105 protein-coding genes (2 of these 105 cut by a window edge) are annotated in these 113,153 nt (G+C 71.6%); 47 read left to right on the top strand and 58 right to left on the bottom strand.

Going from position 1 to position 113,153, the window contains the following annotated elements:
- On the top strand, nt 1-933 hold the 3' portion of the coding sequence (locus AB0K07_RS12430; protein WP_363753939.1) for a glycoside hydrolase family 43 protein. 693 nt of this gene lie to the left of the window's left edge; the window shows 933 of its 1,626 coding nt (coding positions 694-1,626); the start codon falls outside the window, past its left edge; its stop codon occupies nt 931-933.
- Nucleotides 934-964: 31 nt separating this feature from the next.
- Here AB0K07_RS12430 and AB0K07_RS12425 read toward each other — a convergent pair whose 3' ends face one another.
- On the bottom strand, nt 965-1,159 hold the full coding sequence (locus AB0K07_RS12425; protein WP_363753936.1) for a hypothetical protein: 195 nt from the start codon (nt 1,157-1,159) through the stop codon (nt 965-967).
- 90 nt (nt 1,160-1,249) lie between these two features.
- Nucleotides 1,250-1,870 (bottom strand): TIGR03086 family metal-binding protein, encoded by a 621-nt coding sequence (locus AB0K07_RS12420; RefSeq protein WP_363753934.1) that lies wholly within the window; start codon nt 1,868-1,870, stop codon nt 1,250-1,252.
- 120 nt (nt 1,871-1,990) lie between these two features.
- On the opposite strand from AB0K07_RS12420, the gene AB0K07_RS12415 reads away from it, so the two are divergent.
- The 4 genes from AB0K07_RS12415 (at nt 1,991) to AB0K07_RS12400 (ending at nt 6,057) form a co-directional block, all read left to right on the top strand.
- Nucleotides 1,991-2,371, top strand: coding sequence for a YccF domain-containing protein (locus AB0K07_RS12415; RefSeq protein ID WP_363753931.1), 381 nt, complete (start codon nt 1,991-1,993; stop codon nt 2,369-2,371).
- Nucleotides 2,372-2,496: 125 nt separating this feature from the next.
- On the top strand, nt 2,497-3,294 hold the full coding sequence (locus AB0K07_RS12410) for an SAM-dependent methyltransferase (protein ID WP_363753929.1): 798 nt from the start codon (nt 2,497-2,499) through the stop codon (nt 3,292-3,294).
- Nucleotides 3,295-3,402: 108 nt separating this feature from the next.
- Nucleotides 3,403-4,476 (top strand): hypothetical protein, encoded by a 1,074-nt coding sequence (locus AB0K07_RS12405; RefSeq protein WP_363753926.1) that lies wholly within the window; start codon nt 3,403-3,405, stop codon nt 4,474-4,476.
- 162 nt (nt 4,477-4,638) lie between these two features.
- On the top strand, nt 4,639-6,057 hold the full coding sequence (locus AB0K07_RS12400; RefSeq protein WP_363753923.1) for a WGR domain-containing protein: 1,419 nt from the start codon (nt 4,639-4,641) through the stop codon (nt 6,055-6,057).
- 85 nt (nt 6,058-6,142) lie between these two features.
- Here AB0K07_RS12400 and AB0K07_RS12395 read toward each other — a convergent pair whose 3' ends face one another.
- On the bottom strand, nt 6,143-6,979 hold the full coding sequence (locus tag AB0K07_RS12395) for a peptidoglycan-binding domain-containing protein (RefSeq protein WP_363753921.1): 837 nt from the start codon (nt 6,977-6,979) through the stop codon (nt 6,143-6,145).
- Between the two features lie 111 nt (nt 6,980-7,090).
- Here AB0K07_RS12395 and AB0K07_RS12390 point away from each other — a divergent pair, with 111 nt between their 5' ends.
- Nucleotides 7,091-8,017: an acetamidase/formamidase family protein gene (locus AB0K07_RS12390; protein ID WP_363753919.1), complete on the top strand. Its 927-nt coding sequence runs from the start codon at nt 7,091-7,093 to the stop codon at nt 8,015-8,017.
- A 171-nt stretch (nt 8,018-8,188) separates the two neighbouring features.
- On the opposite strand, the gene AB0K07_RS12385 is transcribed toward AB0K07_RS12390, so the two are convergent.
- Nucleotides 8,189-9,094 carry a LysR family transcriptional regulator gene (locus tag AB0K07_RS12385; RefSeq protein ID WP_363753916.1) on the bottom strand — a complete coding sequence of 302 codons (906 nt, stop codon included), beginning with the start codon at nt 9,092-9,094 and terminating at the stop codon, nt 8,189-8,191.
- Nucleotides 9,095-9,260: 166 nt separating this feature from the next.
- Here AB0K07_RS12385 and AB0K07_RS12380 point away from each other — a divergent pair, with 166 nt between their 5' ends.
- The 6 genes from AB0K07_RS12380 to AB0K07_RS12355 all read left to right on the top strand — a co-directional run bounded on the left by AB0K07_RS12380 (nt 9,261) and on the right by AB0K07_RS12355 (nt 18,519).
- Nucleotides 9,261-10,199 (top strand): SDR family NAD(P)-dependent oxidoreductase, encoded by a 939-nt coding sequence (locus AB0K07_RS12380; RefSeq protein ID WP_363753914.1) that lies wholly within the window; start codon nt 9,261-9,263, stop codon nt 10,197-10,199.
- A gap of 387 nt (nt 10,200-10,586) precedes the next feature.
- A complete protein-coding gene (locus tag AB0K07_RS12375; protein ID WP_363753912.1) occupies nt 10,587-11,612 on the top strand; it encodes a polysaccharide deacetylase family protein in 1,026 nt (341 codons plus the stop codon).
- A gap of 614 nt (nt 11,613-12,226) precedes the next feature.
- Nucleotides 12,227-13,804 (top strand): MFS transporter, encoded by a 1,578-nt coding sequence (locus AB0K07_RS12370; RefSeq protein ID WP_363753910.1) that lies wholly within the window; start codon nt 12,227-12,229, stop codon nt 13,802-13,804.
- Between the two features lie 108 nt (nt 13,805-13,912).
- Entirely contained in the window at nt 13,913-14,683 is a 771-nt protein-coding gene (locus AB0K07_RS12365; RefSeq protein WP_363753908.1) for a DUF1223 domain-containing protein, read from the top strand.
- Between the two features lie 274 nt (nt 14,684-14,957).
- Nucleotides 14,958-17,828 carry a glycosyl hydrolase gene (locus tag AB0K07_RS12360; RefSeq protein WP_363753906.1) on the top strand — a complete coding sequence of 957 codons (2,871 nt, stop codon included), beginning with the start codon at nt 14,958-14,960 and terminating at the stop codon, nt 17,826-17,828.
- Between the two features lie 151 nt (nt 17,829-17,979).
- On the top strand, nt 17,980-18,519 hold the full coding sequence (locus AB0K07_RS12355) for a DinB family protein (RefSeq protein ID WP_363753904.1): 540 nt from the start codon (nt 17,980-17,982) through the stop codon (nt 18,517-18,519).
- Nucleotides 18,520-18,586: 67 nt separating this feature from the next.
- Here AB0K07_RS12355 and AB0K07_RS12350 read toward each other — a convergent pair whose 3' ends face one another.
- The 5 genes from AB0K07_RS12350 to AB0K07_RS12330 form a co-directional block, all read right to left on the bottom strand.
- Nucleotides 18,587-20,740, bottom strand: a complete 2,154-nt coding sequence (locus AB0K07_RS12350) for an FtsX-like permease family protein (protein WP_363753902.1) — start codon at nt 20,738-20,740, stop codon at nt 18,587-18,589.
- The gene (locus tag AB0K07_RS12345; protein ID WP_363753900.1) at nt 20,737-21,417 is read right to left on the bottom strand and encodes an ABC transporter ATP-binding protein; all 681 of its coding nucleotides are present in this window, start codon (nt 21,415-21,417) and stop codon (nt 20,737-20,739) included. Before AB0K07_RS12345 ends, AB0K07_RS12350 begins: the two co-directional genes overlap by 4 nt.
- Nucleotides 21,414-21,938 carry a PadR family transcriptional regulator gene (locus AB0K07_RS12340; RefSeq protein ID WP_363753898.1) on the bottom strand — a complete coding sequence of 175 codons (525 nt, stop codon included), beginning with the start codon at nt 21,936-21,938 and terminating at the stop codon, nt 21,414-21,416. The genes AB0K07_RS12345 and AB0K07_RS12340 overlap by 4 nt, the downstream gene beginning before the upstream one ends.
- A gap of 66 nt (nt 21,939-22,004) precedes the next feature.
- Nucleotides 22,005-22,721 (bottom strand): isocitrate lyase/phosphoenolpyruvate mutase family protein, encoded by a 717-nt coding sequence (locus AB0K07_RS12335; RefSeq protein WP_363753896.1) that lies wholly within the window; start codon nt 22,719-22,721, stop codon nt 22,005-22,007.
- 99 nt (nt 22,722-22,820) lie between these two features.
- Complete coding sequence (locus AB0K07_RS12330) at nt 22,821-23,576, bottom strand: SDR family oxidoreductase (RefSeq protein ID WP_363753894.1); 756 nt, start codon at nt 23,574-23,576, stop codon at nt 22,821-22,823.
- Nucleotides 23,577-23,666: 90 nt separating this feature from the next.
- Here AB0K07_RS12330 and AB0K07_RS12325 point away from each other — a divergent pair, with 90 nt between their 5' ends.
- On the top strand, nt 23,667-24,257 hold the full coding sequence (locus AB0K07_RS12325; RefSeq protein ID WP_363753892.1) for a TetR/AcrR family transcriptional regulator: 591 nt from the start codon (nt 23,667-23,669) through the stop codon (nt 24,255-24,257).
- Between the two features lie 101 nt (nt 24,258-24,358).
- On the opposite strand, the gene pdxY is transcribed toward AB0K07_RS12325, so the two are convergent.
- The 5 genes from pdxY to AB0K07_RS12300 form a co-directional block, all read right to left on the bottom strand.
- Complete coding sequence (gene pdxY / locus AB0K07_RS12320) at nt 24,359-25,210, bottom strand: pyridoxal kinase PdxY (RefSeq protein WP_363753890.1); 852 nt, start codon at nt 25,208-25,210, stop codon at nt 24,359-24,361.
- An 85-nt stretch (nt 25,211-25,295) separates the two neighbouring features.
- The gene (locus AB0K07_RS12315; protein WP_363753888.1) at nt 25,296-26,258 is read right to left on the bottom strand and encodes a hypothetical protein; all 963 of its coding nucleotides are present in this window, start codon (nt 26,256-26,258) and stop codon (nt 25,296-25,298) included.
- A gap of 91 nt (nt 26,259-26,349) precedes the next feature.
- The gene (locus AB0K07_RS12310) at nt 26,350-27,321 is read right to left on the bottom strand and encodes a pyridoxal-phosphate dependent enzyme (RefSeq protein ID WP_363753886.1); all 972 of its coding nucleotides are present in this window, start codon (nt 27,319-27,321) and stop codon (nt 26,350-26,352) included.
- Nucleotides 27,322-27,405: 84 nt separating this feature from the next.
- Nucleotides 27,406-28,281 carry an alpha/beta hydrolase gene (locus tag AB0K07_RS12305; protein WP_363753884.1) on the bottom strand — a complete coding sequence of 292 codons (876 nt, stop codon included), beginning with the start codon at nt 28,279-28,281 and terminating at the stop codon, nt 27,406-27,408.
- Nucleotides 28,282-28,443: 162 nt separating this feature from the next.
- A complete protein-coding gene (locus AB0K07_RS12300; protein ID WP_363753882.1) occupies nt 28,444-29,970 on the bottom strand; it encodes a glycerol-3-phosphate dehydrogenase/oxidase in 1,527 nt (508 codons plus the stop codon).
- 45 nt (nt 29,971-30,015) lie between these two features.
- Here AB0K07_RS12300 and AB0K07_RS12295 point away from each other — a divergent pair, with 45 nt between their 5' ends.
- On the top strand, nt 30,016-31,581 hold the full coding sequence (locus AB0K07_RS12295; RefSeq protein WP_363753880.1) for an FAD-binding oxidoreductase: 1,566 nt from the start codon (nt 30,016-30,018) through the stop codon (nt 31,579-31,581).
- Nucleotide 31,582: 1 nt separating this feature from the next.
- Entirely contained in the window at nt 31,583-32,446 is an 864-nt protein-coding gene (locus AB0K07_RS12290; RefSeq protein ID WP_363753878.1) for a YegS/Rv2252/BmrU family lipid kinase, read from the top strand.
- Here the strand turns inward: AB0K07_RS12290 and AB0K07_RS12285 are convergent.
- The 4 genes from AB0K07_RS12285 to AB0K07_RS12270 all read right to left on the bottom strand — a co-directional run bounded on the left by AB0K07_RS12285 (nt 32,443) and on the right by AB0K07_RS12270 (nt 35,301).
- Nucleotides 32,443-33,036 (bottom strand): TetR/AcrR family transcriptional regulator, encoded by a 594-nt coding sequence (locus AB0K07_RS12285; RefSeq protein ID WP_363753876.1) that lies wholly within the window; start codon nt 33,034-33,036, stop codon nt 32,443-32,445. The two genes, AB0K07_RS12290 and AB0K07_RS12285, sit on opposite strands and share 4 nt — an antisense overlap.
- Nucleotides 33,037-33,122: 86 nt before the next feature.
- Nucleotides 33,123-33,842, bottom strand: coding sequence for an RNA polymerase sigma factor SigF (locus AB0K07_RS12280; protein ID WP_363754331.1), 720 nt, complete (start codon nt 33,840-33,842; stop codon nt 33,123-33,125).
- Between the two features lie 228 nt (nt 33,843-34,070).
- Nucleotides 34,071-35,114 (bottom strand): acyl-CoA desaturase, encoded by a 1,044-nt coding sequence (locus tag AB0K07_RS12275; RefSeq protein ID WP_363753874.1) that lies wholly within the window; start codon nt 35,112-35,114, stop codon nt 34,071-34,073.
- Nucleotides 35,115-35,151: 37 nt separating this feature from the next.
- Nucleotides 35,152-35,301: a hypothetical protein gene (locus AB0K07_RS12270; RefSeq protein WP_363753872.1), complete on the bottom strand. Its 150-nt coding sequence runs from the start codon at nt 35,299-35,301 to the stop codon at nt 35,152-35,154.
- 282 nt (nt 35,302-35,583) lie between these two features.
- Between AB0K07_RS12270 and AB0K07_RS12265 the strand changes: the two genes are divergently transcribed.
- Together AB0K07_RS12265 and AB0K07_RS12260 are read left to right on the top strand one after the other, a co-directional pair.
- The gene (locus AB0K07_RS12265) at nt 35,584-36,000 is read left to right on the top strand and encodes a helix-turn-helix transcriptional regulator (RefSeq protein WP_363753870.1); all 417 of its coding nucleotides are present in this window, start codon (nt 35,584-35,586) and stop codon (nt 35,998-36,000) included.
- Nucleotides 36,001-36,093: 93 nt separating this feature from the next.
- On the top strand, nt 36,094-36,396 hold the full coding sequence (locus tag AB0K07_RS12260; RefSeq protein ID WP_363753868.1) for a GNAT family N-acetyltransferase: 303 nt from the start codon (nt 36,094-36,096) through the stop codon (nt 36,394-36,396).
- Between the two features lie 57 nt (nt 36,397-36,453).
- Here AB0K07_RS12260 and AB0K07_RS12255 read toward each other — a convergent pair whose 3' ends face one another.
- Entirely contained in the window at nt 36,454-36,909 is a 456-nt protein-coding gene (locus tag AB0K07_RS12255; protein ID WP_363753866.1) for a MarR family transcriptional regulator, read from the bottom strand.
- Nucleotides 36,910-37,085: 176 nt separating this feature from the next.
- Between AB0K07_RS12255 and AB0K07_RS12250 the strand changes: the two genes are divergently transcribed.
- Both AB0K07_RS12250 and AB0K07_RS12245 read left to right on the top strand, forming a co-directional pair.
- Nucleotides 37,086-37,538: a hypothetical protein gene (locus AB0K07_RS12250; protein ID WP_363753864.1), complete on the top strand. Its 453-nt coding sequence runs from the start codon at nt 37,086-37,088 to the stop codon at nt 37,536-37,538.
- Between the two features lie 172 nt (nt 37,539-37,710).
- On the top strand, nt 37,711-39,540 hold the full coding sequence (locus tag AB0K07_RS12245; protein ID WP_363753861.1) for a long-chain fatty acid--CoA ligase: 1,830 nt from the start codon (nt 37,711-37,713) through the stop codon (nt 39,538-39,540).
- A 64-nt stretch (nt 39,541-39,604) separates the two neighbouring features.
- Here AB0K07_RS12245 and AB0K07_RS12240 read toward each other — a convergent pair whose 3' ends face one another.
- The 4 genes from AB0K07_RS12240 to AB0K07_RS12225 form a co-directional block, all read right to left on the bottom strand.
- Nucleotides 39,605-40,780 carry a zinc-dependent alcohol dehydrogenase gene (locus AB0K07_RS12240; protein ID WP_363753859.1) on the bottom strand — a complete coding sequence of 392 codons (1,176 nt, stop codon included), beginning with the start codon at nt 40,778-40,780 and terminating at the stop codon, nt 39,605-39,607.
- An 8-nt stretch (nt 40,781-40,788) separates the two neighbouring features.
- Nucleotides 40,789-41,769, bottom strand: a complete 981-nt coding sequence (locus tag AB0K07_RS12235; RefSeq protein ID WP_363753856.1) for an SRPBCC family protein — start codon at nt 41,767-41,769, stop codon at nt 40,789-40,791.
- Between the two features lie 174 nt (nt 41,770-41,943).
- On the bottom strand, nt 41,944-43,350 hold the full coding sequence (locus AB0K07_RS12230) for an FAD-dependent oxidoreductase (RefSeq protein WP_363753854.1): 1,407 nt from the start codon (nt 43,348-43,350) through the stop codon (nt 41,944-41,946).
- Between the two features lie 71 nt (nt 43,351-43,421).
- Nucleotides 43,422-43,919: an N-acetyltransferase family protein gene (locus AB0K07_RS12225; RefSeq protein ID WP_363753851.1), complete on the bottom strand. Its 498-nt coding sequence runs from the start codon at nt 43,917-43,919 to the stop codon at nt 43,422-43,424.
- Between the two features lie 133 nt (nt 43,920-44,052).
- Between AB0K07_RS12225 and AB0K07_RS12220 the strand changes: the two genes are divergently transcribed.
- From AB0K07_RS12220 to hflX, 4 genes are all read left to right on the top strand, one after another.
- Nucleotides 44,053-44,415 carry a metalloregulator ArsR/SmtB family transcription factor gene (locus AB0K07_RS12220; protein ID WP_363753848.1) on the top strand — a complete coding sequence of 121 codons (363 nt, stop codon included), beginning with the start codon at nt 44,053-44,055 and terminating at the stop codon, nt 44,413-44,415.
- Nucleotides 44,412-45,158 carry an MIP/aquaporin family protein gene (locus AB0K07_RS12215; protein WP_363753845.1) on the top strand — a complete coding sequence of 249 codons (747 nt, stop codon included), beginning with the start codon at nt 44,412-44,414 and terminating at the stop codon, nt 45,156-45,158. Before AB0K07_RS12220 ends, AB0K07_RS12215 begins: the two co-directional genes overlap by 4 nt.
- A gap of 31 nt (nt 45,159-45,189) precedes the next feature.
- Nucleotides 45,190-45,597 (top strand): arsenate reductase ArsC, encoded by a 408-nt coding sequence (locus AB0K07_RS12210; protein ID WP_363753842.1) that lies wholly within the window; start codon nt 45,190-45,192, stop codon nt 45,595-45,597.
- A gap of 110 nt (nt 45,598-45,707) precedes the next feature.
- Entirely contained in the window at nt 45,708-46,859 is a 1,152-nt protein-coding gene (hflX, locus tag AB0K07_RS12205) for a GTPase HflX (RefSeq protein ID WP_363753839.1), read from the top strand.
- Between the two features lie 61 nt (nt 46,860-46,920).
- Here hflX and AB0K07_RS12200 read toward each other — a convergent pair whose 3' ends face one another.
- Nucleotides 46,921-47,043, bottom strand: coding sequence for a ribosomal protein bL36 (locus AB0K07_RS12200; protein WP_074311439.1), 123 nt, complete (start codon nt 47,041-47,043; stop codon nt 46,921-46,923).
- Nucleotides 47,044-47,142: 99 nt separating this feature from the next.
- Nucleotides 47,143-47,883 carry a class I SAM-dependent methyltransferase gene (locus tag AB0K07_RS12195; RefSeq protein ID WP_363753836.1) on the bottom strand — a complete coding sequence of 247 codons (741 nt, stop codon included), beginning with the start codon at nt 47,881-47,883 and terminating at the stop codon, nt 47,143-47,145.
- Between the two features lie 310 nt (nt 47,884-48,193).
- Here AB0K07_RS12195 and AB0K07_RS12190 point away from each other — a divergent pair, with 310 nt between their 5' ends.
- On the top strand, nt 48,194-53,653 hold the full coding sequence (locus tag AB0K07_RS12190) for a carboxyl transferase domain-containing protein (protein ID WP_363753833.1): 5,460 nt from the start codon (nt 48,194-48,196) through the stop codon (nt 53,651-53,653).
- A gap of 51 nt (nt 53,654-53,704) precedes the next feature.
- On the opposite strand, the gene AB0K07_RS12185 is transcribed toward AB0K07_RS12190, so the two are convergent.
- Genes AB0K07_RS12185 through aceB form a run of 5 tightly spaced genes read right to left on the bottom strand, consistent with a single transcriptional unit; the run spans nt 53,705 to nt 61,414 of the window.
- Nucleotides 53,705-55,567 carry an L-lactate permease gene (locus AB0K07_RS12185; protein WP_363753830.1) on the bottom strand — a complete coding sequence of 621 codons (1,863 nt, stop codon included), beginning with the start codon at nt 55,565-55,567 and terminating at the stop codon, nt 53,705-53,707.
- A gap of 43 nt (nt 55,568-55,610) precedes the next feature.
- Nucleotides 55,611-57,044 (bottom strand): heterodisulfide reductase-related iron-sulfur binding cluster, encoded by a 1,434-nt coding sequence (locus AB0K07_RS12180; protein ID WP_363753827.1) that lies wholly within the window; start codon nt 57,042-57,044, stop codon nt 55,611-55,613.
- Nucleotides 57,044-58,330, bottom strand: a complete 1,287-nt coding sequence (locus tag AB0K07_RS12175; protein ID WP_363753825.1) for an FAD-binding protein — start codon at nt 58,328-58,330, stop codon at nt 57,044-57,046. The genes AB0K07_RS12180 and AB0K07_RS12175 overlap by 1 nt, the downstream gene beginning before the upstream one ends.
- The gene (locus AB0K07_RS12170) at nt 58,330-59,802 is read right to left on the bottom strand and encodes an FAD-linked oxidase C-terminal domain-containing protein (RefSeq protein ID WP_363753823.1); all 1,473 of its coding nucleotides are present in this window, start codon (nt 59,800-59,802) and stop codon (nt 58,330-58,332) included. The genes AB0K07_RS12175 and AB0K07_RS12170 overlap by 1 nt, the downstream gene beginning before the upstream one ends.
- 28 nt (nt 59,803-59,830) lie before the next feature.
- A complete protein-coding gene (gene aceB / locus AB0K07_RS12165; protein ID WP_363753821.1) occupies nt 59,831-61,414 on the bottom strand; it encodes a malate synthase A in 1,584 nt (527 codons plus the stop codon).
- Nucleotides 61,415-61,923: 509 nt separating this feature from the next.
- Here aceB and AB0K07_RS12160 point away from each other — a divergent pair.
- On the top strand, nt 61,924-63,117 hold the full coding sequence (locus AB0K07_RS12160) for an endo-1,4-beta-xylanase (protein WP_363753819.1): 1,194 nt from the start codon (nt 61,924-61,926) through the stop codon (nt 63,115-63,117).
- Between the two features lie 69 nt (nt 63,118-63,186).
- Here AB0K07_RS12160 and AB0K07_RS12155 read toward each other — a convergent pair whose 3' ends face one another.
- Complete coding sequence (locus tag AB0K07_RS12155) at nt 63,187-63,498, bottom strand: NIPSNAP family protein (RefSeq protein ID WP_363753816.1); 312 nt, start codon at nt 63,496-63,498, stop codon at nt 63,187-63,189.
- A gap of 256 nt (nt 63,499-63,754) precedes the next feature.
- Here AB0K07_RS12155 and AB0K07_RS12150 point away from each other — a divergent pair, with 256 nt between their 5' ends.
- On the top strand, nt 63,755-64,666 hold the full coding sequence (locus AB0K07_RS12150) for an endonuclease/exonuclease/phosphatase family protein (RefSeq protein WP_363753813.1): 912 nt from the start codon (nt 63,755-63,757) through the stop codon (nt 64,664-64,666).
- A 45-nt stretch (nt 64,667-64,711) separates the two neighbouring features.
- Here the strand turns inward: AB0K07_RS12150 and AB0K07_RS12145 are convergent, their stop codons facing one another.
- Together AB0K07_RS12145 and AB0K07_RS12140 are read right to left on the bottom strand one after the other, a co-directional pair.
- Nucleotides 64,712-65,545, bottom strand: coding sequence for an SAM-dependent methyltransferase (locus AB0K07_RS12145; protein WP_363754329.1), 834 nt, complete (start codon nt 65,543-65,545; stop codon nt 64,712-64,714).
- Nucleotides 65,546-65,604: 59 nt separating this feature from the next.
- Nucleotides 65,605-66,357 (bottom strand): FadR/GntR family transcriptional regulator, encoded by a 753-nt coding sequence (locus AB0K07_RS12140; protein ID WP_363753811.1) that lies wholly within the window; start codon nt 66,355-66,357, stop codon nt 65,605-65,607.
- Between the two features lie 175 nt (nt 66,358-66,532).
- Here AB0K07_RS12140 and AB0K07_RS12135 point away from each other — a divergent pair, with 175 nt between their 5' ends.
- The 7 genes from AB0K07_RS12135 (at nt 66,533) to AB0K07_RS12105 (ending at nt 73,670) form a co-directional block, all read left to right on the top strand.
- Nucleotides 66,533-67,786: a sugar ABC transporter substrate-binding protein gene (locus AB0K07_RS12135; RefSeq protein ID WP_363753809.1), complete on the top strand. Its 1,254-nt coding sequence runs from the start codon at nt 66,533-66,535 to the stop codon at nt 67,784-67,786.
- Between the two features lie 71 nt (nt 67,787-67,857).
- Nucleotides 67,858-68,805 carry a sugar ABC transporter permease gene (locus AB0K07_RS12130; protein ID WP_363753807.1) on the top strand — a complete coding sequence of 316 codons (948 nt, stop codon included), beginning with the start codon at nt 67,858-67,860 and terminating at the stop codon, nt 68,803-68,805.
- A complete protein-coding gene (locus AB0K07_RS12125) occupies nt 68,802-69,617 on the top strand; it encodes a carbohydrate ABC transporter permease (RefSeq protein WP_363753805.1) in 816 nt (271 codons plus the stop codon). The genes AB0K07_RS12130 and AB0K07_RS12125 overlap by 4 nt, the downstream gene beginning before the upstream one ends.
- Before the next feature lie 7 nt (nt 69,618-69,624).
- Nucleotides 69,625-70,773 carry a galactonate dehydratase gene (gene dgoD / locus AB0K07_RS12120; RefSeq protein ID WP_363753803.1) on the top strand — a complete coding sequence of 383 codons (1,149 nt, stop codon included), beginning with the start codon at nt 69,625-69,627 and terminating at the stop codon, nt 70,771-70,773.
- A gap of 48 nt (nt 70,774-70,821) precedes the next feature.
- Entirely contained in the window at nt 70,822-72,051 is a 1,230-nt protein-coding gene (gene manD, locus AB0K07_RS12115) for a D-mannonate dehydratase ManD (RefSeq protein ID WP_363753801.1), read from the top strand.
- A complete protein-coding gene (locus AB0K07_RS12110; protein WP_363753799.1) occupies nt 72,041-72,613 on the top strand; it encodes a gluconokinase in 573 nt (190 codons plus the stop codon). The genes manD and AB0K07_RS12110 overlap by 11 nt, the downstream gene beginning before the upstream one ends.
- Nucleotides 72,614-72,764: 151 nt before the next feature.
- Entirely contained in the window at nt 72,765-73,670 is a 906-nt protein-coding gene (locus AB0K07_RS12105) for a helix-turn-helix domain-containing GNAT family N-acetyltransferase (RefSeq protein ID WP_363753797.1), read from the top strand.
- Nucleotides 73,671-73,700: 30 nt separating this feature from the next.
- Here the strand turns inward: AB0K07_RS12105 and bla are convergent, their stop codons facing one another.
- Nucleotides 73,701-74,711 carry a class A beta-lactamase gene (gene bla / locus AB0K07_RS12100; protein ID WP_363753795.1) on the bottom strand — a complete coding sequence of 337 codons (1,011 nt, stop codon included), beginning with the start codon at nt 74,709-74,711 and terminating at the stop codon, nt 73,701-73,703.
- 471 nt (nt 74,712-75,182) lie between these two features.
- On the opposite strand from bla, the gene AB0K07_RS12095 reads away from it, so the two are divergent.
- A complete protein-coding gene (locus AB0K07_RS12095) occupies nt 75,183-76,319 on the top strand; it encodes a glutamate--cysteine ligase (protein WP_363753793.1) in 1,137 nt (378 codons plus the stop codon).
- A 93-nt stretch (nt 76,320-76,412) separates the two neighbouring features.
- On the opposite strand, the gene AB0K07_RS12090 is transcribed toward AB0K07_RS12095, so the two are convergent.
- Together AB0K07_RS12090 and AB0K07_RS12085 are read right to left on the bottom strand one after the other, a co-directional pair.
- The gene (locus tag AB0K07_RS12090; protein ID WP_363753791.1) at nt 76,413-77,075 is read right to left on the bottom strand and encodes a response regulator transcription factor; all 663 of its coding nucleotides are present in this window, start codon (nt 77,073-77,075) and stop codon (nt 76,413-76,415) included.
- Complete coding sequence (locus tag AB0K07_RS12085) at nt 77,072-78,190, bottom strand: histidine kinase (protein WP_363753789.1); 1,119 nt, start codon at nt 78,188-78,190, stop codon at nt 77,072-77,074. The genes AB0K07_RS12090 and AB0K07_RS12085 overlap by 4 nt, the downstream gene beginning before the upstream one ends.
- A gap of 277 nt (nt 78,191-78,467) precedes the next feature.
- On the opposite strand from AB0K07_RS12085, the gene AB0K07_RS12080 reads away from it, so the two are divergent.
- Nucleotides 78,468-78,851 (top strand): DUF6223 family protein, encoded by a 384-nt coding sequence (locus AB0K07_RS12080; protein ID WP_363753787.1) that lies wholly within the window; start codon nt 78,468-78,470, stop codon nt 78,849-78,851.
- A gap of 522 nt (nt 78,852-79,373) precedes the next feature.
- Nucleotides 79,374-81,617: a penicillin acylase family protein gene (locus AB0K07_RS12075; protein ID WP_363753785.1), complete on the top strand. Its 2,244-nt coding sequence runs from the start codon at nt 79,374-79,376 to the stop codon at nt 81,615-81,617.
- 125 nt (nt 81,618-81,742) lie between these two features.
- Here the strand turns inward: AB0K07_RS12075 and AB0K07_RS12070 are convergent, their stop codons facing one another.
- A complete protein-coding gene (locus tag AB0K07_RS12070; RefSeq protein ID WP_363754327.1) occupies nt 81,743-82,537 on the bottom strand; it encodes a helix-turn-helix transcriptional regulator in 795 nt (264 codons plus the stop codon).
- A 132-nt stretch (nt 82,538-82,669) separates the two neighbouring features.
- Here AB0K07_RS12070 and AB0K07_RS12065 point away from each other — a divergent pair, with 132 nt between their 5' ends.
- Nucleotides 82,670-83,038, top strand: coding sequence for a nuclear transport factor 2 family protein (locus AB0K07_RS12065; protein ID WP_363753783.1), 369 nt, complete (start codon nt 82,670-82,672; stop codon nt 83,036-83,038).
- A gap of 118 nt (nt 83,039-83,156) precedes the next feature.
- Here AB0K07_RS12065 and AB0K07_RS12060 read toward each other — a convergent pair whose 3' ends face one another.
- A complete protein-coding gene (locus tag AB0K07_RS12060; RefSeq protein WP_363753781.1) occupies nt 83,157-83,654 on the bottom strand; it encodes a YcxB family protein in 498 nt (165 codons plus the stop codon).
- A 110-nt stretch (nt 83,655-83,764) separates the two neighbouring features.
- Between AB0K07_RS12060 and AB0K07_RS12055 the strand changes: the two genes are divergently transcribed.
- Complete coding sequence (locus AB0K07_RS12055) at nt 83,765-84,304, top strand: alpha/beta fold hydrolase (protein WP_363753779.1); 540 nt, start codon at nt 83,765-83,767, stop codon at nt 84,302-84,304.
- Between the two features lie 13 nt (nt 84,305-84,317).
- On the opposite strand, the gene AB0K07_RS12050 is transcribed toward AB0K07_RS12055, so the two are convergent.
- Together AB0K07_RS12050 and AB0K07_RS12045 are read right to left on the bottom strand one after the other, a co-directional pair.
- Nucleotides 84,318-84,923, bottom strand: a complete 606-nt coding sequence (locus AB0K07_RS12050; protein WP_363753777.1) for a YdeI/OmpD-associated family protein — start codon at nt 84,921-84,923, stop codon at nt 84,318-84,320.
- Between the two features lie 92 nt (nt 84,924-85,015).
- A complete protein-coding gene (locus AB0K07_RS12045) occupies nt 85,016-85,837 on the bottom strand; it encodes a TetR/AcrR family transcriptional regulator (RefSeq protein WP_363753775.1) in 822 nt (273 codons plus the stop codon).
- Here AB0K07_RS12045 and AB0K07_RS12040 point away from each other — a divergent pair.
- Nucleotides 85,766-86,896 carry an FAD-dependent monooxygenase gene (locus tag AB0K07_RS12040; protein WP_363753773.1) on the top strand — a complete coding sequence of 377 codons (1,131 nt, stop codon included), beginning with the start codon at nt 85,766-85,768 and terminating at the stop codon, nt 86,894-86,896. The two genes, AB0K07_RS12045 and AB0K07_RS12040, sit on opposite strands and share 72 nt — an antisense overlap.
- Nucleotides 86,897-86,974: 78 nt before the next feature.
- Here AB0K07_RS12040 and AB0K07_RS12035 read toward each other — a convergent pair whose 3' ends face one another.
- Both AB0K07_RS12035 and AB0K07_RS12030 read right to left on the bottom strand, forming a co-directional pair.
- Nucleotides 86,975-87,262: a hypothetical protein gene (locus tag AB0K07_RS12035; protein WP_357104144.1), complete on the bottom strand. Its 288-nt coding sequence runs from the start codon at nt 87,260-87,262 to the stop codon at nt 86,975-86,977.
- A 61-nt stretch (nt 87,263-87,323) separates the two neighbouring features.
- Nucleotides 87,324-87,536, bottom strand: coding sequence for a DUF1737 domain-containing protein (locus AB0K07_RS12030; RefSeq protein WP_363753771.1), 213 nt, complete (start codon nt 87,534-87,536; stop codon nt 87,324-87,326).
- 117 nt (nt 87,537-87,653) lie between these two features.
- Between AB0K07_RS12030 and AB0K07_RS12025 the strand changes: the two genes are divergently transcribed.
- The 4 genes from AB0K07_RS12025 to AB0K07_RS12010 all read left to right on the top strand — a co-directional run bounded on the left by AB0K07_RS12025 (nt 87,654) and on the right by AB0K07_RS12010 (nt 89,872).
- Entirely contained in the window at nt 87,654-88,244 is a 591-nt protein-coding gene (locus AB0K07_RS12025) for a DinB family protein (protein WP_363753768.1), read from the top strand.
- A gap of 54 nt (nt 88,245-88,298) precedes the next feature.
- On the top strand, nt 88,299-89,081 hold the full coding sequence (locus tag AB0K07_RS12020; RefSeq protein ID WP_363753765.1) for a hypothetical protein: 783 nt from the start codon (nt 88,299-88,301) through the stop codon (nt 89,079-89,081).
- A 53-nt stretch (nt 89,082-89,134) separates the two neighbouring features.
- Nucleotides 89,135-89,590, top strand: a complete 456-nt coding sequence (locus AB0K07_RS12015) for a hypothetical protein (RefSeq protein ID WP_363753762.1) — start codon at nt 89,135-89,137, stop codon at nt 89,588-89,590.
- 93 nt (nt 89,591-89,683) lie between these two features.
- Nucleotides 89,684-89,872, top strand: coding sequence for a hypothetical protein (locus AB0K07_RS12010; RefSeq protein WP_363753759.1), 189 nt, complete (start codon nt 89,684-89,686; stop codon nt 89,870-89,872).
- A gap of 288 nt (nt 89,873-90,160) precedes the next feature.
- Here AB0K07_RS12010 and AB0K07_RS12005 read toward each other — a convergent pair whose 3' ends face one another.
- Nucleotides 90,161-90,505, bottom strand: coding sequence for a hypothetical protein (locus AB0K07_RS12005; RefSeq protein WP_363753756.1), 345 nt, complete (start codon nt 90,503-90,505; stop codon nt 90,161-90,163).
- Nucleotides 90,506-91,592: 1,087 nt separating this feature from the next.
- On the opposite strand from AB0K07_RS12005, the gene AB0K07_RS12000 reads away from it, so the two are divergent.
- The gene (locus AB0K07_RS12000; RefSeq protein ID WP_363753753.1) at nt 91,593-92,198 is read left to right on the top strand and encodes a response regulator transcription factor; all 606 of its coding nucleotides are present in this window, start codon (nt 91,593-91,595) and stop codon (nt 92,196-92,198) included.
- 116 nt (nt 92,199-92,314) lie between these two features.
- Nucleotides 92,315-92,902 carry a response regulator transcription factor gene (locus AB0K07_RS11995; RefSeq protein ID WP_363753750.1) on the top strand — a complete coding sequence of 196 codons (588 nt, stop codon included), beginning with the start codon at nt 92,315-92,317 and terminating at the stop codon, nt 92,900-92,902.
- Nucleotides 92,903-92,926: 24 nt separating this feature from the next.
- On the opposite strand, the gene AB0K07_RS11990 is transcribed toward AB0K07_RS11995, so the two are convergent.
- The 4 genes from AB0K07_RS11990 to lanKC all read right to left on the bottom strand — a co-directional run bounded on the left by AB0K07_RS11990 (nt 92,927) and on the right by lanKC (nt 99,282).
- A complete protein-coding gene (locus AB0K07_RS11990; protein WP_363753747.1) occupies nt 92,927-94,705 on the bottom strand; it encodes an ABC transporter ATP-binding protein in 1,779 nt (592 codons plus the stop codon).
- On the bottom strand, nt 94,702-96,429 hold the full coding sequence (locus AB0K07_RS11985; protein WP_363753744.1) for an ABC transporter ATP-binding protein: 1,728 nt from the start codon (nt 96,427-96,429) through the stop codon (nt 94,702-94,704). Before AB0K07_RS11985 ends, AB0K07_RS11990 begins: the two co-directional genes overlap by 4 nt.
- 69 nt (nt 96,430-96,498) lie before the next feature.
- Entirely contained in the window at nt 96,499-96,618 is a 120-nt protein-coding gene (locus AB0K07_RS11980; protein ID WP_013734295.1) for a SapB/AmfS family lanthipeptide, read from the bottom strand.
- A gap of 6 nt (nt 96,619-96,624) precedes the next feature.
- Nucleotides 96,625-99,282, bottom strand: a complete 2,658-nt coding sequence (lanKC, locus tag AB0K07_RS11975) for a class III lanthionine synthetase LanKC (protein WP_363753742.1) — start codon at nt 99,280-99,282, stop codon at nt 96,625-96,627.
- Between the two features lie 147 nt (nt 99,283-99,429).
- On the opposite strand from lanKC, the gene AB0K07_RS11970 reads away from it, so the two are divergent.
- On the top strand, nt 99,430-100,140 hold the full coding sequence (locus AB0K07_RS11970) for a DNA alkylation repair protein (protein WP_363753739.1): 711 nt from the start codon (nt 99,430-99,432) through the stop codon (nt 100,138-100,140).
- Nucleotides 100,141-100,229: 89 nt separating this feature from the next.
- Here the strand turns inward: AB0K07_RS11970 and AB0K07_RS11965 are convergent, their stop codons facing one another.
- The 6 genes from AB0K07_RS11965 to AB0K07_RS11940 all read right to left on the bottom strand — a co-directional run bounded on the left by AB0K07_RS11965 (nt 100,230) and on the right by AB0K07_RS11940 (nt 106,962).
- Nucleotides 100,230-100,844, bottom strand: coding sequence for a dihydrofolate reductase family protein (locus tag AB0K07_RS11965; RefSeq protein WP_363753736.1), 615 nt, complete (start codon nt 100,842-100,844; stop codon nt 100,230-100,232).
- 121 nt (nt 100,845-100,965) lie between these two features.
- A complete protein-coding gene (locus AB0K07_RS11960; protein ID WP_363753734.1) occupies nt 100,966-101,562 on the bottom strand; it encodes a DinB family protein in 597 nt (198 codons plus the stop codon).
- A 125-nt stretch (nt 101,563-101,687) separates the two neighbouring features.
- A complete protein-coding gene (gene katG, locus AB0K07_RS11955; RefSeq protein ID WP_363753731.1) occupies nt 101,688-103,964 on the bottom strand; it encodes a catalase/peroxidase HPI in 2,277 nt (758 codons plus the stop codon).
- 23 nt (nt 103,965-103,987) lie between these two features.
- Nucleotides 103,988-104,416: a Fur family transcriptional regulator gene (locus tag AB0K07_RS11950; RefSeq protein WP_363753730.1), complete on the bottom strand. Its 429-nt coding sequence runs from the start codon at nt 104,414-104,416 to the stop codon at nt 103,988-103,990.
- 201 nt (nt 104,417-104,617) lie between these two features.
- Complete coding sequence (locus AB0K07_RS11945) at nt 104,618-106,138, bottom strand: polysaccharide lyase family 1 protein (protein ID WP_363753727.1); 1,521 nt, start codon at nt 106,136-106,138, stop codon at nt 104,618-104,620.
- A 446-nt stretch (nt 106,139-106,584) separates the two neighbouring features.
- Complete coding sequence (locus AB0K07_RS11940; protein WP_363753725.1) at nt 106,585-106,962, bottom strand: UBP-type zinc finger domain-containing protein; 378 nt, start codon at nt 106,960-106,962, stop codon at nt 106,585-106,587.
- 278 nt (nt 106,963-107,240) lie between these two features.
- On the opposite strand from AB0K07_RS11940, the gene AB0K07_RS11935 reads away from it, so the two are divergent.
- The gene (locus tag AB0K07_RS11935) at nt 107,241-107,954 is read left to right on the top strand and encodes a hypothetical protein (protein ID WP_363753722.1); all 714 of its coding nucleotides are present in this window, start codon (nt 107,241-107,243) and stop codon (nt 107,952-107,954) included.
- Between the two features lie 13 nt (nt 107,955-107,967).
- On the opposite strand, the gene AB0K07_RS11930 is transcribed toward AB0K07_RS11935, so the two are convergent.
- The 5 genes from AB0K07_RS11930 to AB0K07_RS11910 all read right to left on the bottom strand — a co-directional run.
- Entirely contained in the window at nt 107,968-109,581 is a 1,614-nt protein-coding gene (locus AB0K07_RS11930; RefSeq protein ID WP_363753719.1) for an FAD-binding oxidoreductase, read from the bottom strand.
- A gap of 93 nt (nt 109,582-109,674) precedes the next feature.
- Nucleotides 109,675-110,670, bottom strand: coding sequence for a sugar kinase (locus tag AB0K07_RS11925; protein ID WP_363753716.1), 996 nt, complete (start codon nt 110,668-110,670; stop codon nt 109,675-109,677).
- 35 nt (nt 110,671-110,705) lie between these two features.
- A complete protein-coding gene (locus AB0K07_RS11920; RefSeq protein WP_363753713.1) occupies nt 110,706-111,293 on the bottom strand; it encodes a nucleoside triphosphate pyrophosphatase in 588 nt (195 codons plus the stop codon).
- Complete coding sequence (locus AB0K07_RS11915; RefSeq protein WP_363753710.1) at nt 111,290-111,982, bottom strand: class I SAM-dependent methyltransferase; 693 nt, start codon at nt 111,980-111,982, stop codon at nt 111,290-111,292. Before AB0K07_RS11915 ends, AB0K07_RS11920 begins: the two co-directional genes overlap by 4 nt.
- Before the next feature lie 31 nt (nt 111,983-112,013).
- Nucleotides 112,014-113,153: the 3' portion of an adenosylcobalamin-dependent ribonucleoside-diphosphate reductase gene (locus AB0K07_RS11910; RefSeq protein WP_363753707.1), read on the bottom strand. The gene runs 729 nt beyond the window's last position; only the last 1,140 of its 1,869 coding nucleotides appear in the window; its start codon lies beyond the right edge, outside the window — the gene reads right to left on this strand; it ends in the stop codon at nt 112,014-112,016.

The raw sequence follows: 113,153 nt of genomic DNA, 5'->3' as shown, positions 1-113,153 counted from the left end.
CTGTTCGGGCCCTACGAGGTGGACCCGGACGGCCCACTCCTCACCTCCGTCGGCCGACCCGACCTGCGCCTGCAGAAGGCCGGCCACGGCAGCCTGATTCGCACTCCGGACGGCGGCTGGTACCTGGCACACCTGGTCGGCCGCCCCTACTCGCCGCTGGGCAGCTGTGTGCTCGGCCGGGAGACCGCGATCCAGCGAGTCGACTGGCCGTCGGGTGGTTGGCCCCGGATCCCGGGCGGGGTGCCGGCGGAGGAGGTCGCCGCACCCGACCTGCCCCCACATCCGTGGCCCGCGGAGCCCGCCACCGACCATTTCGACGCCCCGGAGCTGGGCCTCTGCTGGTCGACGTTGCGCCGGCCGGCCAGCGCGGACTGGCTCGACCTGCGCTCCCGTCCGTCGTACCTGCGCATCCACGGCGGGCAGTCGCCGGTGGGCCGACAGAGCCCCAGTCTGGTCGCGCGGCGCGTCGGGGCGACGCGCTGCTCACTGGAGACCGAGGTCGAGTTCGCCCCGGTCGACCACCGCCAGCTCGCCGGGATCACCGCCTACTACAACACCCTCAACTGGCACCACCTCTACCTGAGCCGCGCCGACGACGGGCGGACCGTCCTGGAGTTGCTCAGCTCCGACAACGGGCGGCGCACCCCGTACCCCGAACTGACCGTCGACGCCAGCGGTGTCGCGCGGGTCGGACTGCGGGCGACGTTCGACGGGCCGGTCGTGCGCTTCGACTACGACCTTGGCGCGGGCTGGTGCCAGCTTCCGGTGGACCTGGACGCGACCATCCTGTCCGACGAGCACGCCGCGCTGATCATCGACGGGGAGCCGGCTGCGTGGGGTTTCACCGGAGCGTTCCTCGGGCTGTGGGTGCAGGACCTCGGCCGCGACGGCGGCTACGCCGACTTCGACCTGGCCACCTACCGGGAGCACTGACAAGCCTCGGTCCACGGTTGAGCCGGACGGGTCAGCGCGCGACGGCGACCGGCTCGGGCTCGGGCTCGGGATCGCACGAGCGTCGGTCGGCCGCGAGGCTGACACCGGCCAGCACCAGCCCGAGGACGGCCAGGACCAGGCCCACCCGGGCGGGTGCGAGATAACCGAGCCCGGCGGCGATGGCGACGCCGCCCAGCGCCGCGCCCAGGCTGTTCGCGATGTTCATGGCCGACTGGCTGACCGCCGCACCCATCGCCGCGGGCGCCGCCATGCAGGTCCTCGACGAGCACTACGGCATTCCGGAACTCGCCCAGTGCTAGGCGGGCTCCGGCCAGGACGCCACGGGTGCGGTCCAGGCCGGGTCGCGGCCGGTGAGACCGACGACCCGGTCGAGCAGCGCGGCCTCGGCCGGCACCGGGACCAACGGCCCGAACAGGCCCGGGCTGCCCTCGCTGCTCGCCTGCTGCGACACCAGACCGTGGACCCACTCGACGGCCTGCGGGTCGATGTCGTACGCCTGACCGGTCGCTCGGGCGAGATCCCAACCATGCACGAGCACCTCGTTCAGGGCGAAGAGGCCCATGACCTCAGCCGGCAGCACGACCCCGCCGGCGGCCGCCTCACCCGTCCAGGCACTCGGTACGCGCCAGGCGGCAGCGAGCTGGTCGAGCTGCTCCGGAAGAACCGTGCGCCACTCCGGATCCAGGTTGGCCATCGTGGAGATGCCGGGGCCACCCGGCGCGCCGTCGGGAGCCTTCTCCGCGGCCATCCGGAAAGCGATGGTGAGCCCGACGAGATGGTCGAGCAGGTCACCCACGACCCATCCGGCGCACGGGGTGGGAGCGGTGAGCTGCTGATCGGTGACCCCGAGCACCAGCGACGTCAACGAGCGGGACGCCGGCTCGAAATCCGGGGGGGCTGTGGCGGTGTCGCGCATGTCGCTACTCCTTCGGTACGGGTCGTTCGCACGCTAGCCGGGGGGTCCGACAGGACGCCCCGGCCGGCCGCGGCGCTGAGCGGAACCGGGCCGGTGGCGAGCGTCGCTCATGCTGGAAGAGTGATCCGCTTCGTGTTGAACGTGCTGTGGCTCATCTTCGGCGGTGGCATCGTGCTGGCGGTCGGCTACGGCATCGCCGCGCTGATCTGCTTCGTCCTGGTCATCACCATCCCGTTCGGCGTCGCGTCGCTGCGTCTCGCCGTCTACTCACTGTGGCCGTTCGGCCGCACGCTGGTGCCCAAGCCCGGCGCGGGCGTCGCCTCCGGGCTGGCGAACGTGCTGTGGGTGGTGCTGGCGGGCTGGTGGCTTGCCCTGTCCCACATCGTCGCCGGCATCGTCCTCTGCGTCACGATCATCGGGATCCCGTTCGGCATCGCGAACTTCAAGCTCGTCCCGGCCGCGTTCTGGCCGCTCGGCCGCGAGGTCGTCGACGCACCGTGACGCCGTCACCGGGAGAGCGTGCCCAGCGCCAGTCGGGCGGACGTCGACAGTGGACGCCCGGGTACGATGCCGGTCGTACCGCAGCGGTGGCCCACAGTCTGACGACCTTCCGATAGGAGCCTGGCATGGCCGGCCCGGACGCCGAACTCGCAGCGAAGCTTGAGCCCGACGTGCCGCACGCGGCGCGGATCTGGAACTACTGGATGGGCGGCAAGGACAACTTCCAGTCCGACCGGGCCGCCGGCGACGCCGTGGCCCAGGTCTACCCGGAGATCGTCGTCATGGCGCAGGAGTCCCGCCGGTTCCTGGTGCGGGCCGTACGCTATCTGGCCGCCGAGGCGGGCGTCCGGCAGTTCCTGGACGTCGGCACCGGCCTGCCCACCATGCAGAACACCCACGCGGTCGCCCAGGCGGTCGCACCCGAGTCGCGGATCGTCTACGTGGACAACGACCCGATGGTCCTCGTGCACGCGCGGGCACTGCTGGCCAGCACGACCTCGGAGGGCGTCACCACCTACGTGCCCGCCGACTACCACGACCCGGAGAAGATCCTCGCCGAGGCGGCGCAGACGCTGGACTTCGACCAGCCCATCGCCGTGATGTTCATGGGCGTGATGGGTTACGAGCCCGACCTGGACGTGGTGCGCTCGATCGTCGGGCGGACCATGGCCGCGACCGCGTCCGGCAGCCACCTGGTGCTGTGGGACGGCACCAACACCAGCCCGGCGGTGGTGTCCGGCGCCGAGCGGCTGGCGGAGAACGGCGGTGTCCCGTATATCCTGCGCAGCCCGGAGGAGCTCGACAGCTGCTTCTCGGGCCTGACGTTGGTGGAGCCCGGTCTGGTGCCGATCCCGCTGTGGCGCCCGGACGAGCCCGACGCCAAGGGGATCGACGCGTACGGCGCCGTGGCCCGCAAGCCCTGAATCTTTTCGAATATCATCTATTTTTTCTTCGCCGCACGGACACGCGCCGGGCGTCCGGTACCACGATGATCCATAGCGATCTATCCGTACCGGACGCAGGAGCACAGCATGCTCGACAGAAGCAGCAGGACCCGGCGAACCTGGATGGCGAGGGCGCTGACGGCGGCCGGCGCCGCGGCGGCGCTTGTCGCGGCGCAACTCGCGGCGCCAGTGCCCGCCGGCGCCGCCGTCAGCCGGGCCGAGCTCGCCCTTCGCTGGGCGCCCATCCACTACCAGGACGTCGACGCCACCGGCACGCACGCCCTGGGCGGCCAGTCCGACTACATCACCAAGGTCGACTTCGACGGTGACCTGAACGGGCGCAACAACTGGGACCGGACCGGTCAGGCCGGGACGTCGCTCGCCGCGCACGCGTACTACTCGGTGGTGGAGACCAGCACCCACTGGTACATCACCTACCTGTTCTTCCACCCTCGGGACTGGACGGACCACCCGTTCTTCGAGACGGAGCACGAGAACGACGGTGAGGGCGTCCTGTTCGCGATCGAGCGCGACGGCTCCACCTACGGCGTCCTGCGCGGAGCCGTCACCGTCGCGCACAGCGACTTCTACTCGTACACGCCCGCTGGCAGCACCTGGACCGGTGGGCGTGAGAGCGTCGACGGCACGCTGCAGCTCCAGGCGTCCCCGCACGACACGTTCCAGCACCCGGTGACGGCGCAGGAGGCGCAGGGCCACGGCCTGAAGGCCTACCCGCAGTACGCCATCAACGGCGACGGCCTGGTCTACTACCCGTCCACCGTCGCCGAGACGCCGAGCAACGGCAACGACCGCGACGTGCGGTATCGACTGATCGACATCTTCGACGCCGGCGGCCTGTGGGCGCAGCGCGCCAACGGGAGCCTCTTCGCCGGCCTCGGCACCTTCGCCGGCGACACCTCCGGCGACTGCGGCACCGGCACCTTCAGCTGCTCGACCAACTCCGCCAACGCGCCCTGGGGCTGGGACGACGGCAACGACATTCCCGCCCGTGGGGAGCTGGCCAGCGACCCGGCGAAGTTGTCGGCCGAGTACTTCACGGTCCCGGCCGGTCTGGCGCGCACCTACAGCTACAACCCGTACGCCGGGGCGGCGGCGGCACTCGCCGAGGCGGCCAGGACAGCACGGCCGGTCGTCGACTGATCGGTGACTCCGAGCGCGGCCGGCCGGATCGGTCGGCCGCGTTTCGGCGTTGCGCCAGGGCGCGCGGCGACAGCTGATCTTGTCGGAGGGCGTGGTTAACGTGTCGTCACTGTCGCCGCGCCGGCCACCTCGGGCCGGTCGCTGACCCCCTCGGAGGCCCCCATGTCCCAGGAGACGACCTACCTCGAACTGTCCGAAGTGGACGGAGCGCACAAGTTCTACGAGGTCGTCGTCGACGACGCCACGCTGACCGTGCGTTACGGCCGGATCGGCGACCAGGGGCAGGTCAAGGCAAGCGTCTTTCCGGACAACGCCCGCGCGCGGGCGGCCGCGGCGAAGAAGATCGGGGAGAAGGTCCGCAAGGGGTACGCTCCGGCCGTCCCGGGCGTCCGCCAGAAGCGCAGCGTCTCCCGGCGGCAGATCATCAGCACCCGCTCCACGGCCCGCACCGCCCCGGTGCTCTGGCGCTACGACTCCGGTGCCCCCGCGTTCGGTATCTTCGTCGACGAGCAGCACTGCATGGTGGGCAACGAGCACGGCGTGATCACCACCCTCGGCCACGACGCCCGGGTGCGCAGCCAGGTCCGGCTCCCCGACGGGGTGAAGTGCATCGTCGCCGACGACGCCTGGATCTACGCGGGCTGCGACGACGGCAACGTCTACGACCTCTCCGGCAAGGTGCCCCGGGTCGCGTACGCGATCGCCCCCGAGATCGACATCTACTGGCTGGACATCCACGACGGCGTCCTGGGCGTCTCGGACGCCGACGGCGGGATCGCCGCCATCGACCACGAGGACGAGTTCCTCTGGCGCCGGCCCGGGCGGGGCCGTTCCGCCTGGATGGTGCGCTGCGACACCGACGCCCTCTACCACGGCCACTCCCAGGGGGTGACCGGCTACGACTGGCGTACCGGCCGGGAGCTCTGGCACACCAGGACCGGTTCGGTGCTCTTCGGGTGGCAGGAGCGCGGCAGCGTGTTCGCCGGGACGGGCACCCGCGAGGTGGTGCGGCTGGCCAAGGACGGTCGGGTCGAACGCAGCTACCGGTGCGACGCCCCGGTCTTCTCCTGCGCCACCGCCGAGGGCGGCCGGTACGTCTTCGCCGGCGACAGCCAGTCCTCGATCTACTGCTTCGACGCGGCGGGCACCCGGCTGTGGAAGCTCGGCACCGGCTGCGGCTCGGCGTACTCCATGCAGTACCACGGCGATCGGCTCTACGTCGTCACCACCGGCGGCCACCTGGCCTGCATCGACGCCAGCGAGCCGGCGATCCGGGCGGCCCAGGTCGGCGACGTGCCGGACGTGCTCGACGTCAAGGCGCCCCGCCAGGCACCGCGGACCGTGGAGCCGACGGTGGTCGAGGTGACCACCGACGCCGGCGCGGGTGTGGTGGTGCAGTGCCTGAACGACCGGGGGCGGATGCGCGTCCAGGTGATCTCCGACGGCTACCGCCGTGACTGGTCGGTGCAGTTCCCCAAGGGCATCCGCGAGCCCGGTGCCCGCTACCTGGTGACCGAGGTCCGGGAGTCGGGCCGGGGTGGGTTCTACCGGGCGTACGGCGACATCCGCCGGCTGCGGTGAGCGGCCGTGCGGTCGCTGGGCGCGTCGCCCGGTTCCCTCGGTGGTGGACCGGGCCGCAACCCGGTCCACCACCGTCCGTCGCCGCTCAGGTCGTGCGCTGGTACTCCTCCCAGGTCAGCTTGGGGGTGACGACCGGCCCGTCGTCGGCGCCCCGGTTGGCCAGCCCGTTGAGACCCAGGTAGTAGTCCCCGGCCTGGTGCTGCGCAGCGGCCGACTGGTCGGTGTCCGCCAGCGCGATCGCGTGGATGTGGTACGGCCAGTCACCCTGCGACGGCGTACGCAGCCACGCGGCGAAGCCCACCCGGCGCAGCTGTCTGACGACCGTGGTGCGGTAGGTGGTGGACATGCCGCTCACCGAGATGTCCAGGGCTCCCCCGCCGTCGTGGGTGCCGGCGGAACTCGAGTTGCCGGAGCTGTACGAGCCCTGCGTGAGGGTCACCTGCCCGCCCAGCAACCGCTCCGCCTCCAGCAGCATCGCCCTGGTACGTGTGTTCACGGTGACCCCGCGGAAGGCCACCGTGCTGCCCGGCGAGAGCGGCAGCGTCACCGTGTACCGCTGCTCACCCAGCAGGCGCAGCGAGGTCAGCCCGGGCAGGCCGGTCGCGTCGAGCCCCGAATACCCCAGGGACCGCTGGTACGCGGCGTACGCCGCGACGGTGCTGGTGCCGAAGTGGCCGTCGACGTAGGTGGCGGCCAGCAGACCCCGAGCCTGCAACGCTCGCTCCACCGCGAGCACGCTGTCCTTGCTGCCCGCGGTGATCGCCGTGTCGGCGCGGCGCGGGTCGATCTGCGCGGCCTTGATGAGCGCCTCCATGTTGACCTCGGGAAGGGCGGCGGGCGCGGCCTGGGCGGCCTGCCCCGCGCCGGCCAGCGACGCCGTCGCGGCAGCGACGGTGACCAGCAGGTGTCTCCGAGTGAGCACTGATCCTCCAGGGCGGTGATCGGAAGCGTGGATGACGAAAAGTTTCTATTCGTCGATGGATGGTGACAGAAGACTTCTCCGGCCGGAAGCCTCAGCAACTAGCCTGCCTGGATGCGACACACCCTCACACCGGGCGACGAGACCCTGCACGGTCACTTCTCCCCCGACTTCCCGCCGGTGCTGACCATCGAGCCGGGCGACACCGTCACGTACCGCACCCTCGACTGCTGGTGGTCGGCCGGCCCGTACCCCGGCGGGCCGAACCGGGAGCGGCCGCGCGTCCCGCAGTACCAGCCCGACCACGGGCACGCGCTACTCGGACCGGTCGCGGTCCGCGGCGCCCGCGCCGGTCAGACCCTCGAGGTGCGGATCGACGCGATCGTCCCGGCGACCTGGGGCACCACCGTGGCGGGTGGCTGGCCGAGCGGCTTCAACGAGCGGTACGGCGTCGCGCACGAAGGGGTGGTGCACGACTGGGCACTGGACCCGGTGGCGATGACCGGCCGCAACCAGCACGGCCACACGGTCGCGCTGCGTCCGTTCATGGGCGTGCTCGGCATGCCGCCGGCCGAGCCGGGGCGGCACTCGACGGTTCCGCCCCGACCGTGCGGCGGCAACCTGGACTGCAAGGACCTCACCGCCGGGAGCACCCTGCTGCTGCCGATCCCGGTCGACGGGGCGCTGTTCTCCATCGGGGACGGGCACGCCGCGCAGGGCGACGGTGAGGTCGGCGGTACGGCGATCGAGTGCCCGATGGACGAGGTGACGCTGACCGTCGACGTCCGCGACGACTTCCCGGTCACCGGCCCGGTGGCCCGAACCGCGGACGCCTGGCTGACGCTCGGTGTCGGAGCGACCCTCGACGAGGCCACGTTCATGGCCCTGGATTCGATGCTGACCCTGATGCAGCGGCTGTACGACGTCAGCCGTCCGGACGCGGTGGCGCTGGCCAGCGTCGCGGTCGACGTACGGGTGACGCAGATCGTCAACCAGACCGTCGGCGCGCACGCCGTGCTCCGCGACGACGCCCTGCGCTGAGGAGCGGCCGCCCGCGTGTCAGCAATCCGTCGTTGTCGCCGGATCGGGCTCTCCGTAGCGTCGCGACTACAACTCGATGCCCCGCGGAAGGACCCCTCGTGACCGAACTCGTCGCTCCGCAGCTCGTCGTGAACAGCAGGATGCTCTACTTCGGCTGGATTCCCGCCGAGCTCAGCCGGCCTCGGTCAGGTCGGTCGTACCCGCGAGTTCGGTGACCACGTCCAGGAGCCGGTGCAGGGCGGGTGCGGTGTTGCCCGGCAGCCACACCATCTCGGTACGCGCGAACGCGCCGGTCAGCGGCACGAACACCACGCCGGTACGGCGGAGGCTGCGTGCCGAGCGGGCGAGCCGGGTGACTCCGACTCCGGCGGCGACCAGGCCGAGGAGGCTCTGCACGCTGGCTTCCTCCTGGACGACGGTCGGGACGAAGCCCGCCTCGCGAAACTGGTCGTCGTAGGCGCGGTGCCAGGGTTCCCAGGAGCTGCGCGGGGTCATCACCCACGGTTCGTCCGCCAGGTCGGCGAGCTTCAGTTCGGCGCGCTCGGCGAGTGGGTGGCCCTCGGGCAGGACGGCGCACACCGGTTCGGTCGCCAGAGTCCTGGAACGCAGGCCGGGGACGAGCGGGGTCCTCGTGAACGCGACGTCGTAGCGCCGGCCGAGGACGCCCTCGACCAGGGGCGCGATGCCGGTGGACTCCGTCGTCAGGCGAAGGTCGGGTAGCTGGTCGCGCACGGCCCGGACCACCGGGGGCAGGAGGTGGTTGGCGACGGTGGCGAGGAAGGCCAGGTTGAGCGTGCCGACCTCGCCCCTCCGGGCCCGCCCCACCATGGCGGTGGCCTCCTCGGCACGGTCCGTCACGGCGCGAGCCTCCGGGACGAACAGGGCGCCGATGTCGGTCAGGGTGGTGCCGCGGCTGTCGCGGTCGAACAACTGCACCCCGAGGGAGCGTTCCAGAGCGGTGATCTGCTGGGACAGCGACTGCTGGGCGATCATCAGGCGGGCGGCGGCCCGCGTGAAGCTCAACTCCTCCGCGAGGACCAGGAAATACCGCAGTTGCCGCAGCTCCGGGGTGGTCACAGGAACAGACTGTAGCCATGCCAGGAAGCGTGTGTTGGGCGCTTCGAAGGCTGCCGCGCACGATGGGTTTCGGACCACGGCGATCGCCGAAGTCGGACAAAACCTCAGTACCGACCCAGACGTCACCGCCGGAGACTAAGCGACAACGAATCCGAGGAAGCCGATCATGAATGCACAGCGGGTCACCACGCCCTTCGACGCCCGATCCACCGCCGGCGACGTCGTCGCCGGTCTCGACCTCACCGGCCAGCGCGCCATCGTCACCGGCGCCTCGTCGGGCATCGGCGTCGAGACGGCCCGGGCGCTCGCGACAGCGGGCGCTGAGGTGACCCTGGCGGTACGCAACGTGGCCGCCGGCGAGCAGGCGGCGGAGGACATCCGCGCGACCACCGGGAGGCAGCTCATCCGGGTCGCCCCTCTGGACCTTTCCGACCAGGGGTCGGTCGCCGCGTTCGTCGCCGCCTGGGAAGGGCCCCTGCACATCCTGGTCAACAACGCCGGGGTGTCGGCGACCCCCGAGACGCGGACGGCGGAGGGCTGGGAGCTGCAGTTCGCGACCAACCACCTCGGCCACTTCGCGCTCACCACCGGGCTGCATTCGGCGCTCGCGGCGGCCGGCCGGGCCCGCGTGGTGTCGCTCAGCTCCATCGCACACGTGCAGGCGCCGATGGTCTTCGAGGACGCCAACTTCCGTGAGCGCCCCTACGACCGTCTTCTCGCCTACGGCGAGTCGAAGACGGCCACCGCGCTGTTCGCGGTGGAGGCGAACAGGCGCTGGGCCGGCGACGGCATCACCGTCAACGCGGCCAACCCGGGCGCGGTCACCACGAACCTGGGGCGCCACCTCACCGAGGCGGACTTCGCGCAGCTTCCGGCGTACGACTTCAAGACCCCGCAGCAGGGCGCGGCCACCTCCGTGCTGCTCGCGACCTGGCCGCCGCTGGAGGGCGTCGGCGGCCGGTACTTCGAGGACTGCCACCAGGCGCCGCGCCACGACCCGGAGACACCGCTCCAGGGCGTCGCCGACCACGCGGTCGACCCCGCGGCGGCCGAGCGACTGTGGCAGGTGTCGCTCGACATGCTCGCCTACGCGCGGACCCGCTGACCGGGCATTTCCCCCTGGACGCGACTCTCCGGCGACATCGATACCGATAGTTCCAGTTAGTCCTGGTGCCCTCGCCACGGTGCGCCGCGGCCGACCGCATGATTCAACCGGGGGTCACCCTCTACGCGGGGCGACACATCGACCAGCGCAACCTGCGGCTGAGGGCCGCAACCGGGGCGACCCACCGTGCCGACGGCCGCCCAGGTGCTTCCGGACGACTTCCGGAAATTGTTGACGCCCCTGAAACGCCGCTGCAATACTCCGATCCACAATGGTCGATGCGATCCACGTCGTGGTGTTGCGGTCGACCTCTCCACTCACACCCCCGTGTCCGGACCGTGCTGCCCGCACGCCGGGCGTGTCCGGGCCCGGTAGAAGGGGCACCAGATGACCACTGTCTCCACTGGCGCCGCCGTGCGGTCGAGGCGACCACCCGCGGCGCTGTCCGTCCTCGCCATCGTCGTCGCGATGTGCGGCGTCGTCATCGCGGCCACCGCGACTGCGTCAAGAGCCGCCGTCTGCAACGGCTACGTCGGCCTCACCTTCGACGACGGGCCGACCGGCAGCACCAGCTCGCTGCTGAGCGTGCTGCGCAACAACGGCGTACGGGCCACGATGTTCAACGTCGGGCAGAACGTCCAGAACAACCGGTCCGCCGCGCAGGCGCAGGTGGCCGCCGGCATGTGGGTCGGCAACCACAGCTGGAACCACGCCCACATGACCTCGATGAGCCAGGCGCAGATGCAGTCCGACCTGTCCCAGACGAGCTCGGCGATCCAATCGGCCACCGGTAGCCGACCGCAGCTGTTCCGACCGCCGTACGGGGAGACCAACTCCACCCTCCAGTCCGTCGCCTCGTCGCTCGGGATGCGACAGGTGATCTGGGACGTGGACTCTCAGGACTGGAACGGCGCCAGCGTCAGTCAGATCGTGTCCAACGCCAGCCGCCTCCAGGCCGGCCAGGTCATCCTCATGCACGACGGGATCCAGAACACCCGCGACGCCATCGGGCAGATCATGGCCAACCTGACCAGCCGCAACCTCTGCCCCGGCATGATCTCCCCCGCCACCGGCCGGGCGGTCGCGCCGGACGGCACGAACCCACCGCCCGGCGGTGGCACCCCGCCACCTCCCGGCGGCAGCTGCACCGCGACAGCGACGACCACCAACGTCTGGGGCGACCGGTACAACACCTCGGTGACGGTCAGCGGCGCCACCAACTGGACCGTGGTCGTGGCCATCACCCCGCCGCAGAGGGCCACCACCACCTGGAACGGCACCGCCACCTGGGACAGCACCGGCAGCGTCCTGACCATGCGGTCCAACGGCAGCGGCAACACCTTCGGCTTCACCACGATGTTCAACGGCAACAGCAGCGCCCGACCACAGATCCGCTCCTGCACCGCCACCTGACACCCGGACACTCCGGACGGCAGTCATGCCGGGTAGGGATCCTCCTGCCCGGCATGACGTGCCCGGAATCGTCAGTCACACCGCCCGATGGCCGCAGCACCGGCCGCGACAGCGACGCTCCGCTGGCGTAGGCGGTGACGGGGCCGGCGTAGCTCGACACGGTTCGCGCGCAGTTGTACCCGCCGCGGTAGTAGACCTCGACGTACCCGTACCTCGTCGAACCGTTGATGGCCACGTCCCCGTAGAGGTCGGAACCACCGACCTTGGAACCCGAAACAGGTGCCGGTCGCGGCCTGCGCTGGCGCGCCGGCGAGGAACGCGCTCCCGCTCATGCTGAGGACGAGCGCGGCGAGTATCGCCAGGATTCGCGATCGCGGGATGGTCAAGGGTGCCTCCGTTCCCTCGGGTCCGGCCGCAGGGCGGTCCGGGACCGGCACAGTCAACAGGCGGCCGAATGGTCGACCAAGTGATTCGAAGGGGCTCGAATCCCTCGCTGGACAGGGACCGTTCGCGCACTGGTTGTGCGACAGGACCCGGGCGGGAGCTGGTTGCGTCGGCTCGACCAGCCCACGTTCGCGCTGCGGCACCCCGCCCCGGAAGGAACAGGTATCAGGATGCGCAAGTGGCTGCCGCTGCTGACGATCTGCCTGGGTACGTTCATGCTCCTGGTCGACGTCACGATCGTGATCGTCGCCCTGCCCGACATGGTCGGCGACCTGGACGCGTCCTTCCGGGCGTTGCAGTGGGTCATCGACGCCTACGCCCTGGCGCTGGGCGCACTGGTGCTCGGCGCCGGCTCGATCGCCGACCGGGTGGGGCACCGCCGGGCGTACGTCGTCGGGCTCCTGCTCTTCGCGGTGTCGTCGCTGGCCTGTGGTGTCGCGCCGAACTCGGGCGCGCTGATCGCCGCGCGGGCCGTACAGGGCGTCGGCGCGGCGGCCATGTTCGCCACCACGTTCGCCCTGCTCAACAGCGCCTACACCGGCCGGGACCGGGGAAGCGCGTACGGCATCTGGGGTGCGGTGTCGGGCGCCTCGGCCGCGGTGGGCCCGCTCCTCGGCGGGCTGCTCACCGAGGGCGCGTCGTGGCGCTGGATCTTCCTGGTCAATCTGCCGGTCAGCGTCGTCGCCATCCTGCTGTGTGGCAGGACGCTCCCCGTCGCCCACGCGGCGGTCCGCGGCAGGATCGACGTCGCCGGCATGGCGAGCTTCACCGCCGCCGCGGCCTGTGCGACCTACGCACTCATCCGCGCCAACGAGGCGGGCTGGTCCGGTGCGGGCGTCTGGTGGCTGCTGGTGGCGGCCGCGCTCCTGCTGGCCGGGTTCGTGGCGATCGAGGCTCGCACCCGGCACGCCATGTTCGACCTGGCTCTCCTGCGTGACCGCTCGTTCGTCGCGGTGCTGCTCGCCGGTCTGCTGCTGACGTTCGCGGCCTTCACCACGCTCACCTACACCTCCATCTGGCTGCAGTCGGTGCTGGGCATGAGTCCGCTCGCGGCGGGGCTCATCGGCCTGCCGATGTCCGTCACCGCGTTCGCTGTCTCGGCGGCGTTGGGGCGGGTGCTGCACGCCCGTCGACCGGACCTGGTGATCGGCGCCGGTCTGCTGTTCGTCGGCCTCGGAAGCCTGCTCGCCGCAGCGCTCGTGCACGGTTCGGCCAGTTGGCCGGCGCTGCTGCCGGGGCTCGCCCTGATCGGCGTCGGCGTCGGCCTGGCGACGCCGATCCTCGGCTCGGTCTCCATGTCCCTGGTGCCCGCCGAGCGCGGTGGCATGGCCGCCGGAGCCGTCAACACCACCCGCCAGCTGGGCTTCGCGTTCGGCATCGCCGCGCTGGGCAGCGTCTTCACCGCCCAGGCGCAGAGCACCCTGGCCGCCCGCGGCATTCCGGACCCGGCGCACGTCGCGCACGCCATCGCCGGCGGGCAGACGCCCGGCCTGCTGCACGCCGCCCCGGATGCCGCGCGGCAGCTACTGGACAGCGCGGCGCATGCCGCCGGGGTGGCCGGTGTGCGGGCCACCTTCGCCGTGGCCGGAGCCGTCGGAATCCTCGCCAGCGTTCTCGTGGCCGTCCTCATGCGACCCGGCAGGCCGCACACCGTCCCCTCGGCGGTACGTCCGGCCGTCCCCCGGGGGCGGGACGGCGACGGCGCTCCCGCGACGCGGGACGCCCCCGCTCGTTCCGGGGGCGACTGACGGACGACCCGAGCGGCTTCCGTGCCGAGTTGCCGGCCACCGGGCAGGCATGGTCGTGACCGTATCGGGAATCGGAGAGCCGCCAGCAGCACGGACGGAGGAGGCGCCATGACGGACCCCGGGTCGGATCGTGTCCGCCTGCCGGAATCGCCGCCGCGGGCGGCGGACGTCGCGCCGCCGAACGGCGGCTTCGCCGTCGTGGGGTTGTTCACCTCCCAGGGCTGTTCGAGCTGTCCTCCCGCGGAGGAGGTGCTGACCGAGATCGAGCGCGACGCACGGACGCGGGAACAGCCGGTCTTCGCCCTCGGATTCCACGTCGACTACTGGGACGATCTGGGCTGGCCCGACCGGTTCGCCGACGCGGCGTTCACCGCGCGGCAGCAGGCGTACGCGCGGGCGTTCGGTTCCGGGCACCTCTACACCCCGCAGATGGTCGTCAACGGCACCGTCGAGTTCGTCGGTTCCGACCGTCGCCGGGCGGCGAGCGCGATCGCGTCCGCCCTGACGTCGGCGCCCAGCACACCGCTCACACTGTCGATGCAGGACTACGCCGCCGGCGCGGGCGGTGGGCAGCGGGTGGTGCTGGGCTACGAGACCGAGCGGCCGGGAGAGCGCACGGTGCTGAACGTGGCGATCGTCGAGCGGGGCCTGGAGAGCGAGGTCGCCCGGGGTGAGAACGCCGGGCGGACGCTGCGGCAAGACAATGTGGTGCGCGCCTTCACGTCGTCGGGTCTGGACGCCGAGAGTGGGCGGGTGGAGCTGGAGACGGCGCCGGATCTTGATCCTCGGCAGGCCACGGTGCTCGGCTACGTGCAGAACGACCGTGACAAGGCCATCGTCGCCGCCACGGCCATCGACCTGTCCGCCGTGGCCGGATGACGGCGGCTGGTACACCGCGCCGACCAGCGGAGCCGTCGTCGTAGCGTCGCGGACTCCCGCGCACGTTTCCGGGTCCCCCGGCGCACGACCGGCTTCGTCGCCGGGCGTTCAAATCGCGACATCAGCACGCAACCCGTGGGACACATTGACGGGAGTCACGGCTCTCGATTAACGTCCCGGATGAGAGAGCGCTCTCTCATCGCACCTTCTCCTCAATTCAGACAACGTGTCGGAGCCGGCGAGGGCCGGCACGCCGACACGCGATGGAGGCACCGTGAAACCTCCCGTCCCCCACCGCCGATGGATCCTGGCCGCCGCCACCGCTCTGACCCTGGTGGCCGGCGGCCTCGCGATTTCCGTCACCCGCCCCGCGGTGGCCGCACCCGTCGGCGCCGGCAGCTACACCACCACCCCGGTCGGCCCGCTACCCACCGGCTGCGGCCCGATGTCGAGCAACCCCCGGCAGTTCGCCACCGCCAACGCGCCAGCCGGTGCGGTACCCACCAACGACTGGTGGTCGTCGCTGCTCTGGAAGCGCACCGACTGCGCCTTCAGCGAGCCCCTGCACGCCCACCCGATCTCGTACGACACCTTCACCGACGGCCTCGGCTTCTCCGCCAACTCCACGCCCGCCATCAGCGGCACGGCGACGGGGGTCGGCGAGTACCACTACCCGTACGTCCAGGACATCCGGGTCGGCGTGGCCGGGCTCGGCGCGCCCCTGGTCAAGGTCGACGGCTGGACCGACTGGACGGTCAGTCCGTACTGGAGCGATGGAGCGCGGACCCTGCGGGCCACGATCGGCCACGGCCTGCCCTTCGCGTACTTCCAGACCACCGGTGGGGACGCGGTGATCAGCGCGACCGGCACCGCGGACGTCTGGTCCAACAGCGGCGCCACGGTCGGCTTCCGGGTCAACGGCCACGACTACGTCGGGTATGCGCCGAGCGGCGCCAGCTGGACCGTCAGCGGTGGCCGGATCTCCTCCACCCTGGCCGGTCGGGGCTACTTCTCGGTCGCCCTCCTGCCGCCGACGTCGAGCACGGCGGAGCGCGCCGACCTGGCCGCGACCTACGGCCGGTACGCGCACGCCCACGTCACCGGCACCAGCGTCTCGTACGCCTACGACCAGGCGACCAGCGGGCTGACCACCACGTACGCGTTCACCACGACGGCCCGGGAGGGATCCGCCACGCAGACCGTGGTCAGCCTCTACCCGCACCAGTGGAAGTCGCTGGCCGGCTCCACTCCGATCACGCCGACCTACCCGTCGGCGCGCGGACGGATGAAGGTGCTGACCGGCGTCAACCAGTTCCGTACCGCCATGAAGTTCCAGGGCGTCCTGCCGGAACTGCCGGCCGTCGGCGACGGCAGCGGCGCCGACCTGGCGACGCTCAACGGTCACCTGGCCGCCGCCCGGGCGAACCCGATGGACCAGCGCGGCGGTGACACGTACTGGACCGGCAAGGGGCTCGGCCGAGCCGCCCGGCTCGCCGAGGTGGCCGACCTGGTCAACGACACCGCGACGCGGGACAGCGCTCTGAACGCGATCCGCAGCACGCTCACCGACTGGTTCACCGCGTCCAGCGGCAAGACCAGCCGGCTCTTCTACTACGACGCCAACTGGGGCACCCTGATCGGCTACCCGGCCTCGTACGGCTCCGACCAGGAACTCAACGACCACCACTTCCACTACGGCTACTACATCGCCGCCGCCGCGACGCTGGCCAAGTTCGACCCGGCGTGGGCCGCCACCAGCCGCTACGGCGGCATGGTGGACCTGCTGATCCGGGACGCCAACAACTACCGCCGCGACGACACCCGCTTCCCCTACCTGCGCGACTTCGACATCTACGCCGGCCACGACTGGGCGTCCGGGCACGGCTCGTTCGGCTCCGGCAACAACCAGGAGTCGTCGTCGGAGGGGATGAACTTCGCCAACGCCCTGATCCAGTGGGGGCAGGTGACGGGCAACACCGCCGTCCGCGACGCCGGCATCTTCCTCTACACCACCCAGGCCGCGGCCATCCAGGAGTACTGGTTCGACGTCAGCGACCAGAACTTCCCCGCCGCGTTCGGGCACTCGACGGTCGGCATGGTCTGGGGTGACGGCGGCGCGTACGCGACCTGGTTCAGCGGCGAGCCGGAGATGATCCAGGGCATCAACCTGCTGCCGGTCACCGGTGGGCACCTCTACCTGGGCAACAGCCCGGCGTACGTACGGACCAACTACGCCGAACTGGTCCGCAACAACGGCGGGCAGCCGACGGTGTGGCAGGACATCCTCTGGCAGTTCCAGGCGCTCGGCGACGGCGACGCCGCGCTGGCGAACCTGCGCGCGAACCCCGGATACACCCCGGAGGAGGGCGAGAGCCGGGCGCACACCTTCCACTGGATCCGCAACCTCGCGGCGCTGGGCACGGTCGACACGACGGTGACCGCCAACCACCCGCTGTCGGCGGTCTTCTCCCGCAACGGGGCGCGCACGTACGTGGCGTCGAACCCGACCGCGACACCGATCACGGTGACGTTCTCCAACGGCACCACGCTGACCGTCGCGGCCGGACGGACGGCCACCACCGGCGCGTACACCTGGAGCGGCGGCAACGCCGCCGGTGGCGTACCCCCGGGGACCCCGCCGCCGACGGACCCGCCGCCGACCGACCCGCCGCCCCCGTCGGGCTCGCCGACGCGGTACCTGCTGCCCGGTGGCGGGCTGGGCGCCGCCGGCGGCGCGGCCACGACCGCGGTCGCGGCGGCCAACGGGAACCACGACGGTACGCCGACGAACCCGCAGGTCTTCACGGCGACCGGCCTCAACCTCGCCTACGCCGGCGGACAGACCGCGTTCGACCTGTTCGTGGACGCCGGCACGGCGGTCGGCAACGGCGTGCAGGTGCGGATCTCCTACGACCTGACCGGCAACGGCAGCTGGGAGCGGGTGGAGACGCTGCGCTACTTCGCCACCGACCCCGTCCCGGGCTACGAGCACTACACCCAGAGCGCCGGCCTGGCCTCGGCCACCGGCACGTTGGGGGCGTTGAGCAACGGCACGGTCCGGGTGGAGGTCTGGTCGGCTATCGGCAACAACCCGACCACCCTGGGCATCGGCAACCAGTCGGTACTCCGGCTGCCGTACTCCTGATCGGCCCGTCCGCGCCGCCGCCGGTCCGGTACGACCGGCGGCGGCGCGGTCCCCGCGCCGCTACGCGGACGCCGCGGCTGACACCCTGCACGTCGACCGGTCCGGTAACCCGCTTGCGTCCGCCGCGGTGTGTCATGGAGGGTCGGCAGCCATGAGCGACATGTGGGTGGACCCCTCCGACGATCCACGAACCTCCGGCAACCCGAAGGGCGAGAAGGCGACCCTGCGGGAATACCTCGCGAACTACCGTCTGACCCTGGACATGAAGTGCGGCGGTCTCGACGCCGAACAGCTCGCCCGCCGCTCTGTGCCGCCGAGCACCATGAGTCTGCTCGGCCTGGTCCGGCACCTGGCCAAGGTGGAGAACAGCTGGTTCCAGCGCGTGCTGCAGGGCAGGAGCGACCAGCCACGCCTGTTCAGCCGTGACGACGACAGGGACGCGGACTTCAACGACGCCGTCGCGGACCCCGCGGTCGTCGAGGAGGCGTTCGCCACGTGGAAGGCGGAGATCGCGGCGGCCGATCAGTGGCTCGACGCGCTCGACGAGGACGACCTCGGGCGGGAGGTGCCCCTCGGCGATGGCACGGTCAGCGTCCGTGACGTCCTCGTGCACATGATCGAGGAGTACGCCCGGCACGCGGGCCACGCCGACCTGCTGCGCGAGTGCATCGACGGCCGCACCGGCCAATGAGCCGGGTGCCGGCCATTGTCGTGATGACGCGAGCGGCGGGGGTGTGCCTCCCCCGCCGCTCACGCGATCATTCGCTGCGTGCGGTCTCCGGGCCGGTGATCCTCTCCAGCAGCGGCAGGGTGGACGCGATGATGCCGAGGCAGGCGGCCAGGCCGACGAGCACGATCGCGTAGAACTCGACGCCGGGAGCGGTGAGCGTGTAGTCCATCTGCGCCTTGAGGAACAACTGGGCGGCGACGAAGCCCATGCCGACCGCGACCACGGCGACGGCCAGCATCGGTACGGCGCTCTCCAGGGCGACCACGCGGCGCAGGACCCGCACCGGCGCGCCACTGAGGCGGAGCAGGCTGAACGGGCGCCGGCGTTCACTCAGACCGCCGACCACGCTGACCGCCAGGCTGCACCCGGCGAGGCCGAGGCTGGCGACGATGATGACGTTGGCCAACTGCTGCCATCCACGCAGCTGGTCGGTGAAGGACGACTCGAAGTCACCGGGAGCGTTCGGTGCCACCCAGAAGTCCGGGTAGGCCAGCGAGAGGACCGTGCGCGAGCGTTCCACCGAGGCCGACGACGCGTCGGTGCCGACCACGATCGAGGCCACCGGCAGCCGCCGAAGATCCGCCGGGGACACCGGCGCGGCGGGCCAGACCCTGGTGGCCGACGCCGACTCGCCGAACGGGACGAGGCTCTCGGCGACCGCCGCCACGGCCACCCCGTCGGCGCAGCGGCCGTACGCCTGCGGGATGTCGGTGCAAGCGAGCACGCCGGGATCGGCCATCCGGTCCGGGTTCCGGTGGATCGCAGTCGCGCTCCGCACGCCCGGGATCGCGCGCAGCTCGGCCATGAGCGCGTCCGGCACCGAGGGCTGGTCGTCGGAGAAGCTGGTGGACACGGTGCCCGCGTCCGTGGAGCCGATCCGGGCCGGGCCGCGGTTGGCGACGATCGTGGTGATCACACCGATGGACACACTCGTGACGAAGAGCGCGAGCATGATGCCGCTGATGGCCCGGAAGCCGGCCTTCGGGTTGTCGGCGAGGCGTCGCGCCGCGATGAGCGCCGCCGGGCGGCGGGCGCGGCTGGCCAGGACACGGGCGCCGACCATGGTGAGCCAGGGTCCGGCGAGGACCAGGCCGGCCATGATGAGCAGGAGGCCGGGCAGGAACACCGCGGTCTGGCCGTCCGACGTCTCGGGCCGGCGGCCGATGAAGAACGCCAGCTCGGCCACCCCGAGCACGAGGGGGATCAGCCGGTAGGCGCGGGGGGCCCGGGGGGTGACCTGCCGTGTGACGCCCAGCGGGGAGATCCGGACGCGCCGTAGCGAGACCCATGCCGCCAGCGCCGCGCCGGCGGGGACGCCGAGCGCGACCACCAGGATGTCCAGCGGTCGCAGGAACATGTCGTCGGGGAAGAAGCGCATGCCGGTGAACGGGATCGCGGCGAGCTGGCCGCGGAACGCGTAGAACAGCGCGAAGCCGAGGGCTGTGCCGGCGACGGCCGCGGCGGCGGCCTCGGTCGCCGCGATCACGGAGATCTGCCGGGGCGTCGCGCCGACCAGACGCATCGCCGCGAACCGCTGCTCCCGGCGCGCGGCGCTGAGCCGGGTGGCGGTGCCGATGAAGATCAACACCGGAAACAGCAGCCCGCCGGCGATGACCCCGACGATGAGGTCGACGACCGTCTCCGGCAGCGCGGGAGTGTCGGCGCCGACGCTCGTGAGTTGGCGGGCGTGCGGCAGCGCGGCGACGTCGTCGACGGTGTGGCCGACGATCACCACGAGGGCGTCCGGTGACGGCAGCGCGGCCTCGCCGATCGTGCCGAGTTTGCGCCCGGGGTAGCGGTCGGCGAGTTCAGCGGCGGGGGTCGCCGCCAGCAGGGTGGTCAGCTCCGGCGAGAGGTAGTACTCCCCCGGCCCCGGGGTCTCCGGGATGCCGACCGGAGTCGGCGAGCCCTGCCCCGAGGCGGCGACGTCGATCCGGACGATCTGGTCGCCGCGGAAGTAGTCCTCCCGCGTGGACCACCACAGTGGATCGCCGCCGCCTTCCGCCGACGCGCTGGGATAGAGCGACGCGTACCGGGTGAGCTGCGCGTTCACGGCGTTGAGCCCCGCGAGGGTGACCAGCAGCAACCCGGCGCCGACCGCGACCGCGGAGGCGATGATGACGAGACGGGTGAGCGCCTCCCGCCCGCCCGCCACGGCGAGGCGGAGCCCGAAGCGGATCATGACGCGATCCGGTCCGGCGCGTTCACGCGGCCGTCGCGCACGATGACCTCACGGTCGGCGTACGCGGCGACCCGGGGTTCGTGGGTGACCAGGATGACCGTGGTGCCCTGCTCACGGGCCGCGGTGACCAGCAGGTCCATGACCTGCTCGCCGGTGAGCGAGTCGAGCGCGCCGGTCGGCTCGTCGGCGAAGAGGACCTCCGGCCCGGCGACCAGACCTCGGGCGAGGGCGACCCGCTGGGCCTGCCCTCCGGACAGCTCGCCGGACCGCCGATGCTCCAGCCCTTCCAGGCCGAGCCGCTCGAACCAGCCGTACGCCTTGCGCAGCGCCTCGGCCCGGCGGACGCCGCTCAGCAACAGTGGCAGGGCCACGTTCTCCGCGGTGGTCAACTCGGGGACGAGCTGGCCGAACTGGAACACGAACCCGAACCGGTCCCGGCGCAGGCTGCTGCGCTGGGCCTCGGCCATGGAGTCGACCCGGGCCCCGTCGAAGAGGACCTCGCCGGAATCCGGAACCAGGATGCCGGCCAGGCAGTGCAGCAAGGTCGACTTACCCGAACCGCTGGCCCCCATGATCGCGACGATCTCCCCCGCCTCCACGGCGAGGCTGGCGCCCCGGAGCGCCGGGGTCTGGCCGAACGAGAAAACGACGTTTCTCGCTTCGATCGCGATGGTCATGGCCGTACCGCCTTCCTGAGGGCGTCCAGCCGGGCGCCGGTCATCTCGATCCACCTGAGGTCGGCTTCCAGGTGGTAGAGCCCGTGGTCGGCGAGCAGCGCGTCGACGAGGTTGCCACCGCGCTTGATCTCGGTGAGCTCACGCATCCGCTGCAGGTGCGCGCTGCGCTGGGTGTCGAGGTACTCGTCGGCGGGACGGTCCAGCATCAGGGCGAGGACGACCTTGGCGAAGAGGACGGTCTGCAGGTGCGGTTCCGGCTCGACGGGCTGGGTCAACCACTGCTCGACCTCGGTCGCGCCCAGGTCGGTGATGATGTAGCGCTTGCGGTCGGGGCCCTCGCCGGGCCCGACCTCGCTGATCACCACCTTGCCGTCGCGAGCCAGGCGGCTGAGGGTCGAGTAGACCTGGCCGAACGGCAGCGGCTTACCACGCCCGAAGTACGCGTCGTACTCGCGCTTGAGGTCGTACCCGTGGCTGGGCTCGCGATCGAGCAGGCCGAGGAGGGTCAGTGGAACGCTCATGCGAGCACCATACACCGGAGGTATACACCGCGTATATACCCCGGGTTTCTACCGGCACGCCGGGTGTCAGTCGCGCAGCTGCGCCGCCAGGTCGCCGATCGCCCGCGCCGCGTACCGCTGCATCCCCGGACCGAAGGTGATACGGGTGGCGCCCAGCCGTGCCAGCTCGGCCACCGACTCCCGGTCCGTTCCGGCCGCCATGTTGATGGGGCCCTCGATGCCCTGCCGCAGCACCGGGAGCACCTCGGGCGGCGCCAGGAGCGGGTACACGCAGTCGGCGCCGGCAGCCACGTAGAGACGGGCGCGCGCCACCGCATCGGCCGGATCGCCGGTGCCGACCAGGAACGTGTCGACGCGCGCGTTGATGAAGAGCGCGTCACCCGCCTCCGCCCGCACCTCGGCCAGCCAGTCCGCGTGCCGCTGAGGGTCCTTGAGCGTGGCGTGGCCCTCGGAATCCTCCAGATTGCAGCCGACGGCGCCCGCCTCCAGGAGCCGTCCGACCAACTCCCGGGGCGCGAGGCCGTAACCGCCCTCGACGTCGGCGGACACCGGCACGGAGACGGCCCGGGCGATCCTCGCCACCGCCGCGAACATCTCGTCGGGCGGGGTGGAGCCGTCCTCGTAACCGAGCGAAGCGGCGATCCCGGCGCTCGGTGTGGCGAGCGCCGGGAAGCCGGCGTCGGCGAGGGCCCGGGCGCTGGCCGCGTCCCACGGCCCCGGCAGGACGAGCGGGTCGCCGGCGGCACGGCCGTGGTGCAGGGCGCGGAAGGTGGACGCGGTCATCTCGTGCACATCTCCAGAAAATGTGGGGGCAGCCGCGCGAACCGAGTGCGGCGAACCCACGCTATAACCCGGGCAACGCGGGGAGGTCCGGAGGACGGGTCAGGCGGTGTACCCACCGTTGGAGTCGAGCACGGCGCCGGTGACGTACGAGGCGGCGGGGCTCGCGAGGAAGGTGATGGCCGCCGCGGTCTCGGCCGGGTCACTGAACCGCTGGATGGCGAGGTTCGACACCAGGGTCTTGACGACCTCCGGGTCCGGCGGCTCCATGCCGGTCATCATCAGGCCGGCCTGCACCATGTTCACCGTGATGCCGCGTGGCGCCAGGTCACGGGAGACTCCCCTGGTGTAGCCGACGAGCCCGGCCTTGGTCGCGGCGTAGTCGGCGAGGCCGGGAACGCCCACCCGGGACCCGATGCCCGAACCGATGGTGACGATGCGGCCGTTGTCACGCAGCACCTTGGCCGCCGCGCGGATGATCGCGATGACCCCGGTGTAGTTCGTGGCGTGCATCCGGTCCAGGGCGGCGATGTCCGCCTCTGGGTCGTCGACCTTCCTACCCTGCTCCACCGAGATGGCGGCGTTGTTGATCAGGATGTCCAGGCCGCCGAATCGGGCGACGACGTCGTCGATGAGCGTGGGCGCTCGTGAGCCGTCCGCCTGGTCATTCTGGAAGGCCGCGGCGCATACGCCCCGGCCGGTCAACTCGTCGACGACCTCGGCGGCCCTGTCGGCCGAGCCGACGTAGGTGATCGCGACGTCCGCGCCCTCGTCGGCCAGGGAACGGGCCGTGGCCGCGCCGAGACCCCGCGATCCGCCCGTGACGAGGGCGACCTTGCCCCGAAGAAGCTGTGACATGAGTGTCTCCTCCACCGCACCGAATTCTTGACTGACCGGTCCACCATACGTTTGGTGGACCGTCCGGTCAATAATTGCTACGCTGGTCACATGGCCAGACCACGACAGTTCGACGAGGAGCAGGTGTTGCGCGCCGTCCGGGACCAGTTCTGGGACGCCGGTTACGCCGCGACCTCGCTGGAGGACCTCATGCGCGTCAGTGGGCTGGGCAAGGGCAGCCTGTACGGCGCCTTCGGCGACAAACACCAGCTCTTCCTCCGGGCGCTGCGCAGCTACACCGACACCAGCGGCGGCTACCTGCGGGAGATGCTGACCTCCACTCCCCGCGCCCTCGACGCCCTGCGGGCGTTCGTGATGGCGCCGGTCAGGGATCCGGGCGGAGCGGCCGCCCGGCGCGGTTGCCTCATGGCGAACAGCACCTGCGAGCTCGCCACCACCGACGCCGACGTCCTGGCGGAGGCCCGGCGCACCTACGAAGCGACCACCGCCCTGGTCGCCGAGTGCGTCGTACGAGCCCAGGGCGAACGCGACCTGCCGGGCGACGCCGACCCGATCGAGACCGCGCGCGCACTGCTCGCCGCGCAGCAGGGACTCGTGTTCATGGGGCGCACCGGCCTCGGCATCGACCAACTGACCGCGACGGCGCGTGCCCTCGCCGACCAGCTCCTACCGGACGCCTGAGGCGGGCGGTCGCCTCCACCGGACGCTGGCCACACCTCTCACCGACCGACCGCCGACGGTTCCGGATCGAGCTGGAGCATCCGGCGGTGCATGCCCGTGGGTCAGCGCAGCTGCCGGGCGGTGAACCTGGTCGGCGGCTCGGCGATCGCGTCCTGGGCGGCGATCAGTTGGATCTCCCGGGTGCCCGCCGCGAGGGTGGCCTCCAGGACGGCGAAGACGGAGGCGATGGTGCGCTCCAGCGCCGTCGCGGGCGAGCCCGTCGTCCACAGATGCGCGAGGTACAGCGCCGCGGTGACGTCTCCGCCGCCGTTGGGGTTGATCGGCAGCAGCGGCGTGGTGACCGCCCAGGCGCCCTCGTCCGACACGGCGACCACCTCCAGTGACCCCACCGGCACGTCGTCGTGCAGGACGCTGGTGACCAGGACGTGCCGCGGGCCGGTCGCGCGCACCACGTCGACCGCCTCCAGCAGCTCCGGAAGGGAGTTCGTCGTACGGCCGGCGAGGAAGTCCAGCTCGAAATGGTTCGGGGTGATGATGTCGGCGCGCGGGACGACGACGTCCCGCATGTACTCCGGGATGCCCGGCCGGACGAACATGCCGCGGCCGACGTCGCCCATCACCGGGTCACAGCAGTACACCGCGGCCGGGTTGGCCTCTTTCACCTTGTCCACGGCGTCGAGGATCACGGCGCCCATCGCCGGGTCGCCCTGGTAGCCCGACAGCACGGCGTCGGCGCTGCCGAGGACGCCGCGCTCGGCGATGCCGGTGATCACCTCGGCCACCTGGGCCGGCTCCAGCAGCGGCCCGCGCCACGCGCCGTACCCGGTGTGGTTGGAGAAGTGGACGGTCAGCACCGGCCAGACCTCGTGCCCGAGCCGCTGAAGGGGGAAGGCCGCCGCCGAGTTGCCGACGTGCCCGTAGGCGACCGAAGACTGGATGGACAGGATCTTCACCGCCCCATCATGGCGGTTCACGCCGATCGCACACCAGCACCCGCCATTTCTGTCGGGTGGCCCACTTCAGGCCCTCCGCTCCCACCTACGGTCCGGTGCCCTCCGGTACGGGACCGTCGCCGCGCCGGTCATCCCCGTCGCCCGGATCCACGCCTCGCGCCCCGTCATCGCTGTCATCGCGGCTGAGCCCACGACCCCGGGTCGGTGCCGCAAGCACGAGCAGTGCGATCGCGAGGACCGGCAGGAGCGCCAGCAACGGTGCCGCCACCAGGCCGGGCGAGGAAGCGTGGCCGAGCGCCACCCCGCCCTCCGTGTGCAAGCGGATGCCCGGTTCAAGGAACGCGGCCTGGTTGCTGAACGAGTGCATCTCCAACACGACACCGGGCCGGATCGGCGCCACCGCCGCCAGGTCGGCGTCGAGCACGGCGACGGTCAGCAGCAAGCCCCCCAGCATCGCCGGGAAGCCGAACCGCCGCTGCCGGCCGGCGGCCACCACGAGCACCGTCAGCCCGGCGGCAACCGCCACCATGGTCGGCAACTGGACGGCGAACGCGACCGGCAGCCGGAATGATTCCCCTCCGACGACGTCGGCGAGCAGGATGACGGACACCCCTGCGACGACGACCCACGCGACCCAGCGTGGCCACCGCGCACCGGTGCTCGGCCGGTCGACCAACGTCACCACGGATCCACCGCAGATCAGCAACAGGCCCAGCAACGCCGGCCAGTGCTGCGTGGCCTGCGCCGACAACGCCTCCCCCAGCCACGCGAGATCCTCGCCGACGGACGGACGTGGAGCGCTCAGCGGCGCGTAGAACGGCGACAGGTACTTCGGCCCGTCCGAGCCCTTCGCCGACACCACGGCGTCGACGGCGAGCACGCCGACACCAGCGGCCACGGCGAGGCGGCCCCGCCCGGCACCGAGCAACACGATCACCGCGAGGCCGGTCAGCGCCACCCCGGTCGCCTGCCCCGCGAGGACCCACGCGCCCGACAGCGCGCCGGCCACATGCACTGCCGCCGCGCCGGCAACCACCGACCAGCACACCGATCGAGGAGACAGCCGCACGGCGCACATCCAACCACGGGCCGGGTCAGGACACCGCCCTGTCTCCCGGCCGCAGGCCGCGTATCCGCCGTCAGTTGATCTTTTCGACGCGTCCGGCGAACGCCGGTACCTCAGGGTGCCCGAACACCCCGGGAAGCCCGCCCGTGTGGAGGAAGACCGTCGTGTCGCCCGGTGCGATCTCGCCGCGCCGGGCCGCCGCGATGAGTCCCGCCATCGCCCGCCCGGTGTACGTGGGATCGAAGATGATGCCTTCGAGTCGGGCGACGAGTGTCAGCGCCTCCTCGACCGGCGCGGTCAGGCTCGCGTAGCCGCTGCCGATCTGGTCACGGTCGACGCGCAGGTCGTCGGGGCGGACATCCGGCGAGAGCGGGGCGACGAACGCCGCCACGCGCTGCCGGGGGTCGTCGACGGCCCCGACGTCGACACCGAGCGTGCGGTCCGTGCCCAGGCTCGCGACGAGCCCGGCCATCGTCGCGCCCGAGCCGAGTGCGACGACGGCGGTACGCAGGCCCGGCACCTGGGACAGCAACTCCTCGCCGCCCTGCGCGTAGCCGCGAGCCGCCAACGCGCTGGAGCCGCCGAACGGGATGAGGGCCGGACGCGCACCGTCGGAACGAAGCCGCTCGCACACCTGGGTGGCGGCGTCCGCGAGCGCCTGCCGACTCTGCACACCGGTGAAGACGATCTCGGCGCCGAGGAAGGCGTCCAGGACGAGGTTGCCGGACCGCGTCGGCCCGGGTTCGCCCGGGAACACCAGCACGGCACGCAGGCCGAGGCGCGCGGCGGCCGCGGCGGTGAGCCGGGCATGGTTGCTCTGCGGCGCTCCCGTGGTGACCAGCGTGTCGGCATCGTTCGCGAGCGCTTCGGCGACCGTCCATTCCAGCTTGCGGATCTTGTTGCCACCGCCGCCGAGGCCGCTGAGGTCGTCCCGCTTGATGAGGAGGTCGTCGCGACCGAGCCCGAGAGCGATGGCCAGGCGGGGCATCGGCTCCACCGGTGTGGGCCAGGTGCCGAGCGTGAGCGGAACGATCGGTGCGGACATGCTGGTGGCTCCTTGGCGTCGGGTGGGGCAGCGTGACGATATCGGGCCGACGACGCCCGCCAGGCACCGCCGCTCGTCACGGCTCTACGTCAGGAAATCCAGCAACTGCCGGGCGGTCTCCTCGGGAGCCTCCTCCGGGATGAAGTGCCCCACCGGGACCGGCCCGCCACGAACGTCGTCGGCCCACTCCCTCCAGATCGCGAGCGGGTCGTCGTAGAGCTTCGCGACCTGACCCCGTTGACTCCAGAGAAACAGCAGCGGGCAGGCGATCTTCCGGTTGCCGCGGTCCACCTCGTCCTGCTGGTAGTCCAGCGTCGCCGCGGCCCGGAACTCCTCGCAGATCGCGTGGACGGTGGCGGGATCACGGAACTGCCGCACGTAGGCGGCTCGCACCTCGGCCGGGAACGCGTCCTTCACCTCGGGCCACGTGTCGAGCATGAAATCCACGAGGACGGCGGGCGCCGCGTCGATGAACCGCTCCGGCACCGGCGCCGGTGCGGACAGGAAGGACCAGACCCAGTACGAGCGGCTGAACGCCATGTCGGCACGGTCGTACACGTCGCCGACCGGGACGACGTCCATGACGGCCAGGCGTGTGACGACGTCCGGTGCGTCGAGCGCGAGACGATAGGCGCACCGTGCCCCGCGATCGTGCCCGACGAGCCGGAACCGCTCATGGCCCAGACGTCGCATGACCTCGATCTGGTCGCGGGCGATCGCCCGCATGCTGTACGGCTCATGGTCGGCGCTGCTCGGCGGTTTGCCGCTGTCGCCCCAGCCGCGCAGATCGGTGACGACCACGGTGCACCTCTCGGCGAGCCGCGGCGCTACGCGATGCCACATGAGGTGCGTCTCGGGAATGCCGTGCAGAAGCAGGACCGGGGGCCCGCTCCCGCCCCGGCGTCCGTGGATCGTCGCCCCCGACGTGGGGATGTCGAACTCCTCGAAGCCCTCGAACATGCCCCGGACCCTCCGCGACTCGGGTGGACCGTCGTGCTCAGGCGGCACCCGCGACGGTCGGCTGATGGCTCAGGCGGCGTGGACCGCTGACGCAAGCTCCCCGGGCAGAAACGACGCTAGCAGGAGAACGGGGGATGGTCGGATGACCGGCGGATTTTCCCGTCACCGCTCGGCGGCCAGTGCCAGGACGTCTCGCGCGGTGGGCAGAGCGGCTTCGCGGTGCGCCGGGACGAGACCGATGCGGGTGCGTCGGTCGAGCAGGTCGTCGACGGTGAGGGCGAGTTCGTGCCGGGCGGCCCAGAGGAGTTCCGCGCCGGTGACCGGGATGTCCGGGCCGATCGGCTGACGGAGTTCGGCGGGCGCCTCGGCCAGGACGTCGACAGCCTCTGTGCCGTACCGCTGGATGAGCCTGCGTGGCGCGGCGACCCGCGCCAGCTGTGCTCTGCTCGCCGCGCCCGGCAGTGGGAGGCGGCGCGTGCGGCAGGGGCCGGCGGCGAGGTGGCGCTGACGGATGGCGGTGTCGACGGCGTCCTGTGCCATCCGGCGGTAGGTGGTGAGCTTGCCGCCGATCACGCTGATGATCCCGTCGGGGTCGTCGATGACGGCGTGTCGGCGGGAGAGGTCGGCGGTGCGGGCTTCGGCGTCGGCGAGCAGCGGCCGCAGCCCGGCGTAGGCGCCGAGGACGTCGGTGGGTTGCAGGGGCTGGTCGAGGACGCTGTTGAGCACGTCGAGCAGGAACGCGATGTCGGCGTCGGTGGGCTGCGGCACGTCGGGGACGGGTCCGTTCACCGGCTCGTCGGTCAGTCCGGCGTACACCAGGCCGTCGGTCTGGGGCAGGGCGAAGACGTAGCGGGTGAACTCGCCGGGGACCGGGATGGTCAGGCCGGCCCAGAGCCCGCCCAGCCGGGCGGCGGACAGGACGATGTGCGTGCCCCGGGACGGGCGTAGGCGTACGTGTGGGGTCAGGCTGCTGGCCCACACACCGGTGGCGTTGATGACCGCGCGGGCGGCGACGTGCATGCGCGTCCCCGTGCGGGTGTCCTCGATGGTGGCGCCCTCCCGGTGCAGGCTGATCGCCCGACAGTGGGTCAGGATGCGCGCGGAGTGCGCCGCGGCGGCGCGCGCGAGACCGACGACGAGTCGAGCGTCGTCGCAGAGCTGGCCGTCCCAGGACAGGTGTGCTCCGCGAAGGCCGACCGACCGCAGGGCGGGTGCGATGGCGCCCGCTTCGGCCGACCCGAGCCTGCGCGTCCCGGGAAGGGTCCGTCGGGACGTCCCCGCGCAGGTCCGCAGCAGGTCTCCGGCGCGCAGGCCGGCCGCGGCGGCGCCCGCCTGCCACCGGCTGGTGTACGCGGTGGCCGGGAGCAGCATCGGCAGGGGGCGCGTCAGGTGTGGCGCGGTGCGGGTCAGCAGCGTGTGGCGTTCGGCGGCGCTCTCGTAGGCGATGCCGACCTGGCCGTGTGCGAGATAGCGCAGGCCGCCGTGGATCAGTTTGGAACTCCAGCGGGAGGTGCCGTGCGCCAGGTCGTGTGCGTCGACGGCGACCACGGACAGCCCGCGGCTCGCGGCGTCGAGCGCCACTCCGGCACCGGTGACACCCAGCCCGACGACGAGGACGTCGACGGGCGCGCCGGCGGCCAGCTCGGCGAGGTCACGGTCCCGGCGGGAGACGGTCAGCGAGGTCTTCACACGCCTCCTTGCGATGTAGTGACGTTTGATGTCACTCTGTCACACATGAATATGGCAGGGGAAGCGCCGACCGCCGGATGGGCCCGCTGGGGCACCTCGACGGACGCGAAGGCGCTGCCGGACCCCGCGTCGGCGCTGCTGGCGCAGGTGCTCGATCTGGCGCCACCGCCGCCGGTCGTACCGCTGGCCGAGGTGACGGTGCCGGCCTGCGAGCTGGACGACATGGTGCTCGACACGCTGCGACGGGTGCTGGGCGCCGGGCACGTCGTCACCGCCCACGACGACCGGGCACGGCACGCGTCCGGCATGTCGACGCCGGACCTGCTCCGCCACCGGGGTGGGCAGGTGCGGGTGGCTCCGCAGGCCGTGCTGCGCCCCGCCGACCACGCCGAGGTGGTGTCCATCCTGGACATCTGCTCCCGGTTCGGGGTGGCCGTGGTCCCCTTCGGTGGCGGCACCTCGGTCGTTGGCGGGCTCACGCCGTCCGCGACGCGGCACGTCACCGTCGACCTGAGCCGGCTGAACGACGTCGTCGCCATCGACCCGCTGTCGCGGACCGCCACGCTCCAGGCGGGGCTGCGCGCCCCCCGCGCCGCCGAACTGCTCGCCGAGCACGGGTTCACCCTCGGCCACGTCCCGCAGTCCTACGAGTACGCCACCATCGGCGGGTTCGCCGCCACCCGCTCGTCGGGCCAGGCGTCGGCCGGCTACGGCCGCTTCGACGACATGGTCGTGGCGCTGACGGTGGCCACCCCCCGGGGCACCGTCCGGTCGGGCCGCGCCCCCGCGTCGGCCGCCGGCCCCGACCTGCGGCAGCTCTTCCTGGGCAGCGAGGGGACGCTCGGCGTCATCACCGACGTGACCGTCCGGGTCCGGCCCCTACCGGCGCAGTCGCACTACGAGGGATGGCGGTTCGAGTCCTTCGCCGACGGCCTGCACGCCGTACGGCGGCTGGCGCAGGACGGGCCGCGGCCCACGGTGCTGCGACTGTCCGACGAGGTCGAGACCATGATCGGGGCGACGGGATCCGGACGCGGCGACGGCGGCTGCCAGCTCATCGCCGGGTACGAGGGCGCCGACGTCCTTCCCACCGTCGAGGCGGCCGCCGATGTGCTGGCGGCACACGGCGGGGTGCATCTGGGCGAGGAGCCGGGTCGCCAGTGGGCGCGGCACCGCTTCGACGCCCCCTACCTGCGGGACGCGCTGCTGGACGCGGGGGCGTTCGCCGAGACCCTGGAGACCGCGGCGTACTGGTCGGCGCTGCCGCAGGTGCACGACCGGGTCCGGCAGGCGATCCTCGACGCCCTGCCGGACGGGGCGCTGGTGCTGGCGCACGTGTCCCACATCTATGAGACCGGCGCGTCGCTGTACTTCACGGTGATCTGCTCCCCCGGCCCCGATCCGGTCGACCGCTGGCGGACGGCGAAGGCGGCGGCCAGCGACGCGATCGCCGCCGCGGGCGCCACGATCAGCCACCACCACGGTGTCGGGGCGGACCACCGTGCCTGGTACGCCACCGAGATCGGCGACGTTGCCGTGGACCTGCTGCGGGCGGTCAAGCAGCAGCTGGACCCGGCCGGCATCCTCAATCCCGGCATCCTGGTGCCGTGAGGTGCGGTCCTTCGCAGTGATCCTCGGGCCCACCGCGCGCCGAGGGTTGTCCCGCCTGATGCCGGTGGCCCATCTGCTGCGGGCCGCCGGCGCGCGGATACGGGTCGAGTACACCCAGACCGAGGCGCAGGCCCGCCAGCGCGCCACAGCGGCGTCGCAGGGCGGCGAGGTCGTCGTCGCCGCCGGCGGCGACGGCACCATCCGGCTGCTCGCCGGCGCGGTCGCCGAGACCGGAGGCCTGCTCGGCGTCATCCCCGCCGGGCGCGGCAACGACTTCGCCCGCCAGCTCCGGTTGCCGCACTCCCCTGACGCCGTCGCCGACCTGCTGCTGCACGGACAGCCGCGGCACCTCGACGTCCTCCGCGTCGCGGGACGGACCATCGTCGGCAGCGTCTACGTCGGCGTCGACGCGGCAGCCAACGAACTGGCCAACCGGTCCCGGCTGCCCGCGCCGCTGGTGTACCCCACCGCCGGCCTGCGGGCACTGCTGCGCTGGCCACGCACCCGGTACACGATCACGGTGGACGGCCGGACGGAGCAGACGTACGCCTACACGGTGGTGGTCGCCAACTGCGGGTACTACGGCGGCGGTCTGCACGTCGCCCCGGCGGCGCAGCCCGACGACGGGACGGTCGACGTCGTGGTGATCGGGCAGGCGCCGAAGCTGCTGTTCCCGGTGGCACTGCGACAGATGCGCACCGGCCGGCACGTGGAGCGCGGGCACGTCTTCGCCTACCGTGGCACGTCGGTCACCGTCGCGGCCGACCGTCCGATGACCGTGTACGGCGACGGTGATCCCGTCGGCCGCACCGACGAGCTGCACGTCGAGGTCCGCCCGCAGGCACTGCGCGTCGTCGCCGGCTAGGCCGGTCGCAGGTAGCCGTCGACCAGCAGCGCCAGCTCCCGGTCGAACTCGGCGACCGGCACGTCGTCGGCGACCGTGCGGACGGACAACACGAAGGACTGGGTGGTCAGAAAGACCGCGCGGGCCATGATCTCGGGCTGGCCGGGCCGGATCGAGCGGTCCTCGTGACCGTCGGCCAGCGCCGCCGCGAGGAACTGGAGCATCTCGTCCTGGCCGTTGCCCCGCCGGTCGAGCAGGTAGGGCAGCAGCACCTCCGGATCGACGTCCCGGATCTTGCACAGGAGGGGGTGCTCCCGTAGCTGCCGCGCCGCCGCCACCACCCGTGACACCAGACGTGACCGGGCCGATCCGCCGGTCTCGGCGTCCGCAGCGGCCATCAGTACCTGATGCCACTCCCGGCTCATCAGATCGCCGATGAGGGACTGCACGTCCGGCCAGCGCCGGTAGACGGTCATCCGCGAGACGCCGGCGCGCCGGGCGATGTCCGTCATCGTCGTGCGCCGGACGCCGTAGGCGAGCACGCAGTCACGGGCGGCGTCGAGAACCATGTCGTCGACGCTGCGCTCGCCGGACTGGCTCACCTCCACCACGCCGACTGTCTACCACAGCGGTGATGTGGCGCCGGCCGCGGACGCGCGCGTCACGAGCGACGCGGGCCCCGAGGGGCGGGCCGTGCTCAGTAGGAGTCGGCAAGCTGCGTGCGCAGCTTGGCGAGCGCACGGGTCAGCAGACGGGACACGTGCATCTGCGAGACGCCAACCTGGTCGGCGATCTCGCTCTGCGTCTGGTTGCCGTAGAAGCGCAGGGTGAGGATCTTCTGCTCCCGCTCGTCGAGCGTGGCCAGCGCCGGGCCGAGCGCCACACGCAGCTCGGCGAGGGCGAACTCGCCGTCCTCGCCGCCCAGCATCTCGCCCAGTTCGGTGCCCCGCTCACCGTCGCCGACGGGGGTGGACAGCGACACCGCGTTGTACGCCCGCGCACCCTCCAGCCCTTCCAGCACCTGCTCCTCGGTGAGCCCGAGGTGGGCGGCGATGTCGGCGACCGTGGGCGAACGACCCAACGTCTGCAGCAGGGTGCTGTTGGCATCCGAGATCGCCAGCCGCATCTCCTGCAGCCGGCGCGGCACCCGGATGTCCCACGTGCGGTCCCGGAAGTGGCGCTTGAGTTCCCCGACGATGGTGGGGATGGCGTAGCCGGCGAAGTCGACACCGCGGGAGGGGTCGAACTTGTCGACGGCCTTGATCAGCCCCAGTGCCGCGGTCTGCGTCAGGTCCCCGGTCGGCTCGCCACGGCCGCTGTAGCGCCGAGCGAGGTGATTGGCCAGGGGCAGCCACGCCTCGATCGCCCGATCCCGCAGCGCGGAGCGCGACGGATGGCCGGCGGGCAACGCCGCCATGGCGAGAAGCAGCTTGGTGGCAGGCGAGTCGGGCGAGGCGTCGTGGTGGACGTGGGTGCTCGTCGTCGCGGGCCGATCAGTGGTGGTGATCATGCTGGTTCCTCCGCATCACCACGGCCGCACTCCAGCGTCTCCGGCGCCAACCGTCTGAGCAGAGACTAGACCAACGGGCAGTTGAAACCTAACCGAAAGGACGATGCAGCTGCTCCCAGCTGACGCACTGGCCCTTCAGCGCACCGCGACGTCGGTTCCTGGTTCGGGGCTTCCAACCTCCTTGAGGTGGCGCAGCCCTTCCGCCCAGGAGCGGCCCAGACTGGTTTCGTGGTAGCCGATGGCGTGCTTGGCGCAGAACCGCTGGATCAATGGCCGAGCGCGACGCAGGTTGGGGCACGGCATGTTCGGGAACAGGTGATGTTCGATCTGGTAGTTAAGGCCACCCAACACGGCGTCGAGGAACCTCCCGCCCCGGACGTTGCGGGAGGTCAGGACCTGCCGCCGTAGGAAGTCGAGCTTGTCCTCGGCGCCGAGGATCGGCATGCCCTTGTGATTGGGAGCGAAGGAACAGCCGAGGTAGAGGCCCAGCACGCCCTGGTTGACGACGATGAAGGCGACCGCCTGCGCGGGAGTCAGGACCAGGAACACGGCGGCGAGGTAGCCGGCCAGATGCAGGGTCAGCAGCCCCGCCTCGGCGGGCCGACGCGCCAGGCGGCGCGGGCCGAAGACAGCCCGCAGGCTGATGGCGTGCAGGTGCAGGCCCTCCAGCAGAAGCAGCGGAAAGAAGAGATACGCCTGGTGGCGGACGAACAGTGCGCCGAGGCCGCGCCGTCGCCGGACCTGGTTGGCGGTGAATGACAGGGGTGCCACGGCGATGTCGGGGTCCTTGCCTTCGGTGTTCGGGTGGGCGTGGTGCCGGTTGTGTTTGTCCACCCACCAGCCGTAGCTGATCCCCGTCAGCAGGTTGCCGTGCACGAGGCCGATCAGGTCGTTCGCCCGGCGCGAGCGCCCTATCTGCCGGTGCCCGGCATCGTGACCGATGAACCCGGCCTGCGCGATCACCACCGCGAGGGCCACCGCCACCCCAAGCTGCCACCAGGACTCACCGAGACGCCCGAACAGCGCCCACAGCCCGGCGAAGGAGCCGACGACGAGACCGATACGCACCGCGTAGTAGCGTCGCCGCCGCTCGAGCAGACCCGCTGCGCGGACCTGCCGGGACAGGTCGGCGTAGTCGCTGCCCCGCTGGCCGTCGACGCCGAGGCTGGTGTCGCTCACGATGGCGGCTCCCGCTGGTCCCTGTCTGCCCGATGTCTCAGCGGCGTCGGCTCGACCGGCCGGTCAGGCGGGCCATGAGCTGTTGAAACTTCTGTTGCGTGCTGGGCTTGGCCGCCTGGCGACGACCCCGCTGCATCAGGTCACGCGCCCGCGGGCTGTTGAGCAGGCCCTTGATCCGTTGGCTCATCGATCCCGATGTCACGGCGCACTCCCCTCTGACCGGCCCCGCCGGCTAGCTCCCGTGCGTGTCATTGCCAGTTTCGCCTGACCAGCCTGCCGATCAGGCGGGATTGGGGAGATTGGCCGGAGCGGGGCCGGACGACGTGGGCGAGGGAGCCCGGACGCGCCAGCGCGACTCATCGCTGTAACCACCAGTGATCGAATGGTGCCATGGCGCAGCGTCGGATAGCGACGGTCAGCGATCGAGGCTAGCCTGAGCATCGACCACGGGGGAAGCGACGGCCAGGACATGGGTGAGACGCCGGCAACCGCGCAGGCAGCATTCGCGCGATTCGTCCGCCACGCGGTCGAGGCCACCCGCGACGAGCGCGGTTGGTCGGTCGCCGAGGTGGCGGCTCACAGCGGCGTCAGCCGCTCCACCATCTTTCGATGGCTGTCCGGCGACTGGCAGCACCACCCGGAACTCCCCAAGGTGCGCGCCTTCTGCGCGGTCCTGGACCTGCCTCTCGGCGCGGCGCTGCGCGCTCTCACCCCGCCGCCCACCGACCTGACGCAGACCACCCCGCCCGGGGCGGATCCGGCCGTGGAGGCACACATCGCGGCCATCCGCGACCGACTCGCCGACCCCCGCACCCCTGCCGCCGACAAGCAGCACATCCGCGCCGCCCTGCAGACGCTCGCTCTCGCCGCGTCCCGCGCGAGCTGACTGCTCGATTGGCCAGACGGCGCCACCGACAGGCGGTCGGCGGCGTAACGCTGCTCACCGGCTGGTCGGCTGACCGCGTGGTTGGATGGTCCGGTGCAGTTCACCGTGACAGATGCGCCGACGCGGGAGCGATTCGAGGCGCGCGACGAGGCCGGCGTGGTCGCCGGAGTGGTCACCTACCAGCTCACCGGCACCATCATCGTCTACACCCACACCGAGGTCGATCCGACATTCGAGGGCAAGGGCGTCGGGTCGATTTTGGCTCGCGCGGTGATGGACGACGCGCGGGCCAGGGGCCGGACCGTCGTGCCGCTCTGCCCGTTCCTCGCGGAGTGGCTGGTCAAGCACCCGCAGTACGAGGACATCGTGGCCCGATCGACTCGAAAGGTGAAGTAGCGTATCGCCGTTCCGGGTCAGGCCGACGGTGCTGCCGTCATCCGGCGGGACGCACGTTCAGCGGGGCCGGTCCGATCCGTTGCTCCCCTCTCCGGTGAGCCGTGCGGTCTGGGATCGAAGCACCCGCACCGTGTTCTCGATGTAGTCGACCACCGTGGCCATCTGTCGTTCGTCGTACCGGCTCATGAAGGCGTTCATCTCCCGGCTCAGGTCGGCGAAGATGCCGGTGAGGTCGGGGGCCCGAGATGGATCCGCGGCGACCAACACCCGTCGCCGGTCGCTCGGGTCAGGTTCCCGGCGAACGTAGCCGGCCTGTTCGAGCCGATCGACGATCCCGGTGACGGCGCTGACGCCGACCCCGAGTTGAGGTGCCAGGGCGCCGGTCGGCAGCGGGCCGGTGCGCATGATCAGCCCCAGGGCCTTGTGCTCGGCGGCGTTCAGGCCGAGCCGTCGCGCGATCGCCTCGTGAAAGAGCACGACCGCCGTGCTCAACTCCCAGCCGTAATCTGTCACACTCTCACCATTGCTTCAGCCCGATGGATAGTCCACTATCAGAGATAGTTCATTTCTCTGAAGTATAGCGACCGGAGGGCAGCGTCATGCGGACGGGGCTCGCACTCAGCGGGGCGGCTTTACGGTGGGCGACGCACTTCTACGCCCGACACTTCTGGCTCGTGTTCGGTCTGTCGATGATCCCAACCGCGCAGCGGTTCATCGCGGTCCGCTACGGCGACGACCTGCCGGCCGCCGTCCAGGTCGGCGGCGAAATCCTCACCGGGCTCGCCCGGCTGCTCCTGGTCTACGTCGTGCTCCGACTGGCGTTCCGGGAGCCCGGCCTGTCCAACCTGACCCTTCGTGAGCGCTGGCTACGGCTGACCGCCGGAATCAACGAGCGGGTCCGCGACTTCTGGTTCCAGTTCCTCGTCCTGGCCGCGGCCTTCGTGGTGCTCGACATCCTGCCTACCGCCGCCATCGCTCTCTGGGTGCCCGACGAGCGGCAGAATCTGGTGAATTCCGTGCTGGTGAGCGTGAAGAACCCGACGGTGATCGCGTACACGATCCTCTGGATGCTCGGGATCGGGCGCACCCTGATGGTGGGCCACCGGCGGACCGTCAGCATCCAGGAGCCGTCCGCGACCTGAAGCACCGCCGTGGCGGGCTCCGCAGCGGTCACCGCCTGATTCATCGCACAGGACGGCGGCGGAAGCGGCGGTTTCGTCGTTCACCGTCGTCGTGACCGCCGGTGGCGTCATCATGACCGCGTAGCCGCTTCGGTTGCAGGCGGGCACCGGTCGTGGAGGGGGTGCGGCGGACGTGCGCGAGATGGCGGTAGCGCCGGTGGTCACGGGGGCCGCCACGCCGGGCCTGGCGGACATGGTGTGGGACAACGCGCGTCAGGATCCCGAAGCGGTGCAGTTCCTGCGTCCGGCCCCGGTCTCCCCGGCCTGGCCGGCGGGACCGTCAGCGCGCGGGTCCGTGCCCGTGACGTGCGCCCAGTTCCGCGGGGACGTGCTCGCTCTGGCCCGCGGCTTCATCGACGCCGGGATCGGGCACGGCGACCGGGTGGGGTTGATGAGTCGCACCCGGTACGAGTGGACGCTCGTCGACTATGCGCTGTGGTCGATCGGGGCCGTCACCGTGCCGATCTACGACACGTCCAGCCCGGAGCAGATGGAATGGATCCTCGCGGACGCCGGTGCGGTGGCGTGCGTGGTCGAGGCCGACAAGCACGCCGCGGCGCTCGCCGACCGGCGTGCTGACCTGCCCGCACTGCGTCAGGTGTGGCGGATCGACGGCGGCGACCTGATGGCGCTGGCCGGTCAGGGTCGGGCCGTCGACGACGCCGAGGTGGACGTACGCCGCCGGGCGGTCACGGGCAGCGACATGGCGACGATCGTCTACACCAGTGGCACGACCGGCCAGCCGAAGGGTTGCGTGCTGACGCACCGCAACATCTACTGCGACATCAGCAATGCCACCGCCGTACTGCCGGAACTGCTGCATCCGGGGGCGTCGACGGTGCTGTTCCTGCCGTTGGCGCACGCGTTCGCCCGCCTGATCCAGGTCGGCATGGTGCTCACCCGCGCCACCCTGGTGCACAGCGCCGACATGACCGGTGTGCTCGCGCAACTACAGCAGCACCGCCCCACCTTCCTCCTCGCCGTGCCGAGGGTGTTCGAGAAGATGCACGCCCAGACACGGGACAAGGCGGCCGACGCGCACCAGGAGTGGCTGTTCCGGATCGCGGACGCCGTCGCGGTGCGCTACAGCCGCGCCCTGGACACGCCGCCGGGTCCGCGAGGACCGCTGCGGCTGGCACGCCGGGTGTTCGACGTGCTCGTCTATCGGAAGCTGCGGGCCACGCTGGGCGGGCGCTGTCGCACCGCGATCGTCGGTGGCGCCCCGCTCGGGGAGCGCCTCGGTCACTTCTTCCGCGGCGCCGGCCTGACGGCTCTGGAAGGGTACGGGCTGACCGAGACGTCACCGGCGTTGACGCTGAACGTGCCGTCGGCAACCCGGATCGGCACGGTCGGTCGCCCGATACCCGGGGTGGAGATCCGCATCGCCGACGACGCCGAGGTCGTCGCACGCGGCGAGATGGTTTTCCCGGGCTACTGGAACAACCCCGACGCCACCCGGGCCACGTTCACGGCGGACGGGTGGCTGCGGACCGGAGACCAGGGCAGCCTCGACGACGACGGCTACCTGCGCATCACCGGCCGCACCAAAGAGATCATCGTGACGGCCGGGGGAACGAACCTCGCCCCGGCGCCGGTCGAGGAACGCATCCGCGCCCATCCCCTGATCAGTCAGTGCATGCTGGTCGGCGATGACCGACCATTCGTCGCCGCGCTGATCACCATCGACTCGCGGGCGTGGGCGCGGTGGACAGCCGGCCACGGCAACCCCGGCGCGTCGATAGCGGACCAGCGGGACAACCCGAAGCTGCGCAAGGAGATCCAGGCCGCCGTCGACGAGGCCAACGAGACGGTGTCGCGGGCCGAACGGGTCAAGACCTTCCGCGTCCTCTCCCGAGACCTCACCGAAGCCGACGGCGAACTCACGCCCACATTGAAGATCAAGCGCGAGGTGGTCCGGTCCCGTTTCGCCGCCGACGTCGACGCCCTCTACAGCGGCCACTGACCCCGCCTCGCGCCGCGGCGGCGGGCCCGTCCAACCCGGCCCGCCGCCCTCCCCCGTCCCGGCACTACGGCTTGAGCACCACCTTCAGGCACTCGTCCTGCTTGTTCTTGAAGATGTCGAAGCCGTGCGGGGCGTCCTCCAGCCCCATCGTGTGGGTGATGATGAAGCTCGGGTCGATCTCACCCTTGCGGATCCGTTCCAGCAGAGGCCGCATGTACCGCTGGACGTGCGCCTGCCCGGACCGCATGTTCAGCGATCGGTTCATGAACGAGCCCATCGGGAACTTGTCGATGAAGCCGCCGTAGGCGCCGATCACCGAGATCGTGCCACCGTTGCGGCAGCTCAAGACCGCCTCCCGCAGCGCGTGTGGCCGGTCGGTCTCCGCCTTCGTCGCCTGCTTGGCCTTGTCGTACGCGTGCAGCGCGGCCGACGCGTGGTGCCCCTCCATGCCGACCGCGTCGATGCAGGCGTCCGGTCCGCGGCCGGCCGTCATCTCCCGCAGGGCGTCCAGGACGTCGGTCTGCTCATAGTTGATCGTCTCGGCGCCGGTGTTCTCCCGGGCGATCCGCAGCCGGTAGGGGAACCGGTCGATGACGATGACCCGTTCCGCGCCGAGCAGGAGGGCGCTGGCGGCGGCGAACTGGCCGACCGGCCCGGCACCCCAGATCGCGATGGTGTCGCCGCGCCGGATGTCGCACATCTCGGCGGCCATGTAGCCGGTGGGCAGCACGTCGGACAGGAACAGCACCTGCTCGTCGGCCAGGTCATCGTCGATCTTGATGGTCCCGACGTCGGCGTAGGGCACCCGGGCGTACTGGGCCTGGCCGCCCGCGTAGCCGCCGAGCAGGTGCGAGTAGCCGAAGATGCCGGCGGGCGAGTGGCCCATCACCTTCTCCGCGATCCCCGCGTTGGGGTTGGAGTTCTCGCAGATCGAGTAGAGGCCACGCTCGCAGGAAGAGCAGTTGCCGCAGGCGATCGGGAAGGCCACCACCACCCGGTCGCCGATGCTCAGGCCGTCCCGTACGCCCGGCCCCAGCTCCACGACCTCGCCCATGAACTCGTGGCCGAGCACGTCGCCCTTCTGCATCGCGGGGATGTACCCCTGAAGGAGATGCAGGTCCGAGCCGCAGATCGCCGTTGAGGTGATCCGCACGACGGCGTCGCGCGGGTTGAGGATCTGCGGGTCGGGGACGCTCTTGACGGCCACGTTGTTGGGTGCGATCCAGCAGTTCGCTCTCATGGCTTCCCCTACCTGCCCGAGCCGTGCGTCGCCAGCGGCTGCGCCGGACGCTGCTTCATCTGTTGCTGGACGGTGCTGCCGTCCGGGCTGGCGTCCGAGCGGGTGACCTCGCCGGTCTCGATCACCTGCTTGAACCTGCGCAGGTCGTCGCAGACCTGCTGTTGCGGGTCCTCGCCGAACAACTTGGCGACCCTCGCGCCGAAGATGCCCCCGGGCGCCCGGAAGCCGAGCTCGACCCGCACCTCGGTGCCGCGACCACCGGTGGCCGGGACGAAGCGGACCGAGCCGGAGTTGGGGACCTGTGCACCGTCGATCGAGCGCCACGTGATCAGCTCACCCGGGCGGTCGTCCACGATCTCCGCATCCCAGGTGACCTTCCGACCGGCCGGCGCCTTCGCCGTCCAGCGCGACCGCCGGTCGCCCGTGGTCTGCACGGACTGGAGGTGGGACATGAAGCGCGGCAGGTTCTCGAAGTCGTGCCAGAATCGGTAGGCCTCCGTGGTGCTGCGGTTGACGGTCACCGACCCGTACACCCGGTTGGCATCCCGCCCCCGACGCCCACGGGTGGCCCGCACCGCGGTGTACACGTCCACCGCGGTGATCCCGGCCAACGCCCAGGTCGTGTACGTGACGCGCCGACGTCGTTCGCCATGCCGCCCCTTCATGGCCTGCCCGGCGGCGGCGAGGTCCAGCATGTCGCCGGCGACCCGGGTCCAGGCCCCCCACCCCGCGCGCCGGGGGATCAGCAGCGCGGCGGCATGGCCGAACTCGCGTACCCCGGCCGCCGCCAGCACCCGCCGCGCTGTGGGCGAGTCGTCGACCCCGCTCAGCCGGCTGACCTGTTCCCGGCGCGCGAGGGCGGTCACTCCGAGACCGAGGCTGACCCAGCCCAGGAACCGGGCCAGCCCCTCCGATCCGCGATCCTCCCCGGCGCGCTCGATGCCCAGGCTGTCGGTCACCGACCGCATGCCCGCTGTCGTTCTTCCCATGATCACCCCTCTGCAGATCTTCGTTGCCGGCCGCGCCGTACCGGGCGACCGTCGCCAGACGTCGAGCCGTTGGGGGACCGGCCCGCACGTATCCAGCACATCAGGCGAATGCCTTCTCCGCCGGCCGACTCCGAAGATGGGTGGGCGTGGCGCCCGCCCGTCACCCGGGGGGTGTCAGCTGCCGCAGCAGCCGCCGGCCCGCCCGGCGTCGAGGGGGATGAGGCGGAGCGGCGTGGACAGCAGCCCGCCGGTGACGCCGGTGGCGAGCCCGCGGCCGGCCGGCTCGGCGGTCGGCGCCGGCCCGCAGCAGCCGTCGCCGGTCGCCGAGCCCGCGGGACTGCTGTTGCACACCCCGGTCTCGGGCAGGTCGAGTTGCACGTCGCGGGCGGCGGCCCAGTCCCCGGCGAGGGCGGCGACGACGGAGCGGACCTGCTCGTAGCCGGTGGCCATGAGGAACGTCGGTGCCCGGCCGTAGGACTTCATCCCGACGGCGTAGTAGCCGGTCTCCGGGTGGGCGAGTTCGTCGACGCCGTGCGGCGGCACGGTGCCGCAGGAATGCTCGTTCGGGTCGATCAGCGGGGCGAGTGCACGGGTGGCGCCCAGCACCGGGTCCAGGTCCAGGCGCAGCTCGGCCGCGATCGAGTGGTCCGGGCGGAAGCCGGTGGCGGCGACGATGCGATCCACGAGTACGGACTCCTCGCCGCCGTCGGCGTGCCGGACGATCACGGCGACCCGCTCGTCGGCCGGGGTGAGGGCGTGTACGGAGAAGCCGGTGAGCAACCGGATCCGGCCGGCGTCGACGTACGCGCGCAGGCGGGAACCGAGGGCACCGCGCGCCGGGAGGGCGTCGGCGTCCCCGCCGCCGTACGTACGGGTCGGCGAGGCGGTCCGGATCGCCCAGGTCACCTCGGTGTGCAGCGTGGATTCGGCCAGCTCGGCCAGGGACAGCAGCGTGTTCGCGGCGGAGTGGCCGGCCCCGACGACGAGGGTGTGCCGGCCGGCGAAGCGCTCCCGGGCGGCGCCGAGGACGTCGGGCAGCGCGTGCTCCAGGAACGGAGCGACAGTGGTCTCGCCGCGGGCGGGCAGCCCGGACGCGCCGAGGACGTTCGGCGTGCCCCACGTGCCGGAGGCGTCGATCACCGCGCGGGCGAGCAGCTCCTCGCCGTCGGCGAGGCGGATCAGGAACGGCGTGGAGTCACGGCCAGCGGTGCGCAGCCGGTCCAGGCCCAGGCGGCTGATCGCCGCAACCCGGGCGCCATAGCGCACGTACGGCTTGAGCTGCGGCAGCTGCGCGAGCGGTTGGAGGTACCGGGCCACCAGTTCCCCACCGCTCGGCAGGACCTGCGGGTCGGGGGCGACCCAGCCGGCCTCGTCCAGGATCCGGCGGGCCGCAGGGTCGATGTTCCAGCGCCACGGGGAGAAGACCCGCACGTGGCTCCACTGCCGTACGGCGGCGCCCGGAGTGTCGCCGGCTTCGAGGACGGTGAACGACATGCCGCGCTCGTGCAGGTGCGCGGCGGCGGCCAGACCGGTTGGGCCGGCGCCGATGACCACGACGGGAAGACTGTCCAGGGCGCTCATCGCGATCTCCTCTATTGTGATAGCTGTCGAATCAGGTGGGCGGGCGGCGGCCCCGGTCGGGGGCCGGCTCGTCAGGTGATGGTGGGGCTGCGCCGTTCCAGCAGGACGACGTCCCGCCAGCGACCGTGATGGCGACCGATTCGCTCGCGGACGCCGATGACACGGAACCCGGCCCGCGCGTGCAGGCTCAGGCTCGCGGTGTTCTCGGGAAAGACTCCGGACTGGATCGTCCAGATGCCGGCGGCCTCGGTCGAGGCGATCAGCGTGTCCAGCAGCAGCCGGGCGATCCCGCGCCCGTGGGCGACCGGATCGACGTACACGGAGTGCTCGACGACGCCGGCGTAGACCGCGCGGGTCGAGGTCGGCGAGACGGCGATCCAGCCGAGGACGACCCCGTCGCCGCCGACGGCCACGAAGCGGTGCGCGGTCAGCCTCGCGGCGTCGAACGCCGCCCAGGTCGGCGCGACGACTTCGAAGCTGGCGTTGCCCGCGTCGAGTCCCGACTGGTAGATCGCCAGGACCCGGTCGGCATCGGCGGTGGTCAGGGGACGCACGGTGCAGGCGGCCATCAGCGGACGCCAGCCGGAGGCGACGTCGGTCGACGCACGAACCGGATCACCAAGCTCCCCTTCCGGACGCCTGTCTTGACGTCTGTCAAAGCAGACGTTTGCACAATGATTAGAGAGATGTCAACCTAGAGCAATGTCGAAACAAGCGGGGCCCCTCACCGATCTCAGCGCTGACGCTGCCTGCTGCCCGTCGCTGACGCAGCAGCGCGTACCGGCCGAGGCCGCCGCGGTGCTCGCGCCGGCGTTCAAGGCCCTGGGCGACCCGGTGCGCCTACAGCTGATGTCGATGATCGCCTCCGCAGCGGACGGTGAGGTGTGCGTCTGCGATCTGACCCCGGCCTTCGACCTGACCGGGCCGACGATCTCACACCATCTGAGGACGCTGCGCGAGGCGGGGCTGGTCGACGCGGAGCGGCGGGGCACGTGGGTGTACTACCGGGCCCGGCCGGCCATCCTGCACCAGCTCGCGGCGCTGCTCACCGTCGAGCCCCGATGACCGTCGCGCTCCGGCGGCGCCTGCTGGCCGAGTTCACCGGCACCGCTCTGCTGGTCACCGCCGTGGTCGGCTCCGGCATCATGGCCACCACCCTCTCCCCCGCCGACGTCGGGCTCCAGTTGCTGGAGAACTCGATCGCCACCGCGTTCACCCTCGGTGCCCTCATCCTGATCTTCGGGCCGGTCTCCGGGGCCCACTTCAACCCGGTCGTCTCCGCCGCGGACTGGTTCCTCGGCCGCCGCGCCGGCACCGGCCTCACCGGCCGGGACCTCGCCGGGTACGTCGCAGCCCAGACGCTCGGGGCGATCGGTGGGTCGATCCTCGCCAACCTCATGTTCGACCTGGCCGCCGTCGACCTCTCCGCCAACGACCGCGCGGCGGCACACCTGTGGCTCGGTGAGGTCGTGGCGACCACCGGACTGATCCTGCTGGTCTTCGCCCTCGCCCGCTCCGGTCGCGCGCCGGTCGCCCCCGCCGCCGTCGGCGCCTACATCGGCGCGGCGTACTGGTTCACCTCATCCACCGCGTTCGCGAACCCGGCCGTGACGATCGGGCGGGCGTTCACCGACACCTTCGCCGGCATCGCCCCCGCCTCCGTTCCCGGCTTCGTCCTCGCCCAGCTCGTCGGCCTCGCCGTCGGCATCTGCCTCCTGACCCTCCTCTACCCCGACGCCGGGAAGACCGCCGACCAGGTCGTCGTCCCGACCGGCGAGCGCGGTCCGGCGCTCGACCCTCGCGCGTGAACACCCACCCGTACCGCACGGAAGGCTCCTGATGTCCGACAAGCCCAGCGTCCTGTTCGTCTGTGTGCACAACGCCGGTCGTTCCCAGATGGCCGCCGGCTGGCTGCGCCACCTCGCCGGCGACACCGTCGAGGTCCGTTCCGCCGGCTCCGCCCCCGCCGAGACCGTCAACCCCGCCGCCGTCGAGGCCATGCGCGAGGTCGGCATCGACATCACCGACCAGACCCCCAAGCTCCTCGAGTACGCCACCGCCGAGTCGTCGGACGTCATCGTGACCATGGGCTGCGGCGACGCCTGCCCGGTCTTTCCCGGGAAGCGCTATGAGGACTGGAAGCTCGACGACCCCGCCGGCAAGGGCGTCGAGTCCGTCCGCCCCATCCGCGACGAGATCCGCAGCCGGGTGGAGAAGCTCCTCGCCGAGCTGCGTCCCGCCGCCTGACCGCCGCACCGCCCGGGACGCACCGTGACGACAGCGGCGGCAGGTGCCCGGGGCATGTCCGTCGGAGCGAGGGGTAGAGCAGACGACACCGAGACGAGGCGGGGTGGACGATGGCGGGATCGTGGTTGCTGGGCTCCGGTGTCGGCGCACCGGGGGAACGGCCGACGGCGGTGTTGGTGGCGGTCCACCAGGAGGACGAGGCGGGCGACAGCGGGCCGGGTACGCAGACCTCCCTGGCCGAGCTGCGCCGGTTGGCCGACACCGACGGCCTGGTTGTCGCCGACGAGGTGGTGCAGAACAGGAGCAGACCCGACCCCGCCACCTATGTCGGGTCCGGCAAGGTGGACGAGTTGACCGCCCTGGCCGAACGCACGCACGCGGACGTCGTGATCGCCGACGGGGAGCTGAGCCCCGGGCAGGTCCGCAACCTGGAGGAACGGGTCGGGGTGCGCGTCGTCGACCGCACCGCCCTGATCCTGGACATCTTCGCCGAGCACGCGCGGACCAGCGAGGGTCGGGTCCAGGTGGAGCTGGCGCAGATCGCGTACCAGTTGCCCCGGTTGCGCGGCGACGGCCGGTCCATGTCCCGCGTCGGTGGTGGCCGGATGGCCGGCGGCGCCGGAATGGGTGTGCGTGGTCCCGGTGAGATGCGGTTGGAGACCCAGCGGCGGACGCTGCGCCAGCGGGCCACCAGGCTGCGTCGCAACGCCTCCGATCTGGCTCGGCGGCGCGAGCGGAACCGGGGTCGGCGGGCTCGCAACCAGGTGCCCTCGGTCTCCATCACCGGCTACACGAATGCCGGGAAGTCCGCCCTGCTCAACCGGCTCACGGGGGCGAACGCCGAGGTGCAGGACGTGCTGTTCGCCACCCTCGACCCGACCGTGCGCCGGATCAGCACCGGTGCGCTCACCTACATCGTCGTCGACACCGTCGGCTTCGTCCGCCACCTGCCTCACCAGCTCGTCGACGCGTTCCGCTCGACGCTGGAGGAGGTCACCCGCAGCGACCTGGCGATGCACGTGGTCGACGCCTCCGCTCCCGACGCCCTCGACCAGATCACCACCGTCCACGGGGTGCTGCACGAGATCGGCGCGGGTGCGGTTCCCGAGCTGCTTGTGCTCAACAAGATCGACGTGGCGCCACCGGAGGCGGTGCGCGCTCTGCAACGCGTCCATCCGGACGCGGTGGCGGTATCGGCACTGACCGGCGCCGGCATCGACGACCTGCGGGCCGAACTGGCCGCCCGGCTGACACGTCGCTGACCGCCGTCGGGGATCGGAAGCTGGCAGTACCACGCAAGCCTGACGATTGCGTTGAGCAGGCTCAGCCCTGCCGGGCCTTCTGGCGCCGGTCGGACTTGTTGATCACAAATGTCCGGCCCCGGCGACGTACCACGATCGAGTTCATCTTGTTCTTCAAACCGCGCAGAGAGTTCCTGACCTTCATCGCAGCCGCCCTCTCCTGGTCGGTCGTAGCGCGCTGTCCGGTCCCGACTGACGTACCCGGCGGGTCGACGCTCATTCGTCGCGCCGATCCCGGCCCGGCTCAGGCCGCCACCGGTCGCCGGTAGACCGACACGTGGTCGCGGCTGCCGTCGGTGAAGGGCCGGCCCGTCCAGTCCTCCCACCGGTGCTCGCGGGCCATCCCCGCCAGCTCGGCCATCAGGTCGAGTTCGGCGGGCCAGGCGTAGCGGTGATTGGCGGGGAGCAGGTCGATCCCCGTCCCGGTGAGCCGGATCTTCGTGGTGGTCATCCGCTGCTCCGCCGGGTGCAGCAGGGCCGCCTCCAGCATGACCGTGTCCTGCGCGACCCGGACCGGGCGCAGTGCCGCGCCGGCCCGGAACGCGGCCAGGTCCGGTACCCACGCCTCGACGACGAAACGGCCACCGGGGCGCAGGTGCGCGGCGGCGTTGCGGAAGCAGGCGACCTGCGCGGCCTGGTCCGGCAGCGCGAAGATCGTGTTGAGCGCGAGCAGCACCAGGGCGTACTCGCCCGGCACCCGGGTCGCGGCGAAGTCACCGATGGCCACCTCGATCCGGTCCCCACCCGGCTTGTCGCGAAGCCGGGCCGCCATCACCGGGGACCCCTCCACGCCGGCGACCGTCAGCCCGCGGGCCTGCAGGGGCAGTGCCAGCCGACCGGTGCCGACCCCGAACTCGCAGACCGGGCCCCCGTCGGCGAGTTCCACGAGCCGCTCGACCGCCGACGTCGGATCCAGGTGCGCGAAGGCATCGTCGTAGACGTCGGCCGGTACGTGCCGGCCGTACTCGCTCGCGTCGAACGGCACGGTGCGAACCTCCAACTTTCGGGCGGACGCCGATATCCGACTCGCTGACGGCCGAACGTCCGGCCGACCACTTCCGCCCACTATCGGTCACCGTCCGACCACTCTGCGGCGTTAGTACCGCCGCAGCCGGGGTTTTCTGCCCGGACGTCGCCCGACAGCCAAAAACTTTTGGTGGTTTCCTACAACTGAGGGGCGGGGGGTTCGGCGATTGCGTCATGGCGCTGCCAGCTCCCAGACGGAAAGGTGATCGCTGCCGGGAGCTGTCGTCTCGCGGCACGCAGCTCATTGGTCTACCAAAGGGGTCAGTCGGGTGTTCAACCGTGTCGCCATCGTCAACCGTGGTGAGGCTGCCATGCGCCTCATCCACGCGGTCCGAGAGTTGGCTGCGGAAACCGGCATCCGGATCGAGACGGTCGCCCTGTACACCGACGTCGATCGCACCGCCACCTTCGTGCGTGAGGCGGACATCGCCTACGACCTCGGTCCGGCGTCCAGCCGCCCGTACCTCAACCTGGCGGTGCTGGAGCGCGCGCTGACGGAGACCGGGGCCGACGCCGCGTGGGTCGGCTGGGGTTTCGTCGCCGAGGACCCGGCGTTCGCGGAGCTGTGCGAGAAGATCGGCGTCACGTTCGTCGGGCCGAGCGCGGAGGCCATGCGCCAGCTCGGCGACAAGATCGGCTCAAAGCTGATCGCCGAGGAGGTCGGCGTGCCCGTCGCTCCCTGGAGTCGCGGTCCCGTCGAGACCCTGGACATCGCGCGGGCGAAGGCGGCCGAGATCGGCTATCCCCTGATGCTGAAGGCGACCGCGGGCGGCGGCGGGCGCGGCATCCGCGTGATCACGAACGAGGCCGAGCTCACCGACGCATACGAGCGCACCAGCCAGGAGGCGGCGCGGGCGTTCGGTAGCGGCATCGTGTTCCTGGAGCGCCTGGTCACCGGGGCCCGCCACGTCGAGGTCCAGGTGATCGCCGACGGACAGGGCACCGCGTGGGCGCTCGGTGTCCGCGACTGCTCGGTGCAGCGGCGCAACCAGAAGGTGATCGAGGAGTCGTCGTCGCCGGTGCTCAGCCCGGCGCAGTCGGCCGAGCTCAAGGCGTCGGCCGAACGGCTGGCCCTGGCCGTCGGTTACCGCGGCGCGGCGACCGTCGAGTTCCTCTACCACCCCGGCGATCAGCTCTTCGCGTTCCTGGAGGTCAACACCCGGTTGCAGGTCGAGCACCCGATCACCGAGCTGACCACCGGGTTCGATCTCGTCAAGGCGCAGCTGCACGTCGCCTCCGGCGGCCGGCTGGAGGGCCCGCCGCCGGTGGAGCGCGGGCACGCCATCGAGGCCCGGCTGAACGCCGAGGACCCCGACCGCGACTTCGCGCCGTCGCCGGGCCGGATCGCGCGGCTGGACCTGCCCAGCGGCCCGGGCATCCGGGTGGACACCGGTGTCAGCGAGGGTGACACCATCCCGGCCGACTTCGACTCGATGATCGCGAAGATCATCGCGTACGGCCGGGACCGTGCCGAGGCGCTGGGCAAGCTGCGCCGGGCGATGGCGAACACCACGGTGATCATCGAGGGCGGCGCGACGAACAAGAGCTTCGTGCTCGACCTGCTCGACCAGCCCGAGGTGATCGACGCCAGCGCGGACACCGGCTGGATCGACCGTGTCCGGGGCGAGGGCCGGCTCGTCGCGCACCGGCACTCCGGGGTCGCGTTGGCGGCCGCCGCCATCGAGGCGTACGAGGAGGAGGAGCGCGTCGAGCGGCAGCGGCTGCTGTCGACGGCCTCCGGTGGACGGCCGCAGGTGCAGCACAAGAGCGGCCGGCCGTTGGACCTCAAGCTGCGCGGGGTGACCTACCGCATGCGCGTGGCGCGGGTCGGCGCGCACCGGTTCCGTGTCGGCATCGAGGTGGGCGCCGCCGTGCGCACCGCCGACGTCGAGCTGGACCGCTTCGACCGGCACACCGGCCAGATCGTCGTCAACGGCGCCCGGTTCCGCCTGCTCACCGGCACGCACGGCCCGACCCACCTGGTCGAGGTGGACGGCGTGACGCACCGGGTCAGCCGGGACGAGGGTGGCGTCGTCCGCTCCCCCATGCCGGCGCTGGTCGTCGCCACGCCGCTGGAGGTGGGCGCCGAGGTCGAGGCGGGGGCGCCGGTGCTGGTGCTGGAAGCCATGAAGATGGAGACGGTCCTGCGGGCGCCGTTCAAGGCGCGGCTGAAGGAGTGCGCGGTCTCCGTGGGCAGCCAGGTGGAGGCCGGTGCGCCGCTGCTGCGGCTGGAGCCGCTCGCCGACGACGCCGCCGAGACCACGGACGACCCGGCCGCCGTCTCCGTCGAGCTGGACCTGCCCGCCGCCGCCGAGGAGGTCCCGGCGTACCTGCGCAGCAGGCGCGGCCAGGAGGACCTGCGCGGCCTGCTGCTCGGCTTCGACGTCGACCCGCACGACGACAGCCGCGTGCTCGACGACTACCTCACCGCCCGGCAGGCGGCCACCGAGGCCGGCCACCGGCCGCTGGCCGAGGAGCTCGACCTCGTCGACGTGTTCGCCGACCTCACCGAGCTGAGCCGCAACCGGCCGACGGGTGAGGACGGCGGCGCCCACGTACGCAGCGCCCGCGAGTACTTCCACACCTATCTGCAGAGCCTCGACGTCGAGCGGGCCGCCCTGCCGGATTCCTTCCAGGCGAAGCTCGCGAAGGCGCTCGGACACTACGGCGTCACCGACCTGGAGCGCTCCCCCGCGCTCGAATCCGCCGTGTTCCGGATCTTCCTGGCCCAGCAACGCGCGGTCGCCGACGCCACGGTCGTCGCGACGCTGCTGCGCGCCTGGCTGCGGGACACCCCGCCGGACGAGACGCTGCGCGAGCCCGCCGGACTCGCGTTGGAGCGGCTGGTGGCCGCGACGCAGGTCCGCTTCCCGGCGGTCGCCGACCTCGCCCGTGGTGTCGTGTTCGCCTGGTTCGCCCAGCCGCTGCTACGCCGCAACCGCGCCCGCGTGTACGCCGAGGTCCGTGGCCACCTGCGTCACCTGGACGCGCACCCGGACGCGGCGGACCGCCCCGAGCGCATCGCGGAGATGGTACGGAGCACCGAGCCACTGGTACGCCTGCTCGGCCAGCGGCTCGTCCGTGACCACCTCGACAACGCGGTCATGCTCGAGGTCCTGACCCGGCGGTACTACGGCAACAAGGCGCTGACCAGTGTGCGCACCAGCGACGTCGCGGGCTGCGCGTTCGTGGTCGCCGAGCGCGCGGAGTCGAGCGTGGTCTCCGCCGCGGTGAGCTTCGACGCGCTGGGCGACGCCCTGCGCGGGCTCGCCGAGCTGGCCACCGGCGAGGACGCCGTCGACGCCGACATCTACCTCGGCTGGGAGAACCAGCCGGAGGACTTCGACGCGATGGCGGAGGCGCTGCTCGAGGTCGTCAGCGCGCACCCGCTGCCGGCCGGGGTCCGTCGGCTCACCACCACCGTGGCGGGTCGCGGCGGTGCCGTCATGCACCACCACTTCACCTTCCGCCCGTCCGGCGAGGGGATGACCGAGGACCGGCTGATCCGTGGCCTGCACCCGTACATCGCGCAGCGGATGCAGCTGGAGCGGCTGCACCGGTTCGACCTGACCCGGCTGCCGTCGTCGGACGAGGAGGTCTACCTCTTCCAGGCCGTGGCGCGGGAGAACCGGGCGGACGAGCGCCTCGTCGCCTTCGCGCAGGTGCGTGACCTGACCGAGCTGCGGGAGCAGGACGGCCGGCTGGTCGCGCTGCCGACCACGGAGGACGCGGTCGCCGCCTGCCTCGACTCGATCCGCCGCGCACAGTCGCGGCGACCGTCCAAGACGCGTTTCAACACCAACCGGATCGTGATCTACGTCTGGCCGCCGAGCGAGCTGACCCGCGAGGAGATGGAGATGATCGCCGGGCGCGTGCGCCCGACGACCGCGGGCGCCGGGCTGGAGGAGATCCTGTTCATCGCGCGGCAGCGCGACCGGCGGACCGGTGAGCTGACCAAGATCGCCGTACGGATCTCGTTCGACGCCGCGGGTGGCGCGGAGCTGGCCATCGGCGCCCCGCCGGTGGAGCCGGTCGAGCCGCTCGACGAGTACCGGTTGAAGGTGCTGCGCGCGAGCAGCCGCAACACGGTGTACCCGTACGAGCTGACCGGCCGGCTCGGTGACTTCGTCGAGCACGACCTGGACGACGACCACGCGCTGGTGCCGGTGGACCGGCCGAAGGGGCGCAACGCCGCGGCGATCGTCGCCGGGGTGGTCACCACGCCGACCGTGCAGCACCCGCAGGGTGTCACCCGGGTGGTGCTGCTCGGCGATCCGACGAAGTCGCTGGGCGCGCTGTCGGAGCCGGAGTGCCGACGCGTGATCGCGGCGCTGGACCTGGCCGAGCGGATGGGGGTGCCCCTGGAGTGGTGGGCGCTGTCCGCCGGGGCCCGGATCTCCATGACCTCGGGCACGGAGAACATGGACTGGGTGGCCGCGGCGCTCAAGCGGATCGTCGAGTTCACCCAGGCCGGCGGTGAGATCAACATCGTGGTCGCGGGCATCAACGTCGGCGCTCAGCCGTACTGGAACGCCGAGGCGACGATGCTCATGCACACCAAGGGCGTCCTGGTGATGACGCCGGAGTCGGCGATGGTCCTCACCGGCAAGCAGTCGCTCGACTTCTCCGGTGGAGTGTCCGCCGAGGACAACTTCGGCATCGGCGGCTACGACCGGGTGATGGGGCCGAACGGGCAGGCGCAGTACTGGGCGCCGAACCTGACCGCCGCGCGGGACGTGTTGATGTCGCACTACGAGCACACGTACGTCGCGCCGGGCGAGGACGCGCCGCGACGGGCGGCGACCACGGACCCCGTGGACCGGGACATCTCCGCCTTCCCGCACGACGTGGCGGGCAGCACCTTCAACACCGTCGGCGAGATCTTCTCGGCGGAGTCCAACCCGGACCGCAAGAAGCCGTTCGACATCCGCACGGTGATGCGGGCGCTCTCCGACCAGGACCACCCGGTGCTGGAGCGGTGGGCGGGCATGGCCGACGCGGAGACCGCGGTGGTGCAGGACGTCCACCTCGGCGGCATCCCGGTGTGCCTGCTCGGCATCGAGTCACGGTCGGTGCCGCGGCGCGGTTTCCCGCCCACCGACGGTCCGGACACCTACACGGCTGGCACGTTGTTCCCGCGGTCGTCGAAGAAGGCCGCGCGGGCGATCAACGCGGCCAGCGGCAACCGGCCGCTGGTGGTGCTGGCGAACCTGTCGGGCTTCGACGGCTCACCGGAGTCGATGCGCAAACTCCAGTTGGAGTACGGCGCCGAGATCGGCCGGGCGATCGTGAACTTCCGCGGACCCATCGTCTTCTGCGTGATCTCGCGCTACCACGGCGGCGCGTTCGTGGTGTTCTCGAAGGCGCTGAACCCGAACATGACGGTGCTCGCGTTGGAGGGCTCGTTCGCCTCGGTGCTCGGCGGCGCCCCCGCCGCCGCGGTGGTGTTCTCCGCCGACGTCAACGCCCGCACGGCGGCCGACCCTCGGGTGCGCGCCCTGGAGGCCCGTGTCGCGGCCGCGGCCGGCACCGACCGGGCCGCGTTGTCCGCGGAGCTCGACGAGTTGCGCTCCTCGGTGCGCGCGGAGAAGCTCGGCGAGGTCGCCACGGAGTTCGACCGCGTGCACAACATCCAGCGCGCCGTCGAGGTCGGTTCGGTGGACGCCGTCGTCCGCGCCGCCGAACTGCGCCCGCGCATCATCGACGCCATCGAGTCCCGGCTGCGCTAGCTGACGGGTGGGGGCGTTCCCGCGTGGGACGCCCCCACCCGCCGAGCAAGATCAGGGCACCATCCAGCCGAGGACCGGCGAGCCCTGGAGTGCGACCAGTACGCACATGAACAGCAGCAGGAGCAGGCTCCAGCCGAACACCTTGCGGAAGATCTCCCCCTCCCGGCCGGCCATGCCGACCGCGGCGGCGGCGATGGCCAGGTTCTGCGGACTGATCATCTTGCCCAGCACCCCACCGGAGGAGTTGGCGGCCGCCAGCAGCACCGGGTCCAGCCCGGCGCGGGCCGCCGTCTCCACCTGCAACGCCCCGAACAACGCGTTGGCCGAGGTGTCGGAGCCGGTCACCGCCACGCCGATCCAGCCGAGGATCGCCGAGAGGAAGACGAACGCCCCACCGGCGGCGGCCAGGAACGCGCCGAGGGTGTTGGTCTGCCCGGACTGGTTCATCACGTACGCGAGGGCGAGCACCGCCATGACGGTGACGATGGCGTACCGCAGCTCGACGTAGGTGCGCCCGTAGGCCCGCAGCGCCCGGCCGGCGGAGACCCGCAGCACCAACGCCGTGAGCACCCCGGCGAGGATCATGAGCGTGCCGGCGGCGGGCAGCCAGTTGAGGGTGAACGTGGCCGACGACAGCGGGTTGCCGTTGCCGCCGAGGATGTCCAGGCCCGGCCAGGCGAACTTCACCGTCCACGGTTCCTTCGCCAGGGCGTCCTTCACGGGCCCGAGGTTGGCGACGGAGAAGATCGCGATGATGATCAGGTAGGGCGCGTACGCGCGGACCACCTCCGCCGGGGTGTCGGCGAGCTGCCGGGACGGGGCGCGGGCGGGGTCGGGTTCGGCCGCGGCACGGTCCCGGTGCGGCCCGGGGGCGTCCTCGGAGACGAGCGGGTCCCCGGGCGGGGTCTCGCCTCCCGGGCCGTCGAGCGACGGTACGGCGGCGGTGGTCGTACCGGAGCGGCGGCCTGCGGTGGCGCGGACGGCGCCGGGGTCGGCCAGCTCGGTCTCGGCGGGTTCACGGGCGGCGGGCACGGTCGCCGCCTCCGGCTCGCGGCCCAGGTCGGCGGGGGTGACCGGGCGCCAGACGCGGACCAGCAGCACGACGGCGGCGGCCGAGACCAGCGCGGCGACGATGTCGGTCAGCGGCACGGAGATGTAGTTCGCGGCGACGAACTGCGCCAGGCCGAAGGTCACGCCGGCGACCAGCGCGGCGGGCCAGGTCTGCCGGACACCGCGCCGTCCGTCCACCAGGGCCACCAGCAGCAGTGGTACGACCACGGCGAGGATCGGTGTCTGCCGGCCGACCATCGCGCCGAGGGTGTCCACGGTGAGCCGGGAGTCGTCGTTGACGCCGCTGGTGACGGTGGCCAGGGTGACGACCGGGGTGGCGAGCGCGCCGAAGGCCACCGGGGCCGTGTTGGCCAGCAGTGCCACCGAGGCGGCGTGGATCGGTCGGAAGCCGAGCGCCATCAGCATCACCACCGTGATGGCGACCGGGGTGCCGAAGCCGGCGAGCGCCTCCAGCAGCGCGCCGAAGCAGAACGCGATGATGATCGCCTGGATCCGCATGTCCGGGCTGACCCGTTCGAACGAGCGGCGCAGCACGTCGAAGTGGCCGCTCTCGACCGTGAGGTTGTAGACCCAGATGGCGTTGAGGACGATCCACAGGATCGGGAAGAAGCCGAAGGCGGCGCCCTCGGTGGCCGAGAGCACGGCCTGCCCGACGGGCATCGCGTAGACGGCGACCGCCACCACCAGCGCGACCGCGAGCGAGATCAGCCCGGCCAGCCATGCCTTCACCTTCAGCACGCCGAGCAGGACGAAGAGGGTGAGCAGGGGCAGGACGGCGAAGATGGCGGAGAGCGCGACGGAGTCACTGACGGGATCGGTGACGACTGTGAACTGATCGAACATGGGTCACCTCGACGCTCGGGGACGGTGGCGGGTTGGTGCGGCCCTACAGCAGCTCCTCCACGGGACGGGCGCGGAGGGAGGCGTCGAGGACCTGGGCGGTGTGGGCCAGCGCGATGTCGCCGCCGGCGCGGGTCACCGCGGCGGCGACCTGCATGAGGCAGCCGGGGTTGGCGGTGACGAGCAGCCGCGCTCCGGTGGCCAGTACGGTGCGGGCCTTGCGGTCGCCGAGTTCGGCGGCCGGCCCGGGGTGGAGCACGTTCCAGATCCCGGCTGACCCGCAGCAGATCTCCGGATCGGCGATCTCCCGCAGCTCCAGCCCGGGAATCTCGCGCAGCAGCCGGCGAGGCTGGGCGCGGACGCCCTGGGCGTGGGCCAGGTGGCAGGCGTCGTGGTAGGCGACGGTCACCGGCAGCGGGTGCCGGGTGGCGACCGGGCCCAGTTCGTCGAGGAGTTCGGACAGGTCCCGCACCTTGCCGGCGAAGTCGGCGGCGAGCGCCGCGTACCGGGGATCGTCCCGGAGCAGGTCGCCGTACTCCTTGAGGGTGCTGCCGCAGCCCGCGGCGTTGACCACGAAGAAGTCGATGCCGGCGGCGGCGAACGTGTCGAGCATCCGGCGGGCGAAACGCTGTGCCTCCACCTCCCGTCCGTTGTGCACGCTCAGCGCGCCGCAGCAGCCCTGCCGATCGGGCAGGATGACCACGTCGCAGCCCTCGGCGGCGAGCACCCGGGCGGTGGCGGCGTTCACCTCGGGAAAGAACGCGCTCTGCACGCAGCCGGTGAGCATGCCGACCACGGCCCGCCGGGGGCCGACCGCGGGCATCCGCTGCGGTGGGCGGGCCGGCCGGCGGAGCCGGGGAGCGAGCGACTCCAGCGCCGCCAGGGTGGGCGCCAGCCGGGGCAGCAGCCCGGTCCGCTGGACCAGGCGACGCACTCCGCTGGCCTGATAGGCGCGCAGCGGGCCGCGCAGCAGCCGCAGCCGCCGGGGGTACGGGAAGAGCGCGAAGATCGCCGCCCGCAGCGCCCGCTCCCGGGGCCTGCGGTGGTGCCGGCGTTCGACCTGCTGCCGGGTGTCCTCGATGAGCCGGTCGTAGCGGACCCCGGACGGGCAGGCGGTGACGCAGGACATGCAGCCGAGGCACTGGTCGAAGTGGGTGACCATCGAGTCCGACAGGGGTTCGCCCTCCAGGCCCTCCTTCATCAGGTAGATCCGCCCGCGTGGCGAGTCCATCTCCTCGCCCCACAGCACGTAGGTGGGGCAGGTGGGCAGGCAGAAGCCGCAGTGCACACAGTCGGAGACCAGCTCGGCGGCGGGCGGGTGGTGCGCGTCGAACGCGCCCTCGCCGGGCGGTTGGGCGGCCAGGCCGAGCACGTCGCGGGGGCCACTGGCCGGGCGGGTGCCGCCGGGCGAGCTGAGCGGCGCGGGTGGCTGGCCGGCGGCGGTCGGGTCCGGGGGGTCGGGCTGCTGGGGAATGGACATCAGATCCCTCCCACGAATCGGCCGGGCGCGAGCCGGGCATCGGGGTCGAAGCGCTCCTTGACCCGGCGCATCAGCGCCAGACCGCCGACCGGGCCCCACAGGTCGATTCGGTCCCGCACGGGCGGGGGCGCGGTGAGCACCACGGCGTGTCCGGCGACGGCGGCGCTGGCCGTCCGCAGTGCGTCGACCAGGCCGGCGACCCGCTCCGGGTCGGCCGTGCCGGGCAGTCCGGCGTAGAGCACGCCGACGCCGGCCGAGCCGCGCAGGTCGAGCGCCAGGCCGGCCCGGTCGGCCGCCGCCCGGGCGTCGGCCAGCAGCCGCGGTACGCCGGAGAGCGCGGCGGTCAGCTTCAGCCCGATGTCGCCGTCCCGCCACGGGTACCGGCCCCAGCCGTCCGGAGGCTCGTCGGCTGCGGTGGCGTCGCCGCCGAGCAGCCGGCAGGTCGCCTCCACGCGGGCGGCCACACCGGCGGCGGTGCCCTCGAGCAGCACCGTCACCGCCGCTCCCCCGCCGGCCGGCGCGTCCACCTCCAGCGCGGCGGGCACGAGTTGCGCGGCGCGTACGGTGCCGGCGAGCCGGCCCGCCTCGGCCGGGTCGCCGGTCCGGCGGGTGACGTACGCGACCGAGGTCGGCAGCGGGTGCAGCCGGAACGCGCACTCGGTGATCAGCCCGAGCGTGCCGTACGCGCCGGTGACCAGCTTTGCCAGGTCGTAGCCGGCGACGTTCTTGACCACCTTGCCGCCGGCGTGTGCGACGACCCCGTCGGCGCGGACCAGGGTGACCCCGATGATCAGGTCGCGCACGGTGCCGTAGAGCATCCGCCGGGGTCCACTGGCGTTGGTGGCCACCGCCCCGCCGACGGTGCCGCCGGGCAGCGGCGCGTCGAGGGCGAGCTGCTGGCGGGCACCGGCCAGGGTGGCGGCCAGCTCGTCGAGGCGGGTGCCGGCCCGGACCACGGTGATCAGGTCACCGGCCGCGTGCTCGACCACCCCGGCCAGCGCGGTGGTGTCGAGGATCAGGTCGAGTCGCCGGGGCGGGCTTCCCCACGACTGCTTCGTGGCGGCGCCGCGTACCGTCACCGCGAGGTCGAGGGCGGCGGCCGCCTGCAGCAGGGTCGCGGCTGCGGCGGTGTCGCGGGGTGTGGCGACGTACCGCGCGGGCACCCCGCTGATCGCGTCGTGCTCGCCGGCCGGCCGGACCCACTCGGAGTCGCCCGGGTCCCGGCCGTCGGTCGTGGTCTCCCGGGTGGCCGCGCGGAGCCGGTCGAGGATCGCGTCGGTGGGCATCAGAACACCTCCGCCAGGCCGGCCTCCTGCGCCGGGTGGACCCCTTTGCGTCGACCGGGGACCTCGCCGCACAGCCGGGGCGTCGGGAAGACCTTGCCGGGATTCGCCAGGCCGGCCGGGTCGAACGCGCAGCGCAGCAGCTGCATCGTGTCCAGGTCGTCGTCGGTGAACATGCGCGGCATGTACTTCGCCTTGTCCATGCCGACGCCGTGCTCACCGGTGATCGATCCACCGTGGCTCACGCAGAGGTCGAGGATCGCGCCGGAGACCTCCTCGGCGCGTTCGGTCTGCCCGTCGACGGCCGCGTCGAAGAGGACGAGCGGATGCAGGTTGCCGTCGCCGGCGTGGAAGACGTTGGCCACCCGGATGCCGCGTTCGGCGGAGAGTTCACCGATGCGGCGCAGCACCTCGGGCAGGGCGGTACGCGGGATGACCCCGTCCTGGACGATGTAGTCGGGGCTGATCCGCCCGACGGCGGCGAACGCGGACTTGCGGCCCTTCCAGAACAGCGCCCGTTCGGCGTCGTCCGCGGCGATCCGAATCTCGAACGCCCGGTTGTCCCTGCAGAGCCGTACGACCTGGTCGAACTGGGCGGCCACCTCCGGTTCCGGCCCGTCCAGCTCGACGATGAGCACAGCGCCGGCACCGGCCGGGTAGCCACAGTGCACGGCCTCCTCGGCAGCGGAGATCGCGAGGGCGTCCATCATCTCCACCGCCGCCGGCACCACCCCCGCCGCGATGATCGCCGAGGTCGCCGCGCCGGCCTGGTCGGTGCTCTCGAAGGCGGCGAGCAGGGTACGCACCGACTCGGGCAGCCGGGTCAGCCGCACGGTCACCTCGGTGGCGATGCCGAGGGTGCCCTCCGAGCCGACGAACGCTCCGAGCAGGTCGTAGCCGGGTGCGTCGGGCGCGCGGCCGCCGAGGCGTACGCGGTCGCCGTCGGGGGTGACCAGCTCGACGCCGGTGACATGGTTGGTGGTGAAGCCGTACTTCAGGCAGTGGGCGCCGCCGGAGTTCTCCGCCACGTTGCCGCCGATGGAGCAGATCTGCTGGCTGGACGGGTCGGGCGCGTAGTACCAGCCGTGCGGGGCGGCGGCCCGGCTGACCGCCAGGTTGATCACGCCGGGCTGCACCACCGCCCGCTCGTCGGACGGTGCGACCTCCAGGATCTCCCGCATCTGCGAGGTGACGATCAGGACGCCGTCGGCGTGCGGCAGCGCGCCTCCGGAGAGCCCGGTGCCGGAGCCGCGGGCCACGAACGGGGTGTCGGCGGCGACGCAGGCGCGGACCACGGCGGCGCACTGCGCGGCGTCGGCGGGGAGGGCGACGAGGGCCGGGACCACCTTGTACTGGGCCAGCCCGTCGCACTCGTAGGTGCGCAACTGTTGACGATCGCTGATCACCCGGTCCGCGCCGATGGCGGCCCGCAGGGCAGCGGTGAGAGCGTCGAGGTCAGTTCCGGCTGTGCTCATCGCCCACCTCCGCGCATCGGGTCGGTCGTCAGGGCATCCGTTCGTACGCCGGCACGGTGAGGAAGTCGGCGAAGTCGTCGGCGACCGCGACCTCCATGAACAGCGCCCGGGCGGCGGCGTAGTCGCCCGGGTCGCCGGGGAGCTTGGCGATCTCCTCGTCGGCGATCCGCTCGACCAGCTCCCGGGTGACCCGGGCGCCGGTGTCGTCGAGGGTGAGGTCGTTGTGCAGCCACTGCCACACCTGGCTGCGGGAGATCTCCGCGGTGGCGGCGTCCTCCATCAGGTTGAAGATGGCCACCGCGCCGGAGCCGCGCAGCCAGCTGGCCAGGTACTGCACGCCGACGCTGACCGCGTTGCGCAGCCCGGTCTCGCTGTGCGGGCCTGGGGTGGCGTGCACGGCGAGCAGGTCGGCGGCGGCGACCCGCACGTCGTCGCGGGTGCGGTCGAGCTGGTTCGGCCGGTCGCCGAGCACCGCGTCGAAGACCTCCCGACAGATCGGCACCAGGTCGGGGTGGGCCACCCAGGAGCCGTCGAATCCGTCGCCCGCCTCGCGGGTCTTGTCGTCGCGGACCTTCGCCATGGCGGTCTCGTTGACCTGCGGGTCGCGTCGACTGGGGATGAAGGCGGCCATCCCGCCGATGGCGTGCGCGCCGCGCCGGTGGCAGGTCCGCACCAGCAGTTCGGTGTACGCGCGCATGAACGGCACCGTCATCGTCACCGCGTTCCGGTCCGGCAGCAGGAAGTCCGCGCCCCGGGTGCGGAATTTCTTGATCACGCTGAACATGTAGTCCCACCGGCCGGCGTTCAGCCCGGCGGAGTGCTCCCGCAGCTCGTAGAGGATCTCGTCCATCTCGAACGCGGCCGGAAAGGTCTCGATCAGCACGGTGGCCCGGATGGTGCCGCGCGCGATGTCGAGGCGTTCCTGGGCTGCCACGAAGACGTCGTTCCACAGTCGTGCCTCGAGGTGGCTCTCCATCTTGGGCAGATAGAAGTAGGGCCCGACGCCACGGTCGAGCTGCCGGCGGGCGCAGTGGAAGACGTAGAGCCCGAAGTCGACCAGGCTGCCGGAGGTGCGCTCACCGTCGACCAGGATGTGCTTCTCGGTGAGGTGCCAGCCGCGCGGGCGTACGACGATGGTGGCGAGGTCGCCGTCGCGCAACGCGTACTGCTTACCCTCCGGTGACGTGAAGGCGAGCTTGCCGTCGATGGCGTCGCGCAGGTTGAGCTGACCGGAGATGACGTTCTCCCACAGCGGGGTGTTGGCGTCCTCGTGGTCGGCCAGCCACACCTTCGCGCCGGAGTTCAGTGCGTTGATGGTCATCTTGGCATCGGTGGGACCGGTGATCTCGACCCGGCGGTCGACCAGGCCGGGTGCCGGCTCGGCGACCCGCCAGTCGGCCTCGCGGATCTCCCGGGTCTCGGGCAGGAAGTCCAGCATCGCGCCGTCGGCCAGATCGGCCTCGCGCCGCCGCCGGAGGTCGAGCAGGTCCCGGCGGCGTGGATCGAAGGCCCGGTGCAGGTCGGCGAGGAACGCCAGCGCCTCCGGGGTGAGGATCTCGTCGTACCGGGGGTGCATCGGGCCCGTGACCTCGACGCCCGCAGGGATAGTCATCGGCTCGCTCCTCACCAGGACATGCGTGGTGATCGATCGGACGCGCTCCTGCCGACTGTAGTTCTCGCCTGTTGTGGGCCGCGAGTTGAGCGACGGCACAGTCGCCGGGAGCGGTCGACCCCGTGCGGCGAACGGCACCTCAGGCGCGACGAGCGGCAGTTCGGCCGGCCTGGGCGGCGGCGAGGTGCCACCGCGGCCCTCCGGGCGCCCCGCCGTGCAATGCGACCAGCTGCCTCGTCGGCCGCACATCCGCCACCCGTCGAAAGTTTCGGCGCAAGGATCCATGGTGTCACGCAGTTCAAGAGTCAGATTTCCGGAAATACTCGCGCTTGACCGCACCCATCGATCGCCCTAACGTTTCGGGCAGATTTCCGGTTTCCCACTCGGAGTGGCTGCCTAGGTCAGCCCGGCCAGCCCGAGGCCCGGCACCGACCCCCGCTTCCCACCGCCGGGCCCGCACCCCGCATCTCAAGATCGAACTCTGTCGATTGATGCCGAAAGGAAGGCAGATGAAGCAACGACGGTGGATCATTGCCGGCGCGGTCGCGGTCGCGACCGTTGCGGCGTTGAACACGGTGCCGGCCGTCGCGAGCCGGCCGTACGATCCGACAGCGCAGACCCTCGCCGCCCTCGGCCAGCGCCACGGCCTCCAGGTCGGCACCGCGGTGAACATGACGGCACTCAACGACACCAGCGACCCGCGGTACCGCGCGCTGGTCTCCTCCGAGTTCTCCTCGGTCACGGCCGAGAACGTGATGAAGTGGGAGAGCCTGGAGCCCACCCGCGGTGCCTACGACTGGGCCGCGGCCGACCAGCTCGTCGAGTTCGCCCGGCGCAACAAGCAGAGCGTGCGCGGCCACGTGCTGGTCTGGCACAGCCAGCTGCCCGCCTGGCTGACCAGTGGCGTCGCCGACGGGTCCATCAGCAAGCAGGAGCTGCGCGAGCTGCTGCGCAAGCACATCACCACGGTCGTCAACCGCTACAAGGGCAAGATCTGGCAGTGGGACGTGGTCAACGAGGCGGTCAGCGACCCGTGGGACAGCCCCCCGACGCTGCACTACAAGGGCTTCTGGGCGCAGAACCTCGGGCCCGGCTACATCGCCGACGCGTTCCGCTGGGCGCGGGCCGCCGACCCCAGGGCGCTGCTGTTCTACAACGACTACAACATCGAGGCGTTCGGCTCCGGCAACCCCGCCGACGACAAGTCGCAGTTCGTCTACGAGATGGTCAAGGGGCTGCGCGCCCAGGGCGTCCCGATCGACGGCGTCGGCTCCCAGGGTCACCTGGGCACCCAGTACGGCAACTACGACACCCTCCAGGTGACCGCCGCGCTGAAGAAGTTCGCCGGGCTCGGTGTCGCCACCGCGTTCACCGAGGTCGACGTCCGCAGCGAGATGACCGAAGCGGTCCAGGCGGGCAACTCGGCGGAGATCAACCCCCGGTTGCAGGCGTCGGCCGCCAACTTCAGCGTCCTGATGAAGGCGTGCCTCGCCGTCCGCAGCTGCCTGTCGTACACCGTCTGGGGCTTCAGCGACAGGTACTCCTGGGTGCCGGATTGGTTCAACGACCCGCCGGAGGGCATGGCCACCATCTACGACGAGAACTACCAGCCCAAGCGGGCGTACCACGAGCTGAAGTCGGACCTGATCTTCGCCGGCCCGCCCTACGTCCTGCCACGCGTCGCACCGAAGCCGCGTCGCTGATCCACCCCGACACCATCGGCGGCCGTGCAGGGCTCTGACCCCACACGGCCGCTGGTCGTGGGTGCGCGCTCAGTCGGTCGGCAGGAGCGGGCGCATGAACGTGCGCTCGTACCGCACGACACAGCCCGAGTCGTCGCGGATGCGGTCGGCCGCGACGAACTCCGGGTCGGTGCCGAACCGCGCACGGTACCGCTCGTAGGCTGCCAGGCTCTCGAAGCTGAACAGCGCCTCGGCCTTGTCGCTGGCGCCCTCGGCGGGCAGGAAGTACCCGTGGTGCACGCCGCCGTGCCTGGCCACCAGCCGCATCCACGCGCGGGCGAAGCGTTCGAAGGCTTCGATCTGCGCGGGGTTGATGGTGTAGTGCACGACGCAGGTGATCACGAGACCACCCTAGAAGCTGGCGTCCCGAGCACGTCGGCCGCCACCGGCTCGTGCCCCCGACCCGCCCGCAGTAAGATCACTGGCACCTCGGCGAAGACAGTCGCCTCCCCCATCCGGAGTTCGCGTGTCCGAGCAGCCAGCCGTCGACCCCGTGCCGGCACCGCGCTGTCTTCCGCGCGATCCTGCCCCGGTCAGACCCCCTGGTCGGCGCGAGGTTGAGCGTCCCTACCGAGGTCTCCGCCGCGCCCTGGCCCTCGTGTGCCTGGTCGCCGCCGCCACGGTGCCGGCCGCCTCGTCGGTGGCCGACTCGTCGGTGGCCGGCACCCTGGCGGCCCGCCCCGCCGTGGTCACGGTGCTGCGGGTGCTCCAGATGAACCTGTGCAACAGCGGCCGTGCCGGCTGCTACACGGGCCGATCGGTCACCGAGGCCGCCACGGTCATCAGCACCCAGACGCCCGATCTGGTCACCCTCAACGAGATCTGCCGGGACGACGTGACAACCCTCGAGCGGGTGTTCTCGCGGGTCCACAGTGGCGACACGATCGTGTCCGCCTTCAAGGCCGCCGGCGACCGCCCGTCCCGCTCCGTCACCCAGTGCCGCGACGGCCAGCCGTACGGCATCGGGCTGCTGGCCCACCTCGAGGTGCCGTACACCGCGTACACGGTGCGCAGCGGGATCTACCCGCAGCAGGATGTCGCCGACCCCGAGGAACGAGCCTGGCTCTGCGTCGACCTCCTCGGCGAGCTGCACGCCTGCACGACACACCTGGCGGCCACCGGTGTCACCGTCGCGCTCGCCCAGTGCCGACATCTGCTCGACACGGTCGTGCCGGCGATCCGCAGGAGCGCCGGGTACGCGCCCACCGTGCTGCTCGGCGACCTCAACCTCCGGCGCGGCGGCTCCCCCGACGTCCGGTCCTGTGCGCCGCCCGGCTACCTGCGGGTCGACGACGGCGCGCTGCAACACGTCATGGCCACGACCGACGTCACGATCTGTTGCAGCCGGTCGATCGACATGCACGGGGCGACCGACCACCCCGCGGTGCTGGCCACACTCACGATCGAGGGCAGACGTCCCGGCTGGACCACCGTGACCTGCGGCAGAGCAACGGGGCCCGAGCGGACCGTCCCGGTCAGTCCAGCAGCTCCACCCTGTCACCGACGCTGATCGTACGACCGTCGCGGCTCCGGCCGAGCCGACGCCCGCGGCTGGTTATCGCACGATGCGGGCGACGGCGCCGTTGAACGACACGTCCTGCACGGAGGGACGTGGCTGCGGCGCGTCGTCCGCGCGCCAGTGCGCCACGGACACGATGCCCGGGTCGACGAGCGCCAGCCCGTCGAGCAGGTCCGCGAACTGCTCCGTGCTGCGGGCGCGGAACCGTCCGTCCTGGTTGTTGGCTTCGAGCTGTGCGGTCACGGCCGGCGGAAGCTGTTCCCAGGTGACGTGCGAGGCGACCACGTAGCTGCCGGCCGGGAGCGCGGCGACGAGCCGGGCGAGGATGCCCCGGGGGTCCTCGTCGTCGCGGATGAAGTGCAGGATCGCCACCAGCATCAGCGCGACGGGCTCGGTCAGATCCAGAGTGGTGCGCAGGCCCGGGTGGGCGAGGATCCCCTCCGGATCGCGCAGGTCGGCGTCGAGGTAGGCGGTGCGGCCCTCGGGTGTGCTGCTCAGCAGTGCGCGGGCGTGGGTCAGGACGATCGGGTCGTTGTCGACGTAGACGACCCGCGCCGACGGGTCGATCGCCTGGGCGACCTCGTGGGTGTTGTCGGCGGTCGGAATGCCGGTGCCGACGTCCAGGAACTGCCGGACGCCCTGCTGCGCCAGGAAACGCACCGCCCGCTGCAGGAACATCCGGTTCTCGACGGCGGCCAGGCGGATGGTGGGCATCGCGGCCGCGAGGGCGTCGCCGGACTCCCGGTCAGCGGCGAAGTTGTCCTTGCCGCCCAACAGGTAGTTGTACCGGCGAGCCGGGTGGGCGACCGAGGTGTCGATCCTGTCGGCGGCTGACACCTTTCCGCTTCGACCAGTCACCACGCCCCCCATCGCCACGCTCGACCTCCACAAGGTACACACCCGGCGACCGCGGTGGCTGCCTGCCGGGCTCAACCGCCCGTCTGCTCCCACATCGACTTCATCTCGCCGAACGCCTGCTCCATGATCTGGACCATGGCGGCGCGGGCCCGGTCGCCGTCATGGCGTTGGATCGCCTGCGCCACGTCCGCGTGCAGTTGTAGGGCCTGCTCGTGCGGGTAGTGCGGCATCAGGTCGTAGTGGTGGCGACCGGTGAGCACCTCCGCCACCAGGTCCTGCAACTTCACGAACATCTCGTTGCCCGAGGCGGCCAGCACCCGCCGGTGGAACTCGATGTCGAGGTGGAGGAAGCGCTCCTCGTCCCCGGCCTTCCCGGCGGCCCACATCTTGGCCGCCAGCCCGACGAGGTCGCTCGCCTCGTCGTGGTCGACCCGGCGAGCGGCCAGCCAGGCGGCGTGCGGCTCGACGGCGGTCCGCAGTTCGGTGATCGAGCGCATCTGCGCCATCCGACCGTCCGAGGCCAGCCGCCAGCGGATCACCTGCGGGTCGAAGACGTTCCAGTCGTGGGTCGGCCGGATCAGCACCCCGACCCGGCGACGGGTCTCGATGAATCCCATGGCGGCGAGCACCCGCAGGACCTCGCGGACGACCGAGCGGGACACGCCGTACCGGTCGACCAGCTCGTCGATGTTCAGGACGGAGCCGGGCGCCAGCTCGCCACCGCAGATGGCGGTGCCGAGGTGGTCGAGAACTTGTGCGTGCAGCCCGGCCTCGGCAGGGGCCTTCTTCTGGACGGCTGCAACCCCTGGTGAGGACCGGTCCACGCGTTGGAGCATATCAGTTGAAGATCACCCCTTGAATAAATCCGCTTTATCGGCCTAGCATCCGGACGTTAAGCGGACGTTAACAGCAAGGTCGCGCTCTACCCCCACAGCGGCGACCACGACAGAAGGAGAGATGGACGTGCGGCGTCGATCGATATTCGGAGCTTCTCTGGCCGTGGTTGCCGCCATCGGCCTGTCGGCGTGCGGCGGTGGCGACGACGACAGCGCCGCGTCGAAGACCGTGCGCGTGACCCTGGCCAATCACGTGTGGACGGAGAACATCAAGCAGGCGCTGCCGGAGTTCGAGAAGCAGTCCGGTCTGAAGGTCGAGATCACCCAACTCGGCGAGGACCAGCTCTCCGACCAGTACAACGTCAAGCTGAACGCGGGCTCCAGCGACATCGACGTGATGATGTACCGCCCCCTTCAGGAGGGGAGGCTGTTCGCGAAGAACAAGTACCTCGCCGACCTGTCCGACAAGGTCAAGGCCAACAAGGACTGGGACTTCAGCGACTTCCAGGCCGGCCCGGTGGAGGCCACCTCGTACGAGGACAAGGCGGTCGGTGTCCCGATCATCACCGAGCAGGAGGTCCTCTACTACCGCAAGGACCTGCTGGCCAAGGCCGGCCTGACCGCCCCGCCGAAGACCCTCGACGAGCTCAAGACGGCCGCCGCCAAGGTCAAGGCCGCCGACCCGAGCGTCGCGGGCTTCGTGGCCCGTACCGGAAAGTCGCCGGCGGTCACCCAGTTCTCCAGCTTCCTCTACAGCTTCGGCGGTGACTTCGTCGACAGCAGCGGCAAGGCCACCGTCAACAGCGAGCAGGCCAAGCAGGCGTACGCCTACTACGGCGGGCTCCTCAAGGACCACGGCCCGGCGAACGTCAGCACCGACATGAGCTGGCCCGAGGCGATGGCGATCTTCACCCAGGGCAAGGCGGCGTTCTACACCGAGGCCAACTCGCTCTACAAGAACGCCACCGACCCGGCCAAGTCGAAGGTCTCCGACACCGTCGGCTTCGCGCCCTTCCCGGCCGGCCCCGCCGGTTCGAAGCCGTACAACATCCCCTCCTGGGCGCTGGGCATCAACGACAACTCGGAGAACCAGAGCAACGCCTGGAAGTTCGTCGAGTGGGCGACCAGCAAGGAGCAGACGCTCGCGCAGCAGAAGTCCGGCGTGCCGGGCGCGCGTACCTCGGTCTGGGCCAACCCGGAGGGCACCGCGACGTACCCGAAGGACCTGGTCGAGGCCATCGCGGCCAGCACCAAGGACGGTGTGGGTCACGACCGCCCGCTGGTCAACAAGGTCGCCCAGGCCCGGGAGATCGTCGGCCAGCCGATCGTCGACGCCATCGCCGGCAAGGACGCGGCTGCGGCGGCCGACACCGCCAACGCGGCGTTCCAGAAGTTCCTGGACGACGAGGCCAAGTAAGCCTGACGCGGGGGTGGCACGGCCGTCCGGCCGCGCCACCCCCGTTCGGCCCGCCCACCCCCGGAGATCTCATGGCAGCAGTGACCACCCCCACCAGACCGCCCCACAGAGTCTCGGAGACGCCGGACACGCCCGCGTGGGCCCGCTGGGCCAACGACCATCGCAAGTGGCTCTTCGCGGCGCCGGCGATGATCTTCGTCGCCGCGCTGATCATCTTCCCGCTGGCCTGGACCGGATACCTCAGCCTCACCGACGCCGAAGGCTCGGTCCGGGCGGAATCCGAGTTCGTGGGCTTCCAGAACTACGTCGAGGTGCTCTCGGACACCGACCGGTTCTGGCCCGCCGTCGGCCGGACCGCCGCGTTCACCGTCGTCGCGCTGCTGTTCGAGGTCGTCCTCGGCATGGCGGTCGCGCTGCTGCTGTGGCGACCGTTCCGGGGCCAGAAGTGGGTCCGCGTCGCCATCCTGATGCCGCTGGTCGCCACCCCGGTCGCGGTCGGCATGATGTGGCGGCTCATCTTCGACCCGAACATCGGCCTGGCGAACCAGGTCCTCGGCTGGGTCGGCATCGGACCCCAACCGTGGCTGGCCGGCCAGCACTCGGCGCTGCCCACCACGATCTTCATCGACGTCTGGCAGTGGACCCCGATGGTGGTCCTGATCCTGCTCGCCGGTCTCACGTCGCTCTCCGACGAGCCCCAGGAGGCGGCGCGCATCGACGGCGCCAGCACCTGGCAGCGGTTCCGGCACGTCACCCTGCCGCTGGTGATGCCGACCGTGATCGTCGCGATCCTGCTGCGCGGCATCGACGCGCTGAAGACCTTCGACATCCTCTACGCCACGAAGGGCCGCGGCGGCGGCTCGTTCCACGAGGTCGAGACGCTCAACGTGTACGCCTACGGCCTGAGCTTCGACTACAACGAGTACGGCATCTCATCGACGGTCCTCATCATCTTCTTCCTGATCATCATCGGGTCGATGTGGGCCCTGACGTCGCGTAGGAAGGAGGCGCAGCGATGAAGCCCCGCCCCGCCTACCGGGTGTTCCGCGTCGTGGCGCTCACCGTCGTGGTGATCGCGCTGCTCGCACCGCTGCTCTGGATGGTCGCCGCGTCGTTCAAGACGAACGTCGACATCTACGACACGGGCAAGGCGCTCGCCTTCTCCCCCACCCTGGACAACTACGCGAACGTCCTGGAGCAGGCCAACTACGCCCAGTTCATCGGCAACAGCCTCTGGGTGGCCTTCGCGGCCACCGCGCTCTCCCTCGTGCTGGGCGTGCCCGCCGCGTACTCGATGAGCCGCTTCAACATGAAGAAGTCCGCGCTCGTGGTGCTGATGGCGCGGGTCATCCCCGGCGTCTCGCTGCTGGTGCCCTGGTACTACGTCTTCTCCAACCTGAAGATGGTCGGCGGGTTCAGCGTGCTGATCCTGAGCCACATGTTCGTGTCGCTGCCGCTGGTGGTCTACATCATGATGGGCTACTTCGACAGCCTCCCCCTCGAACTCGAGGAGGCGGCGCTCGTCGACGGGCTGACCCACATCGGCGCGTTCCGCCGGATCACCCTGCCGCTGTCGATACCGGGCGTGGCCACCGCCGGCATCCTGTCGTTCATCTTCTCCTGGAACAACTTCATGTTCGCGCTCGTGCTCTCCGGCGCGGACACCAAGACCCTGCCCGTCGCGATCTTCGACTTCGTCGGCTACGCCAGCATCGACTGGGGCGGCCTCATGGCGGCGGCCAGCGTCGTCACCCTGCCGATCATGCTGATCGCCCTGTTCGTGCAGAAGTACGTCGTCTCCGGCCTCACCGCCGGCGCGACCAAGGGCTGAGGACGCCATGACGACAATCGCACGCGTCGAGACCTTCCTCATCGCCCCCCGCTGGCTCTTCGTCCGCGTCGAGACCGAGTCCGGCATCGTCGGCTGGGGCGAGGCGACCTGCGAGGGCCGCTCGGAGACCGTCCGCACCGCCGTCGAGCAGCTCAGCGAGCTCCTGATCGGCCGGGACGCGCTGCGGATCGAGGACCACTGGCAGACCATGACGAAGGGCTCCTTCTACCGGGGCGGCCCGATCCTCGCCAGCGCCGTGTCTGGCCTGGACCAGGCGCTGTGGGACATCGCCGGCAAGCACTACGGGGCGCCGGTGCACCAGCTGCTCGGCGGCCCGGTCCGGGACCGGATCCGGGTCTACGGCTGGGTCGGCGGCGACGAGCCCAGCGAGGTCCGCGACCACATCGCGGCGCAGGTCGCCGCCGGGCTGACCGCCGTCAAGATGAACGCGTCCGGGCGGATGAGCCCGATCGCGTCGGTCGCCGAACTGGACGGCGTGGTGCAGCGGGTCGCCGCCGCCCGGGAGGTGCTGGGCGACGACCGTGACGTCGCCGTCGACTTCCACGGCCGGTTCACCCTCGCCAACGCCCGCCGCGTCGCCCCGCTGCTGGAGCCGTACCGGCCGCTCTTCCTCGAAGAGCCGGTCGTGCCGGAGAACTCCCACCTCATCGGCGACTTCGTGCGGTCGACGACCACGCCCGTGTCTACGGGTGAGCGGCTCTACAGCCGGCAGGAGTTCCTGCCGGTCTTCCAGGCCGGCATCGCGGTCGCCCAGCCGGACCTCTCGCACGCGGGCGGGATCTCCGAGGTACGCCGGATCGCCGCGCTCGCCGAGGTGTACGACGTGCAGCTCGCCCCGCACTGCCCGCTCGGGCCGATCGCCCTCGCGGCGTGCCTGCAGATCGGCTTCGCCACGCCCAACTACCTGATCCAGGAACAGAGCATCGGCATCCACTACAACCTCGGCGCCGAGGTGCTCGACTACGTCGTGGAGACGACGCCGCTGATCTTCGTCGACGGGCACATCGAGCGGCTGACCGCGCCCGGGCTCGGCATCGAGATCGACGAGCAGGCGGTACGGGCGGCGGACAAGCGCGGGCACGCCTGGCGCAGCCCCACCTTCCGACACCCCGACGGCTCCTACGCGGAATGGTGAGCACCGTCCGCTGAACCCGCCCAGCCCGGCACCTGAGAAAGGCACCCCGTGAAGATTGTCGCAGCGGACGTCATCGTCACCAGCCCGGACCGCAACTTCGTCACCCTGAAGATCACCACCGACGACGGGGTCACCGGCCTGGGCGACGGCACCCTCAACGGGCGGGAACTGTCGGTCGCCTCGTACCTGCGCGACCACGTCGTCCCGCTGCTCATCGGGCGGGACCCGCACCGCATCGAGGACACCTGGCAGTTCCTGTACCGCTCGGCGTACTGGCGGCGTGGGCCGGTGACCATGGCGGCGATCGCGGCCGTGGACGTCGCGCTGTGGGACATCAAGGCCAAGGCCGCCGGCATGCCGCTCTACCAGCTGCTGGGCGGTGCGTCGCGGACCGGCATCATGGCGTACGGCCACGCCTCCGGGCGAGACATGCCCGAGCTGTTCGACTCGATCCGCCACCACCTCGAACTCGGCTTCCGATCGATCCGGGTCCAGACGTCCGTCCCGGGCATCAACGCCGTCTACGGGGTCGCCGCGCAGCCCAGCGCCGACGGCAAGCGGTACGACTACGAACCGGCGCAGCGCACCCCGCTGCCGGCCGAGGAGGACTGGGACACCCGCTCCTACATGCGCCACCTGCCCGGCGTCTTCGAGGCGGTACGCAACGAGTTCGGGGCCGAGCTTCCGCTGCTGCACGACGGGCACCACCGGATGACCCCGATCCAGGCCGCCCGGCTCGGCAGGGACCTCGAACCCTACGACCTGTTCTGGCTCGAGGACTGCACCCCGGCCGAGAACCAGGAGGCCCTGCGCCTCGTGCGCCACCACACGACCACGCCGCTGGCGATCGGCGAGGTCTTCAACACCGTGTGGGACTACCAGACGCTCATCCGCGAACAGTTGATCGACTACGTCCGGTCCGCCGTCACCCACACCGGCGGCATCACGGCGATGCGCAAGCTGCTCGACTTCGCCGCGCAGTACCAGATCAAGTCCGGCATCCACGGCCCGACCGACATCTCACCGGTCGGCATGGCCGCCGCCCTGCACCTCGACCTGGCCATCCACAACTTCGGCATCCAGGAGTACATGCAGCACGGCGCCCTGACCAACGAGGTCTTCCGGCAGTCCTTCACGTTCGCCGACGGGTACCTCCACCCCGGCGAGCAGCCGGGCCTGGGCGTCGAGCTCGACGAGGCGGCGGCGGAGAGGTTCCCGTACGTGCCGGCCTACCTGCCGTTCAACCGCCTCAAGGACGGGACCGTCCATGACTGGTGAGCAGGATGCGGCTGTCCCCGCCAGCCGCCGGCAGCCGCCCCGGCACGTCGTCGTGATGGGCGTGTCCGGTGCGGGCAAGACGACCGTGGCCCGGGGGATCAGCGACGCCGCCGGCCTGACCTTCGCCGAGGCCGACGAGTTCCACTCCGAGGCCAACGTGGCGAGGATGCGCTCCGGCGTACCCCTCGACGACGCCGCCCGCTGGCCCTGGCTGCGCGCCCTCGCCGACTGGATGGCCACCCGCGACGCCGAGGGCGTGTCGACGGTGCTGGCCTGCTCGGCGTTGAAGCGGTCCTACCGGGAGGTGCTCCGGCAGGGACCGCCGACCGTGGACTTCGTCCACCTGGACGGGACGGCGGAGGTCATCCGGGAGCGGATGGCCCGGCGCGCCGGGCACTACATGCCGGCGAGTCTGCTGGATTCTCAGCTGGCCATCCTGGAGCGGTTCGAGCCGGGCGAGTCCGGTCTGGTGCTCGACGTCTCCCTGTCTCCGGAGGAGCTCGTGTCGGCCGCGGTGGACCGTCTCGGGCTGCGTACCGGAGCCACGGCCCTACCCGGATAGCCGCCCCCACCTGCCACCTCAGCTTCGGTGATGGCCAGCGCCACCGCCGCGTACGCGCGAAGCGCTCGGCGGTCGCGATCGCCGACGGGTCGAAGGCGTTCGCTGTGTCGACTCTGGCGTGAATCCTGGATACCTGACTAAAGTCAGGCAAGTGAGATCGGACCTCGTCGCCGCCGTGCGGCGCTTCAACCGCACGGTGACCCAGCGCGTGGGGGCACTCGACGACGGGTACATGGCCTCCGGACGGCCCCTGGCGCAGGCGCGACTGCTGTGGGAGATCGGTCCGGACGGCGCCGAGGTCGCCGCGCTACGGGCCCGACTCGCTCTGGACTCGGGCTACCTCAGCCGGCTGCTGCGCACCCTGGAAGGCGACGGGCTCGTCACCGTCGGCCCGGCCGACCGGGTCGGCGGCGACGCACGGGTCCGGGTGGCGACGCTCACCGAGGCCGGGCGGACGGAGTGGTCCCAACTCGACGAACGCTCCGACGAGTTCGCCTGGTCGATCCTCGCACCGCTGACCGGGCAGCGCCGCGAACAGCTCGTCACGGCGATGGCCCAGGTCGAACGGCTGCTCGTCGCGTCGATGGTGGTCGTCGGGCCCTGCCCGCCCAGCGACCCACGCGCCCGGGCCTGCCTGCGCGCGTACGCCCGCGACGTCGCCCGGCGCTTCGACGACGGGTTCGACCCCGCACTGAGCAACCCTGTCCACGACGAGGAACTCGTCCCGCCCGCCGGCGTGTTGCTGCTGGCCACCCTCAACTCCGAGCCCGTCGGCTGCGGCGCCGTCAAACTCCACCCCGGCGCACCCGCCGAGATCAAGCGGGTCTGGGTGGCGGACACCGTACGCGGGCTCGGCATCGGCCGGCGGATACTGGGCGACCTGGAGCGGTACGCCGCCACCCGAGGCTGGGCCAGCGTGCGGCTGGACACGAACCGGAACCTCACCGAGGCGATCGCGATGTACCACTCGGCCGGGTACCGGGAGATCGAGCCGTACAACAACGAGCACTTCGCCCACCACTGGTTCGAGAAGCAGCTCCAGCCGCCCCCGGGCTGAGACAGCCGCCAGGAGCTGCTGCTGGGCGTGTCAGGTCAGCGTGGCCACCACGTATGCGGCGGCCTCGGCGACAAGGGCCTGATCGTATGCCGCATCCTTCTCGGCCTTGCTCGACATGATCCCGATGACGAGTGGCGCGGACGCCGGAGGCCACACGACGGCGATGTCGTTCACGGTGCCGTAGCCACCGGTCCCGGTCTTGTCGGCCACGGTCCATCCCCACGGCACACCAGCCCGGATCCGTTGCGCACCGACGCTGGTGGCGTTGCGCTCCAGCAGGTCACGGAGAAAGGCGCGCTTGTCGGGTGGCAGGGCCTCCCCCAGCACGATGCGGTGGTAGTCGGTGCCCAACGCTCGCGGGGTGCTCGTGTCGCGCGGGTCCCCCGGGGTGCCGCTGGCGACCGCCGGCTCGATCCGATCCATCCGGGTGACCGTGTCGCCGAGGCTCCGGACGTACGCCGTCAGCCCGCCCGGCCCGCCCAGATCGCGGAGCAGGAGGTTACCGGCCGTTCCGTCGCTGTAGCGGACCGCGGCGTCACACAGTTGGCGGATCGTCATCCCCCTGGCCACATGCTGTCGGGTGATGGCGGAGCTCTCCATGAGATCGTCCGTGGTGTACCTGACGACGCTGTTCAGATGTGACAGCGGATTGCGGTGCAGCACCGCCGCGGCAGCGAGCCCCTTGAACGTCGAGCAGAACGGGAAGCGTTCGTCCGCCCGATGGACGACCGTGGCCCCGCTGCCGGTCGCCAGCGCGTACACGCCCAGGCGGGCGTCGAACTTCCGTTCCAACGAGACCAGGCGTTCGTGCTGGTCGTTCGCTGGCGGAGTCGCGGGAGGGGTGGGAGCCGAGGACGGCGAGACGGAGGCGGAGGAAGAGGCCGGCGGGGTGTCGCGCTCCGTGCATCCAGCCAAGGGCACGACGACCGCCGCCCCCAGGAGAGCACGTCGAGTGATGGTCGGCTGTGCTGCCGTCATGGTCTTCCTCCGCTGTTGATTCGCCCTCAAACGACACGCGCGGCCGACCACCAACGGTTGCATTCCTGCCCAGGTCAGACAGGCCGAGCTCCTCGCAGACGGGCCCACCAGCCTCATCACTCTGCCCGCTGGCGCGGACGCCACCCAGGGGTCGCTGACCATCAACCGCTCAATGCTCCACAAGGGCCGGCGAGCAGTTCCTCACCCTGCACCCCCGGCCAGGAGGCCGACATCCTGGTCACCTTCACGCCCGGCATCGCCTCCGCGCGCTCGGTTGACCCGCGCGCCCGACGGCGGTCAGTCGGCGACGACGAGGGCCTGCGGAGCCGCCTGGTGGGCGAGGTGCACGACTCACTCCTTCGCGCTGGTCGCCTGGGCCGGCGGCCCAACGTGGTCAAGAAGGTGAAGGACGACCTGGACTGACACGGGCGAACGCGCGCGCCGTGACCGGCCATCAGTCGACCGTGCCGGGTTTGTCCGCCTGAGGATCGGGAAATCGCGGCGACCTCTGGCCATGACAGGAGCGGACGCACGATGACGCAACGTCCCAGGGTCACCACCGCCGCCCGACCCGGCACGGACGTGCTGACGCTCGGTGTGGAGGAGGAATACCTGCTCCTGGATCCGGAGACGGGCGAGAACATGCCGGTGGCCGACCGGGTTCTGACCGCCCTGCACGGCGGCGCCCGCGAACAGAGCCGTCAGGAGTTCCGGCACAGCATGATCGAGATGGTCACGCCCGTCTGCACGGAGCTCGACGAGCTCCGGGGCCAGCTCGTGGAGCTGCGGGCGGCCGCGGCGCGGGCCGCAGCGAACGCGGATGCCCGCCTGATGGCGGTCGGCGCGACCCCCGTCGCGGAACCACACCGCTCGGTACCGGACAAACCGCGCTACCACGCCATGTCGCACCGCTACGGACCCGTCGCCCACGACCCGGCCGTCTGCGGCTGCCACATACACGTCGGGGTCCCCGACCGGGAACTGGCCGTGCAGGTCTGCAACCACCTGCGGGTGTGGCTGCCGGTCATCCACGCCATCACCGTCAACTCACCTCTGCACGACGGGCGCGACACCGGCCACGCCAGCTGGCGCTCGATGCAACTCGAACGCTGGCCCAGCATCGGCCCCACCCCGCACTTCGCCTCCACCGCCGACTACGACCAGACTGTCGCCGCTCTGGTCACGGCTGGAGTGATGCTCGACGAGGGAATGGTCTACTGGTACGCCCGCCCGTCCGCGGCCTACCCCACAGTGGAGGTCCGGGTCGGCGACGTGTGTGCCACCGTCGACGACACGGTGCTGGTCGCCGGGCTGGTCCGCGCGCTGGTCGCGACCGTGATCGAGGACATCGGCGCCGGCGTGGCCGCGCCCCGCGTCCGCAGCTGCCTGGTCTCCGCCGCGCACTGGCGGGCAGCGCACGACGGTCTCGACGGCACCCTCATCGACCTGCGCGCCGGCGGAGCCCGCCCCGCCTGGGAACTCGTCGACGAACTCTTCGCCACCGTCGCACCGGCGCTCCTGCGCCACGGCAACCTCGGCTACGTGCTGGCCCAGCTGGCCCGGCTACGCCGAGACGGCACGGGCGCCCGACGCCAGCGCCGAACGCTGGAGCGCACCGGTGACCTCCACGCCGTACTGAGTCTGCTGGCGACACAGACCACCGCCCGGTGAGGCGGTCGTCCCCGCCGCCGATGGCGCCTCGCGCGTCCGTGGCCCGACCTTCCCCCGCCGTGCCGGTACGGCGTGGGCGGCGCCGCGCGGCTGTCACCGGTGGCGTGGCGCCACCAGGCCCGACTCGTAGGCGAGGACCACGAGGTGGGCCCGGTCACGGGCATGGAGCTTGGCCATGGCCCGGTTGACGTGGGTCTTGGCGGTCAGAGGGCTGATCACCATGCGTTCGGCGATCTGGTCGTTGGACAGGCCCTGCGCGACGAGGGCGACGCTCTCGCGTTCGCGGTTGGTCAGCCCGTTCAGGTTCGTGTCCGCCCCGGTGTGCAGCGGTTCGGTGACGTACCGGTTGATCAGCTTGCGGGTGATCGACGGTGCGAGCAGGGCGTCGCCGCGCGCGGCGACCCGGACGGAGTGCAGGAAGTCCTCAGGCTCGATGTCCTTGACGAGAAAGCCGGCGGCACCGGCACGCAGGGCGTGGAAGACGTGTTCGTCGAGGCCGTAGTTGGTCAGGATCACGACGTGCACCCGGGCCAGGGCCGGGTCCGCCGCGATGCGCCGGGTCGCCTCGATGCCGTCCATCACCGGCATCTGGATGTCGATGAGCGCGATGTCGGGCAGGTGCTCCCGGGCCAGGGCAAGCCCCTCCTGCCCGTCGGCCGCCTCGGCCACCACCTCGATGTCGTCCTCGACGTCGAGGAGCGCGCGGAAGCCGCTGCGAAGGAGCGGCTGGTCGTCGACCAGCAGGACGCGGATCACGACGTACGTCCCACGGGGAGTTCAGCGAGGACGCTGAAGCCGCCTTCGTGGCGTGGTTCGGCGCGGAGGCGACCGCCGAGGGCGGTGACTCGTTCGCGCATCCCGAGCAGTCCGACGCCGGGTATCGGGGCGGTGTCCGGCGTGGCCGTGCCGTCGTCGTCGACGCGGATCGCCAGGGCGTCCGGACGGTAGTCGATCCGGACCGACGCCGTGGCGGCGGCGGCGTGCCGGGCGATGTTGGTGAGGGATTCCTGGACGATCCGGTAGGCGGTCCGGTCCACCGCCGCCGGTACGTCGTGTCGTTGTCCCTCGATCGTCAACGTCGCTTCCAGGCCGGTCATCCGGGCCCGTTCCACCAGCTCGGGGAGATGGTCGAGCCCGTGCGGCGGAGCCGTCCCGTCGTCGCGCAGGGTCTCCAGGGTCGCGCGCAGTTCCCGGTTCGCCTCACGACCGGCCTCGCGGATCGCCAGCAGAGCCTCCGGCACCTGTTCACCACGCTTGCGGGCCAGGTGGACGGCGACTTCGGCCTGCACCTTGATGATGGAGATCTGGTGGGTGAGCGAATCGTGCAACTCCCGCGCGATGTGCAGCCGCTCCTCGTCCGCGCGGCGGCGCGCGGTCTCCTCCCGGGTGCGCTCCGCCTCGTCCGCCCGACGCTCGGCCTGCCGCAGCGCCTCACCGGCGGCACCGGCGGCGACCAGCCACGCCAGCTCGAGGGCGCCCCGGGCCCGTGCGAGCGCCTCGGCCACGGACATGTCCTGCGGCAGGGCGAGGGCCGCGAGCGGAAGAGCGGCCAGCATCAGCACGGCCGCCACGACCGTGCTGACGCGGTGGCCGGCCCGCACGGCGGCGTACACGGCGAACAGGAACGCGACGGCGGGCACGTCGAAACCGATCGCCTGGTAGCCCACCGCGCACAGCCCCGTGACGGCCAGCACGGGAACGGGGGCACGGCGGCGCGCGGCCAACGCCAGGCCACCGACCGCCAGCAGCGCATAGCCGAGCAGCTCGACATCCGTGGCGCGGTGATCCGCGGACCGTCCGGCGATCAGCAGCACCGCCGCCACGCAGACCGCGATCGCCCAGTCTCTGACACCGGCCCGTCCTGTGCTCATGCGCGCACCTTAGCCCGATGCCGCCGCGGGGCGACTCCTGCTCGCGGGGGAGCCTCCACCTACCGCGCACGCAGTACCGTCGCGGCGTCTGCCGCGTCTGCGGCAGTCGACTGGGCCACCGGCGGCAGCGCGAAGTGCATCCCACCGCGGGACGACCGACGGCGCTCCCGGCGACATGCTCAAGCTCCTGACGAGACGCACGAAAGAGGAGCGGAACATGAGCCGGTCAACAGCGCTGATGACAGTCCGACGTGTACTTGCCTTCACCGGAGCCGCCGTGATCGGGGGTCTCGGGCTCGCCGCACCGGCCGCCGCACACGTCTCGGGCCAACCGGTCGCCGCCGATGTCGGCACCATGAGCGCCGGGCGACTCGGGGCATCGGTGGCCGCCGTGCTGGGGCTGGCAGGTGTGATCATCGCGGGGCTGGCTCTGGGCCGCCCCACCAGTCGTATCGGCACGGGCAACGGGCGACTCGGAGCCAGCGTGGCCCTGGCGGTGGGGCTGATCGGTATCGCCCTCGGCGGCCTGGTCGCGGCCACCTCCGACAGTGGCATCGGCACGGGCAACGGGCGAGGCGGGGCGTACGTGGCCCTGGTTGTGGGGCTGATCGCCACGGTCCTCGGTGGGCTGGCTCTGGCCCGCTCCCGCCGCGCCGGCTGACCGGCGACGCGCGGCGACATCTTCGAATGTCTATTGCCGCGCGGACGGACCGAGTGGTACTCATCTTGGGAAGGGTGATCACCAAGCGACCCGGGAGGCGGCGATGATCGTGGCCGTGCCCTGGCCGAACGGCCGCGATCCCGCCGCCGACCAGCCCTCCGACCGCGTCACCGCGTCGAGCCGCCCGCGCACACGGGCGTTCGGCGCCACGACCAGGTCCGTCCGGTAGGGATCGACCGGCGAGTGTTGCGAACCCGTGACCCGTCCAGCGCACCGAGGCATCGGGGTACGGGTGGCGGGCGCCGCAGCGGTCATTTCCGCAGCCGGTGCGGCGCAACCGGAAGCGGTCCTGCCCTCGGCGTACCGGGCGCCTCGGCCCGGGGCGCCGGCGTCTCCATCCCGGCCCGGTCCACCCGTGCCGCCGGCTACCGCTGGTGGGCAGCGCCTCCGGCGCGTCCCCCGCCACGCCGGCCGGGCAACCCGGCACGATCCCCCGCACCCCTGAGAAAGGTGGACCACCCCATGAACCACCCGCAGAACGAAGGGCTGAGCCGGCGCCGCATGCTGGGCGGAGCGGCCGGACTGGCCGCTGGAGCCGCCGCGGTCGCGGCGGGGCTGCCGTCCAGCGCCGCCGCCGCTCCCGCGCGGACCGCGCCCGATGTCGCCCGCTGGCGCAGGCAGGCGGCGCAGGTGACGATCACCCGCGATGACTGGGGCATCCCGCACGTCGTGGGCAGGACCGACGCCGACGCGGTGTTCGGGATGATGTACGCCCAAGCCGAGGACGACTTCAACCGGATCGAGCGGAACTATCTGGTCAGCCTCGGTCGCCTCGCCGAGGCCGAGGGCGAGGGGGCCATCTGGCAGGACCTGCGCCAGCGGCTGTACGTCGACCCTCAGGAGCTGAAGCGGGACTACGCGCACTGCCCGTCCTGGCTGCGCAAGCTGATGCAGGCCTGGGCCGACGGGCTGAACTACTACCTCGCGACACACCCCGAGGTGCAGCCACGGGTGATCAGGCGGTTCGAGCCGTGGATGCCGTTGAGCTTCTCCGAGGGCAGCATCGGTGGCGACATCGAACGGGTGCCGCTCACCCAGCTCGAAGCCTTCTACAGCGGGCGTACGGTGCCGATGACCGACGAGGAGCGCGGGCTGCTGTTCCGCGAGCCCAGCGGCTCGAACGGCATGGCGATCGCGCCGAGCCACACCCGGAACGGTCACGCGCTGCTGCTGATCAACCCGCACACCAGCTTCTTCTTCCGCTCCGAGCAGCACGTGACGAGCCGGGAAGGGCTCAACGCCTACGGCGCGGCGACCTGGGGGCAGTTCTTCATCTACCAGGGCTTCAACCCGAACACCGGCTGGATGCACACGTCGAGCGGCGTCGACAACGTCGACGAGTTCGCCGAGACGATCGTGACCGGAGCGGACGGCCGGCACTCCTACCGCTACGGCAACGCCCTGCGCCCGGTGCGGACGAAGACGATCACGCTGTCGTATCGCACGGCCGATGGCGGGCAGGCCCGGCGCGGCTTCACCACCCTCGCCACACACCACGGCCCGATCGTCCGGGAGGCGGACGGCAAGTGGATCGCGTTCGCGCTGATGAACAGACCCGTCGAGGCCCTCCAGCAGAGCTTCCTGCGCACCAAGACGCGGGACTACGCGGACTTCATCCAGGTGGCCGGCCTCAAGGCCAACAGCTCGAACAACACGCTCTTCGCGGACTCGAAGGGTGAGATCGCCTTCCTGGTGCCGCAGTTCATGCCGGTGCGCGACGACCGCTTCGACTACCGCAAGCCCGTGGACGGCAGCGACCCGGCGACCGACTGGCGCGGACTGCACAGCCTCCGAAGTCTCCCGCAGGCGGTGAATCCGGGAAACGGCTGGGCGTTCAACACCAACAACTGGCCCTGGACCGCGGCCGGCCCGGACAGCCCCGACGCCGCCGACTATCCGCGCTACTTCGACCAGGCTGGTGAGAACCCCCGCGGACCGCAGGCGATCCGGGTGCTGAGCGCGCGCAACGACTTCACCCCGCAGACGCTCATCGCGGCGGCCTTCGACACCTACCTCACCGCCTTCGCCCGGCTCGTGCCCGGGCTGGTCGCGGCATGGGACCAGCTGCCCGAGGGCAACCAGCAGAAGGCGGCGCTCGCCGGTCCGATCAGCCTGCTGCGCGGCTGGGACTGCCGCTGGGGCGCGCAGTCGACCGCGACGTCGCTGGCCGTGTTCTGGGGCGAGGCGCTGTGGGCACCCCTGGCCCAGGCGGCGCGGGACGCGGGCATGTCGATGTGGGACTACCTGGCCGAGCGTGCCACCGACGAGCAGCGCCTCACGGCGCTGGAGGCGGCGGCGCAGCGGCTGACGCAGGACTTCGGCAGCTGGCAGGTGCCCTGGGGCGAGATCAACCGCTTCCAGCGCAACGACGGCGCGATCGTCCAGACGTTCGACGACGCGAAGCCGAGCAGCCCGGTGCCGTTCACCTCCGCGCAGTGGGGTTCGCTCGCCTCGTTCGGGGCGAGGCGCTACCCCGGAACGAAGCGCTACTACGGGACCAGCGGCAACAGCTTCGTGGCGGTCGTGGAGTTCGGACCGAAGCTGCGCGCCTGGGCCGTGACGGCGGGAGGCGCCAGCGGCCACCCGGACTCGCCGCACTTCAACGACCAGGCCGAACGCTACGCGAGCGGCAACCTCCGACCCGTCTACTTCCACCCCGAGGACCTCAAGGGCCACGTCGAGCGGCGCTACCGGCCGGGCTCGTGACCGGTCGCCGGAGGCGGGGGCGCTTCTCGATGTCCGGACGCTGACGTAGGGCCGTTCGTCGACGCCGTCGCGTGCTCTGGCCGGTCATCCGGTCGGTGTACGCGCCGGCGTTGGCCCACGCCGGCTCAGGACGTGGCGAGGGCCTGTAGTGCCTCCGTGGTCGTCGGGTCGGCAGGGAAGAAGGCCTCGACGGCCAGCCCGGAGACGGTGACGTCCAGCGGCGTGCCGAAGAGGGTCGTGGTGCTCACGAAGGACAGCACCCGGTCGTCGTGCCGGTACCGGAGGGGAATGACGACGCGCGACACGGCGTCGCTGATCGGTGCCGCGGGGGCGTTGCCGCCGGGATAGCCGCGAAGCTCCTCGTGCAGGTCGTACAGGACCGGGTCGTTGGTGGTGGCGGCCTGCTGGCGCAGCCGGCTGAGCAGGTGGGCGCGCCACTCAGGCAGGTTGAGGATTCGCGGGGCCATGCCGTCGGGGTGCAGGCTGAGCCGCAGCACGTTGATCGGTGGGGCCAGGAGGTGGGGCTGCGCACCGGCGGTGAACAGGGCGACGGCAGGGTTGGCGTCGACGAGATGCCAATGCTGGTCGACGAGTACCGCGGGGTACGGGCTGTGCCCGTCGAGGATCTGCCGTACGGCGGCACGTACCGGCGCCAGCTCCGGATCGCTCAGCTCGTGGCTGGGGTAGGCGGGCGCGTAGCCGCCGGCGAGCAGCATCGTGTTGCGCTCCGCCAGCGGCATCTCGAGCTGTTCGGCCAGACGCAGGAGCAACTCGGGGCTCGGCCGGGACCGCCCGGTCTCGACGAAACTCAGATGCCGGGCCGACACGCCCGCCTCGATCGACAGGTCGAGCTGACTCATCCCGCGAGTTCGGCGCCAGTCGCGCAGCAGCTCCCCCACAGGTCGCCCCGGCCTGGTCATGGTCGTCACGCCACCGACCCTAATGACCGCACCGGCGCACAGGCCATTACCTGCGACGTAATCGACAGGCCGCCCCGGCGCCGGAAATCATCTCTTCCCGAAGCGACCATTCCCGGCAACGAGGAGAGACCCATGGCGACCACGTTCGACGAGCTGGCCGAGCGGTACATCGCGATCTGGAACGAGACCGATCCGGCGAGGCGGCGCCGCGACATCGACGACCTGTGGGCCCCCGAGGGCCGCTACGTCGACCCGCTGGCCGTCGCCGAGGGGCGGGACGCGATCGACGCGACGATCGCCGCCGTGCAGAGCCAGTTCCCCGGCATGACGTTCCGGTTGGCCGGCCCGGTCGACGGCCACCACAACCAGGCCCGCTTCACCTGGGAGCTGGGGCCGGACAACGTCGAGGCACCGATCGTCGGCTTCGACGTCGCGGTGACCGACGGCAACGGGCAGCTGACCCAGGTGCTGGGTTTCCTGGACCGGCTCCCAGCGGCGTAGGAACCACCGGGGGCCGCGGACCGCCCGTGGCCCCCGCCGCGTCCGCCCGGCGGGCCGTGGGCGGCTCCCGGCGTCTTGACGTCATCGCACAGCACGACGGCAGCTGACCGTGATGTGTTCACCGACGTCGGAGCAGCCCACGTTCGGCCATGTACGCTCGCAACGTCTCGCCATCCTCGGCGGACATCAACCGGCGTGGGATGACCGTCGCCGGCATCTTGCCGACGTACACGATCCAGAACTCCGGGGTGTCCCTGACCTGGGTGACCCCGTCCCAGGCGATGCCACCGGACTCCGAGCCACTGCGCATCATGATGTTGTCATCGGTGATGTCGTAGGCGCCCTCGACGGCGTAGCGACCGGAGCGGCGCCGGGCGCGCAACCGCACCCACGGCCAGTACAGCATCGACAGCAGGCCACCCACGACCATCGCCGTCCACAGCGGCGAGATCTGCTCGCCCCACGCGGACCCCCGCGAAACGGCCAGACCGATCGCCCCGACCGCCGCCAGCACCGCGCCGATGTAGCCGAACCTGCGCAGTCGGACACTGCCCAGCGCAGCGGCCACGCGACCTGGGTAGGCGGGATCGGCTGGGACGTCGAAGCGGATGTGCACGCCAGAACGATAGTGCCCTCACCCGCCCCGTCCGCTGCCAGCGCCTGACTCCCGCCCTCCTGACCGGTCGTCGAGCACGTGGTTTGATCGAGACGTCCATCGAAGGGGGCATGGTGGGGCGCAGGGCGATCATCTTTCACGGCACCGGCGGCAACCCGGACGTGTGCTGGTATCGCTGGCTGGCAGAGCGGCTCGAGGCCCGTGGCTACGCTGTCGAGGTGCCGCATTACCCGGGCATCAACGTCGAGCCGATCGCCACGTTCCTGCCGGAGGTGCTGAACGGGCACAGCTTCGACGAGGACACGGTCCTGGTGGGCCATTCCGGCGGCGCGGCCCTCCTACTGGCGCTCCTGGAGCGTGTCGATGCGACCGTCGCTCAGGCGGTCCTGGTCGCCGGCTACTGCACCCGCCCCAACGCCAAGGAAGAACCGGTCCTCCAGCCGGACTACGACTGGGCCGCGATCCGGTCGCACGTGCGGGACATCTACTTCATCAACTCGCGCCAGGATCCGTACGGCTGCGACGACCGACAGGGGCGCGCCATGTTCGAGCGGCTCGGCGGCACCCAGATCGTCCGCGACGATGGGCACTTCGGTGACTACGACCAGCCGTACGAGCGGTTCGAACTGCTCGACCGACTCATTCCCTGACAGAAGGTGCCGATCACGGCGAGTTCGGAGGCTTGGCTTTCTGCGGGTAGATCGTCTCGTGGCGGGCCAGCATGGCGACGAACTCGTCGATCTTCCGCTCGCGGGTCTGCGCCCGTTTGACAGCATTGACGCGGTGGATGAGAGCGAACCGGTTGGTTTTGGTGAGTACGTCGAACATGGCCTGGGCGGCGGGGTCGGCGGCGATGGCGGCCCTGAGGTCGGCCGGCACCTCGGCTTCAGACGGCGGGGCGTAGGCGGCCGCCCACCGCCCGTCCGCCTTCGCGGCTTCGACCGCGGCGCGGCCCGGGGGCAGCATTCGCCCCTGCGCCTCCAGCCGGGCCACGTGGGCGACGTTGCGTTGTGACCAGGAACTGCGGGGTCTGCGAGGGGTGTACCGGATCCAGGAGGTCTCCTCGTCCCGTCTCCGGGCCTGCCCGTCGATCCAGCCGAAGCACAGGCCCTCGTCGACGGCCTGTTGCCAGGTCAGCGTCGTGATGGTGCCGCCCTTCCTGGTCAGGGCGAGCCAGACGCCGGGCGACGTGGCGTGGTTGGCCGACAACCACGCCCGCAGCGCGTCGGCGTCCGCGACGATCAACTCATCCAGTTCGGCGCTCGCCATGATGGCAGGCTATCGCTGCGCCGTTGCCGCAGCCTCTTCCTGTGCTCAGCCGTGCATCGGTGTTCAGCCGGGACTGGCCTGCGAGCAACAGGTCACGTGTGGGGATGGCTGGTGATGCCGTCCAGGATGGTGATCAGGTTGTGGTGGAAGGTTTCCTCGGCGTTGAGGTGGGCGCCGTCGATGACGAGCCGGGCGACGGTGGGGTAGCGGCCCGTTTCGAGCATGCGTGTCAGGTAGGGGCCGAGGGCGACCTGCCAGGCGGACACGTCGGTGCCGGTTGATCGGGCGGTGCGGCGCTCGGTGATCTCCCTGCGGAGCGCTCCGACGATGAACGCGTTGAGGGCGCCCAGGGCCCGCTGGAGATCGTCGATACCGCGCACGCCAGGGGCCTGGCTGAGCGCCGCCGCGGTCGATTCGCCCACGGCGAGCGCGTGCGGCCCCAGGTGTGGCCTTGCGCCGAGCAGGTCGGCGAACCACTCATGATCAAGAGCGGCGTCACGGGTCCGGTGAACGATGGCCAGCACCGTGGCGCGCCACTCGGAGTGCTGGCCGGCCTCGGCGATCTGGGCATACACGGCGTCGACCATCAGGTCGAGCAGTTCGGATCTGTTGATCACGTAGTCGTAGAGCCGCATCGGACCGACACCGAGCTCTTTGGCGATCTTGCGTACCGACAGCCCGTCGAGGCCGTGTGCGTCGGCGAGCCGGATCGCCGTGGCGGCGATCTTGGCGCGGCTCAGCGGCACCGGCGCCGCCCGCGGCTGGGGCTCGGGCCGTTCCCAGACGGGCAGAGCTGCGCTACCGTACGGCGTATCCATGAGATACAGCGTACGGTAACGGAGATGATGATGCGAATTGCGATCGCCGGCGGTGGCCTCGGCGGCCTGACGCTGGCCCGAATCCTGCACCGACACGACATCGACGCGGTGGTGTACGAGCGCGAGGCAAGCCGATCAGCGCGATTACAGGGCGGAATGCTCGACCTGCACCCGGAGTCCGGGCAACAGGCCCTGGCCGAGGCGGGCCTCGACGGCCGATTCCGATCGGAGGCACGGCCGGAGGGCGAGGAACATCGCATCCTCGACCCGGCCGGACGCACCCTCGTGCATCACAAGCCACAACCCGGCTCATTCTCGGGACGCCCCGAGATCGACCGCAGCGTGCTACGTGATCTTCTGCTCGACGCACTTCCCGCCGACACCGTCATGTGGCAGCACCGGCTCGTCGCGGCGACGCCACGACCCGACGGAGGTTTCGGGCTGACGTTCGACGGCGGCCACAGCGCCGACTGCGACGTCCTCATCGGGGCGGACGGCGCACGCTCGGTCGTCCGATCGCGGCTGACCGACACGACACTGTCCTCCGTGGCAACCCTGGTCGAACTCAGCATCAGCGACGCCGACCGGCGCCACCCGGATGTCGCCGAGATGGTCGGCCCTGGAAACCTCTGGTGTATCGGCGTGAGCCAGATCCTGGCCGCACAACGCCTCGGCGACGGCAGCATCCGAGTCGGGATCTCCCTACCCGCGGACGATCGCCCCATGGACACCTACCGCAGCAAGCGCGCTCTGCTGGACATGTTCGACGGCTGGGACCCCAGCCTCACCGCACTCATCGACGCCGGCGACAGCCCGCCGAGCCCACGCAGGATCGAGGCGATGCCCACCGGTACACGCTGGGCCCACCAGCCGGGCGTCACCCTCATCGGTGACGCCGCGCACCTCATGCCGCCGGTCGGCGAGGGCGCCAACCAAGCCATGCTCGACGCCGCCGAACTCGCCGCCGAGCTCGCCACCAGCCCCGCCGACCCCGACTCGGCGATCCGGAGGTACGAGGAGGCGATGTTCAGAAGAATCGGCCCGATCGCCGAGATGTCCGCACGAGTCCAGGCGATGATGCTGTCCCCCACCGCGGCCGACGACATCGTCCGCTTCTTCACGCCGCGGTCCACCGAGCCGGCACCCGCGGATTGACGACACGCCTGGCCGCCCCCGGTGCGCCGACAGCGGCAGATCGGCACACCTGACCGTCGCCGGCGATCAGTCTCCTGGTCAGAAGGGGGGCGCGTCCTCGCCCATCAACGCCAGCACGACGCCTCCCTTTCCGCTCTTGAGGCTCTGAACCACGACCTTGCCGGTGCTGCCGTCGGGCAGCTCCAACGTGAAGGTCTTCCCGACCGCGTTCTTGGGGCCATTGCCGGCGCTGTTGGCGGGTCGGAAGTCGCCTGCCCACGGCGGGATTCCACCCCTGCGGGCGGGCTCGGCGAAGAGCGCGGCGGTGCCGGGGGTCCTGGTGCCGTCCGAGGAGAGAAGGACTGAGGCGCTGCGATAGGTAGCCATATGCGCCAAGGGTATCCCGGACTGCGCTCGTCCGCGCCACGACAACTGTGCGCGTTTGTTCTCAACTGGCGCTGCCCTCAGACGCCTCGGCGTCGACGAGGTGCGGCAGCACCAACGCTTGAGCGGCGATGACGCGCTCACCGTTGAAGGTCAGCGCCGGCGACCCATGTAGCTGGTAGCCCTGGTTGAGAAGGCCGCTGACGCGGGCGCAGAATTCAGCGTCATCGGGTCCGGTGATCAGGCGATAGCGGAGCGGGGCATGGAAGTCTGACACCGCCGCATTGTGCCCGCCCGGCTACCACCCCGTCGTGGCCTGTCACGGCCAGCGGTCGCTGATCGTGCGTTCGACGCCTCGAACGAATTGTCAGGCGTATGAGGAAGACTGCTGGGCATGGCTGAGCTGGACGACCCAAAGGCGGCGCTGCACCACTACCTCCAGGCGACACGCGATGACCTGATCTGGAAGCTCGACGGGCTGAGCGAACGCGAGGCCAGGCTGCCCCGCACCGCGACCGGCAACAACCTGCTGGGAGTCGTCAAGCACTGCCTCAACATTGAAGCCGGCTACTTCGGGCCCACCTTCGGGCGCGAGTTCCCCACACCTCAGGACCTGGTCCCCATGCAGGCGTTCGACGACGACCCGCAGGCAGACTGGTACGCGTCAGAGGGCGAGACGAAGGATGGACTGGTCGACCTGTATCGCCGTGTGGCGGCGTTCGCGGACCAGACCATCGACCAGCTACCCCTCGATGCGCCAGGTCAGGTGCCCTGGTGGCGGCCAGGTGCACAGGACGTGACGCTGCACAGGATCCTGATCCATGTGACGTGCGACGTCGCTCGTCACGCCGGTCACGTGGACATCATGCGCGAGCAGCACGACGGAGCGATCGGCTGGCAGCGGGACACCAGCAGCATCCCTGACGACTATGACTGGCCGGCGTATGTCGCCAAGCTGACGAAGCTCGCTGACCGGTTCGGGTAGTCGTCCGGGTCCACCGATACCGGCGGAAGGGCGGCGGCCGACGTGCGGGTGACGATGACCAGCGCCGCGGCATGGCCCGGCCGCGCCAACGAGGACTTCGCCGGCGCCGTACCGATGGCGGCGGTGTTGATCGACGGCGCCGGCATTCCCGGCACCGAGAGGATCTGCCGGCACGGCGTGGCCTGGTACGCCAGCCGCCTGGGAGGCAGGCTCCTCAGCCTCCTGTCCCTCGTGCCGGACCGCAGTCTTCCGGCGCTGCTCGCCGAGGCCATCGGGCAGGTGACGGACGATCACCGGGGCACCTGCGACGTCGCCGACCCCGTCAGTCCATCGGCGACGGTGGCGATCGTGCGCCGGTCCGACAGCCTCGTCGAGCACCTGGTGCTCGGTGACGTGGTCGTCGTGCTCGACCGAGCGGCGGGTGGGCCCGTCGTCGTCTCGGACCCCCGGGAGGTGATCATCAGCCGGTCGTACGAGTCCGCGCTCGAGGCCGTCGTCGAGGACAGCGACGAGCACCACCGGATCCTCCGGGACCTGCGCGCCAACCGGAACCGGCCGGGTGGCTTCTGGGTGGCGAAGGACGACCCCCGGGCGGCGGACGAGGCGATCACCGGCAGCTGTCCGGTCTCCGGCCTGGCCGGCGCCGTCCTGCTCAGCAACGGAGCCAGCCGCATCGTCGACCGGTTCCGGCTCGCCGACTGGCCGGAGGTCCTGGCCGTCCTGGCGTCGAGCGGCCCCGCCGAGATCATCCGTCGTGTCCGGCAGGCGGAGGCACGCGACGCGGTGGCGGCGGACGACGCCACGATCGCACACTGCACCGACCTCGGCGAGGCATGACGGTCCAGCCGAGTGTGCGACCACACCCAGCAGAAGGAGGAGGAGGTACGACGATGACGGAGCGACATCCCGCACTCGCCCGGCTCGACGCGCTCGTCGGACGGTGGACGATGCAGCCGAAGGTCGACGGCATCGGCGTCGGGTGGACGGACTTCTCCTGGGTCGAGGAGGGCCAGTTCCTGCGGCAGTTCTCCAACGCCGATCCCCTGCCGGCCAGCGCGCCGCGGGCCTGGCGGGAGAACAACCCGTTGCCCACGACGTCGCTGATCGGGCTCGACGACGCCGGCGAGGAGTTCGTCATGCTGTACGCCGACAGCCGAGGCGTGCACCGGGTCTACCGGATGACCTTCGCCGACGGCGTCTGGCGGGCGTGGCGGGACGTCCCCGGGTTCCACCAGCGGTTCACGGGGACGCTGAGCCCGGATGGCGACACCATCGACGGGCAGTGGGAGATGTCCCAGGACGGTGTCGACTGGCGACTGGACTTCGAGCTGACGTACCGCCGCTGACGCGACTGACCCCGACCGCCGAGCCGGCCGGCCCCGGTTTCCGCGCCGCTTGCCGGGGTACCGCTGGGCAGGACCGAGGGAGGGACGCGTCGGATGAGCGAGCCGGAACAGCACCGCGATGGCGACCGTACCGGGGTGCCGCAGGACGCGGCTGCGAGGCGGACCCGGGCGGCGCAGGAGGCACACGGCGGCAGCATGGCGCCCGGCATGGTGGACGACACGGGCCACCCGGTTTCGACGGCGCCGGCCGACCGCGTGGCCGACGCCGACAGCGCCGACTGACGGCCGTTGCCGGGGGCGGCCCGACAGCGTCGTCGGTGTCGCCCCCGGCAACGGCGCCGGCGCGTCTCCTCGCGCCTGTGTGGCAAGCGGGTGGACCGCGTACACCACCCGCTCGATCCGTTCATCGTCGCCGCGCCCTGGGTGCTGGCCGGAGGGGCCGCCTACCTGGTCCTCAGGCGGGTCGTCGGGCGCGGACGGGGCCAGGGCCCAGACGCTCTCCTGTGGACGGCCAGGGGTGACTCGGAGGGTGAGTGACACGCCACCGGATGCGGTTGCGTGTCCACATCGCTACCATGAGTCAGCAATCCCGAGCGGAAGGGGTCGTGCCGCGTGCGAAGTCCCGTCGATGGAACCGCGCCGACGCCTGCGCCCACCCGATCCGCTTCGCTCGCGGCCGAGCGGGTGCGCAGGCTCACCCGGCGGATGGCGGTGATCGTGGCCGCCGCCGGGGCCGGCTTCGTCATGGCCGTCCTGTTCCAGGAGCCAGCCGTCGCCGACGGGGGCCGCAGCGGTGCCGGCGGCGAGCGTCATCAGCAGACCGGCGCCCTGGTCGAGGGGGTCGTCCGGCTCACCGTCGGGGAAGGCCCCGACCGGCACCGCCAGCAGGCCGCGGGTGCCGACGACCGTCACCACGGTGCGCCCCTCGCGCCGGCAGGAGCCATCGGCGTCGTCGTCGCCCCGAGCGACGCCACGCCACCGACGGCGCCTCCACGGTCGAGCAGAAGCTCGCCCGGGTCGGTACCGCTCCCCCGGGTCGGCGCACCCGTGCCGCACGGCACGGCCGAGCGCGGGAAACCGCCGCCCGCTCCGCAGTCCGAAGCGGCCGCTCGCGCGGGTCATCGTCCGGCTCGGGGCACCGGCCCACTGCGGCCGGCCGTCGATCCCCCACGGCACCCACGCTCGGCCGCGCCATCGGCCCTGTTCCCCGCCACCTCGTCCATCGTGGGCCCGATCACCGCCCCGGTGCCGCACGTCGCACACGCCGCGGGCAGCGTGCCGATCCGGCCCGTCGTCACAGCGCTCAGCCGCATCGCCGATGCCGTTCTACCACCCGCTCTCGGCGTGGTGATCGTTCCGGCTCCACCGCGGCTGCCCGCTCCGCAGGCACCGCCGGGGCCCGGCCTCGCCCCCGTTCCGGTGACCGACGCGACGGACCAGCCCGCACCGGTCGTGCCGGCGTCACCGGTGGGTCCGGCGCCGGCGCCGGTACGCTCCGCGGCGCTGCCGGCCGTGCCTACGCCGACGCGGGCGTCCATCGTGGGCGCGGTGACCATCGCGGCCCCGACGGGGCACCGGGGCGCACCGCCAGGTCCGGCGCCCGCCCGGTCGGACCTACCGGGCCGACCCGTGGCACCTGCTGACCAGGATGCCGCCGGCGTCGACGACGGTGGGGCACCCGGGCCGGGGTTGGTGTGGCCCGTCGCCCGGCAGTCGCCCACCGGTGCTGAGCAGTTCGACGATCTCGTGCCGCTCGTCGTCGGGGCCCGATCCCCGTCGGGGATCGCCCGACCTGGCTGACGCGGGCCGATCGGCCCCGGTGGCTGGCTGGCCAGTTCGGCCAGGTGCACCCGCTGGAGCCGACCGGCGCCCGTGCCCGTCCGCATGACGGTGCCGCGGGTCGATACCTGCCCGCCTGTCGCGCGCGACCGGCCCCGCCGAACCCTGTGGATGATCCGGGGTGGGTGGCCGCCTGACGCGTACCTGAGATCGGAGAAACGCGGTGATCCACGTTGTCATCGCCGAGGACATGGGTCTGCTCCGCGGGGCGCTCTGCGCCGCGCTGTCACGTGAGGAGGACATGAAGGTGGTCGCCGACGTCGAGGGCGTCGGCGAGCTGTTGCAGGTGGTCCGGCGGTGCAAACCGCAGGTGGTGGTGCTGGCGTTGGCGCCCGATCTCCCCGACCCGGTGGAGGTGGTCGCCAAGATCGGCGCCGAGGCCCCGAACACCGCCGTGCTGGCGATGAGCCCACGGTGGAGCCCGGCCCTGGTGGAGGCGGCGCTGGCGGCCGGCGCCCGGGGTTTGGTCGGGAAGGATGGCTCCCTGGCCGAGTTGGTGCGGGCGATCCGCACGCTCGCCGCCGGGGAGCGCGCCATCGACCCGGCCGCGGCGGCGGCGGTGCTGTGGCCCGCGGAAAGCCCGTTGACGCCCCGGGAGATGGACGTGCTGCGGATGGCCGCCGAAGGTCTGCCCCTGAAGGAGATCGCGGTCCGCCTCTACCTGGCACATGGGACGGTGCGTAACCACCTGTCGGCGATCCTGCGCAAGACCGGGGCACGCAACAGGTTGGAGGCGGTGTGGCGCGCGCGGCGGGACGGCTGGCTGTAGCCGTCGGCGGGCGGGTCCGGCGGTCTGCCCGGGCCCGCTCCCTCACCGTGCGAACGTGCCGCATGCGTGTTTGAATGCTGACGTTATGTGATCGTCATCGGAGTGCCGGAAGGTTCATGGTGATCCGTACCCTGCTCGCGTTGGACGGCGCCCTGGTGCTGGGCGCGCTGTCGTTCGTCCTCGCCGCCGAGGACGACATCCGTGTCGTGGCGAAGGTGGATCGCGGCGACGCGGTCTCCGCGGCCGTGCGCGCCCAACGCCCCGACGTGGTGGTGGCCGACCTGGACTTCATCGAGGGAGTCGACGCCAGCCGCCTCGGCCCGTGTCCGGTCCTGGTGCTGGCCCATCCACGCCGGGCCAGGCGGCTGCGCGGCCTGCTCTGCGCGACCCGGATGGTCGGTATCCTGCGCAGCGACGTCGCTCCTCAGCGGGTCATCGACGGGATCCGCCGGCTGGCTCGACGGGAGCCGGTGCTCGACGCGGACCTCGTCGTCGCGGCGCTGCACTCGGACGGTCCACTGACCGACCGGGAGACGGAGGTGCTGACGCTGACCGCGGCGGGGGCGCCGGTCGCGGAGGTCGCGGTGTCGCTCGGTCTCACCTGTGGCACCGTCCGCAACCATCTTGGTCGGATCGGCCGCAAGGTTGGCGCGCGTACCCGGGTCGAGGCCGTGCGGGTCGCACGCGAGGCGGGCTGGATCTGACCCCCGGCGGCGCGGGCGCGCGGTTCACCCCCGCCGCGCCGGCGCCGCCCGGGGCGGCACGGCAGGCTCGTCCCAGCAGCCGACGAGCAGCCGGTAGGTGGCCGAGCGTTCCAGCAGCTGCTCATGCGTCCCCGCCACGGGCTCATCCCCGTCGAGGACCAACAGCCGACGGGCCCGGATCGCGGAACTGATCCGGTGCGCGATGACGACCAGGCTGCCGGGTCGCCGGGCGAAGGCGTCCTCGACCGTCGCCTCCAGCGCAGGGTCCAGATGGCAGGTGGCCTCGTCGAGGATCACCAGCGGGGCGGGTGCCAGCCAGGCCCGGACCGCCGCGATGAGCTGCCGCTCGCCGCCGGAGAGCAGGGCCGGCGTGACCTGCGCGTCCAGGCCGCCCAGGCGGTCCGCCAGGGGACGCGCGCCGAGCGCGTCGAGGGCGGTCGCCAGCGTGCGGTCGTCGGCGTCGGGCCGGAGATAGCGGAGGTTGTCGGCGAGGCGTCCGGTGAAGACGTACGCCTCCTGCGGCACCAGCACCCGCATCCGGCTCAGGACGGCCGGCTCGGCGCCGGCGACCGCCGCGCCGGCCAGGTGGACCGTGCCGGCCTGCGGCGGCACCAAGCCGGCCATCAGGGCCGCCAGGGTGGACTTGCCCGCACCGCTCGGGCCCACCACGGCGAGATGGTCCCCGTCGGCCACCGTCAGCGAGAAGTTCTCCAGGACCGGCCGGGCGCGCGGGCCGTAGCGGAAGGTCAGTCCCCGGACCTCGACGGCCGGGGCAGGGCCGGTCCGGCCGGCCGGCGGGCGGGAGCGGGGCGTCCGGGTGACCGACCCCGACGGACGGCGACCGTCGATCATCGGACAGGTGCGCAGGATGTTCTCCAGGGTCACCACGTAGCGCAGTCCACCGCCGCCGATGCCCTGGACCAGGGTGTGCAGGGCGGGTTGCAGACCGGTGGAGACGTAGATCAGCGCGCCCAGCACCGCGCCGGCGGTCAGGCCACGCTCGACCAGCCACGGCGCGGCCGACAGCAGCACCACCAGCGGCAGCCAGCCGCCGATGCCGAGACTGAGGCTGCGGATCGCGGCCATCCGGGCGAGCGTGCGCTCCGCGGCGGCCTGCGCCGACACCCGACGTTCGACGTCGGCTGTCACCCGTGCCTGCGCGCCGCAGGCCAGCACGTCGCGGTGCCCGGCCAACGCGGTCGCTGCCGACTGGCCGAGCTGCTCACCGGCCCGGACGTACGCGCGCTGGTGCGCCACCATCGCCGGCAGCGCGGCAAGGAACACGGCCAGGCCGGCGGCCAGCGGCGCGGCGGCCAGCGCCGCCACCACCGGTGCCAGGGCGAGCAGGCCGAGCAGGGCCGCGCCAGCGGAGAAGAGGAAACCGCGGGTCACCATCAACAGGCCGGCGAAGGTGTCACGGACGATCTCCATCTGGTGGGTCAGCCGGGCCACCGCCGCGCTGTCCGGGTGGCCGCCAGCCCGGGTGGCGTCGCGCAGCGCCCCCCGGACCACCTGAGCGGCCAGCTCGTCGCGGAACGGCTCGACCACGGCGCCGAGGCACCGGTACGTCCGACCGGTGGCCGCCGCGCCGACCAGCACGGCCACGGCGAGGGCACCCAGCCAGGCCAGGCCGGCGAGCAGATGCCCGGCCAGGAAACCCTCGTCGACGGCGCGGGCGACCAGGTAGCCGGAGAGCAGCGCGGGCAGCGACTCCACCAGCGACCAGCCGCAGAGCCGGGCCAGCTCCCGCCGGCGGGCCCGCATCGCCCGCCAGGTCGCCTGACGTACCCCGGGGCGGCTCACGACCCACCGCGGGCCGGTTGGAAGACCGCCCGGTAGTCCGGGTCCACCCAGAGTCGCCGGTGTGGCGCCAGGCCGCGCAGCCGACCGCCGTCGAGCCAGGCGACCAGGTCGGCCGCCGCGGCCGTCGCGACCCGGTGGGTCACGACGAGTCGGGTACGCTCGCCGGCCCGGCCGGTCACCGCCTGGGCGATCCGGTGTTCGGTCGCCGTGTCCAGGTTGGATGTCGCATCGTCCAGGATGAGCAGTCGCTCGGCGGCGAACGCGCGCGCCAGGCCGAGACGCTGGGTCTCGCCCCCGGAGAGCGGTGTGTCCACCAGCGGGGTGCGGTAGCCCTCGGGCAGCCGTTCGACCACGTCGGCGACCGCCGCCATGCGGGCCGCACGAAGGACCGCCGACGTGGCCGGAGCCGGGTCGGCCGGCAGCGCCGCCGACTCGGGCGGCAGCGCCAACCCGATCGCGTCGTGGATGGTCGCTCCGATCAACACCGGCCGGTCGAAGGCGTAGCCCACGGCCCGGCGCAGCGCCGCCCGGTCGAGCTGCCGCAGGGGCACCCCGTCCAGGCGCACGTCACCACCGTCGGGATCGTGCAGCCGGCCCGCCACCGCCGCCAGGGTCGACTTGCCGGCGCCGGACGTCCCGACGACGGCCACGGTCGCGCCGGCCGGTACGTCCAGGTCGATCCGGTCCAGGATGGGCCGGCCGTCGTCGGCGTACACGCTCACCCCGCACAGTCGCAGCGCGCCGCCGCCGGGTGGGAGGGGCCGGTCGCCTGCCGGCACGGCGGGCTGGGCCATCAGCTCGGCGACGCGATGCGCCCCCGCGCGGCTGCGGACCAGGTGGTTCAGTGTGGCGAGCACGCCGCCGAGCCCGGCACCCATCGCCGCGTAGCGGACCGCGGCGACCAGTTCCCCCGGCGTCAGCCAACCGACGGTCAGGGCGTACCCGCCGACCGCGACGACACTCAGGTGCAGCAGCGGCGCCACGGCGGAGGTTCGCGCGCTCGCCCGGGCCAGCAGCTCCCAACCGCGCCGGCCGTGCTGGCGCAGCTCCGGCAGGGCCGCCAGCACCCGCTCCTCCTCACGGTGGGTGGTGGCGGCGGCGGCGATGGTCCGGGCACCGGTCAGCGACTCCAGCAGCCGGCCGGCGATGGTGCCCAGCACCCGTTGGTAGCTGGCGGTCACGGTCGAGGCGTCGGCGACGAAGGCCCGCATGAGGACGGCGAGCAGGCCGAGACCGGCGAACAGGGTGACCCCGAGCACCGGTTCCATGATGGTGAGCGCGACGACGCTGCCGAGCGGCGGGAGCAACGCCACCACCGCCAGCACCACGGCGTTGCCGGCCTGTCCCGCATCGGCCGCCTGGCTGACCAGCCGGCCGACGAGATCACCCACCGGATGCCGGCGAGTGGCGCGTACGTCCAACGCAAACAGGTGGCGCAGCAGGTGCCGGCGCAGCCCGGCGGTGGCTCGTGCCGCACCGAACCCGCTGGCCAGGTCTGTGACGGTGTCGACGCAGATGAGAACCACGACCAAGCCGCAGGCGGACACCGTCCACCAGCCGGAGCCGCCGGCGAGGGCGGCGTCGACGGCACGGCCGAGGGCCGCGGGTAGCAACAGTTCAGCGGTCGCACCGAACAGCGCGACCAGCGCGAGCCCGGCGGTCCAGCCGCCGCCCGCCCGGACCGTCCGCCGGAGCAACCGGTCCCCTACGGCGAACGTCGGCATCGATCCTCCCGGTGGTACGCGGTTGCCCTGGGCGGGTACGTCTACCCACCCAGGGCCCCGCGTGTGGGATCAGTTGCAGGTCGTGACGGAGAGCGAGCTGTCGCCGCAGAGCAGCAGGCTCGCCCGGCTACCACCACCCGTACGGTCGGCCGGAGCCATCTCCAGGCCCTGGAGGTCCAGAAGCGCCATGTCGTGTCACCTCCCTTCCATTCGTTCGTCGAGCAGGTCGCCCCCGCTGTCGCGAGGGAGTCTCTCCGCGCCCGGAAGGGGCGCGAGGAACGGCAGCACCGGCGGCTCGTCGTGCCGGGCGCAGGCCAGCGCGTACAGCACGCCGGCGGTGCCGGTGCCGAGGTCCATGGACAGTCGCAGCAACTGCTCACCGGGAAAGGCCGTGCCGTCCCGGTACGGCAGCGCGTGCCAGGACAGCCGATCCAGCTGCGCGCCGAGTTCCCGGCGGTCGGCGTCGTCCGTCGAGGCGGCGAGGTAGGCGATGATCCCGGCCCGGCCGGCGAAGAGCCCGGACTGCGCGTAGAACGGTGACCGTGCCGCGCGGCGGACCCCCGCGCTCGCCTCGGCGAACCGGTCGTCGGCGCGGTGGCGCAGGTACTGGTCGATGACCAGCCCGATGCCGACGCTGCCGTGCGCCAGGTACGGCATGGTCCGCCAGCCCTCGTTGACCTCCAGGGCGCCGTCCGGGCGCAGCACGCACCGGCGCAGGTCCTGACGCAGCGCCGTGGCGGCGTGCCCCAGCAGGTCCTCGTCGCCGGTCAGCTCGTAGAGCCGCAGCAACATCAGCGCCGGCCCCGTCCGGCCGCGCAGCAGCCCGGCGTACGGGTGGCGTCCGCCGCTGATGTCCGGGCCCGGGTCGTCGGCCAGCCGGTCGATCACCCGCTCGGCGGCCCGCCACGCGGCGTGGTGCAACGACGCCTCACCGGTACGCGCGGCCAGCTCGGCCAGGTTGAGGGCGATCCCGGACAGCCCGCTCGCCAGGCTGTGGTCGAGCCCGTCCACGGGCTCCCGCAGGCAGATGTCGAGCACGTCCAGCGCGTCCTGCCGGCGTCCGAGGTGTTCCAGGGCGTACGCCACACCGTGCAGCCCGTCGTAGAAGCCGCAGCGGGTGCCGGACGGGGGCGCGGTCGCCCGCCGCACCAGCCAGTCCTCGTGCTCGGGCCAGCGACCCGCGCCGCTCTTGGCGAGCGCGTACAGCACACCCGCGGCCCCGTGGGCGAGGTTGAGGCCGCCGCTGCGGAACTGTTCGATGTCACCGGGAAAGAGCCGGTCGTTCCGTTCGGGGGTGGCGCTGGCCACGATCGCCCTGGTCAATCCGTCCCGCAGCGCTGGCCAGTCGCCCGCGCCGAGGTCCCCGGAGGGGTTCGCGGGGGTGTCTGGACCGCCGGTGATCTCCTCGATCGCCGGGTCGAGGAAGGACCGCGGCACCGGGAAGTTCGCGGCGATGATGTCGGCCAGGTGAGCCACCTTCGCCGGGGCGAGCCGGACCAGCTGGGTCAGCGGCAGGAACAGCGCCAACCGCAGGCACGCCAGGGCGTACCTGTCGACCGACGGTCCGGTCCGGTCCCGCGGCGCCGCGAAGCCCTGGTTGCGCAGCCCGGGTCGACGGTGTCCGGCGATCGGGGCGGCGACCTCGAAGTCGACCAGGGCGACCCGGTCGTCCGGGCGGATCATGATGTTGAACAGGTGCAGGTCACCGTAGACCAGGCCGTGCTGGTGGATCGCCTCGATGAGGGACTCGACCTGCTCGTAGACGTGCCGGGCCCATCGGGCGTACGCCGCCCGGTCGTCGTCCGTCGCGTCGGCGTCGATGAGCGGGTACCGGTCGACCAGCACCTTGTTCAGCGGCCGACCCTCGATGAACTCGAGTGCGAGGAACCGGTGCTCGCCGAGGGCGAACTCGTCGTGCACGCGCGGCACCTGCGGCAGGTCGGCGAGTTGCCGCAGGGCCGCCGCCTCGCGTTCCAGTCGGGCTACGGCGTCGGTGCCGTCGGCGTCCAGGCCGGCGTGCGGCCGGGCCTCCTTCAGCACCACCTCGGTGTCGGTACGCAGGTCCCGTCCCACGTACAGCCCGCCACCATTCGAGAAGTGGATCACCCGCTCGATCCGGTACGGCACCTCGTTGGTGCTGGTCTCACTGCGGGCGGCCAGGTGCGGGCCGAGGAAGTCGGGCAGGCTGATCCAGGACGGTACGTGGAAGACCGGCTCGCGACGGTCCGGCACCAGCGCGCCGGAGTCGTCCTCGATCGCCGGCACCACCTGACCGTCCGGGGAATGGCAGTAGCGGGCGGCGAAGCCGCCGTAGCGCACGTACACCGGGCCGGCTCCGTAGCGGAGGTCACTGAGGATGTACGGCCCGGACTCCCCGACGAGCAGTTCGTCGAGCTCCTTGCAGGTCAGCTCCAGCTCCGCGTCGTCGCGGGGGTAGACCGTGATGAACTTGCCGCTGGCGGCCCGGGCGGCGTACTTGGAGTTGCGCAGCAGCAACGTCCGGGGCCCGCGCAGGAACTTGAAGGACAGGCCACGGGGAACGCAGTAGTCCCAGACCGCGTTCAGCACCCGCTCGGCGTTCGCCAGACCCGCCGACACGTGGATCTTCCAGCCCTGCTGCGGCAGCGAGCCGCCCTCGGGGCCGTAGATCAACCAGTCGTCGAGTGGCTCTCGGCGCCAGCCGGCCGGCACCGGCCGCTCGGCGGCAGCGAAGACGGGCTGCGCGACGGCGCTGCCGAGCGAGTCGTAGAACAGTCGATCCGCGGCGCAGTAACTGTCGTAGCGCTCGTCCACCGTCCCGCCTCCCGTCACCAGCTCGGCCGGCTGTTGTTCCGGCGCTGGATCGAGTCTCATTCACAGGACGTGACGGGCCACAGTGCGCTTAGTCACGAGGTTCGATGTGGGGCGCACAGGTACTCATGACAAAAGTCAGGCCCGCGCGGGAAGGGGGCGTCGGTCGCCGGCCGCTGGATCAGCCGGTCGCCGGTAGGTTGCTGAGTCATGGCCACGACCGTCGACGTCCGTGCCGAACTCGCCGGCCTCGCCGACCCACGTCGCGCGGAGGCATCGAGCCGGTTTCTGCAGATGATTCCCGGCGGGTACGGCGAGGGCGACCGGGCCATCGGCGTGTCCGTGCCGGAACAGCGCCGGGTGGCCGCCCGGTACTGGCGCGACCTGTCCCTGGCCGACACGGCGGAACTGCTGACCGGTGGCGTGCACGAGGAGCGGTTGACGTCGCTGTTCATCCTGGTCCGCAAGTTCACCAAGGCGGACGAGGAGGAACGGGCTCAGATCTTCCGCATCGTCCTGGCCAACACCGGCCGCATCAACAACTGGGACCTGGTGGACTCGTCCGCGCCGTACATCGTCGGCCCCTGGTTGATCGACAAGGACCGCAGCGTCCTGGATCGGTTGGCCGGGTCGAGCCTGGTGTGGGACCGGCGGATCGCCATCATGGCGACGTTCGCCTTCATCAGGGCCGGCGACTTCCACTGGACCTTCCGGCTCAGCGAGCGGCTCCTGCGCGACCCGCACGACCTGGTGCAGAAGGCGGTGGGCTGGATGCTGCGCGAGGTGGGCAACCGGGACAGAGCGGCGGAGGAGGAGTTTCTGGCCCGGCACTACCGGGTCATGCCGCGAGTCATGCTGCGGTACGCGATCGAGAAGTTCGAACCGCACCGGCGTCGGGAGTACCTGTCCGGTGTGGTGTAGATGATCGCGGTCACGCGCGGACAGCCCCGGCGCACCCCCGGGCTGTCCGCCTTGTCGACGCCCTCCCCCGCGAAGGCGACCAGGAGGCCCTAGCTCCCGGTGGGCACCTGGTCCTTGACCTCGTCGTAGCTGACCGTGCCGGGTGCCTCGGTCGGCGAGTAGATCACGCGGATCACGCCGGTCGGGAACGACTCCGTCGCCGTCACCTTCAGGTGGTACGGCGCGTCACCCTCGTCGAACAGCTTGCGGCCCTTGCGCGCCGCCACCGGATGCACCAGCAGGCGCAGCTCGTCGACCAGCCCCGCGGCGAGCAGTTGCTGCACCACGGAGATCGACCCGGGGATGAGGATTCCTCTGATGTCGGCATCGGCCTTGAGCGCGGTGACGGCGCTGATGAGGTCACCCTTGATCACCTCGGAGTTGCGCCAGGAGAACTCCAGCGGCTGGCGCGAGACGACCACCTTGCGCACGTCTCCGAGTTGCTTGGCGAACGACGCGTCGTCCCCACCCGCGGCCTCACGGTCGGGCCAGGCGCCGGCGAAGCTGTCGTAGGTCTCGCGGCCGATGAGCAGCACGTTGGCGGTGTCATAGTCCTCGCCGACGGCGCGACCCATGTTCTCGTCGAAGTACGGGAAGTGCCAATCGGGGTCGATCTCGGCCACACCGTCAGCGGAGATGAACAGCGTGGAGATGACCTTTGCCATCGGGTGATCCCTTCGGTGTCAGGTGGTGTCGCTAGGTGGACCGGCGCATCATCCCAAACTCATCGGCCAGCCACGGGGCCGTCCGGACGGCGTGTCCGGCGTTTCACGCCCGCGTCCGGCGCTACTCGCTCAGGAGCTGCTCGCGCAGGATGTCCGCGTGCCCGCAGTGCTGCGCCAACTCGCGCAGCACGTGGAGGTACACCCAGCGCAGCGGGAGCGGGCCGCGCCGGTTGCCGTGCAGCCTGTCGTCCAGCCCGAGGGATGACGTCGCGCGCCGTGACGCTTCGCATGCCTCGGCGTGCGCTCGCCGAACGGCGGCGATGGTGTCGTCGTCATCGAGGATGAACGACTCGTCCGGCGTCGCGGGGATGCCGATCTCGGCGCGCGGCCGGCAGGTGACGGCTTCGTCGAACCAGACCTTCTCGACGAAGGTCGCGTGCTTCACCAAGCCCAGCACCGTGGTCCGGGATGGCACCAACGACCGGCGCGCCTGCTCCTCGGTCAGCCCGTCCAGGCAGTCGTTGAGCGCGCGGCGGTGCTCGTCCAGAAACACCTCGAACTGGGCCTTGGCCGGCTGATCGATCACATCTTCGGCGAACGTCGCCGGGAGGGAGGACATCTGCGAAGCATCCCAAGATCCGTCACCCGGAGCAACCGAAAGGTGCGAGCCGGGCCGGAACGACGAGTCCGCCGCTCGACTGGGCGCGCTGCTCGACAACGCGCCAACCCTGACCCGAACGGCATAGACCGTCCACGCGCATCCACCGTGACGGTCGACGCGCCTTGCCGGCGAGCCCCGGCCGATCGCTGAGGATCGGCCGGGGCTCGGCGTTTGGAGCAGGGTCAGGCGACGTCGAACCGGTCGAGTTCCATGACCTTGGTCCAGGCCGCGACGAAGTCCGCCACGAACTTCTCGCGCGCGTCCTGGCTGGCGTAGACCTCGGCGAGGGCCCGCAGCTGGGAGTTGGAACCGAAGATGAGGTCGACCGCGGTGGCGGTCCACTTCACCTCGTCGGTGGCCAGATCCCGGATCTCGTACACGTGCTCGTCGGACTCCGACGCCTTCCACCGGGTGCCCGGGGAGAGCAGGTTGGCGAAGAAGTCGTTGGTGAGCACGCCGGGCCGGTCGGTGAGGACGCCGTGCTGCGTACCGCCGACGTTGTTGCCGAGGGAGCGCAGGCCGCCGATGAGGACGGTCATCTCGGGCGCGGTCAGGTTGAGCATGTAGGCACGGTCGACGAGCAGCACCTCCGGCTGGGTCTTCTCACCGGGACGCAGGTAGTTGCGGAACGCGTCGGCCCGCGGCTCGAGGACCCGGAACGACTCGACGTCGGTCTGCTCCTGGCTGGCGTCGGTGCGGCCCGGGCGGAACGGCACGGTCACCTCGACGCCGGCGTCGCGCGCGGCCTTCTCGACGGCGGCCGAGCCGGCCAGCACGATCAGGTCCGCGAGCGAGATCTTCGCGCCGCCGGCCTCGTTGAACTCCCGCTGGATGCCCTCGAGGGTCGCCAGGACCGTGGCGAGCTGCTCGGGCTGGTTGACCTCCCAGCTGCGCTGCGGCTCGAGACGGATCCGCGCGCCGTTGGCGCCACCGCGCTTGTCGGTGGAGCGGAAGCTCGCCGCGGAGGCCCAGGCGGTGGAGACCAGCTGGGCGGTCGTGAGGCCGGACTCCAGGACCTTCGCCTTGAGAGCGGCGACATCGGCGTCACCCACGAGCTCGTGGTCGACGGCCGGCACCGGGTCCTGCCACAGCTGGGGCTCCGCGACCCACGGCCCGAGGAAACGGTCGACCGGGCCCATGTCGCGGTGCAGCAGCTTGTACCAGGCCTTGGCGAACGCCAGCGCGAACTCGTCGGGGTTCTCCAGGAAGCGGCGCGAGATCTTCTCGTACGCCGGGTCGACCCGCAGCGCCAGGTCGGTGGTGAGCATGGTGGGCTTGTACTTCTTCGAGGCGTCGTACGGGTCCGGGATGATCTCCGGAGCGTCCTTGGCGACCCACTGCTTGGCACCACCGGGGCTGGTGGTGAGCTCCCACTCGAAGCCGAAGAGGATCTCGAAGAAGCGGTTGCTCCACTGCGTCGGCACGTCGGTCCACGTGACCTCGAGACCGCTGGTGATCGTGTCGGGGCCCTTGCCGCTGCCGTGGGTGTTCAGCCAGCCCAGGCCCTGCGCCTCCAGCGGGGCGCCCTCGGGCTCCGGGCCCACGTGGTCGTCGGCGACGGCGGCACCGTGGGTCTTGCCGAAGGTGTGGCCACCGGCGATGAGGGCGACGGTCTCCTCGTCGTTCATCGCCATCCGGGCGAAGGTCTCGCGGATGAAGTGCGCCGCCGCGGCCGGGTCCGCGTTGCCGCGGGGGCCCTCCGGGTTGACGTAGATCAGGCCCATCTCGGTCGAGCCGACGCCGGCCGCCATCTCCTTCTCGGAGGCGTAGCGCTCGTCGCCGAGCCAGGTGTCCTCCGGGCCCCAGAAGATCTCCTCGGGCTCCCAGACGTCCTCCCGGCCGAAGCCGAAGCCGAAGGTCTTGAAGCCCATCGACTCCAGGGCGACGTTGCCGGCGAGCACCAGCAGGTCGGCCCAGGAGATCTTCTGGCCGTACTTCTGCTTGACCGGCCACAGCAGCCGGCGGGCCTTGTCGAGGTTGGCGTTGTCCGGCCAGCTGTTGAGCGGGGCGAACCGCTGGCCACCGTCGCCGGCGCCGCCGCGACCATCCTCGATGCGGTAGGTGCCCGAGGCGTGCCAGCTCATCCGGATCATCAGGCCGCCGTAGTGGCCGAAGTCGGCCGGCCACCAGTCCTGCGAGGTGGTGAGGACGTTGACGATGTCCTGCTTGAGGGCCTCGACGTCGAGCTTGGCGAACTCCTTGGCGTAGCTGAAGTTCTCCCCCAGCGGGTTGCCCTTGGACGAGTGGGCGTGCAACACCGAGAGGTCGAGCTGGTTGGGCCACCAGTCCCGGTTGGTGCGCGGACGCCCCCCGGTCTTCGGGGTCGGCGAGTCGATCGCCGGGTTCTCGCTCTCGCTGCCGTGCGCGGTCACCGAGTCGTGCGCGACCGGGCAGCCGGCCGCCTCCTTCTTGTCCACGCCCTGGGCGCTGGAGGGGGCGTTGTCCTGGGTGTCGCTCATCTACATCCTTCCGAACTGACGGATCACTGGGAGGTGCGGTTGGTCGCACAGTCGGGGCAGGTGCCCCAGTAGACGACCTCCGCCTCGTCGACCACGAACCCGTGGTCGTCCGAGGCGGTGAGACAGGGAGCCTCGCCGACGGCGCAGTCGACGTCGGCGATCGCACCGCAGGAGCGGCACACGATGTGGTGGTGGTTGTCCGCCACCCGCGCTTCGTAGCGGGCGGTCGCACCGGCGGGCTGGATGCGCCGCACCAGACCGGCGTCGGTGAGCGCGCGCAGGACGTCGTACACCGCCTGGTGGGAGACCAGGGGAAGGTCGGTGCGTACCAGCCGGATCACCGTGTCGGTGTCGACGTGCGGGTGGTCGCGCAGCGCGGCGAGAACCGCCAGCCGGGGACGGGTCACGCGCAACGCGACCGCCCGCAGCTGAGCCTCGAAGTCGGACGCCACGTGCCGAACATAGTCCACTCTTCTGGAACAGTTCAAGTTTGGCTCGGTCTCAACCCGGTAGGAGTCCTCCGAAACGGCGAAACCCCGCGATATCAGACACGGTACCGCTCACCCACTGACGCCGTATCGGCAGGCCGAAGCCTGCCGTCACGCGAGTGGGGCGGGGCCGCAGTGTCTGCCGACCCCGCCCCGTGCCGGCTGCTAGCTGGCGTACGTCTCGAACTCGCCGACCCGTGGCGCACCGCTCGAACTGTTGATCTTGAAGGTGATCTTGCTCAGTGCGGTCGCGGAGAAGGTGATCGGACCCGCGCCGCCGCCGGAGGCCAGGACGGCCCCGGTGTCGTGGTTGATCAGCTGCCAGGACCCGATGGAACCCTGGGTTCCCGACGGCTCGCGGATGATCACTCGGGACAGCCGGATGGCGGAACCCCACTTGATCGAGACGGAGCCGGTCGATCCCGCCGGTGACCAGTAGGTGCTGATGCTGCCGTCCCGCACGTTGCCGTAGCTTGTCCCGTCGGCCTTGCTGGAGCCGTCGGCACCGGCGCCGAGGCTGAGATTCGTCCCGCTGGGCGGCGGGGTGGTCGGCGGGGGCGTGGTGGGCGGCGGAGTCTGCGGCGAGCAGCTACCGTTCGAGACCTTCAGACCCGTGTTGGTACCCGCCGTCTGACGGACGATGTCCGGCACGCAGCTCGCCCCGTCGAGGCTGTACGAATACGGGATGCTGACGGTGGTGTTGGACGTCGGGTTGGGGCCGGCGGGGTAGTTCTCGCTGCCGGCGCCGGACCAGGTCACGTTGTCGAAGGTGTTGCCGCTGACCTGCCAGTAGCCGCGTTCGTTGGTGTAGAACGTCCCCAGGACGTCCTTCGAGTTGCGGAAGTAGTTGTTCTCCACCTTGACCTTGGCCCCGGCCCGGGAGTTGATGCCGGACTCGTGGAGGCTCACGTAGTGGTTGTTGTAGATGTGGGCCGTGCCGCCGCGCAGCAGCGGCGTACGGGAGTCGATGTTCTCGTACAGGTTGTGGTGGTAGGTGATGAAGCCGTTCGAGAGGTCGCTCTCGCTGGAGCCGACGAGCCCACCGCGACCGGAGTTGCGCAGGATGCTGTAGGACAGGGTCACGTACTGGGTGTTGTCCTTCATGTCGAAGAGGCCGTCGTACCCCTCCGACTCCCCGCCCGAGGCCTCCAGGGTCACGTGATCGACCCAGACGTTGCGGACCGTGCTCTCCATGCCGATGGCGTCGCCACCGTTGGAGGTGGGCGAGCCCGACTTCTTGACGTTCCGGACGGTCACGTTCTGGACGATGATGTTGCTGGAGTCGCGGACGTGGATGCCGAGCTGGTCGAAGACCGCTCCGCTGCCCACCCCGATCATGGTGACGTTGCTGATCTGCTTGAGCTCGATCACGCCGTCCGCGGTGTTGCAGCTCGACCCCGACACCTTGCTGGTGTTGCCGTGGTTGATGGTCCCCGTGACCTCGATGATGATCGGGGTGCTGCTACTGGCGCGACCGCACAGCGCCGCGTGGATGGCGGTCCCCGTGGTGGCCCGTACCGTCTGCCCGCCCGCGCCGCCGGTGGTCCCGCCGTTCTGCGTGGCGTAGCCGGTGGCGCTGCCGACCGCCGCCGTCGCCCGGGGAGTCGGCAGCACCACCCCGATGGCGATCCCAACGGCCGCCGTGGCCAGTGTTGCCTGAAGTCGCAGTGCGACTGGTCGCCTCATCACGCCTCACCTTCGTAGTCGAATGAGATTTGTCGGCGCCGGGGACGGTCGTCGTGACCGCACTCCTGCCAGCCCAGGTGGTTTTCTGGCCATCAGGAATTGCCGACAGTCAATGCATCGGATCTTCTTGAATTCCCATCGCCCTGGTAGCAGTGGGGATGCCGTTGCGCAGACGGCACGCTGCCACCGGGGATGCTCGATGCTCGCGGGCCCGGCTCAGGAATGAGACATCGACGTGACGCAATCGTAGGAAAGCGTTTTCCCTGAAGGCAAGAGTTAGCGTTTGCAGGTTGTTTGCAGTTTCCGAACGAGAGTCGGCGTACGGTCCCGCAAATCGGGGTGCCGGCGGCGCGGACACGCACAGCGTGGCCCGACCCGGATCAGGGCGGGGTCAGACCACGAGACGCGCAGACGCCCGGACGCGTCGAGCGGGGCTGCCGGTCGCGTCAGTGCAGCCGGTTCTTCCAGTCCTCCGGTACGCGGCCCCGGGGGCCGGGGGCAGGCTGGTCGAGAGGGTGCGAGTGCGGTGCGGCCAGCTCCGGCCCGTCGGAGTAGAACTGGTCGGTGGAGTAGTCCCAGAACCACGACTCACCCGGCTCGAAGCTCTGGATGACCGTGTGACCCGTCGCGGTCGCGTGAGCGGTCGCGTGCTGGCTCGGCGAGGAGTCGCAGCAGCCGACGTGGCCGCAGGTCGCGCAGCGGCGTAGGTGGAACCACCACCCGCTGGAGGATTCGCACTCCACGCACCCCGGGCCGCTGGGTGGTAGGGCAGGGTGGATCGCCGCCGTCACGTCCTGCGGATCCAGCCTCGTCCGGTCACTCACGTCGCATTCCCTTGCGGCTCACGGCCTCCGACGGTCGGGGCCGATCCGTACTCATCCCGCCCGGTCGCCCCGTCTGGCCGCTGACCAGCTGGTCGCGGGCCACGCCGCGGCGCGACCACTCGACGAGCTTACCGACGGTCGACGGCCTGCGGTCGAAGATGTGCCGCGCACCGCCATATCGAGGTCAGAGATCGCCCATCGACCCCGTCACCATACGAGGGAGGTCCGAGGCACTAGCATTGCCGCGGTCCGGGACGGCTCTGCTGAAACGAGGCGAAATGCGTTGGCTCCAGCGGTTGCTGAGCGGCAGGCGGGTCCAGCTCGATCCGGGACGGCAGCAGGCGCTGCTACGGGACGTCCAGTACCGGTACGGCGCCCACGCGCAGATCCGGTTTCCCGAGCAGGTCGAGGCGGTCACCGGGATGCTGAACGACGACGACGGCCTGGTGGTGGCCGCCCGGATCGTGAGCCAGGTCGCCGACGAGGCCTACGCGGACCTGCAGGCCCAGGCCCACGAGATACACCGGCGGACGGGCCGGCGGCTCCTGGTGCACCGCCGGAACTACCGGCCGCTGTGGAAGGAAGCCGGCCCGTACCTGCGGTGGCCGCTGTTCGCGTTGCCGTCCGGGTTCCACCCGTACGCGCAGGTGGCCGCCGCCGTCGCGGTGGTCGGCAGCCGGGCGTCCCGGCTCCAGCGGGTGACCGACCCTTCCCCGCTCCTGACCCGCATGTTCGAGGTTCTCGACCTCACCACGGCCGGCTGGGAGTACGGCCGGGTGCGGGTGGACACCGACGCCGCCGCCCTGGTCGATCGACTGATCTCGAGCGCCGCGCAGATCCTCGCGGCGATGGATGACCCACCCCGGCTGCCACCGCCGGTCCGTGAGCTGATGCGCCGCAACAACACCCTCGACCTGCACGATCCGAGCGGCCCGCGGGCGGTGGGTGGGATCAATCTGGGCGCGACGATGCGGGAACGCCTCCTGGTCTGAGACCGGGTCGACGTCAGCCGGCGGGATCGACGAGAACCCCGGGGTTCAGGATCCAGGACGGGTCGAGCGCGCTCTTCGTGGCGCGCAGTGCGAGCGCGACCGGGTCCGGACGCTGCCGGTCGTACCACGGTCGGTGGTCGCGGCCGACGGCGTGGTGGTGGGTGATGGTGCCACCGGCGGCGAGCAGCGCGTCGGAGACGGCACGCTTGATCTGGTCCCACTGGGCGAGGGTGGCGCCCCAGCGGCCGGTGGCGTACACGCCGAAGTAGGGGGCGGGGCCGTCCGGGTAGACGTGCGTGAAGCGGCAGGTGACCACACCGGTCGCGGCGACGGCGCGCAGCGCTTCGCCGGCCGCGTCGAGCACCGCGGCGCGCAAGGCGGGGAATCGGTCCCAGGTGCAGGCGGTCTCGAATGTCTCCACGATCATCGACCGCGCGGCGAGCGCGTCGCGCTGGTACGGCATCCGGAGGAACGCCGACCGCCAGGTGTCGGCGGCGGTGGTCCGCTGCCGTCGGCCGGTCGAGTCGTCGCCGCGGGATGTCTCCGGCAGCACTCCCCCGTGGTCGCGGCACAGCTCGACGGCGCGGTCCAGCCACGGTGTGACCGGATGGTCGGCGGACTCGAATCCGAGGACGAGCACACCGCCGGTGGTGGGGGTGCCGGCGTTGAGGAGCGCCTCCGCCGGGTCGAGCAGCCGGCAGTTGCTCGGGTGCAGACCGGACTGGGCGATGGCCCGGGTGGCGGTGACCGCCTCGTCGTAGTCGGTGAAGTGCACCGAGGCGCCCGCCCGCCAGCGGGGCCGGTCCTGTAGCCGCATCCACGCCTCGGTGATGACGCCGAGCACGCCTTCGGAGCCGAGGAACAGCCGGTCCGGGGACGGCCCGGCGCCGGAGCCGGGCAGCCGGCGCGACTGGCTGACGCCCGCCGGGGTCACCACCCTCATCGACTCCACCAGGTCGTCGATGTGGGTGAGGACGGTGGCGTAGTGACCGCCGGCGCGGGTGGCCAACCAGCCGCCCAGGGTGGAGAACTCGAACGACTGCGGGAAGTGCCGCAGTGTGAGGTCGTGCGACCGGAGCTGGGCCTCCAGTGCCGGGCCGAACACGCCGGCCTGGATGCGGGCCGCCCGGCTGGTCGGATCCACCTCCAGCACCCGGTCGAGGCGCCCGAGGTCGAGACTGACCGCCGCCGGATACGCGTCACCCAGCCGCGGCTCCACGCCGCCGACCACGGACGACCCACCGCCGTAGGGGATGACCGCGACGTTCCGGCGCGCGCACCAGTCCAGCACGTCGACGACGTCCTGCTCGGTGACCGGCCGGACCACCAGGTCCGGTGGGTGGTGGACCTCCCCGCGCAGGTTGCGCACGACGTCCCGGAACGCCTTGCCGTGGGTGTGCGCCGCCCGGTCGGCCGGGTCCGTCGAGCACAGCGGGGCGAGGGACGTGGGCGGATCGACCCGCGGCGGGCGCAGGCCGAGTTCGGCCACCGGCGGCGCCAGGTGCTCGGTCAGGTCGGCGTCGGGCAGCAGGGTACGCACCCGGCCCGCCAACGCCGTGGCCTCCGCGCCGCTCACAGCGTCCTCGACGTGCCCCCAGCCCCACCACGAACGGTGTTTCCCGGCCATGCGGCCTCCCCGCCGTCCACCATCGCCAGATCTACTCGCCGGTAACGTACTCGACGGCACGCACCGCGTCGATGGCAGAGACCTTGCCGTGTTTCAGTGGGCGACCGGGTTGCCCCGGCGTCCCGGCCCGACACCGGTCGCCCCGGGCCCACCGCCCGGCGACATCGACCCCGGTCGGCCTCCGAGCACCGTGACTGACAGGGCGCCGAGCTCACAGCCGTGGCGCAGTGCCGCCACGGGCGAGGACCCGTCGACCCACGCGGCGACGAGCCCGGCCGCGAAGGCGTCCCCCGCGCCGGTGCTGTCCACGACAGGCACCGCCGGGGCTGCGGCGCGGTACAGGTGGCCGTTGCCGTCGCACCAGAGGGCGCCATCACCGCCCAACTTCACGACCGCGTTGCGGGCGAACCGGGCCAGCCGCCGTGCCGCCTCGGCGGGATCCGCGGCACCGGTCAGCACCGTCGCCTCGTCGGCGTTGGCGAGCAGGATGTCGACCCCCGCGACCCAGGCCAGGAAGCGTTCCACCCCGGCTCTGCGCAGGGGCTCCGCCGACGCCGCGTCCACACTGGAGGTCAGACCCCTGCGGCGGGCCTCGGCCAGCGCCGACAGTCCGCCCGCCCGCGACAGGTCGTCCAGCAGCGGGTATCCGGACAGGTGCAGGTGGCCCGCGTCGGTGGACGCCGCGAGGGCGTCGGTGACATCCTGGCCGCTCAGGTGGAGGTTGGCGCCCCGCTGCGACACCATCGTCCGGTCCTCCCTCTGTGACAGCACGAGGACCGTACCGGTCGTCACGCCGGGGCAGCGGCGTACCGCGCACACCACCCCGGCTGACGTGAGTTCCCGCAGCCGCGCCTGCCCGGCATCATCGTCACCGACCGCGCCGACGAGGGTGACCCGTCGCCCGAGCCAGGCCAGCCAGGCGGCGCTGTTCGCGCCCTGTCCGCCGGGCCGTGTCCGCACGCTGCCCGGCGTGTCCGAGCCGAAGGCCAGCGGAGCCTCCAGCACGGCGACGATGTCCGTGGTCACATCGCCGACCACGACGACCCGCGGGGACACCCGGGGATCCGGGGCGTCGGGCGCGAGGGCCATGTGCGCGCCCGATCCGTCGCGTCCGGTCCGCACGATCAGGCCCAGAGCCGGACCGTGCGGACGTCCAGCCGGTGCAGGAGGCGCCGCAGGACGGGCAGCGACAGTCCTTCGAGGTTCGACGGGTGGCCCGACACGTGGTCCACGAACCACCCGCCCCGCCCGTTGACCTTGAAGGCGCCCGCCACCAGCAACGGCTCCGAGGTGGCGACGTACGCGGCCATCTCGTCCTCGGAGACCTCGGCGAAGCGGACGTCGGTGGAGCACACCTCGGCGACCGTCCGCCCGACGCGGGTGTCCACGACGCAGTGACCGGTGTGAAAGACCGCCGCCCGACCAGAGACGCGGCGCCACATCTCGAGCGCGACATCCGGCCTGTGGGGCTTGCCGTACGCGGCGCCGTCGAACTCCAGCACCGAGTCGCATCCGATCACGAGCGCGTCGTCGACCCCGGCGGCGACGGCAGCCGCCTTCGCCCGGGCCAGTCGATCCGTCAACTGGGCGGGCGTCTCCCCCGCCCGGGGTGTCTCGTCCACGCCGCTGGGTTGGACGACGGGGTCCAGACCCGCCCGGCGTAGCAGGTCGAGCCGCGACGGCGAACCGGAGCCGAGCACGATCTTCGTCATTCCGGCTCTCCCTCCTCCGAGCGCTGCCAGATCGCGGTGGCCAGCAGCCGCTGGTGCACGGCACCCGAGCGGATGTCCGGGAAGGAGATGCGGTCAGCTCCCACGAGTGCGAAGGACGGCCGGAACAGCGCGCTGAGTTCCTCCACCCGGTACACCCGCTGGCGCAGATCGGTGACCGGGTCGAAGGTGAGGTTCCGGCCGTCGCCGTCGCGGTTGATCAGCGGCAGGTAGTAGCCGTCGTCCGGGGTGAGGAAGTAGGCGAAGAACAACCCGCCGGGGCAGAGGACGCGCCAGACCTCCCGGGCGAGCGCCCTCAGCCGGTCGTCCTCGGTCACGTTCTCCAGGCTGGTGAAGGCGGTCACCAGGCTGAACGCGCCGTCCCGGAACGGCAGCGGCGCCTTCATCGACGCCTGCACCAGTCGGCTCGGCCCGGGACCGAGACGGGTGCGGGCGGCGAGCAGCGGCCGGTGGGCGAAGTCCATGCCGAAGATGGCCAGCCCGGTCTCGGCCAGATCGGCGGCGTTACGGCCGCCCCCGCAGCCCAGATCAAGAAGGCGTGGCGGCCCCACCACCTGCGAGATCCTCGGCAGGTGCTTGCGCAGGAAGGCGGTGCCGTGCGACGGCCTGTCGTTCGTCGACGACGAGATCGAGTGATTGACGTACTCCCGCTCCCAGAGATCGCGGCTCATCAGATACTCCGTTTCCTTGAACAGGGATCGGTCACTCGCACACGGCGCAGGTGCCGTCGGCCGGGTCGCAGGCGACCCCCGAGGTCGTGGTCGTGACCGGAGCGGTGACCACCGCCGAGGGCCTGGTCGCCTCGATCGCCTGGTCGGCCCGGGACGCGTCGCGGTAGACGGTGATCCCCTTGCAACCCAGGCGCCACGCCTGCTGGTACAGCGCCGCGACCTGCTCCGCCGTGGCGGTGCGCGGCAGGTTGACCGTCTTGGTGACGGCGTTGTCGACGTGTTCCTGGAAGGCAGCCTGCATGCGGACATGCCACTCGGGTGTGATGTCGTGGGCGGTCCGGTAGACCCGCTGGACGTCCTCCGGCACCCGGGACAGCCCCTGCACGCCGCCGCCGTTCTCGGCGATCTCCTGGAGCAGGTCGGCCTCGTCGACGCCATGCGCGGCGAGTTCGCGCAGCAGGAGCCGGTTGACGGAGCGGATCTCCCGACCGCCGAACACCCGCTGGGTGTAGGACATCGCGAAGAACGGCTCGATGCTGAAGCTGGTGTCGAAGATGACCGCGTTGTTCCCGCTGGGCGGCATGGCGAGCACCGCCACGTTGCGCGGCTGCTGTTCGGCGTCCTTCCAGATCGACCGGTGCACGTTGGGGAAGGGCCCCCGCTCCCGGGCCAGCGCGACCGTCGCGTCGTACGCGAACTCCCGCATCGACCGGGCCAAAACGGTGGCCGCGCTGAGCGCCTCCTCGGAGTCGTACGGGATCCCGGCCAGCGCCAGGCTCTCCGCCCAACCGGTGACCCCGATGCCGATGCGTCGGTTGCCCTGCACCGCCTCCCGGATCTCCGCCACCGGGAACCACGACTCGGAGATGGCGTCGTCGATCATCCGGACGGCGGCGGCCATGACCACCCGCAACCGGTCCAGGTCGAACAGGTGGTCGGGGTTCCGGCGGTCCGCCGGCAGCAGGAGCCGGGGCAGGTTCACGTACCCGAGGTTGCAGGCTTCGTAGGGATAGAGCCCGATCTCTCCGCAGGGATTGGTGGCGACGATGTCGCCCATGCTGTCGCGCAGCGGGTTGTTCCGGTTCATGTTGTCGAGGAAGATCAGCCCCGGATCGCCCGTCTCGCAGGCCAGTTCACACGCGGCGGCGAAGAGTTCCCGGGCGGGCAGGGT

It is taken from the genome of Micromonospora sp. NPDC049301 (assembly GCF_040678715.1).
Taxonomy (GTDB): Bacteria; Actinomycetota; Actinomycetes; order Mycobacteriales; family Micromonosporaceae; genus Micromonospora.
This window is presented reverse-complemented; position numbering and strand designations above follow the sequence as displayed.

Bases quoted from the DNA above. Each gene is read 5' to 3' on its own strand.
- AB0K07_RS12170 (WP_363753823.1), bottom strand. From the start codon at position 59,802: ATGAGCACAGCCGGAACTGACCTCGACGCTCTCACCGCTGCCCTGCGG.
- AB0K07_RS12095 (WP_363753793.1), top strand. From the start codon at position 75,183: ATGACGCAACGTCCCAGGGTCACCACCGCCGCCCGACCCGGCACGGAC.
- AB0K07_RS12035 (WP_357104144.1), bottom strand. From the start codon at position 87,262: ATGGCTACCTATCGCAGCGCCTCAGTCCTTCTCTCCTCGGACGGCACC.
- AB0K07_RS12305 (WP_363753884.1), bottom strand. From the start codon at position 28,281: ATGTTCGAGGGCTTCGAGGAGTTCGACATCCCCACGTCGGGGGCGACG.
- AB0K07_RS12280 (WP_363754331.1), bottom strand. From the start codon at position 33,842: ATGGCGGCGTTGCCCGCCGGCCATCCGTCGCGCTCCGCGCTGCGGGAT.
- aceB (WP_363753821.1), bottom strand. From the start codon at position 61,414: ATGACTATCCCTGCGGGCGTCGAGGTCACGGGCCCGATGCACCCCCGG.
- AB0K07_RS12180 (WP_363753827.1), bottom strand. From the start codon at position 57,044: ATGTCCATTCCCCAGCAGCCCGACCCCCCGGACCCGACCGCCGCCGGC.
- AB0K07_RS12215 (WP_363753845.1), top strand. From the start codon at position 44,412: ATGACCGTCGCGCTCCGGCGGCGCCTGCTGGCCGAGTTCACCGGCACC.
- AB0K07_RS12185 (WP_363753830.1), bottom strand. From the start codon at position 55,567: ATGTTCGATCAGTTCACAGTCGTCACCGATCCCGTCAGTGACTCCGTC.
- AB0K07_RS12340 (WP_363753898.1), bottom strand. From the start codon at position 21,938: ATGAGCGTTCCACTGACCCTCCTCGGCCTGCTCGATCGCGAGCCCAGC.
- AB0K07_RS12270 (WP_363753872.1), bottom strand. From the start codon at position 35,301: ATGAGCCAACGGATCAAGGGCCTGCTCAACAGCCCGCGGGCGCGTGAC.
- AB0K07_RS12125 (WP_363753805.1), top strand. From the start codon at position 68,802: ATGAAGCCCCGCCCCGCCTACCGGGTGTTCCGCGTCGTGGCGCTCACC.
- AB0K07_RS11995 (WP_363753750.1), top strand. From the start codon at position 92,315: ATGGTGATCCGTACCCTGCTCGCGTTGGACGGCGCCCTGGTGCTGGGC.
- AB0K07_RS12130 (WP_363753807.1), top strand. From the start codon at position 67,858: ATGGCAGCAGTGACCACCCCCACCAGACCGCCCCACAGAGTCTCGGAG.
- AB0K07_RS11980 (WP_013734295.1), bottom strand. From the start codon at position 96,618: ATGGCGCTTCTGGACCTCCAGGGCCTGGAGATGGCTCCGGCCGACCGT.
- AB0K07_RS12235 (WP_363753856.1), bottom strand. From the start codon at position 41,769: ATGGGAAGAACGACAGCGGGCATGCGGTCGGTGACCGACAGCCTGGGC.
- AB0K07_RS12350 (WP_363753902.1), bottom strand. From the start codon at position 20,740: ATGATCCGCTTCGGGCTCCGCCTCGCCGTGGCGGGCGGGCGGGAGGCG.
- AB0K07_RS12220 (WP_363753848.1), top strand. From the start codon at position 44,053: ATGTCGAAACAAGCGGGGCCCCTCACCGATCTCAGCGCTGACGCTGCC.
- AB0K07_RS12380 (WP_363753914.1), top strand. From the start codon at position 9,261: ATGAATGCACAGCGGGTCACCACGCCCTTCGACGCCCGATCCACCGCC.
- lanKC (WP_363753742.1), bottom strand. From the start codon at position 99,282: ATGAGACTCGATCCAGCGCCGGAACAACAGCCGGCCGAGCTGGTGACG.
- AB0K07_RS12420 (WP_363753934.1), bottom strand. From the start codon at position 1,870: ATGCGCGACACCGCCACAGCCCCCCCGGATTTCGAGCCGGCGTCCCGC.
- AB0K07_RS12410 (WP_363753929.1), top strand. From the start codon at position 2,497: ATGGCCGGCCCGGACGCCGAACTCGCAGCGAAGCTTGAGCCCGACGTG.
- AB0K07_RS12390 (WP_363753919.1), top strand. From the start codon at position 7,091: ATGCGACACACCCTCACACCGGGCGACGAGACCCTGCACGGTCACTTC.
- AB0K07_RS12295 (WP_363753880.1), top strand. From the start codon at position 30,016: ATGAATATGGCAGGGGAAGCGCCGACCGCCGGATGGGCCCGCTGGGGC.
- AB0K07_RS11935 (WP_363753722.1), top strand. From the start codon at position 107,241: ATGCGTTGGCTCCAGCGGTTGCTGAGCGGCAGGCGGGTCCAGCTCGAT.
- AB0K07_RS12025 (WP_363753768.1), top strand. From the start codon at position 87,654: ATGGCTGAGCTGGACGACCCAAAGGCGGCGCTGCACCACTACCTCCAG.
- AB0K07_RS12425 (WP_363753936.1), bottom strand. From the start codon at position 1,159: ATGAACATCGCGAACAGCCTGGGCGCGGCGCTGGGCGGCGTCGCCATC.
- AB0K07_RS12405 (WP_363753926.1), top strand. From the start codon at position 3,403: ATGCTCGACAGAAGCAGCAGGACCCGGCGAACCTGGATGGCGAGGGCG.
- AB0K07_RS12250 (WP_363753864.1), top strand. From the start codon at position 37,086: ATGATCCCAACCGCGCAGCGGTTCATCGCGGTCCGCTACGGCGACGAC.
- AB0K07_RS12375 (WP_363753912.1), top strand. From the start codon at position 10,587: ATGACCACTGTCTCCACTGGCGCCGCCGTGCGGTCGAGGCGACCACCC.
- AB0K07_RS12365 (WP_363753908.1), top strand. From the start codon at position 13,913: ATGACGGACCCCGGGTCGGATCGTGTCCGCCTGCCGGAATCGCCGCCG.
- AB0K07_RS11925 (WP_363753716.1), bottom strand. From the start codon at position 110,670: ATGGCCCTCGCGCCCGACGCCCCGGATCCCCGGGTGTCCCCGCGGGTC.
- AB0K07_RS12335 (WP_363753896.1), bottom strand. From the start codon at position 22,721: ATGACCGCGTCCACCTTCCGCGCCCTGCACCACGGCCGTGCCGCCGGC.
- AB0K07_RS11945 (WP_363753727.1), bottom strand. From the start codon at position 106,138: ATGAGGCGACCAGTCGCACTGCGACTTCAGGCAACACTGGCCACGGCG.
- AB0K07_RS12355 (WP_363753904.1), top strand. From the start codon at position 17,980: ATGAGCGACATGTGGGTGGACCCCTCCGACGATCCACGAACCTCCGGC.
- AB0K07_RS12210 (WP_363753842.1), top strand. From the start codon at position 45,190: ATGTCCGACAAGCCCAGCGTCCTGTTCGTCTGTGTGCACAACGCCGGT.
- AB0K07_RS12230 (WP_363753854.1), bottom strand. From the start codon at position 43,350: ATGAGCGCCCTGGACAGTCTTCCCGTCGTGGTCATCGGCGCCGGCCCA.
- AB0K07_RS12010 (WP_363753759.1), top strand. From the start codon at position 89,684: ATGAGCGAGCCGGAACAGCACCGCGATGGCGACCGTACCGGGGTGCCG.
- AB0K07_RS11970 (WP_363753739.1), top strand. From the start codon at position 99,430: ATGGCCACGACCGTCGACGTCCGTGCCGAACTCGCCGGCCTCGCCGAC.
- AB0K07_RS12070 (WP_363754327.1), bottom strand. From the start codon at position 82,537: ATGACCAGGCCGGGGCGACCTGTGGGGGAGCTGCTGCGCGACTGGCGC.
- AB0K07_RS12160 (WP_363753819.1), top strand. From the start codon at position 61,924: ATGAAGCAACGACGGTGGATCATTGCCGGCGCGGTCGCGGTCGCGACC.
- AB0K07_RS11915 (WP_363753710.1), bottom strand. From the start codon at position 111,982: ATGAGCCGCGATCTCTGGGAGCGGGAGTACGTCAATCACTCGATCTCG.
- AB0K07_RS12265 (WP_363753870.1), top strand. From the start codon at position 35,584: ATGGGTGAGACGCCGGCAACCGCGCAGGCAGCATTCGCGCGATTCGTC.
- AB0K07_RS11930 (WP_363753719.1), bottom strand. From the start codon at position 109,581: ATGGCCGGGAAACACCGTTCGTGGTGGGGCTGGGGGCACGTCGAGGAC.
- bla (WP_363753795.1), bottom strand. From the start codon at position 74,711: ATGCAACCGTTGGTGGTCGGCCGCGCGTGTCGTTTGAGGGCGAATCAA.
- katG (WP_363753731.1), bottom strand. From the start codon at position 103,964: ATGAGCGACACCCAGGACAACGCCCCCTCCAGCGCCCAGGGCGTGGAC.
- AB0K07_RS12040 (WP_363753773.1), top strand. From the start codon at position 85,766: ATGATGATGCGAATTGCGATCGCCGGCGGTGGCCTCGGCGGCCTGACG.
- AB0K07_RS12225 (WP_363753851.1), bottom strand. From the start codon at position 43,919: ATGGCCGCCTGCACCGTGCGTCCCCTGACCACCGCCGATGCCGACCGG.
- AB0K07_RS11920 (WP_363753713.1), bottom strand. From the start codon at position 111,293: ATGACGAAGATCGTGCTCGGCTCCGGTTCGCCGTCGCGGCTCGACCTG.
- AB0K07_RS12400 (WP_363753923.1), top strand. From the start codon at position 4,639: ATGTCCCAGGAGACGACCTACCTCGAACTGTCCGAAGTGGACGGAGCG.
- AB0K07_RS12345 (WP_363753900.1), bottom strand. From the start codon at position 21,417: ATGACCATCGCGATCGAAGCGAGAAACGTCGTTTTCTCGTTCGGCCAG.
- AB0K07_RS12050 (WP_363753777.1), bottom strand. From the start codon at position 84,923: ATGGCGAGCGCCGAACTGGATGAGTTGATCGTCGCGGACGCCGACGCG.
- AB0K07_RS12015 (WP_363753762.1), top strand. From the start codon at position 89,135: ATGACGGAGCGACATCCCGCACTCGCCCGGCTCGACGCGCTCGTCGGA.
- AB0K07_RS12075 (WP_363753785.1), top strand. From the start codon at position 79,374: ATGAACCACCCGCAGAACGAAGGGCTGAGCCGGCGCCGCATGCTGGGC.
- dgoD (WP_363753803.1), top strand. From the start codon at position 69,625: ATGACGACAATCGCACGCGTCGAGACCTTCCTCATCGCCCCCCGCTGG.
- AB0K07_RS12310 (WP_363753886.1), bottom strand. From the start codon at position 27,321: ATGTCCGCACCGATCGTTCCGCTCACGCTCGGCACCTGGCCCACACCG.
- AB0K07_RS12110 (WP_363753799.1), top strand. From the start codon at position 72,041: ATGACTGGTGAGCAGGATGCGGCTGTCCCCGCCAGCCGCCGGCAGCCG.
- AB0K07_RS12065 (WP_363753783.1), top strand. From the start codon at position 82,670: ATGGCGACCACGTTCGACGAGCTGGCCGAGCGGTACATCGCGATCTGG.
- AB0K07_RS11985 (WP_363753744.1), bottom strand. From the start codon at position 96,429: ATGCCGACGTTCGCCGTAGGGGACCGGTTGCTCCGGCGGACGGTCCGG.
- AB0K07_RS12240 (WP_363753859.1), bottom strand. From the start codon at position 40,780: ATGAGAGCGAACTGCTGGATCGCACCCAACAACGTGGCCGTCAAGAGC.
- AB0K07_RS12325 (WP_363753892.1), top strand. From the start codon at position 23,667: ATGGCCAGACCACGACAGTTCGACGAGGAGCAGGTGTTGCGCGCCGTC.
- hflX (WP_363753839.1), top strand. From the start codon at position 45,708: ATGGCGGGATCGTGGTTGCTGGGCTCCGGTGTCGGCGCACCGGGGGAA.
- AB0K07_RS12175 (WP_363753825.1), bottom strand. From the start codon at position 58,330: ATGCCCACCGACGCGATCCTCGACCGGCTCCGCGCGGCCACCCGGGAG.
- AB0K07_RS12370 (WP_363753910.1), top strand. From the start codon at position 12,227: ATGCGCAAGTGGCTGCCGCTGCTGACGATCTGCCTGGGTACGTTCATG.
- AB0K07_RS12145 (WP_363754329.1), bottom strand. From the start codon at position 65,545: ATGGGGGGCGTGGTGACTGGTCGAAGCGGAAAGGTGTCAGCCGCCGAC.
- AB0K07_RS12085 (WP_363753789.1), bottom strand. From the start codon at position 78,190: ATGAGCACAGGACGGGCCGGTGTCAGAGACTGGGCGATCGCGGTCTGC.
- AB0K07_RS12055 (WP_363753779.1), top strand. From the start codon at position 83,765: ATGGTGGGGCGCAGGGCGATCATCTTTCACGGCACCGGCGGCAACCCG.
- AB0K07_RS12020 (WP_363753765.1), top strand. From the start codon at position 88,299: ATGACCAGCGCCGCGGCATGGCCCGGCCGCGCCAACGAGGACTTCGCC.
- AB0K07_RS12330 (WP_363753894.1), bottom strand. From the start codon at position 23,576: ATGTCACAGCTTCTTCGGGGCAAGGTCGCCCTCGTCACGGGCGGATCG.
- AB0K07_RS12200 (WP_074311439.1), bottom strand. From the start codon at position 47,043: ATGAAGGTCAGGAACTCTCTGCGCGGTTTGAAGAACAAGATGAACTCG.
- AB0K07_RS11965 (WP_363753736.1), bottom strand. From the start codon at position 100,844: ATGGCAAAGGTCATCTCCACGCTGTTCATCTCCGCTGACGGTGTGGCC.